Annotated in this window: 106 protein-coding genes, 1 other RNA gene and 1 other annotated feature (1 of these 108 running past the window's edge); of the genes, 20 read left to right on the top strand and 87 right to left on the bottom strand. The window is 48.2% G+C overall.

The window, feature by feature from the left end; all coding sequences use genetic code 11:
- Positions 1-595, top strand: partial view of a spore photoproduct lyase gene (gene splB, locus AB4Z29_RS06015; protein WP_441942171.1) — the 3' portion only. 473 nt of this gene lie to the left of the window's left edge; only the last 595 of its 1,068 coding nucleotides appear in the window; its start codon lies beyond the left edge, outside the window; it ends in the stop codon at positions 593-595.
- Positions 596-610: 15 nt separating this feature from the next.
- On the opposite strand, the gene AB4Z29_RS06020 is transcribed toward splB, so the two are convergent.
- From AB4Z29_RS06020 to AB4Z29_RS06065, 10 genes are all read right to left on the bottom strand, one after another.
- On the bottom strand, positions 611-1,324 hold the full coding sequence (locus AB4Z29_RS06020; RefSeq protein ID WP_183568127.1) for a cytochrome c biogenesis CcdA family protein: 714 nt from the start codon (positions 1,322-1,324) through the stop codon (positions 611-613).
- Between the two features lie 22 nt (positions 1,325-1,346).
- Positions 1,347-2,156, bottom strand: coding sequence for a metal ABC transporter permease (locus AB4Z29_RS06025; protein ID WP_441942172.1), 810 nt, complete (start codon positions 2,154-2,156; stop codon positions 1,347-1,349).
- The gene (locus AB4Z29_RS06030; RefSeq protein WP_441942173.1) at positions 2,140-2,964 is read right to left on the bottom strand and encodes a metal ABC transporter ATP-binding protein; all 825 of its coding nucleotides are present in this window, start codon (positions 2,962-2,964) and stop codon (positions 2,140-2,142) included. The genes AB4Z29_RS06025 and AB4Z29_RS06030 overlap by 17 nt, the downstream gene beginning before the upstream one ends.
- 58 nt (positions 2,965-3,022) lie before the next feature.
- Positions 3,023-4,072 (bottom strand): metal ABC transporter solute-binding protein, Zn/Mn family, encoded by a 1,050-nt coding sequence (locus tag AB4Z29_RS06035; protein ID WP_441942174.1) that lies wholly within the window; start codon positions 4,070-4,072, stop codon positions 3,023-3,025.
- A 269-nt stretch (positions 4,073-4,341) separates the two neighbouring features.
- Entirely contained in the window at positions 4,342-6,348 is a 2,007-nt protein-coding gene (gene metG, locus AB4Z29_RS06040; protein WP_441942175.1) for a methionine--tRNA ligase, read from the bottom strand.
- Between the two features lie 398 nt (positions 6,349-6,746).
- The gene (gene yidD / locus AB4Z29_RS06045) at positions 6,747-6,986 is read right to left on the bottom strand and encodes a membrane protein insertion efficiency factor YidD (protein ID WP_441942407.1); all 240 of its coding nucleotides are present in this window, start codon (positions 6,984-6,986) and stop codon (positions 6,747-6,749) included.
- A gap of 17 nt (positions 6,987-7,003) precedes the next feature.
- On the bottom strand, positions 7,004-7,441 hold the full coding sequence (locus tag AB4Z29_RS06050; protein WP_183571604.1) for a Fur family transcriptional regulator: 438 nt from the start codon (positions 7,439-7,441) through the stop codon (positions 7,004-7,006).
- A gap of 77 nt (positions 7,442-7,518) precedes the next feature.
- Positions 7,519-7,743, bottom strand: a complete 225-nt coding sequence (locus AB4Z29_RS06055; RefSeq protein ID WP_183571602.1) for a hypothetical protein — start codon at positions 7,741-7,743, stop codon at positions 7,519-7,521.
- Between the two features lie 35 nt (positions 7,744-7,778).
- Positions 7,779-7,979: a hypothetical protein gene (locus AB4Z29_RS06060; protein ID WP_183571600.1), complete on the bottom strand. Its 201-nt coding sequence runs from the start codon at positions 7,977-7,979 to the stop codon at positions 7,779-7,781.
- A 150-nt stretch (positions 7,980-8,129) separates the two neighbouring features.
- Positions 8,130-8,618: an Hsp20/alpha crystallin family protein gene (locus tag AB4Z29_RS06065; RefSeq protein WP_441942176.1), complete on the bottom strand. Its 489-nt coding sequence runs from the start codon at positions 8,616-8,618 to the stop codon at positions 8,130-8,132.
- 87 nt (positions 8,619-8,705) lie between these two features.
- On the opposite strand from AB4Z29_RS06065, the gene AB4Z29_RS06070 reads away from it, so the two are divergent.
- Genes AB4Z29_RS06070 through AB4Z29_RS06090 form a run of 5 tightly spaced genes read left to right on the top strand, consistent with a single transcriptional unit; the run spans position 8,706 to position 10,506 of the window.
- The gene (locus AB4Z29_RS06070; protein ID WP_441942177.1) at positions 8,706-8,933 is read left to right on the top strand and encodes a spore germination protein; all 228 of its coding nucleotides are present in this window, start codon (positions 8,706-8,708) and stop codon (positions 8,931-8,933) included.
- A complete protein-coding gene (locus AB4Z29_RS06075; RefSeq protein WP_183571596.1) occupies positions 8,930-9,133 on the top strand; it encodes a spore germination protein GerPB in 204 nt (67 codons plus the stop codon). The genes AB4Z29_RS06070 and AB4Z29_RS06075 overlap by 4 nt, the downstream gene beginning before the upstream one ends.
- Before the next feature lie 41 nt (positions 9,134-9,174).
- The gene (gene gerPC / locus AB4Z29_RS06080; protein WP_441942178.1) at positions 9,175-9,843 is read left to right on the top strand and encodes a spore germination protein GerPC; all 669 of its coding nucleotides are present in this window, start codon (positions 9,175-9,177) and stop codon (positions 9,841-9,843) included.
- On the top strand, positions 9,843-10,052 hold the full coding sequence (locus tag AB4Z29_RS06085; RefSeq protein WP_441942179.1) for a hypothetical protein: 210 nt from the start codon (positions 9,843-9,845) through the stop codon (positions 10,050-10,052). Before gerPC ends, AB4Z29_RS06085 begins: the two co-directional genes overlap by 1 nt.
- 16 nt (positions 10,053-10,068) lie before the next feature.
- Positions 10,069-10,506 carry a spore germination protein GerPE gene (locus AB4Z29_RS06090; RefSeq protein ID WP_441942180.1) on the top strand — a complete coding sequence of 146 codons (438 nt, stop codon included), beginning with the start codon at positions 10,069-10,071 and terminating at the stop codon, positions 10,504-10,506.
- Positions 10,507-10,584: 78 nt separating this feature from the next.
- Here AB4Z29_RS06090 and AB4Z29_RS06095 read toward each other — a convergent pair whose 3' ends face one another.
- Positions 10,585-11,607 (bottom strand): YeiH family protein, encoded by a 1,023-nt coding sequence (locus tag AB4Z29_RS06095; RefSeq protein WP_441942408.1) that lies wholly within the window; start codon positions 11,605-11,607, stop codon positions 10,585-10,587.
- 201 nt (positions 11,608-11,808) lie between these two features.
- Here AB4Z29_RS06095 and AB4Z29_RS06100 point away from each other — a divergent pair, with 201 nt between their 5' ends.
- Both AB4Z29_RS06100 and AB4Z29_RS06105 read left to right on the top strand, forming a co-directional pair.
- Entirely contained in the window at positions 11,809-12,693 is an 885-nt protein-coding gene (locus AB4Z29_RS06100) for a LysR family transcriptional regulator (RefSeq protein WP_441942181.1), read from the top strand.
- 106 nt (positions 12,694-12,799) lie between these two features.
- On the top strand, positions 12,800-14,668 hold the full coding sequence (locus tag AB4Z29_RS06105) for a squalene cyclase (RefSeq protein WP_441942182.1): 1,869 nt from the start codon (positions 12,800-12,802) through the stop codon (positions 14,666-14,668).
- A gap of 49 nt (positions 14,669-14,717) precedes the next feature.
- Here the strand turns inward: AB4Z29_RS06105 and gntK are convergent, their stop codons facing one another.
- Together gntK and gnd are read right to left on the bottom strand one after the other, a co-directional pair.
- Positions 14,718-16,256, bottom strand: a complete 1,539-nt coding sequence (gntK, locus tag AB4Z29_RS06110; RefSeq protein WP_441942183.1) for a gluconokinase — start codon at positions 16,254-16,256, stop codon at positions 14,718-14,720.
- 93 nt (positions 16,257-16,349) lie between these two features.
- Entirely contained in the window at positions 16,350-17,246 is an 897-nt protein-coding gene (gene gnd / locus AB4Z29_RS06115) for a phosphogluconate dehydrogenase (NAD(+)-dependent, decarboxylating) (protein ID WP_441942184.1), read from the bottom strand.
- Between the two features lie 135 nt (positions 17,247-17,381).
- Between gnd and AB4Z29_RS06120 the strand changes: the two genes are divergently transcribed.
- Entirely contained in the window at positions 17,382-18,227 is an 846-nt protein-coding gene (locus AB4Z29_RS06120) for a MurR/RpiR family transcriptional regulator (RefSeq protein ID WP_441942185.1), read from the top strand.
- A 73-nt stretch (positions 18,228-18,300) separates the two neighbouring features.
- Here AB4Z29_RS06120 and AB4Z29_RS06125 read toward each other — a convergent pair whose 3' ends face one another.
- The 6 genes from AB4Z29_RS06125 to glgB all read right to left on the bottom strand — a co-directional run bounded on the left by AB4Z29_RS06125 (position 18,301) and on the right by glgB (position 27,650).
- Positions 18,301-19,650 carry a GntP family permease gene (locus AB4Z29_RS06125; RefSeq protein ID WP_441942186.1) on the bottom strand — a complete coding sequence of 450 codons (1,350 nt, stop codon included), beginning with the start codon at positions 19,648-19,650 and terminating at the stop codon, positions 18,301-18,303.
- A gap of 257 nt (positions 19,651-19,907) precedes the next feature.
- Positions 19,908-21,893 (bottom strand): glycoside hydrolase family 15 protein, encoded by a 1,986-nt coding sequence (locus AB4Z29_RS06130; protein ID WP_441942187.1) that lies wholly within the window; start codon positions 21,891-21,893, stop codon positions 19,908-19,910.
- Positions 21,875-23,341 (bottom strand): glycogen synthase GlgA, encoded by a 1,467-nt coding sequence (glgA, locus tag AB4Z29_RS06135; RefSeq protein WP_441942188.1) that lies wholly within the window; start codon positions 23,339-23,341, stop codon positions 21,875-21,877. Before glgA ends, AB4Z29_RS06130 begins: the two co-directional genes overlap by 19 nt.
- Positions 23,342-23,450: 109 nt before the next feature.
- Positions 23,451-24,563: a glucose-1-phosphate adenylyltransferase subunit GlgD gene (glgD, locus tag AB4Z29_RS06140; protein ID WP_441942189.1), complete on the bottom strand. Its 1,113-nt coding sequence runs from the start codon at positions 24,561-24,563 to the stop codon at positions 23,451-23,453.
- Complete coding sequence (locus AB4Z29_RS06145; protein ID WP_441942190.1) at positions 24,560-25,726, bottom strand: glucose-1-phosphate adenylyltransferase; 1,167 nt, start codon at positions 25,724-25,726, stop codon at positions 24,560-24,562. The genes glgD and AB4Z29_RS06145 overlap by 4 nt, the downstream gene beginning before the upstream one ends.
- A 16-nt stretch (positions 25,727-25,742) precedes the next feature.
- Positions 25,743-27,650 carry a 1,4-alpha-glucan branching protein GlgB gene (gene glgB, locus AB4Z29_RS06150; protein WP_441942191.1) on the bottom strand — a complete coding sequence of 636 codons (1,908 nt, stop codon included), beginning with the start codon at positions 27,648-27,650 and terminating at the stop codon, positions 25,743-25,745.
- Between the two features lie 697 nt (positions 27,651-28,347).
- On the opposite strand from glgB, the gene AB4Z29_RS06155 reads away from it, so the two are divergent.
- On the top strand, positions 28,348-29,241 hold the full coding sequence (locus AB4Z29_RS06155) for a PAS domain-containing protein (RefSeq protein WP_441942192.1): 894 nt from the start codon (positions 28,348-28,350) through the stop codon (positions 29,239-29,241).
- Between the two features lie 2 nt (positions 29,242-29,243).
- On the opposite strand, the gene helD is transcribed toward AB4Z29_RS06155, so the two are convergent.
- Positions 29,244-31,571: an RNA polymerase recycling motor HelD gene (helD, locus tag AB4Z29_RS06160; protein WP_441942193.1), complete on the bottom strand. Its 2,328-nt coding sequence runs from the start codon at positions 31,569-31,571 to the stop codon at positions 29,244-29,246.
- Between the two features lie 233 nt (positions 31,572-31,804).
- Between helD and AB4Z29_RS06165 the strand changes: the two genes are divergently transcribed.
- On the top strand, positions 31,805-32,521 hold the full coding sequence (locus tag AB4Z29_RS06165; RefSeq protein WP_441942194.1) for a queuosine precursor transporter: 717 nt from the start codon (positions 31,805-31,807) through the stop codon (positions 32,519-32,521).
- A 55-nt stretch (positions 32,522-32,576) separates the two neighbouring features.
- Here the strand turns inward: AB4Z29_RS06165 and AB4Z29_RS06170 are convergent, their stop codons facing one another.
- Both AB4Z29_RS06170 and AB4Z29_RS06175 read right to left on the bottom strand, forming a co-directional pair.
- Positions 32,577-34,910 (bottom strand): alpha/beta hydrolase family protein, encoded by a 2,334-nt coding sequence (locus tag AB4Z29_RS06170; RefSeq protein ID WP_441942195.1) that lies wholly within the window; start codon positions 34,908-34,910, stop codon positions 32,577-32,579.
- Positions 34,901-35,689, bottom strand: a complete 789-nt coding sequence (locus AB4Z29_RS06175; RefSeq protein WP_441942196.1) for an ABC transporter ATP-binding protein — start codon at positions 35,687-35,689, stop codon at positions 34,901-34,903. The genes AB4Z29_RS06170 and AB4Z29_RS06175 overlap by 10 nt, the downstream gene beginning before the upstream one ends.
- Positions 35,690-35,850: 161 nt before the next feature.
- Here AB4Z29_RS06175 and AB4Z29_RS06180 point away from each other — a divergent pair, with 161 nt between their 5' ends.
- Entirely contained in the window at positions 35,851-36,480 is a 630-nt protein-coding gene (locus tag AB4Z29_RS06180) for a GTP pyrophosphokinase (protein WP_183559768.1), read from the top strand.
- 50 nt (positions 36,481-36,530) lie between these two features.
- Here AB4Z29_RS06180 and AB4Z29_RS06185 read toward each other — a convergent pair whose 3' ends face one another.
- The 3 genes from AB4Z29_RS06185 to AB4Z29_RS06195 are packed head-to-tail and all read right to left on the bottom strand — an operon-like array spanning position 36,531 to position 37,720.
- Positions 36,531-36,947 carry a hypothetical protein gene (locus tag AB4Z29_RS06185; protein WP_441942197.1) on the bottom strand — a complete coding sequence of 139 codons (417 nt, stop codon included), beginning with the start codon at positions 36,945-36,947 and terminating at the stop codon, positions 36,531-36,533.
- A gap of 6 nt (positions 36,948-36,953) precedes the next feature.
- Positions 36,954-37,166 (bottom strand): DUF1540 domain-containing protein, encoded by a 213-nt coding sequence (locus AB4Z29_RS06190; RefSeq protein WP_441942198.1) that lies wholly within the window; start codon positions 37,164-37,166, stop codon positions 36,954-36,956.
- Positions 37,167-37,219: 53 nt separating this feature from the next.
- Positions 37,220-37,720, bottom strand: coding sequence for a YpuI family protein (locus tag AB4Z29_RS06195; protein WP_441942199.1), 501 nt, complete (start codon positions 37,718-37,720; stop codon positions 37,220-37,222).
- Between the two features lie 183 nt (positions 37,721-37,903).
- Here AB4Z29_RS06195 and AB4Z29_RS06200 point away from each other — a divergent pair, with 183 nt between their 5' ends.
- Positions 37,904-39,748 carry a S8 family peptidase gene (locus tag AB4Z29_RS06200; protein WP_441942200.1) on the top strand — a complete coding sequence of 615 codons (1,845 nt, stop codon included), beginning with the start codon at positions 37,904-37,906 and terminating at the stop codon, positions 39,746-39,748.
- Between the two features lie 63 nt (positions 39,749-39,811).
- Here the strand turns inward: AB4Z29_RS06200 and rnpB are convergent.
- From rnpB to AB4Z29_RS06360, 32 genes are all read right to left on the bottom strand, one after another.
- Positions 39,812-40,218: RNase P RNA component class A (gene rnpB, locus AB4Z29_RS06205), an RNA gene on the bottom strand.
- Between the two features lie 92 nt (positions 40,219-40,310).
- The gene (locus tag AB4Z29_RS06210; RefSeq protein ID WP_441942201.1) at positions 40,311-41,432 is read right to left on the bottom strand and encodes a Nif3-like dinuclear metal center hexameric protein; all 1,122 of its coding nucleotides are present in this window, start codon (positions 41,430-41,432) and stop codon (positions 40,311-40,313) included.
- Positions 41,399-42,181, bottom strand: a complete 783-nt coding sequence (locus AB4Z29_RS06215) for a tRNA (adenine(22)-N(1))-methyltransferase (protein WP_441942202.1) — start codon at positions 42,179-42,181, stop codon at positions 41,399-41,401. Before AB4Z29_RS06215 ends, AB4Z29_RS06210 begins: the two co-directional genes overlap by 34 nt.
- The gene (locus AB4Z29_RS06220) at positions 42,181-43,017 is read right to left on the bottom strand and encodes a hypothetical protein (protein ID WP_441942203.1); all 837 of its coding nucleotides are present in this window, start codon (positions 43,015-43,017) and stop codon (positions 42,181-42,183) included. The genes AB4Z29_RS06215 and AB4Z29_RS06220 overlap by 1 nt, the downstream gene beginning before the upstream one ends.
- 130 nt (positions 43,018-43,147) lie before the next feature.
- The gene (rpoD, locus tag AB4Z29_RS06225; RefSeq protein ID WP_053376806.1) at positions 43,148-44,278 is read right to left on the bottom strand and encodes an RNA polymerase sigma factor RpoD; all 1,131 of its coding nucleotides are present in this window, start codon (positions 44,276-44,278) and stop codon (positions 43,148-43,150) included.
- Between the two features lie 18 nt (positions 44,279-44,296).
- Positions 44,297-46,150, bottom strand: coding sequence for a DNA primase (gene dnaG, locus AB4Z29_RS06230; RefSeq protein ID WP_441942204.1), 1,854 nt, complete (start codon positions 46,148-46,150; stop codon positions 44,297-44,299).
- Positions 46,151-46,191: 41 nt separating this feature from the next.
- Positions 46,192-46,641: a YaiI/YqxD family protein gene (locus tag AB4Z29_RS06235; RefSeq protein WP_441942409.1), complete on the bottom strand. Its 450-nt coding sequence runs from the start codon at positions 46,639-46,641 to the stop codon at positions 46,192-46,194.
- Between the two features lie 101 nt (positions 46,642-46,742).
- Positions 46,743-47,558 carry a pyruvate, water dikinase regulatory protein gene (locus AB4Z29_RS06240; RefSeq protein ID WP_441942205.1) on the bottom strand — a complete coding sequence of 272 codons (816 nt, stop codon included), beginning with the start codon at positions 47,556-47,558 and terminating at the stop codon, positions 46,743-46,745.
- A 27-nt stretch (positions 47,559-47,585) separates the two neighbouring features.
- Positions 47,586-49,667 (bottom strand): glycine--tRNA ligase subunit beta, encoded by a 2,082-nt coding sequence (glyS, locus tag AB4Z29_RS06245; RefSeq protein WP_441942206.1) that lies wholly within the window; start codon positions 49,665-49,667, stop codon positions 47,586-47,588.
- Positions 49,660-50,547 (bottom strand): glycine--tRNA ligase subunit alpha, encoded by an 888-nt coding sequence (gene glyQ / locus AB4Z29_RS06250; RefSeq protein WP_441942207.1) that lies wholly within the window; start codon positions 50,545-50,547, stop codon positions 49,660-49,662. Before glyQ ends, glyS begins: the two co-directional genes overlap by 8 nt.
- Before the next feature lie 360 nt (positions 50,548-50,907).
- Positions 50,908-52,449 carry an MDR family MFS transporter gene (locus tag AB4Z29_RS06255; protein ID WP_441942208.1) on the bottom strand — a complete coding sequence of 514 codons (1,542 nt, stop codon included), beginning with the start codon at positions 52,447-52,449 and terminating at the stop codon, positions 50,908-50,910.
- Positions 52,450-52,602: 153 nt separating this feature from the next.
- Positions 52,603-53,346: a DNA repair protein RecO gene (recO, locus tag AB4Z29_RS06260; protein WP_441942209.1), complete on the bottom strand. Its 744-nt coding sequence runs from the start codon at positions 53,344-53,346 to the stop codon at positions 52,603-52,605.
- A 172-nt stretch (positions 53,347-53,518) separates the two neighbouring features.
- On the bottom strand, positions 53,519-53,674 hold the full coding sequence (locus tag AB4Z29_RS06265; protein ID WP_441942210.1) for a YqzL family protein: 156 nt from the start codon (positions 53,672-53,674) through the stop codon (positions 53,519-53,521).
- A 100-nt stretch (positions 53,675-53,774) separates the two neighbouring features.
- Complete coding sequence (gene era, locus AB4Z29_RS06270) at positions 53,775-54,698, bottom strand: GTPase Era (protein WP_441942211.1); 924 nt, start codon at positions 54,696-54,698, stop codon at positions 53,775-53,777.
- A gap of 8 nt (positions 54,699-54,706) precedes the next feature.
- Positions 54,707-55,141: a cytidine deaminase gene (locus tag AB4Z29_RS06275; RefSeq protein ID WP_441942212.1), complete on the bottom strand. Its 435-nt coding sequence runs from the start codon at positions 55,139-55,141 to the stop codon at positions 54,707-54,709.
- Positions 55,142-55,171: 30 nt separating this feature from the next.
- Positions 55,172-55,522, bottom strand: a complete 351-nt coding sequence (locus tag AB4Z29_RS06280) for a diacylglycerol kinase family protein (protein WP_441942213.1) — start codon at positions 55,520-55,522, stop codon at positions 55,172-55,174.
- Positions 55,523-55,533: 11 nt separating this feature from the next.
- On the bottom strand, positions 55,534-56,031 hold the full coding sequence (ybeY, locus tag AB4Z29_RS06285; protein WP_441942214.1) for an rRNA maturation RNase YbeY: 498 nt from the start codon (positions 56,029-56,031) through the stop codon (positions 55,534-55,536).
- Positions 56,028-58,274 carry an HD family phosphohydrolase gene (locus AB4Z29_RS06290; protein ID WP_441942215.1) on the bottom strand — a complete coding sequence of 749 codons (2,247 nt, stop codon included), beginning with the start codon at positions 58,272-58,274 and terminating at the stop codon, positions 56,028-56,030. Before AB4Z29_RS06290 ends, ybeY begins: the two co-directional genes overlap by 4 nt.
- A 17-nt stretch (positions 58,275-58,291) precedes the next feature.
- Positions 58,292-59,263, bottom strand: a complete 972-nt coding sequence (locus tag AB4Z29_RS06295; RefSeq protein WP_441942410.1) for a PhoH family protein — start codon at positions 59,261-59,263, stop codon at positions 58,292-58,294.
- 6 nt (positions 59,264-59,269) lie between these two features.
- The gene (gene yqfD / locus AB4Z29_RS06300; RefSeq protein WP_441942216.1) at positions 59,270-60,463 is read right to left on the bottom strand and encodes a sporulation protein YqfD; all 1,194 of its coding nucleotides are present in this window, start codon (positions 60,461-60,463) and stop codon (positions 59,270-59,272) included.
- A gap of 48 nt (positions 60,464-60,511) precedes the next feature.
- Positions 60,512-60,790 (bottom strand): sporulation protein YqfC, encoded by a 279-nt coding sequence (gene yqfC / locus AB4Z29_RS06305; protein WP_441942217.1) that lies wholly within the window; start codon positions 60,788-60,790, stop codon positions 60,512-60,514.
- A 319-nt stretch (positions 60,791-61,109) separates the two neighbouring features.
- A complete protein-coding gene (locus AB4Z29_RS06310; protein WP_441942218.1) occupies positions 61,110-61,604 on the bottom strand; it encodes a hypothetical protein in 495 nt (164 codons plus the stop codon).
- Between the two features lie 58 nt (positions 61,605-61,662).
- Positions 61,663-62,652, bottom strand: coding sequence for a flotillin-like protein FloA (gene floA, locus AB4Z29_RS06315; protein WP_441942219.1), 990 nt, complete (start codon positions 62,650-62,652; stop codon positions 61,663-61,665).
- 25 nt (positions 62,653-62,677) lie between these two features.
- A complete protein-coding gene (locus AB4Z29_RS06320) occupies positions 62,678-64,057 on the bottom strand; it encodes an NfeD family protein (protein ID WP_441942220.1) in 1,380 nt (459 codons plus the stop codon).
- Between the two features lie 152 nt (positions 64,058-64,209).
- Positions 64,210-64,653, bottom strand: a complete 444-nt coding sequence (locus AB4Z29_RS06325; RefSeq protein WP_441942221.1) for a GatB/YqeY domain-containing protein — start codon at positions 64,651-64,653, stop codon at positions 64,210-64,212.
- A 15-nt stretch (positions 64,654-64,668) separates the two neighbouring features.
- The gene (gene rpsU / locus AB4Z29_RS06330; RefSeq protein ID WP_005547957.1) at positions 64,669-64,842 is read right to left on the bottom strand and encodes a 30S ribosomal protein S21; all 174 of its coding nucleotides are present in this window, start codon (positions 64,840-64,842) and stop codon (positions 64,669-64,671) included.
- 91 nt (positions 64,843-64,933) lie between these two features.
- Positions 64,934-65,281, bottom strand: coding sequence for a histidine triad nucleotide-binding protein (locus tag AB4Z29_RS06335; RefSeq protein WP_441942222.1), 348 nt, complete (start codon positions 65,279-65,281; stop codon positions 64,934-64,936).
- Between the two features lie 119 nt (positions 65,282-65,400).
- Entirely contained in the window at positions 65,401-65,706 is a 306-nt protein-coding gene (locus AB4Z29_RS06340) for a hypothetical protein (RefSeq protein ID WP_441942223.1), read from the bottom strand.
- A gap of 80 nt (positions 65,707-65,786) precedes the next feature.
- On the bottom strand, positions 65,787-66,401 hold the full coding sequence (locus AB4Z29_RS06345; RefSeq protein ID WP_441942224.1) for a hypothetical protein: 615 nt from the start codon (positions 66,399-66,401) through the stop codon (positions 65,787-65,789).
- A gap of 14 nt (positions 66,402-66,415) precedes the next feature.
- Positions 66,416-70,279, bottom strand: a complete 3,864-nt coding sequence (addA, locus tag AB4Z29_RS06350) for a helicase-exonuclease AddAB subunit AddA (protein ID WP_441942225.1) — start codon at positions 70,277-70,279, stop codon at positions 66,416-66,418.
- Entirely contained in the window at positions 70,279-73,800 is a 3,522-nt protein-coding gene (gene addB, locus AB4Z29_RS06355) for a helicase-exonuclease AddAB subunit AddB (protein WP_441942226.1), read from the bottom strand. The genes addA and addB overlap by 1 nt, the downstream gene beginning before the upstream one ends.
- A 33-nt stretch (positions 73,801-73,833) precedes the next feature.
- Entirely contained in the window at positions 73,834-75,195 is a 1,362-nt protein-coding gene (locus tag AB4Z29_RS06360) for a class I SAM-dependent rRNA methyltransferase (RefSeq protein WP_441942227.1), read from the bottom strand.
- 106 nt (positions 75,196-75,301) lie between these two features.
- On the opposite strand from AB4Z29_RS06360, the gene AB4Z29_RS06365 reads away from it, so the two are divergent.
- Positions 75,302-76,285, top strand: a complete 984-nt coding sequence (locus AB4Z29_RS06365) for a Na/Pi cotransporter family protein (RefSeq protein WP_441942228.1) — start codon at positions 75,302-75,304, stop codon at positions 76,283-76,285.
- Here the strand turns inward: AB4Z29_RS06365 and AB4Z29_RS06370 are convergent.
- From AB4Z29_RS06370 to gpr, 18 genes are all read right to left on the bottom strand, one after another.
- On the bottom strand, positions 76,282-76,713 hold the full coding sequence (locus AB4Z29_RS06370; RefSeq protein WP_441942229.1) for an NUDIX hydrolase: 432 nt from the start codon (positions 76,711-76,713) through the stop codon (positions 76,282-76,284). The genes AB4Z29_RS06365 and AB4Z29_RS06370 overlap by 4 nt on opposite strands.
- Before the next feature lie 115 nt (positions 76,714-76,828).
- Positions 76,829-78,220 carry a tRNA (N(6)-L-threonylcarbamoyladenosine(37)-C(2))-methylthiotransferase MtaB gene (gene mtaB, locus AB4Z29_RS06375; protein WP_441942230.1) on the bottom strand — a complete coding sequence of 464 codons (1,392 nt, stop codon included), beginning with the start codon at positions 78,218-78,220 and terminating at the stop codon, positions 76,829-76,831.
- Positions 78,221-78,225: 5 nt separating this feature from the next.
- A complete protein-coding gene (locus AB4Z29_RS06380; RefSeq protein WP_441942231.1) occupies positions 78,226-79,002 on the bottom strand; it encodes an RsmE family RNA methyltransferase in 777 nt (258 codons plus the stop codon).
- A 119-nt stretch (positions 79,003-79,121) separates the two neighbouring features.
- Entirely contained in the window at positions 79,122-79,796 is a 675-nt protein-coding gene (locus AB4Z29_RS06385) for a site-2 protease family protein (RefSeq protein ID WP_441942232.1), read from the bottom strand.
- On the bottom strand, positions 79,796-80,794 hold the full coding sequence (gene prmA / locus AB4Z29_RS06390) for a 50S ribosomal protein L11 methyltransferase (protein ID WP_441942233.1): 999 nt from the start codon (positions 80,792-80,794) through the stop codon (positions 79,796-79,798). Before prmA ends, AB4Z29_RS06385 begins: the two co-directional genes overlap by 1 nt.
- 229 nt (positions 80,795-81,023) lie before the next feature.
- The gene (locus AB4Z29_RS06395) at positions 81,024-81,230 is read right to left on the bottom strand and encodes a hypothetical protein (RefSeq protein ID WP_441942234.1); all 207 of its coding nucleotides are present in this window, start codon (positions 81,228-81,230) and stop codon (positions 81,024-81,026) included.
- Positions 81,230-81,385 (bottom strand): YfhD family protein, encoded by a 156-nt coding sequence (locus AB4Z29_RS06400; protein ID WP_441942235.1) that lies wholly within the window; start codon positions 81,383-81,385, stop codon positions 81,230-81,232. Before AB4Z29_RS06400 ends, AB4Z29_RS06395 begins: the two co-directional genes overlap by 1 nt.
- 107 nt (positions 81,386-81,492) lie before the next feature.
- On the bottom strand, positions 81,493-82,629 hold the full coding sequence (dnaJ, locus tag AB4Z29_RS06405) for a molecular chaperone DnaJ (protein WP_441942236.1): 1,137 nt from the start codon (positions 82,627-82,629) through the stop codon (positions 81,493-81,495).
- A gap of 104 nt (positions 82,630-82,733) precedes the next feature.
- A complete protein-coding gene (gene dnaK, locus AB4Z29_RS06410; RefSeq protein ID WP_441942237.1) occupies positions 82,734-84,563 on the bottom strand; it encodes a molecular chaperone DnaK in 1,830 nt (609 codons plus the stop codon).
- Between the two features lie 70 nt (positions 84,564-84,633).
- Entirely contained in the window at positions 84,634-85,194 is a 561-nt protein-coding gene (gene grpE, locus AB4Z29_RS06415; protein ID WP_441942238.1) for a nucleotide exchange factor GrpE, read from the bottom strand.
- 59 nt (positions 85,195-85,253) lie between these two features.
- Positions 85,254-86,279: a heat-inducible transcriptional repressor HrcA gene (gene hrcA / locus AB4Z29_RS06420; RefSeq protein WP_441942239.1), complete on the bottom strand. Its 1,026-nt coding sequence runs from the start codon at positions 86,277-86,279 to the stop codon at positions 85,254-85,256.
- A gap of 150 nt (positions 86,280-86,429) precedes the next feature.
- Positions 86,430-86,705, bottom strand: coding sequence for a hypothetical protein (locus AB4Z29_RS06425; RefSeq protein WP_183559859.1), 276 nt, complete (start codon positions 86,703-86,705; stop codon positions 86,430-86,432).
- 211 nt (positions 86,706-86,916) lie between these two features.
- Complete coding sequence (locus AB4Z29_RS06430; protein ID WP_183559861.1) at positions 86,917-87,387, bottom strand: N-acetyltransferase; 471 nt, start codon at positions 87,385-87,387, stop codon at positions 86,917-86,919.
- A 91-nt stretch (positions 87,388-87,478) separates the two neighbouring features.
- Entirely contained in the window at positions 87,479-88,639 is a 1,161-nt protein-coding gene (hemW, locus tag AB4Z29_RS06435) for a radical SAM family heme chaperone HemW (protein WP_441942240.1), read from the bottom strand.
- Positions 88,640-88,782: 143 nt separating this feature from the next.
- Entirely contained in the window at positions 88,783-90,600 is a 1,818-nt protein-coding gene (gene lepA / locus AB4Z29_RS06440) for a translation elongation factor 4 (protein WP_441942241.1), read from the bottom strand.
- Between the two features lie 80 nt (positions 90,601-90,680).
- On the bottom strand, positions 90,681-91,124 hold the full coding sequence (locus AB4Z29_RS06445; protein ID WP_441942242.1) for a hypothetical protein: 444 nt from the start codon (positions 91,122-91,124) through the stop codon (positions 90,681-90,683).
- A gap of 47 nt (positions 91,125-91,171) precedes the next feature.
- Positions 91,172-92,434 (bottom strand): stage II sporulation protein P, encoded by a 1,263-nt coding sequence (gene spoIIP, locus AB4Z29_RS06450; RefSeq protein ID WP_441942243.1) that lies wholly within the window; start codon positions 92,432-92,434, stop codon positions 91,172-91,174.
- 175 nt (positions 92,435-92,609) lie between these two features.
- Positions 92,610-93,551 carry a GPR endopeptidase gene (gene gpr / locus AB4Z29_RS06455; protein WP_441942411.1) on the bottom strand — a complete coding sequence of 314 codons (942 nt, stop codon included), beginning with the start codon at positions 93,549-93,551 and terminating at the stop codon, positions 92,610-92,612.
- A gap of 282 nt (positions 93,552-93,833) precedes the next feature.
- On the opposite strand from gpr, the gene rpsT reads away from it, so the two are divergent.
- On the top strand, positions 93,834-94,106 hold the full coding sequence (gene rpsT / locus AB4Z29_RS06460) for a 30S ribosomal protein S20 (RefSeq protein ID WP_054024194.1): 273 nt from the start codon (positions 93,834-93,836) through the stop codon (positions 94,104-94,106).
- A 129-nt stretch (positions 94,107-94,235) separates the two neighbouring features.
- Here rpsT and holA read toward each other — a convergent pair whose 3' ends face one another.
- From holA to AB4Z29_RS06495, 7 genes are all read right to left on the bottom strand, one after another.
- Positions 94,236-95,270, bottom strand: coding sequence for a DNA polymerase III subunit delta (gene holA / locus AB4Z29_RS06465; protein WP_441942244.1), 1,035 nt, complete (start codon positions 95,268-95,270; stop codon positions 94,236-94,238).
- 236 nt (positions 95,271-95,506) lie between these two features.
- Positions 95,507-96,508: a zf-HC2 domain-containing protein gene (locus AB4Z29_RS06470; protein WP_441942245.1), complete on the bottom strand. Its 1,002-nt coding sequence runs from the start codon at positions 96,506-96,508 to the stop codon at positions 95,507-95,509.
- On the bottom strand, positions 96,505-97,053 hold the full coding sequence (locus AB4Z29_RS06475) for an RNA polymerase sigma factor (protein ID WP_053376850.1): 549 nt from the start codon (positions 97,051-97,053) through the stop codon (positions 96,505-96,507). Before AB4Z29_RS06475 ends, AB4Z29_RS06470 begins: the two co-directional genes overlap by 4 nt.
- A 386-nt stretch (positions 97,054-97,439) precedes the next feature.
- Positions 97,440-100,028 (bottom strand): DNA internalization-related competence protein ComEC/Rec2, encoded by a 2,589-nt coding sequence (locus tag AB4Z29_RS06480; RefSeq protein ID WP_441942246.1) that lies wholly within the window; start codon positions 100,026-100,028, stop codon positions 97,440-97,442.
- Between the two features lie 277 nt (positions 100,029-100,305).
- Positions 100,306-100,836 carry a deoxycytidylate deaminase gene (locus AB4Z29_RS06485; protein ID WP_441942247.1) on the bottom strand — a complete coding sequence of 177 codons (531 nt, stop codon included), beginning with the start codon at positions 100,834-100,836 and terminating at the stop codon, positions 100,306-100,308.
- A gap of 59 nt (positions 100,837-100,895) precedes the next feature.
- The gene (locus tag AB4Z29_RS06490; protein ID WP_441942248.1) at positions 100,896-102,191 is read right to left on the bottom strand and encodes a homocysteine synthase; all 1,296 of its coding nucleotides are present in this window, start codon (positions 102,189-102,191) and stop codon (positions 100,896-100,898) included.
- A gap of 88 nt (positions 102,192-102,279) precedes the next feature.
- Positions 102,280-102,855 (bottom strand): ComEA family DNA-binding protein, encoded by a 576-nt coding sequence (locus tag AB4Z29_RS06495; RefSeq protein WP_441942249.1) that lies wholly within the window; start codon positions 102,853-102,855, stop codon positions 102,280-102,282.
- 195 nt (positions 102,856-103,050) lie between these two features.
- Between AB4Z29_RS06495 and comER the strand changes: the two genes are divergently transcribed.
- Positions 103,051-103,890, top strand: a complete 840-nt coding sequence (gene comER, locus AB4Z29_RS06500) for a late competence protein ComER (protein ID WP_441942250.1) — start codon at positions 103,051-103,053, stop codon at positions 103,888-103,890.
- 39 nt (positions 103,891-103,929) lie between these two features.
- Here comER and leuS read toward each other — a convergent pair whose 3' ends face one another.
- The 3 genes from leuS to AB4Z29_RS06515 form a co-directional block, all read right to left on the bottom strand.
- Positions 103,930-106,368, bottom strand: a complete 2,439-nt coding sequence (leuS, locus tag AB4Z29_RS06505) for a leucine--tRNA ligase (RefSeq protein WP_441942251.1) — start codon at positions 106,366-106,368, stop codon at positions 103,930-103,932.
- 81 nt (positions 106,369-106,449) lie between these two features.
- Positions 106,450-106,702, bottom strand: a binding site (T-box leader).
- A 140-nt stretch (positions 106,703-106,842) separates the two neighbouring features.
- Positions 106,843-107,361: an RNA polymerase subunit sigma gene (locus tag AB4Z29_RS06510; RefSeq protein WP_441942252.1), complete on the bottom strand. Its 519-nt coding sequence runs from the start codon at positions 107,359-107,361 to the stop codon at positions 106,843-106,845.
- A gap of 212 nt (positions 107,362-107,573) precedes the next feature.
- Positions 107,574-108,314 carry an SDR family NAD(P)-dependent oxidoreductase gene (locus AB4Z29_RS06515; protein ID WP_441942253.1) on the bottom strand — a complete coding sequence of 247 codons (741 nt, stop codon included), beginning with the start codon at positions 108,312-108,314 and terminating at the stop codon, positions 107,574-107,576.
- A gap of 126 nt (positions 108,315-108,440) precedes the next feature.
- Here AB4Z29_RS06515 and AB4Z29_RS06520 point away from each other — a divergent pair, with 126 nt between their 5' ends.
- Positions 108,441-109,325, top strand: coding sequence for a LysR family transcriptional regulator (locus AB4Z29_RS06520; RefSeq protein WP_441942254.1), 885 nt, complete (start codon positions 108,441-108,443; stop codon positions 109,323-109,325).
- A gap of 189 nt (positions 109,326-109,514) precedes the next feature.
- Here AB4Z29_RS06520 and AB4Z29_RS06525 read toward each other — a convergent pair whose 3' ends face one another.
- Both AB4Z29_RS06525 and AB4Z29_RS06530 read right to left on the bottom strand, forming a co-directional pair.
- Entirely contained in the window at positions 109,515-109,907 is a 393-nt protein-coding gene (locus tag AB4Z29_RS06525; RefSeq protein ID WP_441942255.1) for a hypothetical protein, read from the bottom strand.
- Positions 109,908-110,056: 149 nt separating this feature from the next.
- The gene (locus AB4Z29_RS06530) at positions 110,057-110,629 is read right to left on the bottom strand and encodes a YdcF family protein (protein ID WP_441942256.1); all 573 of its coding nucleotides are present in this window, start codon (positions 110,627-110,629) and stop codon (positions 110,057-110,059) included.
- Between the two features lie 369 nt (positions 110,630-110,998).
- Between AB4Z29_RS06530 and AB4Z29_RS06535 the strand changes: the two genes are divergently transcribed.
- The 3 genes from AB4Z29_RS06535 (at position 110,999) to AB4Z29_RS06545 (ending at position 115,118) form a co-directional block, all read left to right on the top strand.
- Positions 110,999-111,832, top strand: coding sequence for a hypothetical protein (locus AB4Z29_RS06535; protein ID WP_441942257.1), 834 nt, complete (start codon positions 110,999-111,001; stop codon positions 111,830-111,832).
- A gap of 513 nt (positions 111,833-112,345) precedes the next feature.
- Positions 112,346-114,112 (top strand): sensor histidine kinase, encoded by a 1,767-nt coding sequence (locus AB4Z29_RS06540; protein ID WP_441942258.1) that lies wholly within the window; start codon positions 112,346-112,348, stop codon positions 114,110-114,112.
- Positions 114,087-115,118: a response regulator transcription factor gene (locus AB4Z29_RS06545; RefSeq protein WP_441942259.1), complete on the top strand. Its 1,032-nt coding sequence runs from the start codon at positions 114,087-114,089 to the stop codon at positions 115,116-115,118. Before AB4Z29_RS06540 ends, AB4Z29_RS06545 begins: the two co-directional genes overlap by 26 nt.
- Positions 115,119-115,343: the final 225 nt, after the last annotated feature.

A 115,343-nucleotide genomic window follows, 5' to 3' on the forward strand; every position in this document is an offset into this window, starting at 1 on the left:
CGTCGGCCTGGAGCCGATCACAGGCAGTCTTAGGGAGCTCATTGACTACATGGGTACGCAAGAGCACGGACGTCTTCGGTTTGTAACTAAATTCCATCATGTCGAGTCGCTATTAGACGCCCATCATAACGGGCATACGAGGATACGCTTTAGCGTAAATGCCAAATATGTCATTAAAAACTTCGAACCTGCTACCTCAAGCTTCGAACAGCGCATTGAGGCTGCCGCAAAGGTAGCTAGAGCCGGCTATCCGATGGGTTTCATCATTGCTCCGATTATTTGGCATGAAGGCTGGGAAGAAGGCTTTGGCGAGCTTATAGCTGCACTTGCTGCACAGCTCCCATCCGATGTAACCAAGGATTTGACCTTTGAGCTGATTCAACATCGATTCACTAAAACGGCTAAAGCCGTGATCGAGAAACGCTACCCTCGGACGAAGCTCGAAATGGATATCGAAAAACGAAAATACAAATGGGGCCGATGGGGACAAGGAAAATACGTATACCCTGATGAACAAGCAAATGCGCTCCGCATGTACTTATCGGAGCGCATCTTCGAGCATTTCCCAGAAGCGAAGATTGAATACTTCACGTAATGGATTCTTATTCGATTAAAATGCGAGCCATTCCGGCGTAATCATGTTAAGCCAAATGGTAATTTTGGTCATTTGATCCGTGAAAAGCAGTAGTCCCATTAATATCATGACCGCACCGCCGATTTTCATAACTGTAGCGGAATATTTCAGTATCCATCTCGCTGTGCCTAGGAAAAAGGCGAGAACGAAAAAAGGAATAGCAAAGCCGAGCGCATATGCAGTCGTTAATTGAAACCAAGTGCCTGGCTCTGTTGCGGCAAGCCCTAATATCGCAGTCAAAGCCGGTCCCATGCAAGGCGTCCAGCCTGCGGAAAACCCGATTCCAAAAATAAAAGAGCTGACATAATTAGCTTTCTTTGGAATGAGATTCATTCGTCTTTCCTTCAGCAGCAATTGGGGCTGGAAGAGGCCGATTAGAAACAAGCCCATCAGTATGATCAGAATTGCGGATAATTGCCGAATAAGCTGTCTATATTCGCTGAAGAATTCAGCAAAGACATTCGTACCGTAGCCTAACGCATAATAAACGGTACAAAAACCTAAAATAAAAAACAACGTGTGCGACATCGTTCGCATGCGTTTTTGCTTCGCGTTTGAATTCTCCTTCAAATCCGCAACCGAAATCCCCGTTATGTAGGAAAGATACGAGGGATAAAGCGGCAAGCAGCAAGGTGAGATAAACGATGCAAAGCCGGCACCGAAGGCCAGCCATATGTTAATGTCCGACAACCCCATTTCCCCCTATCGACAATCAACTGCCAGCGCGTACTCCGCGCCGAAATACGAGCAATAAAAGCAAAACTGCGATCAGCAGCAGCACGATCGTTCCGCCTGGCGCTAGATTCCATATTCCTGCGATCAACAAGCCTGCTACTACCGTCAGCTCGCCAATGATGACTACGGTAATTACACTTTGACGAAAGCTTCTTGCAATAATCAAGCTGCAAGCAGCAGGAATCGTGAGCAATGCTGATACCAGAAGCGCGCCAACGATTTTGATCGAGACGCTAATAACAAGCGCAGTAAGCACGCTAATCATAACATTATAGAATTTCACGGGCAAGCCGCTGACCGCAGCCGCATCCTCATCGAAGGTAATCAAAAAAAGCTCCTTCACCTGGGACCAAATGGCAATGAGGACGACGACCGTAACGCCGCCAATCACATATAGGTCTGTGCTGTTAAGTGTATAGATGCTGCCGAATAGATAGCTGTTCACATTGTTGTTGAAGCCTTTCCCCATCGTGAACAGCAAAGAGGCTAGCGCAACTCCGCCGCTCATGATGATTGCAATGGACAGCTCCGCATAAGATTTATATGCTTTGCGAAGCTTTTCTATGGCAAAGGAAGCGGCAATGGCGAATATTAATCCGACCGCGATCGGGTATACCCCGATTAAAAACCCAAGTGCTACGCCTGCTATCGAGACATGAGACAACGTATCCCCAATCATGGACAGCCTGCGGAGCACAAGAAATAAGCCCATCAGCGGAGCAGTTACCCCAATGAGCAACCCGCCAATAAGGGCCCTTTGAAAAAACTCGCTAGTTACGATCTCCAATCAAAACAACCTCTTTCCTGCTCTCCATTTGCTCTCTAAGTCCTTTTAAGCTATGCGCCAGATCATTCTCGACGCAATCCTGCGTTTCATGCGAATGCTTAATATGAAATTTAAGCTTTCCGTTCGACGCAGCCGGTTCCTGTCCGAGATAAGAACGAATCATGTCCAGATCATGCGATACCATCAGGAACGTGATGTTATGATGCTGATGCATATGCTTGATCATATGAAAAAAGCTTTCCTGCGTCTCGGTATCGATACCTACCGTAGGCTCATCCAATATGAGCAGCGAAGGATTGTTAATGAGCGCCCTGGCCAAAAAAACGCGCTGCTGCTGACCGCCTGACAGCTGGCCGATACGCTTGTCCTGCAAATCATCAATGCCCATCGCATGCAAGGCATCATCGCATTTCTTGTAATCCTCTTTGGTCATTCGCTTGAACAGTTTGCTCCGACCAAACAGGCCTGATAGCACAACCTCACGAACTGTCGCCGGAAACAACGGATTTAATGAATTTTTCTGAGGTACGTAGCCAATTCTCTCCCACTGCTTGAAGCGGTCGAGCTTTTCGCCGAATAAACGAATTGTTCCGCTCGTTGGCTTCAGCAAGCCGACAATCATCCGCAACAATGTTGTTTTGCCAGCGCCGTTCGTTCCAATCAATCCGATAAAGTCGCGTTCCTTCACCGCAAAGCTGAGATCCGAAATAACAGACTGCTGCTGAAATGAAAAGGAAACGTCTTCCAACGAGATAACCTCTTGGTGGCAATTAGCGCCTGTATTTGTCAATCGATTTGCTTGCGCCATTATTTCTCTCCTCACAGCAATACGGAGCTGAATCAGCTCCGTAGGATTGCCTTTTGTTCTATTGTAAAGCTTGCACAAGATTTTGCAAGTTTCGTTCCATAAGCGTTAAGTAATTTTCCCCGCTCTTTTCTTGGTCGTTCGTCAAGCCTTCAAGCGGATTAAGAACCATCGTCTCCACGTCAGCCTCGCTAGCCAGCGTCTGCGCCAACTGATCGGATACGAGCTCCTCAAAGAAGATATATTTGACGCCGTTTGCTTTTACGAACTTCGCAATTTCCAGCATATCCTGCGCGCGCGGCTCCGCATCTGGGCTTAAACCCATGATGGATACCTGCTTGAGCCCATAATCCCGAGCCAAATATCCGAACGCCTGATGCGAGGTTACGATATTCTTATTAGCCGTTTGCCCAAGCTTAGCGGTATACTCCCCGTCAATCACTTCCAGCTTTGCAATGAGCGCCTTATAATTGGCTTCGTAGTCAGCTTGGTTGGCACTATCGACTTCCATTAAACTGTTCTTCACGTTCTCAGCCAGCTTTAGCGCCGATTTCGGGCTTACCCACGTATGGGGATCTAATCCTCCGTGATCATGCGCTTCCTCATCTGCATGCTCTTCTTCATGTTCATGCTCGTGCTCATCCGCATGTTCCTCTTCCGAGCCGTCCAGCAAAGTGATGCCTGTGCTGATTTCCTTGGTCACGACTGTGCTGTCTTTAGACAAACCCTTTAAAAATCCGTCAACCCATCCCTCAAGACCGGCTCCGTGATAAAGAAAAAGCTGAGCATCGGAAGCGGTGTCCAAATCACGGCTTTTCGGCGTCCAATCATGCGGCTCGACACCGGCTGCTACTAGATTAACAGCAGCAACATGGCTGCCGCCGATTTCGGATGCAAGAAAATAAAGGGGATAAAAGCTTGTTACTACGCTTATCGGCTTTGCCGCTTCATCCGTACCCGAATTTCCATTCGATGTATTAGCCGCATTTGTAGCACTCGCAGCAGGCGATGTATTTTCCGTATTATTGCCGCAGGCTGCCGCGAAAAGCAGCATGGCTGTCAAAAGCATACCCAGCGATGCGTTGCGTATTTTTTTTGATGCTTTACTCATTTTATAATCTCTCCATTCCAAATCTTCTTCGTAATCGTTATTATTACGTTTTGTATTATACGACGCCTTTTGCAAGACTGTCAACCCCGTCTGCTGGATAACTAGATAGGCTGAATATTGGACCGTATCGGTATAGTTATTTATTTGGACCAAATCAAGCAGTTAAAAGTCTATGAACAACATTCCATAGTTAGAAATAAAAAAAGGGCGCCCTCGCTGTCTCTCGACAGCCAGAACACCCTTCCTTGCTAACAGCAAATCCATTACTTCTATTTCACTACCGCACCATTTGGCATATCATCCGGCACCGTAGAGAGAGTCAGCTGATCGCCATGCGAAGCGGCAAGAATCATGCCCTGTGACCATTCACCGCGCAGCTTAACCGGCTTCAGATTCGTCACGCATATCACCTTGCGCCCTATCATCTGCTCCGGCGTATAAAATTTTGCAATGCCAGAAACAACCTGTCTCTGTTCATAGCCAAGGTCAAGCTGCAGCTTTAGCAGTTTATCCGCTTTATGGACGGGCTCTGCTGCAATAACCTGCGCAACGCGAAGCTCTACCTTAGCAAAGTCATCGATTGCAATTTCTTCTTTGCTGTCCGTTGGCACAGCTTTCGTCTCATTCGAAGCGTCTGCTGCTGTTGCTGCCGCGTCGCTCTTCTGCTCAGCAGCTTGTGTCTGCTCAGCTCCGCCGCCCATTGCAGCTGCGATAAAAGCAGCTTCTTCGAGCGTATCAAGCCGCGGAAACAGCGGCGAGCCTTTGCTTACTTTCGTACCGCCTGGCAAAGCACCGAATTGTTTCGTGCTCTCCCACGACGTTAGATCTCCCTGCTCGATGCCAAGCTGCTTCCACATTTCCCTAGGGGAATGAGTCAAGAACGGCTGCAGCAAAATGGATACAATGCGTAATGATTCCGCCAGATGATGCATAACGGAAGCTAGCTCGCCTTTTTTGGCTTCATCCTTTGCAAGCGCCCAAGGCTGCGTTTCGTCGATATATTTGTTTGTCCGGCTAACAAGCTGCCAAAGCGAAGCTAGCGCTACCGAAAACTCCATATTTTCAAGCGCAGATTCTACCTGTTCGACCGTTTCCGTGGACAATCTCTGCAACGATTCATCAAAATCCGTTACTGCGCCTGCGAAAGCTGGAATTGCTCCATCGAAATATTTGTCAACCATCGCGATTGTCCGGTTCAGCAAGTTGCCCAAATCGTTCGCTAAGTCGAAGTTGATCCGCTCAACGAAATTTTCCGGCGTAAATGTCCCATCAGCGCCAAACGGAACTTCACGTAGGAGATAGTAACGAAGCGCATCCAGCCCGTACCGGTCGATCAGCATGACCGGATCTACGACGTTGCCCTTCGACTTCGACATTTTGCCATCCTTCATCAGCAGCCAGCCATGCGCAAAAACTTTCTTCGGAAGCGGAAGATCCAGCGCCATCAGCATGATCGGCCAATAAATCGTATGGAAACGTACGATTTCCTTCCCTACCAGATGAACGTCTGCAGGCCAGAAGTCGCGGTACTTCTGATCCTTTCCTTCATCTCCATAGCCTAGAGCCGTAATATAGTTGGACAACGCATCAATCCACACGTAGATGACATGCTTAGCATCGCCTGGAACCTTTACGCCCCAATCAAATGTCGTCCGTGATACAGCCAAATCCTCGAGACCAGGCTTAATAAAGTTGTTGATCATTTCGTTCTTGCGTGATTCCGGCTGTATGAAGCCAGGATTATCCTCATAATATTGCAGGAGACGGTCAGCATAGTTGCTCATACGGAAGAAATAGCTCTCCTCTTTAACGAGCTCGACAGGACGGCCGCAGTCCGGACAATTTCCATTCTCAAGCTGACGCTCCAAGAAAAACGATTCGCATGGCGTACAGTACCAGCCTTCGTATGTCCCCTTGTATATATCATCTTGCGCCAGCAGCTGGGCGAAGATTTTCTCTACGATCACCTTATGACGATCCTCTGTCGTACGGATGAAATCATCATTGGAAATTTCGAGCTTTGCCCAAAGCTCCTTGATCCCCACGACAATATCATCAACAAACTGCTGCGGGGTCTGGTCCTTTTCCTTCGCTTTTCGCTCGATCTTCTGGCCGTGCTCATCTGTTCCCGTCAAATACCATACGTCAAAGCCGCGCAAGCGCTTGTACCGGGCCATTGCATCGCCAGCTACCGTTGTGTAAGCATGCCCGATATGAAGCTTGTCGCTGGGATAATAGATCGGCGTCGTAATATAAAACGTATTTTTTTTCGTCATCAGACTGCCTCCTCTTTTCAATTTAACGTTAAAAAACGCAAAAAACTCCCGTCCATATGGGACGAGAGTTGTAACTCACGCGGTACCACCCAAATTTCAATCCAGAATTAGCGGAATGGTCCGACCGTTCCAGAAAGCTTCGTGTGCCGCCTCGCAGGCGGCTATCGCCGTTAACGCCAGCTTCGCGTCGCCCCCTTACCCAGCACATGCGCTGCGGCTTGAGAACGAATCCTCCCGGACCATTTTCTAATAGCGTTCCTTGCCGGCTTCCAGCATCTTTCCCGGCTCTCTGTCAAGGCTGTACTATTATACTTATCCGTTCCTCGGATATATGGAGAAATATTGCTAACATTGTAGCCCTTTATGATTCAAAATATACCGAAATAGATCCCCTTCTGTCAAGGTGCATCTATCTTAGAACCCGGTACTGGCGGCACCGGATCATAGCCTCCGGCATGAAAGGGATGGCAGCGCGCAATTCTCTTCATGGCAAGCCATGATCCTCTCGCGGCTCCATGCTTCTCAATCGCCTCAAGCGCATACATGGAGCATGTAGGGTAGAATCGGCATGACGGCGGCGTAAGCGGCGAGATTACCTTGCGATAGAAATGAATCGGGGCCTGCGTCACTCTACGCATTACTCGTTTATCTGGCATTACACTCCGCTTGCCGCGGACTCTTCCTGCACGCATGCTTTGCAGTAGCCGAACACTTCGAATTTATGCTTTACGACTTGAAAATCATCCGGTACGTTCGTTTGTTCCATCGGGCAAAACGTAATCGGATACGTTTTGCCGCATTGCAGGCATATCATATGGTGATGATGGTCAAGCTCTCTGCAATGAAGCTTAAACTTGCCGCCATCCTCGAATATAACCTGTTCCAGCACGCCAAGCTCTTCCATCACGCGCAGATTGCGGTACACGGTATCAAAACTGAGCCCTGTATACGATTTACCCATATACTCATAAACTTCTTTAGGAGCCAAATAACCTTGCGTCTCCGAAAATAGCTTAGCCAACGTTTTTCGCTGGTCCGTGATTCTCAATCCTTGACTAGACATGCGTCGTATAATGTCTTCTATTGTATGCATATGTCGATCCTCCGGACTAAAAATGGTATACCTCCATAATGACGAAAAAAAAAGCTCTCGTCAATGAGAGCCTTTACTTATCCATTCAATCTCATATTAATCATAAAGCTCGCAGACATGGCCACGAACAGCACGATGCTTAGAATGCCTACCAGCATTCGCCGCATATTGAGCTTTCTAATAATCGCGGCGTCGTTTGACTGCCGCTTCGCCTCCGTGTAGGAGCGATGCATAAACATATAGGCAACAACGGAAACAACGAAAAAAAGATTAACAACAAACCATATCAATGTCCAGGTCAAGCTTTTACCTCCGGTCGCGATAACCTATAGGCCGACTATAGATACCATTTGTTTAGTATGAACATAAAGACGACAAAGCTTACGATAGCTCCAGCAAAGCTGAACCAGCCTGTCCGAAATTTTTGCTGGAACATGCGTAGAATTCCGAAGCTTAGCAATCCGAAAATAAGCATTAAAAAAACGATTCCGAGTATGAATAACGAAGCAGAAACACTGCTTACATCGACTAGTGACACCGAGCACACTCCCTTTTTTGCTAATATGTACATGTTCATTAGACATTATAAGGGATAGAGATGCCTTTAGCCAACTGTAAACCCTGTCGATTTCGTGACAAATAGAGCACACATCAAACGATGCATGCCCCGATTGGCGCTCCATCTCCATTACCAGCGAACAATCGCTTCATGAAAGCTGCGGTTTGTCGGCCGTTTCTGCAGCTTTACTTTCAGCACTGCATCCTGCAGCTGCGTTTTGCACAATCGAGGCTTCACAAGCTTAGGCAGCTTAATCGTCTCGACCTTGCCCCCTGGCAATCCCTCAAGCCGCAATCGATCCTCACGCACGAACAATCGCAGCTGCTCTTTATCAAAGCCGTCAGGCAAATTTATTTTGACATGAACAAAATGCCGCGTCTCGGAAAAGGATGCTGATCCTCCGCCGATCATGACCCCTGCCGCTTCAGGCAGCGCTTTAGTCATCATTTTGCGCACATATTGCTCCACCCAATCCGGCTCTCGAAGCAGCTCGAACCCTTTTGGCAGCTGCTGCCTCTCCATCCACCGTTCCATATCATCCCATTTGGATGCCACAAGCAAACACCCGCCTTCCAGCACTTCTGCCAGTATATGCTTCCTTTGTTGCCTTGGATACATGCAAGAAGGGAACCTCTGGGCGAATGCCGCATAAGATGTAACACGAATATCACAATTTCAACTATCCCATGCAAAAGGAGGATGCTTATGCCAGCAGTAGTCGGTTTTGTCAAAATCGTAAGCATAGGGTCCGGCTCCATCGTTCAATTCGGCGATTCCTTGGAAGTGTCTCCTACAAGCAGCTCCAAGACCTATGCCGGATCAGGGTCGTTCCTAACCGGCAGCCTAACAAACTCCAACAACGCTGTGAGCGCGACGAATTCGATCGATCCTGATGTTCAAGACAATACGAGCAATGAAGTGAATGCTTTATGAGTCTCACCATCCATCAGCAAATTACGATTCATCAGCTTCGCGTTGACAGTGTTTCGAACAGCTCCGTGCTGCAGGTCGGCAGCGCAGGCTCGATCCGTTCGCTGTCGCAGCTCTATAATACAGGAGGATTCACAGGACCTGCGCCGCAGCTAGGAGCAGATAATCCACTTTCTTTTGTACCGCTGCCCAATCCATCCTAGCAAGCAGCATCCAGCCTACTACGTAAAGGAGGAGCAGTCGCATGCAGCAGCCAAACCCATTGTCTCCTTGGCAAATGTGGTCTCTTGAGGTGCAAAACAAGCTTAAAGAGCAGCAAGAGCAGCTGGAGGCGCTCAGCGCAAAGGTGCTTGATCTATGTGAACAGATCAAACAGCTCGAAGCTCGCCCTACTTACAACATCGAGAGCATTGAATACCATTTCGACCAATTGAAGGTTGATAAGCTGGATGGCACATTGAACATCGGCATGACTGCTCCAGGGATAGGCGATGAGAGCTTCCCAGGCAGCATTGAGCAGCTTGCCGTTTCCAAGCCGGAGGTTTTCCCGTCTGCCGGACCCACAATACCTGACCAAAGCCCGGTATATAACGAGGTTTTCAATGAAATGACGCGTTATTTGGATGCCGGGGCTCCGCAAACATTGTTAGCCTATGAGAATCAATTCGGCATTCCACTGGACCCTTATCACCGAAAAATCATTATAGAAGATGTTCGAAAACAGGTACCTACACGTATTCATTTCTATATGCAGAAAAAAGAAAAAGGCGCAGAAGCTAAGCAAGCGGCTGAAGATAATCCCGCTTCCGCAGCAGACGTCCTTGCTAAAACGAGAAGGGATGCTGATGCAGCACTTTATGCTTACATGCGCCAGCTGCAGACAGGATCGCCATCATCTGGAGGAATGGCTTAATGCTTCAATTCACCGTAGTCAATCATCATTTGTGCGTTGGTCAAATTGAGATTCTTGGCGTATCGAGCGCATCCATGCTGCAGGTAGGCGATACCGACAGCGTCACTTTGTATTCCATGTTCGATACGCCTCCTGAATCCGTAGTCGTCGGTCCGCTCGCCCCCTTTCCGCTCCCTGAAGACGCGGGCGGGACCATGGGCGAATCTTGAAGGAGATGGGACGCAAATGAATGTCCAGGATGATCATACGTATCCAATCCGCACGGCAAACGTTGGCACGATCTGTATCATAAGCGTAGCGCAGGCGGGTACGATTCAATTCGGCGACCGTGCAGAGACGCATGCAAAGATACGAGCGCTCGCACTCCAAAGGCAGGAAGACCATACGACGGCAGGAGACATCTTTTTTGAATCCTATTCGTTATTCTACCTCCCGCTGCCAGCACTCGTTGATCCCGACTACGATAATGGAGAAGTCGTGTCCGTCATACGCGTTAATTGCACGCCGAACATTACGGTTGGGAACATTCAGGTCATCGCCGCCGGCTCCTCAGCAAGCATTCAAATCGGCAATGGCATGGAGATGACCGGAGAATCGCGGATCAAGCATATTCGCCAATATCMGCGTCCAAGACCGGTTCCTCCCGTAGGCTGCCCATACTAGCCAGCAGGAACGCAATTCCGGATACTATCATAATTAATCCTGCAGATAGGGGCTATTTAGCCCCTATCTTTCATTTTTCTACGCCAAATGAAACAGATGGATGAGCAGCAAGCCAAGTCCAGCTAATAGGATTGAACCGATTAGGCCCGCGATAAACGGCTTTTTGCCTAATGTTCTGAACAAGACGAAATCAACACCTAAGCCTAGGCCAGCCATAGCCATCGCCAATAGCATATAGGCGCCTGTAATCAAGAGTTCCGTTATCGCTGAAGGAATGATGCCTAACGTATTTATTCCGCTCGTTGCAAGAAAACCGACTATGAACCATGGAACGGGAAAGCTTTTTACATTCGTCTTCTCATTGCCGCCCGCTCTCCGGGTGTTCCATATACCGATTGCAATCGCCACTGGGACGAGCATCGCAACTCTTGTCATCTTCACCATCACTGACATGTCGACGGCTATTTGTCCTCCGGGCGCTGCCGCAGCGATTGCATGGGCGATTTCGTGGAGCGTTGCTCCTGTGAAGATGCCGTATCCTGCTGCGCTTAAATGCAATAAGGGATAAAGAGCCGTATAGGCGATCGAAAATATAGTGCCTAATATGGCCACGGTCGCTGCGCTAATGGCAGTCTCATTTTGGCTGGCTTTCAGCTGCGGAGATATAGCAACAACTGCTGCCGCTCCGCAAATAGCTGTTCCGCAGGCCGTCAGAAGTCCAAGGTTCCTGCTGATTCCCATCCATTTGCTCAGTCCATAAACGACAATGATTGTAAAGACAATATGAATGGCCGCCAGGGCGAATACCTTCGGACCGGCTTGCAAGATATCATGCATATTCAAACGCATGCCGAGCAGAACAATGCCTAATCGAAGCAGCCTTTTGCTCGAAAATGCAATTCCACTGCTGGCTGCCGATGGTATGAGTCCCCATGCTCGCAGCGCCATTCCAATCACAATGGCTACAACCAGCTGCCCCATTATATTCAAGAGCGGCAGCTGGACCATATACTTAGCGACAATAGCAATGACAGCTGTCATTGCTACTCCTATTGAGAAATCAATCCATTTGTTTGATTGAAAAGTCGTCATGCTTCTCATGTTCATTGTATTCACCTCTGGATGAAAACTGATTTTCAAGCTCTATTTGTATTCACTATAAGGCTCGTCGATATGAAAGTGAAATACGAATAAACGATTTGAATCATTACAAATTATTATGATAGATGTAGATAAATAATAAATAATACGTTATTGTAACTACATATTCACTAAAATCACATTTAACAATGAGGGATTATTATGATAGTAGAGTCGCTGCGTGTCTTCATAGCCGTTACGGAACAGCGCCATTTCTCTAGAGCAGCAGAGCTGTTGAATCTTTCCCAGCCTGGCGTAAGCCAGCACATCCGCAATCTGGAGAACGAGCTTGGCGCGAGGCTGCTTCACCGGTCTCCGAAGTATGTACGGCTGACAGAAGCTGGAGATCTATTGTACCAAAAGGCCAAGAAAATCCTAAGCTTGTACGAGGAAGCCAAACAGGATATTCATTTATTGCAAAATGAAGTTACCGGCTTCCTTCAGATTGGAGCCAGCTTCACGATTGGTGAATATGTGCTTCCCAGATGCATAGCAGAATTTGCAGCTAAATACCCGCTAGTCGTCATGCAGGCGACGATAGGGAATACGGAGGAAATCGTGCAAGCCGTAAGGGCAAATGAGCTGGATATTGGGCTTATCGAAGGTCAGACATCCGCCTCGGATCTTGTGATTACGCCATTTATGAGAGATGAAATGATCATCATTGCCCCATCGGCACACCCGCTTGCAGCACTTCGCATCGCGGATGCCAAGCAGCTTCACGACCAAATATGGGTGCTGAGGGAAAGCGGGTCTGGGACCCGCGACTTTAGCGATCAATTTTTCGCCGAAAACAAGATCATACAGAAACGGTCCTACATCTTCAATAGCAGCCAAAGCGTCAAGGAGGCGGTCTTGGCTGGCTTAGGCATCGCACTTCTCTCCCGCTGGGTAGTCCGTAAAGAATTGGAGACGGGGGAATTAATGGAGCTCCCCATTCAGAACGCAAGATTTGAACGGCAATTCTCTATCATCAGGCATAAAGAGGCTTCCCTCTCTTTGGCCGTTACGATGCTGCTTCAGAAGCTGCTGACAGGATCTGACTGAAGTTCGCTACCATAAGTGCCCTAAACATCGCTACCGTTCTCGACTTTCGCCGCCTTATCATGCATATACATATGGCAACTAAGGTTGCAAAGGGTGAGCGTGCCATATGGATTCGAACCGAATTCGGGAACAGATAGATCGAATGGCGGCAGATCTGCTAGGCCAGCAGTCGCAAGACGGAGCTTGGCGGATGTGCTTTGATTCAGGAACGATGACAGATAGCTACTTGATTATCGTAATGCGATTGCTCGGCAGAGCTGATGAGCATCTTATCCGAATGCTGGCAGCTCGAATTGCTTCCAAGCAAGAGGCAAATGGGTCTTGGAAAGTGTATCCCGATGAATCTGGAGGCAATTTGGAAGCGACGGCCGAAGCTTATTTCGCCTTGCTATACGCCGGGTATTATTACGAGGACGACCCGCGTATGGTGAATGCGAAGCAATTCATTCTTCAGCGCGGCGGCTTATCAGAAGCCCGCAGCTTGCTGACGCAGGTGATGCTAGCTGCAACTGGCCAGGCAGAATGGCCGCGTTTATTGCGGATTCCGCTTGAAGCTTTTTTCTCGGATTCCGGGATTGGCCTTGACTTGTTCTCCTTGTCTGGACATGCGCGTGTGCATCTCGTCCCCATATTAATAATGGCCAATAAGCAATTTGTACTCCGTTCGATAACGATGCCTAACCTCTCCGCCTTGTATGTCGGAAGCTCGCGCACCTTCACAAATGACGCAACTTGGATATCTGCACTCAGCGGCTTTATCTCCAGCTTGCCTTTATCCAGCTTGCTTGAGCAGCATTCCGAGAAAGCACTTGAGGGTGCAGAGAAATTCATGTTCGATCGGATCGAGCCAAACGGCACGCTGCTCACCTATTCTACCGCGACGATTCTTATGATTTTAGCATTGGTTGCATTAGACTACTCCCCCCAATCTCCTGCCGTCAACCGACTGCTGGGAGGAATACTTTCGTTAATCTGCAAGGGCAGGCCTCATCTGCAGGTTGCGTCTTCTGAAATATGGGATACCGCCATGCTCAGCTATGCGTTAAGAGAAGCGGGACTGCCTTCCCACCATCCTGCCATGGAACGAGCCGGGGCTTACTTGCTGGAGAAACAGCAATTCCGTACTGGTGATTGGGCCATGCGTATGCCTCATACGCCTGCAGGAGGCTGGGGATTTTCCGATGTGAATACCCTATACCCCGACGTCGACGATAGCGTTGCATCGCTTCGGGCAGTGCGCCCATACGCGACGGAAGAGAACGGCTTAATAGCCAATTGGCAAAGGGGGTTGAATTGGACACTTGCAATGCGGAATGAGGATGGCGGCTGGCCTGCATTTGAACGGAAAGGAAAACAGCTTCCTGCAAGCTTTTTCACCTTTGAAGGCTCCTCCGATATTTCAACCGATCCATCAACCGTTGACTTGACGTGCCGTATGCTAGGCTTCCTCGGTAACGAGCTTGAAATGACGATCAGCCAGCAGTGGCTGGACGATAGTGTGAGATGGGTGCTTTCGCAGCAAAAACGGGATGGCAGCTGGTACGGCAGATGGGGAATCGCTTATATCCATGGTACTGGAGCAGCTATTCAGGGCATGATGGCCGTTGGCGTATCGCCTGACCATCCGGCTGTCCGGAAAGGGTTGAAATGGCTCCTAGGCATACAGAATTCGGATGGCGGTTGGGGAGAATCCTGCACAAGCGATAAAGTAAAGCATTATGTGCCACTTCATGCCAGCACGCCTTCACAAACCGCATGGGCGCTTGACGCTTTGATCGCCGTGTACGATAAACCTACGCCCGCAATGGAAAAGGGGATGGAAGCTCTCCTGCAGCAGCTGGCGAAGCGTGACGCAGCTTACAGCTATCCGACAGGCTCCGCTCTTCCTGGCAGCGTGTATGTCCACTATCCGAGCAATAATTATATTTGGCCCATGCTCACTCTCAGCACTTATGCCAAAAAATACGGGACATAGCCATGCGTATGACCGCAAAAAAAACAGCCGAGCTGCTCGGCTGTTTAGGCTATACATATTTTTGTTGAAAAGCTGCAATGCTTGCGTATTCCTCTGTCAGAAGCCTTGAAACTCGTATATAAATGCGCATGAGCTCCGCGTAGATTTCGGCATTTTTCTTATTAGGTAAATGAAAATGCGACCCTCCGACCATATCTTCCACGACCGATAAGGAATCGACCTCCCCTAAGCTGTATAACCCGAGGATGACCGCGCCCAGGCATGAGCTCTCGATGCTTTCGGGTACATGAAGCTCTTGGTCGAATATGTCCGCCATCATCTGACGCCATAGCTCTGATCTGGCAAATCCGCCTGTTGCCTGTATTTTCGAAGGCTTGCCAGTCAGCTCTTCGAGTGCCATCAGCACGCTGTATAAATTAAAAATAACGCCTTCCAGAGCAGCACGAATGAGATGCTCCTTCTTATGATGCAAACCTAACCCGAAATAGGAACCTCGCGCATTCGCATCCCAAAGCGGCGCTCTCTCTCCCGACAAGTAGGGGTGGAAAATTAGTCCGTCCGAGCCTGGTTTCACCTTTGCCGCAAGATCCGTAAGCAGCTCGTAAGGATCGATGCCCTGCTGCTTGGCAAGACTGACTTCCTCGGTTCCAATTTGATCCCGCACCCATCTAAAGATCATTCCGCCATTATTGACAGGCCCGCCAATCACCCAGAGCTTCTCCGTTAACGCGTAGCAGAAAATCCTCCCTTTTGGATCCGTTACCGGTTTGTCCGTTACCGCGCGGATTGCTCCGCTTGTCCCAATCGTAACCGCGACAACTCCCGGTTCAATCGCGTTGACGCCAAGGTTCGAGAGTACGCCGTCGCTAGCTCCGACTACGAACGGCATTGAGACCGGCAGATTCATTTGCTTCGCGTAGACTTCAGACAAGCCTTCCAGCTTGTAGGTGGTCGGAACAAGCTCTGACAAACGATCTGGGGTTACCCCTGCCACGCTTAATGCTTCCTCGTCCCACTGCAAGTTGACAAGATTAAACAGACCCGTTGCGGAAGCGATGGAGTAGTCGATCACATACCTGCCAAACAGTTTGAAGAAAACATATTCTTTAATTGAGATAAACTTATACGCGCGGTCAAACAGCTCTTTATGGTCATGGCGCAGCCATGTAAGCTTTGATAACGGCGACATCGGGTGAATAGGGGTTCCTGTACGCAAATAGATTTGATGTCCGTTCCACTCGTTTTTAATTTTATTGGTCCATTCTATGCTGCGATTATCCGCCCAGGTAATGCAGCGCGTAATGGGCATTCCGTCATGATCGACCGCGATGACGCTATGCATGGCAGAGCTAAAGGACACGCACAAAATATCTTCAGGAAGCACATTGCTTTTGGCAATTGCTTGTCCGATTGTTCCCAATACTGCGTTAAAAATCTCCTCCGGATCCTGCTCCGCGATCGCTGGCGACGGTGAATGCAGCGGATATTCTATCCCGTGACTAGCAACGATTGAACCTTCTGCTGTAAACAGGACCGACTTTGTGCTTGTCGTACCAATATCTACGCCAATCACATATTTAGTAGCCATCTCCATACCCCCTTATGTTATAGCACGAACGTTTATTATCCCTTGTATAAATATAACAATAACGCTCTTGCCTCATTTATTCAATCCGCCGACTTATGAGCTTACCACGTCATGCCCGCCAAACTCGTTGCGCAGCGCCGCCACGACTTTCCCGGAGAACGTATTCTCTTCAAGCGAGCGGTATCTCATTAGCAGGGATAAGGCAATGACCGGTGTCGCGGTTTGCAAATCCAGAGCCGTTTCTAATGTCCACTTGCCTTCGCCGGAAGAGTGCATGATCCCTTTCAGGCCATCCAAGCGAGCATCCTTTGCGAATGCATTTTCCGACAGCTCCATCAGCCAAGAGCGGATGACAGAACCATTGTTCCATACTCTTGCGACCTTCTCGAAATCGAAATCGTAGGCGCTTTTCTCCAACAGCTCAAACCCTTCTGCAATAGCTTGCATCATTCCGTATTCAACGCCGTTGTGCACCATTTTCAAATAATGCCCGCTTCCGCTTTCACCTGCATGCAAGTACCCATTCTCTACGCAAATATCCTTGAATAGCTGCTCGATGGAGTCGAATGCCGCCTTGCTTCCCCCGATCATCGTACATGCGCCGTTTCTGGCGCCAGATGTCCCTCCGCTTGTCCCCACGTCCAGATAATGAATGCCTTTTTCCAAGAGCTTCTCTGCTCTTCTTACGGTGTCCTTATAATTGGAATTGCCTCCGTCAATGAGGATATCTCCTGCTTCAAGTGATTGGCTTGCCTGATCAATAACCGTCTCTGTTAGCTCTCCTGCCGGTACCATCATCCACACCACACGCGGTGCTTTTAGCTCATGAATCAGCTCTTCGATAGACCGTGTACCCTTTGCCCCTTCGGCAGCAGCATTGTCTACTGTTTCTGCATTGACGTCAAATACGACAGCTTGATGCTCATGCTCCAATACGTTCAGCATCAAATTGAAACCCATTTTACCCAGCCCGATAATCCCTAGCTCCATCTTTACTCATCTCCTGAAATGTTTTTTTTACTGATAAAAGTCTGTCTAGCGTATTAACCCTTCAGATAGGATCAATCTTCCGTTTATGTTATACTTCTCATGAAATATGCTGATACACGAGGGGAATCAACTATCATGGTTCAGAACATGCTTGGAAAAATCCGTTCTTATTATGCGAGATTCAGCGAAAAGGAAAAAAAAATAGCAAATTATATTTTAGAAAACCCTGAAAAAATTATTCATAGCACGATTAACGAGATCGCAGACGATTTGAATGTCGCGGAAGCTACCGTTTTTCGCTTCTGCAAACATATCGGCTATAAAGGCTATCAAGCGATGAAAATAGCGCTAGCTTCCGAAATTATGACGCCAATGCAGCAAATCTATGAAGAAATCAACGAACATGATAATGAAAAAACGATCGCGGAAAAAGTATTCAAATCCAATATAAGAACGTTGGAAAATACGTTTCAAATTCTGGATGGCGATAACTTTGCCAAAGCCGTTGCGTGGATCGCCCGCGCTAACCGCGTTCACTTTTACGGCATAGGCGGCTCTGGCGTTATTGCCATGGATGCTTTTCACAAATTCATCCGGTCAGGCAAACAAGCCTTTGCCTTTACCGATGCCCATTTCCAGTTAATGTCCGCAGCGCAACTGACCAAGGATGATGTCGCTGTCGTCATCTCGCATTCCGGCACTAATAAAGACACGATTCGTATATTGAAGACTGCGGGCGAGAATGGTGCCAAAACGATTGCCATTACCGGCTTTCCGAAATCACCGATTAGCCAGCACGCAAACGTTTCGCTTCATACGAGCTCGGATGAAACGGAATATCGCTCTGAGGCTCTAGCATCCCGAATTGGTCAGTTAAGCTTAATCGATGCGCTCTATGTCAATGTCATGATCGCTAACAAGGATCGTGCCAACGTATCATTAGAAAAAGTAAGGGAAGCGATTTCCGATACCCGAATATAAGCAATCTGTCTGTACAGAAGAAAGGTGAGCTGCTGGTTTGACAACCTGCGGTTCACCTTTTTTTGCTTTTTGCCTAGACAACCATATCCACCACAAGAATTAGAATAAGCGCAGTGACAGAAATGATCGTTTCAAGCGCGGTCCAGGTTAATAGCGTTTCTTTGACCGTCATTCCGAAATATTCCTTGATCATCCAGAAGCCTGAATCATTGACGTGAGACAAAATAAGCGAGCCTGCTCCGGTCGCCAGCACAAGCAGCTCTAAATTAGCTCCAGGCACTACCGCGGCAATAGGAGCCACTATCCCTGCAGCTGTCATCATCGACACCGTTGCCGATCCTGTCGCGACCCTGATTAAAGCAGCGATTCCCCAGCCTAATAAAATGGGTGACACATGGGATGAAGTCGCCAAATCCGCAATATATTCTCCGATACCGGAATCAAGCAGCACCCGGTTGAAAGCCCCGCCCGCGCCAATGACAAGCAATATGGTTGCCGTTGGAGCCAGACAGTCGTTAGAGAATTTAAGTACGGTCTCTCTGCTCAAGCCTCTGAAAAATCCTAAACTGAAAAATGAATAAACCGTGGCGATTAAGAGCGCCGTGACCGGATCTCCAATAAACCGCAAAGCTTGGTATAAAGAGCTTTCTTGCTCTAGAAACAGCTCGGCGATGGAGGCTGTGAGCATTAGGATTACAGGTACGAGAACCGTTAAAACCGTATTGAAAAACCCCGGCAATGTTTTCGTTGAATCGGTTTCGGCAAGCTGGTCACCGATTTCCTTAGGTACCGTTTTATGGATCCGCTTGCCGATCCATTGCCCATACAGCGGGCCGGCAATGATGGCCGTAGGTAAACCAACAATGATCGCATATAAAATCGTTATGCCTACATCTGCATTAAATATCCCCACCGCCGCCATCGCAGCCGGATGTGGAGGCACTAGTCCATGCACGACTGACAGCCCTGCTACAAGCGGAACGCCGATCTTCACGAGAGACACGCCTGTTTGCCGAGCGATTGTGAATACAAGTGGAATTAATAGAACGAAGCCCACTTGGAAAAAAACCGGTATGCCAACGATAAACGCAACGAACATCATCGCCCAATGGACGTTTTTTTCACCAAACCGTTTGATTAGCGTTTGCGCGATTTTCTCAGCGCCGCCGGATTCAGCCATCATTTTACCAAGCATTGTGCCGAGAGCAAGAACGATGGCTAGGAAACCAAGCGTATTGCCCATACCGGTCTTTATCGAATCAATTATGCCTGTCCCGCCCGCTTCTGTCGTAAACAGCGGCATTCCTGTCGCGATTCCCACACCAATCGCAGTTACGATGAGTGAAACGAACGGATTCAGCTTGGCTACTGTAATGAGCAGCAGAAGCACAATGATGGCAGCCAATACGATGAGTAATAACATTTGTGTGCCCTCCTAGGATGTCTTAAAATTATGCTGAGCAAGCTTTTCAATTATATGAAAAAAAATTTCTCAAATCAATAATTATTTATGAAAAATATTTTATTTTAATGACTGCATATTTCGTTATGTATTATAAGTAATATCGTTTTTTTCATTCACGCAGCAGTCTCCTTTCCTATTAGGCACAGCAAAAAAGAGCCCGTATGCTCAATAAAACAGCACACGGGCTCTTATGTTGTTCGTTCTATACGGACATGCTAAATGTCTTTATTCGCTTCCTTTTCCAACCTGAGCTGTTTGTATTTCTGCGCATATTTGCTTACGCTGTGAACGACCGTTGCATGAGACCAAGTAAGCGGTGCTACGGATAGCGGCGATCCGTCGTATGGATTTAGCTGCTCAGGCAGCATGCCGCTTTGCAAAGCATGATCGGATACCCATTGCAATGTTTGGCGCGGTCCTTCGAGCTCTTCAAGCGATTTCGCAGAATCAATCTCAAAGTTAGCCACCCATAGCGTACAAATAATCCATGGATTTCCGGGCACCTTATCGATTTCTCCGGATTGCTGGAAATAATAATCATTCGTATATCTGGCAATACCGCCGATATGCGTTTTGACCTGCAGCCCTTCCTTGATTGCAAGCATCGTCTGCACGACGCGATAATCGTCAACCGGTAGGACACCGAACTCCAGCACACCGAATAAGCTGCTCTCCAGCGTCATATCCTTCACCCAGCGATTATCCTTCTGGATCAAGCCGCGAGCGAATCTACCCGTTTCCTCATCCCACAAATGGGTGATCATGCCTTGCTTGATCATTTCAGCTGTGCTCTTGTAATGATCGCTCCGTTCATAATCACCGAACAGGTCTGTGAAGTATGAAGCAGCCATTAGACCGCCATATACGGATGCCACGGTGTATGTCCATATCCCGTACCGCTCCTCCCACAAATCGTAGCTCGGCTTCGGCAGCGACAGCGAAGGCTCAATATAGGAGCTTAAGAATGAAGCAGCCTTTCGAATGAGGTTGCTATATAAGGATTGCGGCAGCTCAATGACTTGATTTCTCGAATAATCCTTCCACAAGGCGAACAGGACAAGCGCTGTTTCATCCTCTTGAATCGGCAGGCGCCTGCTTCCCTGCACGATATAAGGATGCCAGCTGGATCCCACTGTTCCGTCTGGATTGTACTTATGGTATAGGTAGCCATCGGGCGATAAGGCTTGCGCGCAGAAATGGAAAAACGGTGCAATAACACTCTGATATCCTGCCATTGACATCGCATCTGCGATTAAGGCGCCGTCACGCGGCCACATATAGCTATAATGATCGCGGTTATATTGCAGGATGTCCGTATCATTCGCAGCTAATATGGCTCCGCGCTCATCTACTTGCGTACGGACGAGGAGCAGGCTTTGTTTGAACATTTTTACTACGTCATGCGGCAAATCCCCAAGATCCGATTCTGCTCTGCGCAGCCAATGCTTCCAGTAAACCACCATGCGGCTGAGCAGCTTTTCCGGATGGTTATCCTGCACATACTGATTCAGCTCCTTCACCTCTACGAGGTTTTGGCCGATAGACATCCAATAATAAATCGTTTTTTCGTTTTGTGGCGGGACGAGCGTGCGGAAGCTGATGGTGCTGTCAACCGAACCCTGTGCGATTGAGTTGCCCATCAATACGCCGTCTTCTGCGTCGCGCCACGTACCTTCCGCTGAATGAAATCTTTTGATACCGGTAGAGTACTGCGTCATGCCGCCTTCATCCGAGAAACCGTTGAACATAAAATAATTGTTCCGCTTGTAATGATACAGCGTATKGTTTTCCGGATAATACACTGCCGTATCCCCTACCTCAGAGCCGTCAATCATTAAGTCTTGATGAAAAAACAATCGAACCTCTTTCGTGACGTCAGACTTATTGCGGATTACAACCCGTTTGATATAAATGCATTCCCGCTGATGAATCCCGTCATTCATATGAAGCTCAATGCCTAACCCCTCATGCTTAGCTGTAATATTCGTTACTAGCGAATCATCGATATAATCCAAATCAAACTTCCACTCCGGCTCATCCAGCCAGCTAAAAGCACCCTCAACCCATACGCCTAAACGGCAATATTGACCGCCTACGTGATTTAACTGCCCAACAAAAGGATAATATATATCCCGAATGAAACAGTGCTGATCCAAATTAAGGAGCATCTTTCCGTTGCCGATTACAAGATGACGGGCCATGATTCTTTCTCCTTTCGATGCGCTAAAAGTTGTGAGTAAACGGATATATAGGCTTTGGCGGAGCGATTCCAGCTGTAATCTTCATTACTGCCGTTACTCACGATTTGCTTCCAGACTTCCTCATTGCGATACAGAGCAAGTGCTCTGCGCATAGTGTACATATAATCATGCGCGTTGTAATTCGCAAAGCTGAAGCCGTTTCCTTCGCCAGTATATTCGTTGTAGGCTTGTACCGTGTCCTTTAGTCCGCCTGTCTCGCGAACAACCGGCACGGAACGGTAGCGCAGCGCCAGAAGCTGACTTAAACCGCATGGCTCGAATTGTGAAGGCATTGCGAATATATCCGAGCCTGCGTAAATTCTGCGGGCAAGTCGATCATCATAGCCAATCCATACTTTGAATTTGTCTGGGTAGCGGTAGGTCATGTCATTAAAAAACTGCTCGTATTTCGCGTCGCCTGCTCCAAGCAGTACAAACTGCACATCCTCTTGCAGCAGCAGCTCCTCAAGCGTTGCTGCAATGAGATCGAATCCCTTCTGCTCGACTAAACGGGATACAATGCCTACAAGCGGGATATCCTCCGATAGCGGAAGTCCCAGCTCCCGCTGGAGCTCGACTTTGTTCTTACGTTTCCTGCTCAGTGAATCGCGGTAAGGCACCTCAAGTGCACTGTCGTTCATTGGATCGAACAACTCATCATCGATGCCATTCACAATACCAATCAAATCCTGGGAACGGTAACGCAGCAGAGAGTCCATTTTCTCGCCGAAATATTCCGTTTGTATTTCTTCCGCATACGTGCTGCTGACCGTCGTCAGCTTGTCAGCGTATACGAGTCCACCCTTCATGCAGCTCCCTGCGCCATGGAATTCCAAACTATCGGCTTGAAACATGTCATATCCAACGCCAAGCAAATCCATAAGCAAGTCAATGCCGAACAAGCCTTGATATTTCAAGTTATGAATGGTGAATACCGACTTCGTATATGCCCATGCCGGATCGTAATAATATCTCGTTTTGAGCAGAAAAGGGATTAATCCCGTTTGCCAATCATGGCAATGCACGATATCCGGATGGAAATCCATATACCGCACAGCCTCCATCACAGCAAAGCAGAAAAACACGAATCGTTCCGCGTCATCGCCATAGCCATACAAACCTTTGCGCTTGAAATAATGCTCATTATCGATTAAATAATAGGTCACACCGTCAAACTCTGCTCTTAGCAAGCCACAATATTGATTGCGCCAGCTGAACGAAACCGTAAAATGAGCAATCTGCTCAAACTGCCCAATAAGGGCAGCCGGAATCTCATCATATTTCGGTAATACAACTCTGGTATCAACGCCCCGCTTGTTCAGCGCCTTAGGGAGCGCCCCTGCAACATCGGCAAGTCCGCCTGTCTTCGCAAGCGGTACCGCTTCAGAGGTTGCGAACAAAATGTTCATAGGATTCTCCTTTCTTATGGACGCCGCATCAGCAATGCATCAACCCAATCAGAAACAGCGATCTAGTTCCTATCACGGTGTATAGCATTATTCGCGGCCATATATGAATTTAAATGATTTTACGTTTCCCTGCTAAAAACGGCGAGCTTGCCGCTCCTCTTATATCCCTCTCGGCTTCAACTCGAACATCCTTGTCCAAAATGCTGTGCTGCAAGAAGCTGTCTTCGCCAATAATGCCGTTTTGCATGACGATGCTGTTGCTTACGATAGCACCCTTCTGAACATGTACGCCTCGGAACAAAATGCTGTTGACGACAGTACCTTCAATCCGGCAGCCGTTAGCGATTAGTGAATTCGTTACTTTGGAGCTTCCTAAGTAACGTGCAGGAGGCTCATCTTTGACCTTTGTGAATATAGGTCCTGGTTGATAGAAAAGCTCCTTCCACACATCCGGATCCAGCAAATTCATATTATTGCGATAATAGCTGCCAATTGTATTGACAACGCCTAGATAACCCTCGTACATATATCCGAAAACCTTCAATTGGTCCAATCTAGAGAAAATAGCATGCCGAACGAGATGATCCTGTCCTTGTGCCAGTGAGGTTTCTACCAGCTCCATAAGCAGATCCTTCCGCATGACATACATCTCCATGGAGTTGATGTCGCTTGCCATACGGCCATAATGGTCCTGGATTGCTGTTATACGTCCTTCGTCGTCCATCTTCACCTTCCGGGCTTTGCCGGTGAGCAAATCATGCTGCTGCTTGCAGACAACCGTAATGTCAGCTTCCCGCTCCAAATGAAACTGAATGACTTTCTCAAAGTCGATATTGCATACCATATGGCTGCGAGTAATAACCACATAGTCTAGCGAAGCCCGATTGAAATAATCACGTTGTTGATAGAAATGATATAAATCACCGCGGCTAATTTCTTGAATATCATCCGTAGCAGGCGGTAGAACGAATAAACCGCTTTGACGATGCTGCAAATCCCAATGCTTGCCCGATCCGAGGTGGTCCATCAGCGAACGATATTTGGTATGCGCAAACACGGCTACTTTCGAAATGCCGGAATTGACCATGCTTGACAACACGAAATCGATGAGTCGGTATCTGGCGCCAAAGGGAACGGTCGCGAGGCAGCGGCCTTGCGTTAAACGCTCCAGCTCATCCGTCTCATGGATTAAATTAATGACGCCCATGACTTTATGTTTCATGAGTGCTCCACCTCCTGCAGCAAATGATCGTTCGTTACATATTGATCCACAGCGATAACCGTAATGGCATCATCCTCCGGGCTTCCAATTGTGACACCGGCTTGAATGACTGCACCCTCGCCTATAATAGCCCGGTAAATGCGTGCGCCCTCACCGATTCGCACGTTCGGCATGACAACGGATTCCGATATAACCGTATCTTTGCCGGCCTTGACCCCATAGAACAATACGGATCGATCCACGCTGCCTTCGATCAAGCACCCTTCCGTAATTAAAGAAGCAGAAACCTCGGCATGCGCTCCAATATGCTGAGCTGGCTGATTGGGATTTACGGAGTATATTCTCCATTCATCATCCGCGAGCTCCAAAGGAGGCTCATCCGCAAGAAGATCCATATTCGCTTCCCATAGGCTTTCGATCGTACCGACATCCTTCCAATATCCCTTGAACGGGTAGGAATGCAGCCGTTTTCCATCACGCATCATTGCTGGGATCAGATCCTTGCCGAAATCATGGCTTGAGGTGCGGCTTGCTTCATCGTATATCAAATATTTTTGCAGCTCGGACCAAGTGAAAATATAAACGCCCATGGAGGCGATATTGCTCGTTGGATTTTTTGGTTTTTCTTCGAACGCCGTGATACGGTCCTCATCATCAATGTGCATGACGCCAAATCGACTAGCTTCCTTCCAGTCAACCTCGATGCCCGCAATTGTGACATCTGCGCCAGAGCGTTTATGATGCTGAAGCATCAATTCGTAATCCATTTTGTAAATGTGGTCGCCAGAAATAATAAGAACATACTCCGGATTATAGGGTTCTATGAAGGACATATTTTGATAAATGGCATTAGCGGTTCCTTTGTACCAAACGCCGCCTTTTTGCTTCATGAACGGCGGCAATATCGTCATGCCCCCATCCCTTCTATCGAGTCCCCAAGGGCTACCGATTCCCAAATAGCGGTTAAGCTCAAGCGGTTGATATTGGGTGAGCACGCCTACGGTATCAATTCCTGAATGCGCACAGTTGCTCAAGGTGAAATCGATAATTCTGTATTTCCCGCCAAAATAAACAGCTGGCTTCGCCAAATCCTTCGTAAGCACGCCTAATCTTTTACCTTCTCCGCCTGCGAGCAGCATAGCGATCATTTCTTTACGGCCCATGGACACCAACTCCCTCTCAATGTGTGTTCCCCGAATCTAAGGTGATGAACAGGAATGCCAAGGGGGGTAAATGAAGCGTAATGCTTTGTTCGTGACCGTGCCAAGAGACTCTTTCGCTAGTGTAGCTCTTCTGTACAAGTGATTCCGTTCCGCCAAATTGCTTGTCGTTGCTATTCATTAAAGAGCGATAAGTACCTGGCTCTGGAACACCGATACGAAATTCCTCATAGTCATTCCTAGAGAAATTGGCAAGAACGACTGTAAAGTTCGAATTGCCGCGGCGGATAAAGGATATGACGGATTGCTCCGCATTATGAACGTCAATCCATTCGAAGCTGTCATGATTGCTGTCCCGCTCCCAAAGCGAGGACTGGTCAACATACAAGCGGTTTAAGGTTTTGACGTAATGATGCATGCTTTTATGCATATCGTATTCCAGCAGCATCCAGTCCAGCATATCGCCGTCTTTCCATTCGGCAAACTGGCCCCATTCACTGCCCATAAATAAAAGCTTCTTGCCTGGATGGGTCATCCAAAAACCATAAAAAAGCCTCAATTGGGCGAATTTTTCTTCGTAGCTTCCGGGCATTTTATTCAATAGCGAACGTTTTCCGTGCACAACCTCGTCGTGCGAGAGGGGCAGTACGTAATTTTCAGAAAAAGCATAAAGGAGCGAAAATGTGATGAGATGGTGGTGGCTTGGGCGTTCGGACGGATCAAGCTCCATATAGCGCAGCATGTCGTTCATCCAGCCCATATTCCATTTAAAATTGAAACCGAGGCCGCCTATGTAAGTTGGTGCCGTTACTGCAGGCCATGCGGATGAATCTTCAGCAAGCATAAGGGTATCGGGGTAATAATGAAACACGGTTTCATTAAGCTTCTTGATGAAGCGGAGAGCATCCAGATTTTCTGGACCGCCTAAGTAGTTATAAGTATGCATTTCGGGCGGTTTGTCCATGTGCAGATTTATCATGCTTGCAACAGCGTCTACACGCAAACCGTCAATATGGTACATCTCCATCCAGTACATTGCGTTCGAAATGAGGAAGCTGACAACCTCTTCCTTGCCAAAATCGAAAGCAAGCGTTCCCCAGAGCGGCTTCTCGGCACGTTTGGCATCCGCTCCTTCAAAGATAGGCGTACCGTCAAACAGGCGCAAACCGTGGTCGTCTTTGCAAAAGTGGCCGGGAACCCAATCCAATATGACACCAATTCCGGCTTGATGGCATTTGTCTACGAAACGCATCAGCTGCTTTGGCGTGCCATAGCGGCTCGTCACGGCGTAGAAACCCGTAATCTGGTAGCCCCATGATTGATCCAAAGGATGCTCAGCGATCGGCATTAATTCGATATGCGTATAGCCCATTTCTGCGACGTAGGGAACAAGATCATCTGCCAGTTCTTCATACGTATAAAAATCTTCTTTTCCTTTGATTTTCCAAGATCCGGCGTGAATCTCATAGATCAGCAGCGGGTTGGTGTAGGCGGGAAGCTTCTGTTTCTTCTTGTTCCACTTGGAATCCTTCCACTTATAACCGCTTAAGCTTGTTACAATAGAGGCTGTACCAGGTCGGCGCTCCGCGAAGAATGCGAATGGGTCGGCTTTTCTGATCATGCTGCCATCAGGCGTAACGATCTCGTATTTGTACAATTCGCCTTCTCCGATGTCAGCGATGAACAATGAAAAAATGCCAGTATCATCGATTCTTTCCATCACATGCATAATGCCAGACCATTCGTTGAAACCGCCGATCACTCGGACATTTGCAGCTTGTGGTGCCCAGACTGTAAAACGAACGCCGTCTGTACCGTCCACTCGTACGAGGTGAGCACCCATAAAACGGTAGCTGTGGTAGGAAGTGCCTTGATTAAATAAATATAAGTCCTTGTGCGAAAGCCCGTTAGGTGCCGTTTGAACCATTCTTTGGTTTCACCCCCTGTTGGATGATCAATGACGAGTCAGAATCAGCAGAGCTTGCAATACTTTATCCATATTATACATGGTTTGGTGAAAAAAACACAGTCGTTTTCATAGAATTCGACAGTTTAATTTAAGTCATGTCAGTTTAAGTAACATTACTCTGACTTGGCCCCATAACACGCTGGATATAATAATGCTTCGCGCAGAATCCCTTCGTTATTGACACTTTGGTGCAATTTACCCATTTGCAATTTGAGACCTGCTTCACTCTGCGAGGTCTGACCGTATTTGGATCTCCGTGCCTAAGTAACCGTTGGTGGTGCATCGCACACAAATCTTTTGCTTTAATTGGCTTCAAACAGTTATCTATGCTGCAATGGTTCATGTCCAGTCCCCCTGTGTGCTGCCTCTATGATAATTTCTGATTGCATGGATTATCTGCTATCATATTATCGGGAAAATGAATTAGAATAAAGCCTGCTGTACGTTTATTAGAGGCGGTTTAGCCCATTCTAAACGCCATATGCACCGCGTAGGTATACATTAAGCTACCGAGTTTAATTAATTAAACCAAAATACCAAATTTGAAACATGCGCGGAAATGTCAAATTCACGTACTTGTTTGTTGTGATCGTCTATTTTATACTTTTAATTGATAATTAGGTAAAAGAATGGAAATAAGAGGAGTGTTTGTTTTTTGTCGATTTATAGTCAAGTCTTTCAATTGCTTCATCAGCCTATGCTCATCCTGAGTCAGAATGAACTTGATGTCCGTATCGTAGACGCCAATCAGGCATTTCTAAGACTTTCAGGCTATACGCTTGAGGAGCTTCAGTCCAAAAACGGCAGATATCTACTTCAAAAATACAATATCAACACTACGATACAGGTTGTAAAAAGCGAAGTAATCCTGCAAACGAAACTAAAGCAGCAAATTTCCGTCCGCATTGACCAGCAGCCTTTGCCTGCTTGCTCAGTGGACGGCTGTAATCATTCCTTTGTTATCTTCGAAGATTTAACCCCTTACAAATGGATCGAGCAGCAAGCGGAGAAAAATAAAGTATTAATCAGCGGCATCGTAGACCGCCAGCAGCATATCCGATTTTTGAGAGATAGCTTAGCGCCTCTATTATTTGAACCCGACCACAAAATGCAGAATGAAACGCTTATGCAATTCATAGATGATTCCGAGCATGTCAAACTAATGAAAATCATTCAGGAAACCTATCGGCTTAAGAAAGAAAGAAGCTTGACCGTCAAGACTAGCAAGCTTAGCGGAATTGAATTGGAGCTTTCCGTCACATTCGCACCAATTGTTGACGGATTCGGCGAAGCGAATGAGTTTGCATTTGTCATATGGGATTTGAAGCCAGTCGATGATCAGATCGATGCTTCATTGAAGCTTCGCATATGGATGGCCAAACGTGATATGACAGCTGGCCATCTGTCCACAGTAACAGGCATATCGATTCAAACGATCTCAAAGCTGCGCAATGGCAAAATATTAAAGCCCCAAAGACTCACAGCAGAGCTGATCGCTTCGGAGCTTCAAGTGGATGTGCAAGAAATTTGGTCTGAAGTTAGAAAGTAAAACTATTTGATAAAGCTTGTAAGCTCATCCGTGTATAGGAGATGCAGCTCATGCATCGCCCTTGTACAAGCGGTGTAGAACAATTTCCGTTCGCTTTCGCGTCCATAATGATCTTGATTGGCGTTTCCGATTATAACGGCATCAAACTCCACACCTTTAGCCAAATATGAAGGTATGACGATAATGCCTTTTTCGAATGTGACGGTTTCCTTCTCGATCAACCTGACGCTTGGCAAATAAGCCAGCAAAGCAGTGTGCATGCGTTTGCCCTCTGCCGCTGTTTTGCAAATAACGGCTATTGATGAATAGCCCGTATCCACTAGCTTGTTGACACGGCTATAAACCTCTTTTGCGATTTGCGCTTCATCTTCCACCTTAGTGATCGTCGGCGCTTCTCCATCACGATTAAATGGCTCGATAAGGTCGCCGCCTTCGATCATTTTGCTTGTGAAAGCTACAATCGGCCGGGTAGAACGATAGCTCCGTGCCAAAATGATTTTTTCAGTTTCTTCCTTACTAAACAGCTCGTCTAACGGCTCAAAACCATTGCCTGATACTGCATGTGCGAATATCGACTGATTGAGATCACCTAGAACGGTCATTTTGCAATTTGGGAAAATGCGTTTGAGATAATGATATTGGAAAGGTGAATAATCCTGAGCCTCGTCAATAAACAAATGCTTCACAAGCGTATTCGTATGAAAACCTTCCAGCTTCTCTTTTAAATATAAATAAGGTGTTGCATCCTCATACAAAATTTCACCGGCGTTAAGCTTAACCAGCGTTTGCTCGCTAATATCCGCCCAGTTTTCAGGCAGTTCTTGAGCACCATCCAACGCTTGCTTATACGTTGCCGCATCGGATTCGAACAAGCGCTTATAGATCGTCGGAACATCCAAGAAGAGCAATCGCTTCACGCGTTTTCTTAGCTTTTTGAACTTCTCCTGCACGACCATCGCTGCCAAAAAGTCCCGCTCCGCATCAAAATCATCGAAAGAATTGCCGGCAAACCGGTTTTTCCGCTGCAATTCATCAAAGGCCTTCGCGTATGCTTCCTGGTCGAGCAATTCTATCTCCTCATGCACCCAATCCTGCTCGCGTTCCTCCCGGCTGAGCCTAGTCAGCTCCTTCAGCATCCATTCCGCGGTTAACCGCATTCGATTGCCGATGGATATTGATCGGTCCAGCTTATAGAACTGCTCTTCAATCGCCGCCTCGCTAATTAGAGTACGTCCCTTGAAGGTGATAGCTTTGAAAGAGAGACCAGCATCACTCAGTCCAGCAGCATAGCTGTCAATCAAATGCATGAAGGAAACGCCCGATTTATACGTAATGCCGTCGATTCTTGCCTCATAGCCCGGATCATTTGTTTCTGCTAGGGTATACTCCATTTGGGAAAATGGGTCTTCAAGTGCAAACGTTTTGCCAAGCCTATGCTCCAAGTATTGCTGGTACGTCGTTTGCTGCATATTTTGCTCTCCTAGCTCAGGCAGAACGGTTGCGACGTAGCTGTTAAACATAGGGTTTGGAGAGAAAAGAACGATTTGATCAGCTTGAAGAATGCCTCGGTAACGATAGAGCAAATAGGCGACACGCTGCAGTGCAGCAGACGTTTTCCCGCTACCTGCTGCTCCCTGTACAATCAGCAGCCTTGCCCGTTCATTACGGATAATTTGGTTTTGCTCGCGCTGGATCGTAGCTACGATGCTTTTCATTTGAGCATCAGACTGCTTGCCGAGCACCTCCTGCAGCAGCTCATCGCCAATTGTGACACCGGTATCGAACATACTGCGGATTTGTCCGTCACGAATGATGAATTGACGCTTGAGTGTCATCTCACCCTTGATTTTCCCGCTAGGCGTTTCGTACGCAACCGGTCCAGGCCCCGAGTCGTAATACAGGCTGGAGACGGGAGCACGCCAGTCATAGATGAGATACTCATAGCCGCTGTCATCAAGCAGCGAACCCACTCCTAAGTATATTGGATCAGCTTTTTCTTGCCCCTCCTCCGCCAAGTCAATTCTTCCGAAATAGGGAGAGTGCTCAAGCTTCAACAATGTTTTCAGCTGTTCTTCGATATGACGATGGCTGCGCTCCCGCTCCGAGAGCACCTCCGCTTGCTGCTTCATGCTTGCATGTGATTCAGCAGATTCCGCCGCATCCTCAAAATTCAACGTTACGTCATCCCAAAAATTACGTCGAATGTCCACGATATCGTCACGCATGCCGCCAACCTGAGCTTGGAAATCCTTAATACGAGTTCGAATCACTTCCGTTACTTGTTCGACACGCTGCTGCTCTATCGTTCGTTCCTTATTAACATTCGTCACGAAATCACTCCTTAACGGATTAGTCTTGCTATTGGATAATTAGTTCGCCTTCAAAACGGTATCATCCATTTTACCATCTTCTGCCGATCAATGAAAAGCGGTGAAAACTATTGCCGAGGCTGAACGTACCGTTTATAATGACAAAGGCAGAAATGGAAGCAACCTGACTCGCCTTATTGCAATCCGCGGTTCGCAAACTCCCGCGTTATCAAAACTAGGAGGTAACAAGCAGCATGTTTAACTTGTGGTTTGGCGCGATTTTTATGCTCGTGCATTTTTCGTTATTTCTTCTTTCCTATCGGTTTTTCGGACGGATAGGCATCTACGCATGGATCGGGATGGCTACTGTGCTTGCCAATATCCAGGTCGTCAAAACCGTAGATATCCATGCATTTGGCATCGTAATTGCCATCACGCTTGGCAATACGATGTATGGCACCATTTATTTAGCTTCAGACTTGTTGAATGAGAAGTACGGTGAGAAAGCTGCAAAAAAAGCGGTTTGGTTCGGTTTCTTCACGCTGGTCGCTACGACCATTATTATGCAGATGGCTCTCCTCTTTCATCCGTTAAACGAACCGTTTCCACTCGAAGTGCAAGGCGCGCTCGAAACTTTATTCGGTCTCATGCCGCGTATCGCACTCGCCAGCCTTTGCGCCTATTTCGTTAGCCAGTTTCTGGATGTAAGGATTTATTCCTTTCTTAAGCGAGTATGTCCTGCCCCAAACCAGCTATGGATTCGCAACAACGGCAGCACGGCAGTAAGCCAGCTGGTGGATACGTTTATTTTTTGCACCATTGCCTTCGCAGGAGCGCCTGGCTATGACAGCAAGCTATGGCTATCGATTTTTCTGTCGACCTACGTCATCAAATTTATCGTGTCGATCTGCTCAACGCCATTTCTATATGCGGCCAGAAGCTTTGTTTTCCGAGAGGATAAAGCCCTATAAAGGTTGGAAAAGCGGGATGCCTACTTCCAGGCATCCCGCTTTGTCTCCATACTGCTTAATGCGCAAAACCGATGTCATCCAGCATAACCTTGCCGGGACCGTCCAAGAAACGGAACGTAATGCTTTGAATTTCATTCACGGCAATAGTCGTATGATCTAAGCCGAATTGCTCCAGCGGTAAGGTGAACGTTTGAAATACAGGCTCCGTTGACTCCTTGTATTTTTTATTTTTCATACGATCTTCAAGCCATGAGTACGTCATGAACGAGGTGTACGCTGGCGGCGTAACCGGCATAAGTTCCGCTAGCTCTATCTCTACTTGCTCGCCCTCAGAAGTGGTAACTTCAATTTCAACAGCTGGAAGCGGCGGAAGCTCGCTCTCAAGATATTGGTCCACATCAGCAGCTTCAGAAGCGTCAGCAATCTCGTCAGCCATTATATCACGCTCCAAGTTTGCCATCGAGAAAACAAGCTTAGTTCCGATCACCTCTTCGTCTGGCAAGCTTATTTGCATGGGGAGCTCAAGCTTATACTGTGCGCCTGCCTCAGCCCACTCGAGCTCCATGCCTTTCGTATCTTTGTTATTGCCGTCTCGATCCTCAGCAGCCGCTATGTTCCAACTTGTCATACCCGAAGCAGCAGCCTTCCCGCCGTTTTTCAGCACCGTTTTTCCTTGACCGTCGTCATAACGCGTAATCGCTTCAAAGTTCGACGCTTCGTATCGGTTACTGTACGATGTTTCTGGCAGCCATGCCAGCCCATAGCGATAATCGGCAAATAAAGGCTTGTAGCTGGACTCTCCCAGCAGTGTCGCCTGCAGAAACGCTGATACGTATACCTTTGAGATAAGACGCTGCTCATCCGCTTGCAGCAGCTCTTTGCGATTCAAGAATAAACCGCCCGGCGGTCGTTCATCCATTCTTCCCCACGCGGAATTAAACTGACTGTGGTTCGCATCAGCTATATATAATGCCGCTTTAAACCGATTCGTATCGTTTGAAAAGGTTGTGCGTCCATACTGACGGTCTCCATAAAAGTTGTTTACGTCAGCGTCTCTGGCACCCTGCAGCGTCAAATAATTGACGCCAGACAATCGTGCCGATTTATCGTCCACCTGCTTATCTGTCGGAGCGATGGCGACAACGGACTGAATAGTAATATCGCCCAGGCTATCAAGGGTTTGGTCCTTGCTGAACCACCGATCAGCATCAGCGGCCATAGCCACAGCTTGGCCGCCTCTCGAATGGCCGATCAAGGCAACTTGACCAAAATCCACTTTATCAGATAATGGGTTTTCTTGCGATTCATGAAACGACTTGATTTGCTGCAAATGCTTAAGCAGTACCCAAGCCCGTACCTTCATATCATTGTTTGGGATTCCTGACCAAACGGAATAATTCAAGAAATTCTCATCAACGGACACCGCAATGATGCCTTTGCTTGCAAGCAGCTCGCCTAGATAGCCATAACCGCCATCGGAGAAGTCCTCCATCAAATGATTCCCATGGACGATAAGCGTTAATGGAAATGGGCCGTCGCCTTTCGGCATCCATACACGCCCGTTTAGTGGAAGCTTCTGTTCATCAAATCCCCAAAACCATGTTTTCAGCTTTGACCATTTGGTAATGTAAGCAGATGCATCGACTTGAACGGATTGGATATCTACATTCTCGCCGAACATCTTCCTATGTTTATCGTAACCGCTGCCATACGTGAAGGCTTGAACCGCATATGCGCCTGTCTCAGCAGGGTTCGCCGCATCCGGCAGGACAATACCGCTTGCCTCGGCAAGCTCGCGCTGAGGGGTTGCTGCTGGCCCTGTCCAATCAGCAGCTGTATAGGTAATAACGACGGCTGCAGCAAATAACATGCCTATCGCTGCTTTGCTCATTGTTCGTATATTTAGATGCATGACCAGCGCCAGCAAATACCCCATCCCTAAGCCGATCAATGTAAAAATAACGGAAAATAGAATAGACATTATGATGCCAAACTCTGCGAAATATAATATTAAATAAGCTTCCACGGCTGCATAGATGAATGCCGCCGTCAGTTTTCGAGGCAGCGGCACGTATATAAGGGCAAATATAAAAGAAGCCAACTCGACAGCCAAACTCATTGCAATAATATTTACCGATAAGAAGACAAGAATATCAGTTGCTATACCAAAGCCAGTCGGCATGCCAAGCACTGCTGCGAGCATAGCCAGCGAGGCAAAAAAAACGATGCTTCCCGCAGCGACACGCGAGCTGTATCCGTTACGTTCGTTCCGCGCAGCAAATCTCGATTTTATCCAGGCATATGTTCTTTTCCGTCTGCTTAGCGGTGGTTCTGCATAGTTGTGCAGCTCAGGCAGTTCATGTTCAGGGACTTGCGATTCTAATTCCATTGTGCTCCTTTCACGGTTAGCCAGCTCCGGCCTTCTCGGCGTTCAATCTCGACTGGTACGGAGAAAAACTCGCTCATTAAGCCTGACGTCAGCACCTCGGATGTATCATTAGCCGCAAACACTTGTCCTTCCTTGATCAGCAGCGTTTTTGTAAAACAAGGCAATATCTCTTCAACATGATGGGTAACGTAAATGATTGTCGGCGACTCGTCTTCTTTGGCTACGGAAGCAACCATATGCAGTAATTGTTCCCTCGCGAATACATCTAGTCCAGTACAAGGCTCGTCCAGTATGAGCAGCTTTGGCGAAGCCATCAGCGCCCTTGCGATTAACACGCGCTGCCTCTCCCCTTGTGAGAGCGTATCATAAGTTCGGTTCATCAAAGCCGTGCAGCCCAATGATTCCATCAATTCTTCTGCTTTCTTTTGATCCCGGGCATCCGTTTGATCGTACAGGCCTATCGTAGCGAATTTCCCGCTAAGCACGATTTTTATTGCGGTTTCACTGCCATACAATTTCTGCTGCAAAGAAGTGCTTACCCAGCCAATGCTTTTTCTTAGCTCGCGCAAATCAAATTCACCGAATGTCTTCCCAAGAATCGACATTCTTCCTTCAGTTGGCCAAATATACCCGTTGATCATATTTAAAAGTGTCGTCTTGCCTGAGCCGTTAAGTCCAAGCAGGCACCAATGCTCACCGCTTTTCACTTGCCAATGAATATCCTTCAAAATCCGTTCACTGCTGCGATCCCATGAAACGCTCTGTATATCTATAATCATCGTTAGCACTCCTGTTCATTAACCATGGCTATCTTAAAATTTGACTTCGATTATCATATCGCCCATTATTATAATACAACGATTCCAATCATGCACGGAACGTGTCGTCCTTAACCTACCAATACCTATACATACTAGTAATATCAGGAGTGAACTTGCAAATGAAAACCAACCAATTGAAGCAATGGGCTCATTTTTTTCTTACGTATAAATTTGCGCTTGATGCCGTAGAAACGAAGCTTAATATTTTGAATGAAGAATTTCAATTTATACATGACTACAACCCAATCGAGCATATGAAAACTCGAATTAAAGCTCCGGAGAGCGTCATGCAGAAGCTGCAGCGCAAAGGCTTGCCGATCACGCTGGAAGACGCGAAAGAGCATATTCGAGATATTGCTGGCGTACGCGTGATATGCTCCTTCTCGACAGATATTTATCAGATCGTGGATATGATAAGCAAGCAAAGCGATGTTCGCGTTGTCGAGTTGAAGGACTATGTCATTAACCCGAAGCCTAATGGTTATCAAAGCATCCATTTACTCATTGAAATTCCTGTTTTTCTGACGGACCGCACAGAAAATGTACTCGTTGAAATACAAATCCGTACAATCGCGATGGATTTCTGGGCAAGCCTTGAGCATAAGATCTATTATAAATTCAATGAACAAATTCCGCCACATATTCAAGAGCAATTAAAAGGCTCCGCGGATATGATCCATCTCCTTGACAGGCAAATGCTGGCGCTTAATGTGGAAGTGCAGAAGCATCGCGAGCAAGCGCTCAAATAAAAAGAAGCTCCGGCCCATGGAAACGGGCGGAGCTTCTTTTGTTATGAACGTTAGGTTATCGCGTAATAAAGAGGAACGATGAGCAAATTCAATGCCAATGCTATAAGTCCGATTGCCATAGACCAACCACCGAGACCGCGAGCGCCTTGCCGGTAAGCCATGTAGCCGAGCACTGTCGCTGTAGCTCCCATCAATACCGGCCAAATAAACCATGATGCTATCGCAAAAACCAACGATACCCATCCAAGCGCATATCCGCCCGATCTCGTATCTGTCCGTTCCGCTTGCTCCACATGCCGGTCCTCTCTCCGCTCCGTGTGCACAACAGGATTTCCCACTGCAAAATCTGCAGCCATTTCTTCATTTACATCAAGCAAGCGATCCGTCCCCATAACAGGAAGGCTTGTTCGTGCCGACCGATCTCGATCATCCAACAATTTTTTATAATCGTCTTCATAATTACCCATCGATCATCACTCCTTAGGTTTGAAAGTCAAGCAGCACGTGGACTTGGATTGCTCGGCTTCATCTTGATGGAATAAGCCAAGCTCGTCTCCAGCAAATTCTTCGTTGAAATGGGCGCCTGCATGCTGATCGATTTCAATATTGATTGCACCCGCACCGCAGTTGTTGCCTTCTTCCCAGAAGCTGCAATTCGCTACACTACATGACACGCCTTTCGGCATAAAAAATCACCTCCACTATCAAGTTTCCCTGAGTGGAGGTGATTCATTCTGCCTTATTTTTGTCCTTGCATACGGCGCTGCGTCATATAATCGTTTTCGTAATAAGACAACTCGTCACGCAGCTCCTCGAATACTTTGGATACGTTAAGTACGATGCCGCGGGACTCGCGAGTAGGCTTAAAGCGGAACCTTATGGCATCCTGGCCTGTATAGGCGTAACGTCCATCCTCGGAGTAGCACTCATTCTTTGGATAGAAAAACGCGCTTACGCATTGATGGTAAACTTCATACAGCACGCGTTCCGCATAATCAGTATCGAAATTGGGACGTCTGAGCAATACTCCCAGCTTTTCAACCGAGACTTCAGAAAATACCAATAAATGTCTCAAATCGGATAAAAGGCCTTTGTAGAAATTTTGAGCTTCTTCCCCATTATCTTCACCGGTTAATTGGAGCAAAGCGTTGTTATTCAGAAACGGCTCTAATTGATTAACCGCATCCTTAAGCTTCGTTCGAGTTGATTCCGTTAGCGCTTTGACATTAGCAGTTGGCATATAGGTAGTTCCCCTTTCATAATCCAAACACGCGTAAAAACTACAATCATTATTATCGTACCACAAATTACATTGAGATGGTACTGGCGATTAACGGATTCATTCGCATATTTTCAGCCTCGGAACCCGAACCTATGGATTAGAATCTGCTCTAATTCAGAACGATCAATGGAGGTTTCCGACATGCATAGAAAATGGATTGGCGCTTTAACCATTCTAGCCCTGGCAGCTCTGCTTATACCTACAACCCCTTTATTCGCGCCTAAAGAAATCAAAAAGGAGCCACAATCCTCAATCTTCTCCGCCAAACGGGAGCATACGCTCAAAATGGCCGCTGTACAGTCTGACGTGAAAGCTACGGCGATGCTCTGCGCCTCAGAGTGTTCGAAAGATTTTCAAAAGCTAATGCATGCATCTATGGGCTCCAAAGCAGCTGCCAGCCAGCAAATCAAGCAAATGATGCATGAACATATGCATATGAATTACATCAGCTGGATCTCGGGAAAACGAAGCGTAGATCGCGGTGTTTTGCCCAAAACGGATAAAAATCAAATAGAAGCTTATGTGAAGGATGCAAAAGCTCAGGTGAGCAAAGGGGCCAAATATGAATCGGATGCCTTAACCGCAAAGGACGGCAGTCGGTATATGGTGCTTGGCGTTCCTGACGCGAAGCATGTCGGAATTGGCGTGGTTGGCGTCATCAAGCAGGACATTCTTAAATCCGTTGAGCAGCATCAGATGCGTAACTTACGATTAATTCCCTACCCCTCGGAAGGAAATTATAAGATTGAATCCGTCAAACCGAATTCAACCATTGATACGACCGTGCGCAGCGGCGAGGATAACGGAAATGCCAGTCATTATCATATCCGCGATGTTGTCGTCCATTTCACGAAACCATTGACGCCAGACGAGCTCGAACGTGTCAAAAGAGACATAAATGCGGAATCCATGAAGCAGGTTGGCGATACCTTTATATTCCGTTCGAGAAATATCGAGACCGACCAGCTCGTTCAATATTTTAAGCAGACTTGGAATACCGAATATACAGAGCCCCATTATTTGTATATGACCAATGAGAGCAGCTCCATCGTTCCCAATGACGCATTATACTCCGAGTATCAATGGAACCTGCCCTCCATTGAAACCGAGAAAGGCTGGAATATATCCAAGGGCAAAGATGAGGTCATTATTGCGGTGCTCGACACTGGCGTGCAGAGCAACCACCCGGATTTAAAAGGAAAAATAACAAAAGGCGTCAATATCGTTGATGAAAAATCAGAACCAGACGATGATGTCGGTCATGGGACACATGTCTCGGGAATTATCGGTGCCACCGTTAACAATAGCGAAGGCGTGGCAGGATTATCCTGGTACAACAAAATCATGCCGATCAAAGTGCTCGACAGCAGCGGAGCGGGCTCAACCTATTCGGTTGCACAGGGCATTATTTGGGCAGTAGACCATGGGGCAAAAGTAATTAATATGAGCCTCGGCAACTACGCGCAAGCTGATTTCCTGCACGATGCCATCAAATATGCCTATGAGCATGATGTAGTCATGATAGCAGCAAGCGGCAACGACAACACGGATCGTCCAGGCTACCCTGCCGCTTATCCGGAAGTATTCGCTGTTGCAGCCACGGATAGCAATAAGGAAAAAGCATCTTTCTCCAACTACGGCGATTATATTGACGTGGCTGCTCCAGGCGACAGCATTGCAAGCACCTATCCAGGCAGCCAATATGCCGCGTTATCTGGGACATCTATGGCAAGTCCGCACGTGGCTGCGTTAGCCGGTCTCATTCGCTCCGTGAATCCGGAACTGTCTAATGTGGAAGTGATGGAGCTTATGAGGACATCGGCAAGTGATTTAGGAGCTAAAGGCAAGGACGATTATTTCGGGTACGGTGAGATAGATATCGTTAGGGCGCTCCAAGCAGCATCTAAATTCAGCGGAGCCCTGCAGACTTATCCCGACCAAGTAAAAAGGCGGCTTGAACGAATAGTATCGCAGTCAGGAAAATAAAAATAGTCACAATAAAGCACCCGTTCGCATGCGACGGGTGCTCTTTGTTAGTTATGAAGTCGTGCGGAAAGTTTGCCGTAAGCCGGGTTCTGTACTTCTGGTGGTCCAAACGGGAACGACCCTCCCACGATGAAGCGACAATCATCTATCTAGGCCGCACATTGCTATACGGCTCCAGCAACCAACCCGGACGCGCCTCAGGCTAAGGCTGCAGCTTAGGGGCTGCGGCGTCCTCTCGGTCTTGCTCCAGATGGGGTTTACCAGGATCATAGTCACCTATGCTCCTCGTGGTCTCTTACACCACGGTTCCACCCTTACCTGTACCGGCATAAAGCCGGCCATCGGCGGTCCATTTCTGTGGCACTATCCTTCAGCTCGCGCTGACTGGACGTTATCCAGCATCCTGCCCTGCGGAGCCCGGACTTTCCTCTCGCGGCAACAAGGCCGCCAGCGATTGTCTGTCAAACTTTCCGTGGCATCGTTAAGTATACAAGCAATCGGGCAAAAGCTCAACCCTCAAAACAATATCATAGCCAAATCATCTCGTGGATGCTCAGCATTTTCAGATGAAAGTGAAGGGCTCAGTATCCAAAGTAGAAGCAATAGCTTTGGTTTCTGATTTGCTGACTGCAAGCTGTTCATTCAGCCACTCTGCTACCTTGTGCTTCATGACCTTTTCGATGTTGTGGCCGGGATCAATAATCGATATGCCTGCTGCAAGCGCATCATGCGCCGTATGATAATCGATATCCCCAGTAACCAATACGTCAGCTCCGGCGAAAATAGCATGCCTTACATATCTCGAGCCAGAGCCTCCAAGCACGGCTGCCTTCCGGATCACACGGTCAAGCTTGCCGACGACTCGTACAGCGGGTACATCGAAAACCTCCTTAGCCCGTTCAGCAAGCTCACCAAGCGTCAAGGGTTCTATCAGCTTGCCTGCACGTCCGAGTCCGAAGGATCTTCCCTTCAAATCAACCGGATATAAATCATAGGCAACTTCTTCATATGGATGAGCTTTCAGCATCGCTTGTACCGTCTTGCGGTGCACGCTGTATGGAACAATCGTCTCGATTCTTATTTCTTCCGTTCGTTCAAGCTTGCCCTGTGACCCGATGTAAGGCTCTGTACCCGGTCCTGGAACAAAGGTGCCTGTACCCTTCATGTTGAAGCTGCAATTGCTGTAGCTGCCAATCTTGCCTGCTCCCGAGCGCCAAATAGACTCTAATACCTGCTCATGATGGCTCTCGGGAACAAACACAACTAGCTTGTATAGTTTATCCGTATAGACCTCTTCCAAGGATTGTCTTCCTTCCGGCATAATGCCGACAAGGTCAGCTATCCAATCATTAATCCCGCCATCCGCCACATCCAGATTGGTATGTGAAATATAGACAGCAATATCATTTTTGATGAGCTTCTCATACAATTTCCCAGCTGCCGTTGAAGTATCCAGCTTGGCAAGTGGACGATAAATAATCGCATGATGCGCGATGATGAGCTCTGCCCCTGTTTCAATGGCTTCATCGACGACTGCATCCGTAACGTCCAATGCAACCAAAACTTTTGTAATCGGTTTGTTCAATGTGCCCAGCTGCAGGCCGATTTTGTCATTCTCAACCGCATAATGCTTCGGTGCAAGCTGCTCCATCAGCTGGATGACGGATTGTCCGTTTGCAAACATTGCAAAACCTCCTTAATCACATTCATTTCGGCCAGAAACTGATCCCGCTTTATGGCCGATTCGGGCAGCTCAGACGTCGCGAGCTGCCCACAAATCCGCTCCAGCTTGTTAAGTTCATGTTGCCATTTCTTGAACAAAACCAGCTGAGGCTGACGCAGCAAGTATGGTCCCATTTGAAGCTGAACCAAAAACCATTGTTCTGCTCCAAGCTTCATTTGTATATTGCCCGAATGATACAATTCATGGTTGCGTGTCTCTGCATCATCTATCCGAACAGCATGCAGTACTTCATAAATCTTCCCATCCTCTTCGAGAATGCTTTCCGATTTAAGAAACCAATTATGCTTCAGCAGCCATTTGCGCACGAGCTCCTCGCCTACATTCGGCTGCAGCACAAGCTCCGTTACTCCTTCAAGCTTTCCAGCAGCATAACCCGCTTCAAGAATATCGCTCATTAAGCTTCCGCCCATGCCGGCTATCGTAACCGTCTCCGCTTCGTTTGGAAGCAGCACGCTGAGCCCATCTCCTTGGCGAACTGTTAAACGTGCCGTTAGGCCTGCATCAGCCCCTTGCTTTCTGGCTGCCTCATATGGCCCGCGATTAAGCTCTCCAGCAATTGCTGAAGGCGACACATTCGCCTGCAGAAGATACACGGGAAGCATGGCATGATCCGAACCGATATCAGCTACTCGATTCCCAATCGTTACATAATCTGCAATCCTCTGCAGACGTTTTGATAATTTCAGCATTATACAACCCACACCATCCATCGTTTTCGCATTAAAAATAACAAACCGCCGCCAATCGCGATTTTAATGATCAGCTGCAGCTGCAGCCAAGCCATTACATCAGCGAACATCACGGCATATAGCTCCGGCATGAACCAAACTAACGAGCAAGTCAAAAATAGCACTGCCGATACAGCTTTTGACCATCGATGCACAAACCAACTGCCCCAACCAAACAAACAGGCGATCGGCAGCCAGTACAACTGTATCTCATACCACTTAGAATCTGCCGTAAACTCCGATAGAAGCCAAGCGTATACAAGTACAACCGCAAGCCAGCCGCTAAAATGCAATGCCGGTATACGTGCTGCAATTCCGTATGTAATCCAAAAGATTGCGCTAAAAGCAAGCAGGCCAGTTCTCCAGCCCCAATGGTCTAGTCCATGGTAATTCAGCATGTATAAACCACCGCCAAGAAGGAGCAGCATGCCCGTGCTTGTGATTGATAATCCAGCTGCTTCATTACGCCCTCTCAGACGTTGTCCGATGCGTAAAAAAACAACCGTTCCAAGCGCCACAACAGCCATTTGCAATAGCGGATGAAATTCGTTAAAATAAAGCACAACAAAGGAAATTAAGGTAAAAGTACCAAATGTAAGGAACCATTGCATTCCTGTTGCTTTTTGCACAGCAGCAATTGCTTTTCCCACTGTATTTTGCTGATCTTTGTTTGTATGGATCGTGTCTTGATCAGCATAAAGATTCAGCAGAAAGTCACAGTATTGATCCGGAAGCAGCTTGCTGCGTCTCCAATGATCAATTTCTTTCACGATAATTTGCCGACGATCCTCATTCATCGTTTTTCGCTGTCCCTTCGGTCCCGATTGGCCTATATCCAATTAAATGTATATGTTGTATGAGGCCCGTTCTTTAGAAAAAAGACCTTGCTGCAAGAGCAGAAAGGTCAATATTCCAAACATATCGTATTTATTCAAGGAAATCCTTCAACCGCTTGCTGCGGCTTGGATGGCGAAGCTTGCGCAGTGCTTTGGCTTCAATTTGGCGGATACGCTCACGAGTAACACCAAAAACCTTGCCTACTTCTTCAAGCGTTCTCGTACGGCCGTCATCCAGTCCAAAACGAAGACGCAAAACGTTCTCCTCACGTTCAGTCAAGGTGTCCAGCACATCCTCAAGCTGTTCCTTGAGAAGCTCATAAGCTGCTGCATCAGCAGGAGCAAGCGCTTCTTGATCCTCAATAAAGTCTCCGAGATGAGAATCGTCTTCTTCCCCGATTGGCGTTTCAAGCGATACTGGCTCTTGCGCTATTTTCATAATTTCCCGAACTTTTTCCGTACTTAGCTCCATCTCGGCAGCAATTTCCTCTGGCGTCGGTTCACGCCCAAGCTCTTGCAGCAATTGACGGGAAACCCGGATTAATTTGTTGATGGTTTCCACCATATGAACGGGAATTCGAATCGTACGTGCTTGGTCAGCTATTGCGCGAGTAATGGCCTGACGAATCCACCATGTCGCATACGTACTGAATTTGAAGCCCTTCTGATGGTCAAACTTCTCAACAGCTTTGATCAAGCCCATATTGCCCTCTTGAATCAAATCGAGGAACAGCATGCCACGGCCTACGTAACGCTTCGCGATACTAACGACTAACCGCAGGTTTGCTTCAGCCAGTCTACGTTTAGCCTCTTCGTCGCCATTCTCGATACGTTGTGCAAGCTCGACCTCGTCATCCGCAGAGAGAAGCGGAACCCGACCGATTTCTTTTAAATACATCCGTACAGGATCATTAATTTTAATGCCTGGCGGCAATGCAAGATCATCATCGAAATTAAAGTCATCCTGCTCACGCTCTTGCTCTTCCCCTTGGGCAGCGAGTGGATTTTCTTCGTCGTTTTCGTTCAGTACCTCAATCCCAAAATCATCGAGCTGTTCGAAAAATTCATCAATTTGTTCAGGATCCTGATCAAACGGAGCCAACTTATCCATAATTTCTTTATACGTCAAAGATGACCTCTTCTTGCCTTGTTCAATCAACTGATCCTTCACATGATCCAGTTTTTGTTCGGTGTCTAGTTCAGTATGTTGATCATTCGCCATATTCCGACTCCCTCCCCCCTAGAAACGATCTTCCTGTCGCCCTTTAAGCTGTCTCTCTAGGGTTATAATCTCACTTGCTATTTGTGCTGCTGCCAAAAAATCTCCGGTACGCTCAGCACGCACCATTTCTTCTTTCTTACGATCAATATCTAGGTACTGCGGAACCTTTAGGATGTCTTGAATATAAGCGTTCATCGTCGTGTCGTCGAATGGAAAGTCGCTGTCCATCATCAGAATCGATGCTGCTGTGCGCTCTAATCGATCATCAAGCAGCGTTGCGATAAAACGACTCGCATCCGGATCGTAGCCTTGAGCAAAATAAGCGTATAAATAAGCAGCAAGAGCTGCGTGATCCTCTACATTAAACGCATCGCCTAAACGATCATGAACCGCTTGCGCAACCTCCCGATCCCGCATCATGACATGCAGCAACCTTCGTTCTGCATGCGTATAAGCGGGCATTAGAGTAGGCGGTCCAGACTTTCGGGGCTTTTCATTCCTACCATTATTCCACGAATTGTCGTTATTATCCCCTTGCGGTTTCTTTTTTTGCAGCTCTAGTCTAATTTGGTGACAGTCCTGCTTCAAGGCGTCAAGGGAGATATCGAACTCACGGGATATTTCTTTTAAGTAGACCTCGCGTTCCGTTGATGAATCAAGCTCCGCAACAATTTGTACCGCTTCGAGCAGATAGTTCTTTCTACCTTCTTCTTTTAGCAGTATATGGTTTTTCCTTGAATATATAAGCTTAAATTTTGTTACCGATACCGGCTGGTCCATCGTATCCCGCAGGAATGCTTCCGGGCCATATTCACTTATATAATCGTCGGGATCCTTGCCTTTCGGAAGCATCGCCACCGACACTTTCAAGCCAGCGCCTTCCAGCATCGGAATTGATTTGTGCGCTGCTGCTTGTCCTGCATCGTCACCGTCATAGCAGACGATAACTTCCTCGGCTTGACGCTTGAGAATGGCGCAATGCTCGTCGGTCAAAGCCGTTCCCATTGTCGCAATGCCGTTTTTGACACCTGCACTCCATGACTTAATGACATCCATGTAACCTTCAAACAATACGACCTGCTTGCTCTTGCGAATAGCCGGCCGCGCATTATGCAGGTTGTAAAGTGTTCTGCTTTTCGTAAACAGCATCGTCTCCGAGGTATTCAAGTATTTCGGCTGTCCTTCGCCTATAATGCGACCCGCAAACGCGGTAGCTTTGCCGTCTCGATCCCAAATCGGAAACATAATGCGATTACGAAACCGGTCCACATATCCACTCCCGTCAGCTTTCGCCGAGAGCAACCCGCCTTTTTCCATCAGTGCTAAGTCGAAGCCCCGATTCGTCAAAAACCGAGCAAGCAAGTCCCATTCCTCAGGCGCGTAACCGAGCATAAAATGATCGATTAGCTTATCACTGAGATTCCGCTCCCGCAAATATTGTTTTGCGGCTTGACCCTGCTTTGTATTATTGAGCACATGATGATAAAGCTTAATGGTAAGCTCATGCGCTTCAATAATTTTGGCTCGGTCTGCATCATGCGGAGAGGCTTTGCTTCCTTCGGGAGAGCCCCAAGTTATGGGCATTCCCGCATCGAGAGCTAGCAAGCGAACGGCTTCAGGAAAGGAATAACCCTCCATTTCCTCATAAAAGCGAATGACGTTTCCGCCTTTCCCGCAGCCATAGCAATGGTAAATTTGGAGCTCCGGCGTAACTGTAAACGAGGGAGTCTTCTCCGAATGGAACGGACATAACCCCTTCATATATTTGCCGTGCTTCGTGAGATGAACGTATTTCCCGACCGTCTCTACGATGTCATAATGCTTGCGAACCGCATCAATGATCTCCTCCGGTATTTTATTACCGTATGTCATCGTTCATCACCTTCATCCTAGTAACACGTAAATAATATTCGCTATACGTCATGGTTCTCCTGCTCATTTCGCAAAACTTTTGTCAACTTTTGTTGAAATCGATCACGATCATCGTTATTCATCGCTTTAGGCCCTCTTGTTTTGCCTCCAGTTCGGCGGCGTTTTGCAAGCTCATGCCTACGCTCCATCAAATAATCGATGTTGTCGTTCGTATATTCTTCCCCTCGCGGAGACAATACGATTGCTCCTTTGCCGATAGCGATGCATGCCAAGCCGAAATCCTGCGTAACCACGATATCTCCACGCGTAATATGATTAACGATATACAGATCGACGGATTGATTGCTCCGGTCGACCTGTACGATATCTACGCCTTGCTGCGGCTCAAGCCTGTGGTCATGAGAAGCAACCATCAGTACCGGAACGGAGAAGGCTCTGGCCGTTTCGCCTATTTCTGCTTTTACCGGGCATGCATCTGCGTCAACCACAATAGTAGGCTTCTCTATCCGAATAGGTGATCACCGCTCAGTTTCGTATTCTTGTCCTATACTATTATATACGGCATAACTGCAAAAAATCCTGCCGCCTGCTGTTATGGCATCCGTACATATTCCATAATCAAGCTGGCGGTTTCTTCGACTGCCCGATGCGAGACGTCAATGATGACGCAGCCAAGCTGCTTCATAATATTATCGGCATAAAGCAGCTCTTTTTCAATACGGTCCGGCGTCGCATAGGATGCATTATTTGGCAGACCTAATGCTTTAAGCCTTTCCTTCCTGATCGTATTCAGATAAGGAACCCCGATTGTAAGCCCAATTACTTTCCGCTTCGGAATTTTGAACAGTTCATCCGGCGGCTTGAGCTCCGGCACAAGCGGTACGTTGGCAACCTTGTATTTTTGATGAGCGAGATACATCGACAAAGGCGTTTTGGACGTTCGGGATACGCCTACCAATACGATATCTGCTTTGAGAACGCCTGAAGTATCCCTCGCGTCATCATATTTAACTGCGAATTCGACTGCCTCCACTTTACGGAAATAGTCCGCATCAAGCACATGGTTAAGACCCGGTTCTTGACGGGATTTGCGGCCGGTGCGCAGTTCTAATGTTTCTATGAATGATCCCAATAAATCGATAGCCTTTACGCCATGCTCATCGGCAAGTTTTTTCATGCAGTCGCGGAGATCCGGAATGACTAGCGTATAGATCACGATTGCATCGACTTCCTTAGCCTGCATAACAATTCGCTGCAAGCCATGTTCCTCTGTAATAAACGGTGCTCGGCGAATTTCTGTATGAAGCGGGTGAAATTGAGCGATTGCCGCACGTACGACAAGCTCACCCGTATCACCAGCCGCGTCGGATACGACATAGACGATTACTTCAGGATTTAAACGTGACATGATCCTTCATCCTCCTGACTACATCAATTACCAAACTAGCTTAGAAAAATCCGCGACAACGGCAATATCTTCGGCAATGCCTGCAAGGGTAGACAAACGGTTAGCGCGAACGGCCTCATCTGGTGCCATGACCATTACATTCTCGAAATACGAATGAATATAAGGCTTCAGTGCTGACAAGGTATGAACGGCCTTGGAAATATCACCCATTGCGATAGCTTCTGTAAACGCCGGACGCAGCTGCAGCCATTTTTCGTGTAAGTCCGTTTCCACTTGCTCGCTGAACAACGCGGAATCCACATTTTTCGACGCCGCTTTGGAGCCTAGGTTGCTCACACGGTTGAATTGCTCGACAGTCAGCTTGAACTCATTGCGGTCTTCGCTTGCAGCTAATGCTTGAACAACGCTTGCACGCTCAATCGTTGACTTCAAATCTACAAAGCCCGAGGCCATGACCGCGTCAATAACATCATATCGAACACCTTGCTCGGAAAGCACGTTTTTGACACGAAGCGCGAAGAAATCCGATAAGTCATTGCTTATATCCTCCGCTGGGCGTTTCAAGCCGCGGCTCTCGTGGATGGACAAGGCAGCAGCATACAGATCGTTTAGATGCAGCTTCAAGCCATGTGACAATATAATCTGAACGATACCTGCTGCTTGCCTGCGAAGCGCGTAAGGATCCTGCGAGCCAGTCGGGATAATTCCGATTGAGAAGCAGCCGACAATCGTATCGATTTTATCAGCCAAGCTGACGATAGCACCTGTCAATTCTGAGGGAGCTAGATCGCCGGCAAAACGTGGCTGGTAGTGCTCGTTAATGGCTTTCGCCACGGATTGTCGCTCTCCTGCTTTCCGTGCGTAATCTTCGCCCATAATGCCCTGCAGCTCAGGGAATTCATAGACCATCTGTGAAACCAGATCGAATTTGCAAATATCTGCCGCACGGCTAATGTCTTGTGTTTCCTGTTCGGCCAGCTCCAAATGTTTGCTTAAAAGATCGGCCGTAGCGCGGATGCGCCTCACTTTATCGGCAACCGAGCCCAGCTCCTCATGATAGACGATATTCTCAAGCTTGGAGAGAGCATGCTCAATCGTCAGCTTATGATCCTCTTCGTAGAAAAACTTCGCATCGGACAGTCTAGCCCGAAGCACCTTCTCATTCCCCTTGGCTACAAGTTCAATCGATTTCAGATCACCATTGCGAACCGTTACAAAAAACGGCTGCAGCTCGCCTTCTCCGTTAAATACGGGGAAGTAACGCTGGTGCTCGCGCATTGAAGTAATCAATACCTCCTGCGGTATGTTCAGGAACGCTGGATCGAAGCCGCCGAATAGCACGTTCGGATATTCAACCAAGAAAAGCACTTCCTCTAGAAGGTCTTCTTTGATGGCAATTTCCCAGCTCTTGTCCTTGGCAAGCTGGTTGATTTGATCTACAATCAGCGTTTCCCGCTCGCTTACATCAACGATAACATGCTGGGCACGCAATCGCTCCACATAAAGCGAGGGCTCTTGTACGGTTGTTTCCTCGCCAAGAAAACGATGGCCGCGCGTTACGTTGCCGGTTTGTACACCTGTAATCTCAAATGGAATGACATCTTGACCGAACAAGGCGACGAGCCAGCGAATCGGTCTTACAAATTTAAGCTCGTGGCTTCCCCAGCGCATGTTCTTCGGGAATGACATCGATGTAATCAAAGACAGCAAACCTTCAGGCAGTACGGCAGCCGTTTGTGTACCTACACTGCTTTTTGTCGCATATACGTATTCCACACCTGCAAGCTCTTGAAAATACAGCTGCTCAGGCTCCACGCCTTGGCTGCGTGCAAAGCCGAGCGCCGCTTTACTCCAATTGCCTTGGTCATCCTGTGCAATTTTGCGGGATGGCCCTTTCGCTTCCTCATTCATATCGGTCTGCTTCTCGGCTACTTCCAGAATGTGAACAGCAATGCGGCGAGGCGTCGCATATACTTGAACTGCGCCATGCTCAATACGGGAATCTGCAAGCCATTTCACGGTCTTGTCCTTCAGCTGATTCATCGCTCCGCGTACGAACCGGGCAGGTACTTCCTCTAGTCCAATCTCAAGCAACAAATCTTTAGCCATGCTGCTCCACTCCTTTCTTCAGCAACGGGAATCCTAGACGTTCTCTTTCCTCGTAGTAGGTCGATGCACAGGCACGCGCCAAATTTCTGACCCTTGTGATGTAGCCCGTTCTTTCCGTCACGCTGATCGCTCCGCGAGCATCGAGCAGATTGAAGGTATGTGAGCATTTCAACACGTAATCGTAAGCCGGAAATACGAGATTATGCTCCATCGTTTTTTTCGCTTCTTCCTCGTACATGTTGAACAACGAAAATAACATAGCCGTATCCGAAGTTTCGAACGTATATTTAGAGTGTTCATATTCCGGCTGCTTAAAGACGTCTCCGTACGTTACGCCCTCCACCCATTCCAGATCGAACACATTTTCTTTTTCTTGGATGTAGGAAGCAAGACGCTCCATGCCGTAAGTAATCTCAACGGCAACCGGATTCGCGTCAATGCCGCCAACCTGTTGGAAATACGTGAATTGCGTAATTTCCATGCCATCAAGCCATACTTCCCAGCCTAAGCCCCAAGCACCAAGCGTTGGTGATTCCCAGTTATCCTCAACAAAGCGAATATCATGGTCATTCGCGTCAATGCCGAGCTGCTTCAGACTTTCAAGATAAAGCTCCTGGATATTGTCTGGAGAAGGCTTCAAAATAACTTGAAATTGATGATGCTGGTACAAGCGATTCGGATTCTCCCCATAACGACCGTCTGCCGGACGGCGGGACGGCTCCACGTAAGCAACATTCCAAGGCTCAGGACCGATGGAACGCAGGAATGTCATCGGATTCATCGTTCCTGCACCCTTCTCTACATCATAAGGCTGCACTAATATACACTTTTGTTCGGCCCAGAATTGCTGCAATGTCAAAATCATTTTCTGAAAATTCATGACTGACCCTCTCCTTCATCGTCTGTTATAAGCAAACAAGCTAACCTAACTTCGGGACAGCAGTGCAGGAACGCAAAAAACTCCCGTCTCTACGTCTGCTGCCAGACGTAGGGACGAGAGTTGTAATCCCGCGGTTCCACCCTACTTGGTTAGCCCCTTATGGGCAAACCCTCTTTGTTCGATACGGCTCCAGAGTGCCTTTTCATCGCCATGTCCATCCAGGCTTTCACTTTTCCCGGCTCGCTAAGCTTGTCGACATCTAACGATTACTCTCTCCATCACTGCCCAATATTTATATTGCATTATTTTATGCTTCTTTCTGGCAAATGTCAAACACACTTAGGTATCGCCAGCTAAATCCTAGTGTGTAGGTGCGCCTTCCTTCAAAGGACTGCTCCCAGCTTGCTTGCCAATAATGTCCTTCATGCCCGCACGGCCCATAAAGAGAACACATACGAGGGCCAGAACGGCTGGAACAAGCGACCAAAGGAACGTTGCCGATACCGAATCAGACAATGCTGCTACGATTTTGTCCATAACGGCCGGTGGAATCTCGGCTCTCTTCTCCGGTGACAGCAGCTCGCGCGCATTCTCTGTCATCTGTCCTGGGCCTTCACCACCGGCAAAAGCCTCAGTCATCCCGCTCGTGAAATGATTGCGCTGGATGATACCAAAAATCGTGATACCGACCGTCATGCCTAATGAGCGGACAAAAGACATCGTCGATGTAGCACTTCCCCGTTGACGCATATCGAAGCCATGAATGGACGACATGCCAAGAACAGAGAAAGAGAAACCAATCCCAAATCCAGTAAGGAACATATAAAGGGATAGCATGAAACGAGTCGTATCCGGTGTAATCGTCGATAACAAGAAAATGCCTGTAATAAAAATAACGGCTGATATGATCATTACGTTTCTATACGGCATTTTATTAGCCAGAAAACCACCCAGCTGCGCGGCAAATACAGATCCCAGCGTCATAGGCAAGAGAGTAAGTCCTGCACTCACTGCCGTACCACCGAATACGCCCTGCACGAACATCGGAATGTACAGCGCAGCTGTAATGAATGCTGCTCCATAGAACAAGCCGGCGCCCGTGCTTGAAGCGAACAAACGCTGTTTGAACATTTGGAATGAAATAATCGGTTCAGAAGCCTTCGTTTCCACAAACAAGAATATGCCGAGCAGCACAGCAAAGCCAGCAAACAAGCCAATGATTTGCACGGAATCCCAAGCAAACTCTGCGCCTCCGAGCTCAAGCGCGAACATGAGACAAACGATGGAGCCTACGAGCGTTGCAGCTCCCCACCAATCAATTTTTTGCTTCGAATGCGTAAGTGACTCCTTGTAATAAATAACGATAAAAGCCAGTGCAACCAGGCCAATTGGAACATTGATGTAAAAAATCCAGCGCCAATTGATGTATTCTGTCAAATAAGCGCCTGCCAGCGGTCCGAACAAACTGGAGGTACCGAACACGGCACCGAATAAGCCGCCCATCTTTCCGCGTTTTTCTGCCGGGAAAATGTCAAACACGATTGCAAAAGCGATGGGCATCATTGCTCCGCCGCCGATGCCTTGTATAGCGCGGTAAATCGTTAGCTGCGTAATCGATTCAGCCGTTCCGCATAGCACCGATCCTAGAAGAAACAACGAAATACCCAACACGAAAAACCGTTTCCTTCCATACATATCCGACAACTTGCCGAAAATAGGCATTCCAGCCATTTCGGTGACAAGATAAGCAGATGTGACCCATACGTATTTGTCCAAACCGCCAAGGTCGGACACGATGGTCGCCATTGCCGTCGATACGATCGTATTATCAATCGACGCGACGAGTATGCCAAGCAGTAGCCCGGCAACAACAAATCCCAGTCTATTTTGTCCTGTAGACATCAGGTAAATCCCTCCATTACGTTACGATTCAAAAAACAACCTAACCCATCATAATGCAAGCCTTATCTTCCTGTAAACATGCAAAAGAAGGAGTGTATTCTACGCCTCTAGGCTTAGAATACACCAGTCACATCCAGCTCGGCATCACAAGGCTTATATCAGCTTATCAAGCTGGTCTAGGAAATTTCTAGATTTCAATTGGAGGCCTAGATGTGTATCCATGAGCTTACGCATGCATAGCTTAAGCTCGGCTTTTGTTTCTGGTTTAACCTGAATGGAACCTAGCCTTCTCATGTCCATTCTTCGAAATAATCGCAACAGCTTGTAAGCGCCATCTCCTAGCTGCACAGCATGAGGATCCTTTCCTTTGCACCTGGTGCACAATATCCCCCCCGCATAGGGAGATAGTGAGAAAGGACCTACGACATTTCCGCAGCCTACACATTCGTCCAGCTCGGGTGCATAACCAGACAAATCCAAAATCCGCATCTCGTATAGATGCGTTACGATCTGTGCATCTTTCCCGTCTTGAAGCGCCGTAAAGCAAGCTTTCAACTGCTCAAAATGGAAACCGGTCGCTTCTTCATCCTGCAGCGATCGGTCTGTAAGCTCCGCTGCGTAGGATGAATACGCGGCCAAATCAAGCTTCTCACGCAAAACATGGTGAGATTCAATAATCTCACCATGGTTCAGCGTTCCGAGGCCGCTGCCTTTAAAATAAACAAACTCTCCATATGTAAAAGGTTGCGCGAGCGAGGAATGCTTGCTTTTTATTTTTTTGGCGCCGCGTATCAGAACTCCAGCTTTTCCATTGGTTTTTGTGAGAAGCGTCACGATCTTGTTGCCTTCACCGTAATCCATACTCCGAATAACAATCCCCTCAACACGATGCAGCATAATGCAGACTCTCCCCTGAAAGCAGAAACGCAAGCTCGCAGTCCCATGGCCGCGAGCTTACGTTTAGCGTTTAAAGATCAGCCTCTCAGGCTGTGTGAGCCACTGTTAGGCTATCCTCTTGATGCCTCTAGTCATAAACAGTTCATACGATAATTCCAAGTGGTGACTCGCTCTATATATCCTCTGCATCTAATGCAATGAGTTCGTCATCCTCGCTTGCAACCGCATCGGCGCTGCCGTCGGCTCCAAATTGATTCACTTCCTTGTAGAGCATGAAAGACTCGACATCCCCGGTTAACGTAAAATACTTCCACGAAAAATTCCGCATACGTATTCATCCCTTTCCGTCCCCTGAAATGCTGCTTCAGACGGTAATAGGATGCGATAAACCGTGTCGATCTATCCTTAACAAATTACGTCATATTTGTTTAATCGTGTCGATAACCCAGATCCTTCAGCACGCGCTCCTGATTGCGCCAATCTTTTTTCACCTTCACCCACAGCTCCAGATAAATTCGTGATCCTAGCAGTGCTTCTATATCTTTGCGAGCCTGTTTTCCAACCTCTTTCAGGAGATCACCTTTTTTGCCGATAATAATACCTTTTTGCGAATCGCGCTCGACAAAAATAACAGCTCCAATATACACGACGCCATTCTCTTTGACACGCATGTCTTCGATGGTAACAGCAATGGAGTGGGGAATTTCTTCCCTAGTCATATGCAAAATTTTCTCACGGATAAGCTCTGAGCAAACGAACTGCTCCGGGTGATCCGTAATTTGATCCGCAGGATAGTATTGCGGACCTTCCGGCAAATAACGAGACAGCTGCTCAAGCAGCGTGTCTACATTATTGCCCTTCAGAGCGGAGATCGGTATGATCTCGGCAAATTCATGCAGGTCATTATATTGCGTAATCATCGGCAAAAGCTGCTCAGGCTCCACCTTGTCGATTTTGTTCATGACAAGGAAAACTGGAGTCTTTACTTTTTTGAGCTGCTCGATTATAAATCGGTCACCGCCGCCAAGTCCCTCAGAGGCATCGATTAGAAATAAGGCAGCTTCTACTTCTCTCAAAGCGCTTTCTGCAGTCTGCATCATGTAATTGCCCAGTTTGGATTGCGGTTTATGAATACCAGGCGTATCCAGAAATACGATTTGGCTGTCGTTCGTCGTATAAACACCATGAATTTTGTTGCGTGTCGTTTGCGGCTTATCTGACATAATCGCGATTTTTTGTCCGATAAGATGGTTCATAAGCGTAGATTTGCCTACATTCGGACGACCGATAATGGCTACGAAGCCCGATCGGAATTTTTTGCTGTCACGGTCATTTGATGTTGTTCGATTCATAAGTTTGTTTAACGCTCCCCGTTATCTAATGAAGCCGGTGTAAAGGCACCCGGCAATATGCCTGCTACTGTTGAAATCGTCCAATCGCCCTTTAAATTACCCATTATAACAGGCATATCCGGCGCACAAAATTCGACTAATACTTGTCGGCAGACGCCGCATGGCGCAATCGGCCCTTCCGTATTGCCAATAACGGCAATGGCTTGGAACTGACCTGGCCGCTTTCCATCGGAAACGGCCCGGAACATGGCTGTCCGCTCAGCGCAGTTGGTAGGACTGTATGCGGCATTCTCGATATTGCAGCCGTGATGAATGTTCCCTTCATCATCTAGAAGCGCTGCACCAACGCGAAAATTGGAGTAAGGCACGTATGCGCGTTCCATAGCTTCTTTTGCCGCATTCAGTAGTGCGGTATAGGACTCCGATAATCCTTCATAAATCAATCTGATCCTCTCCGTTCTTGTCTCCTTATGCTATCCGGCCAATAAACGCCATAAGGGCGGCCCAAGGATGAGCAGCCCGATAATTGCTGAAATTGCGGCGGCGAACAAAACGGCTCCAGCCGCTACATCCTTCGCTATCTTCGCCACTGGATGTATGCTCGGGCTAGCCAAATTAACCGCTTGTTCGACAGCCGTATTGATCATCTCCGCGCTGATAACGATAGCGATTACAAGCAGAATAATGGCCCATTCCAATGGCTTCAGTGAAACAGTCCAGCCTAGAACACATGCCATCAGCGCTGCGAACGCATGAAACCGCATATGGCTTTGCGTACGAAGTGCAAAGCCTATGCCAGAAAATGCTACTGCTAAGCTTGCCATGAACTTCCTCATTAACGCGTCAAGCCGGCCTTCTGCAAGATCGCTTCCTGTTTTGCAGTCATCTCCGCTTCCGTCTCATCATCCTGATGATCATACCCGATTAAGTGGAGGAAGCCGTGTACGAAAAGGAAGCCAATCTCACGCTCCAAGGAATGTCCGTACTCCTCGCTTTGAGCGAGAGCGGTATCCACACTGATAATGATATCTCCCAGCATGCCCGAGATCGGGTCGGCATCCTCTTCGTGCTCAACCTCAAATATAATATCCAGCTCATCCACGCCGTCTTCCTGCATAGCAAACGACAATACATCCGTTGGCCGGTCGATGCCGCGATATTCTCGGTTAAGCTCGTGGATTTCCTCATCTCCCGTAAAGGTTAACGATACCTCGCCACCTGCAATGCCTTCCGATTCCCCAGCCAGCTGAAGCAGCTGCTCTAATTTGGAAATCCATGCATCAGGTATTTCCTGCTTGTCCTGATCATTGCTCCATTCAAGTTGTAAGCTCATGTCAAGCGCTCCTTTGTTTTTACATCTTCCGGATACTCAATCCGTGAATGGAATATGCCAATTACGCTTTCTTTCAAGGATTGTGCGATTTTATCCAGTTCCTTCAGCGTCAAATCACATTCATTATATTGATTGTCATCGAGCCTGCTTTTTATGATCTTATGGATCATCGCTTCTACCTGCTCAACCGTAGGGCTGCGCAAACTCCGCACCGCTGCCTCTACGCAATCAGCAATCCCAACGACAGCCGCTTCTTTTGACTGCGCTTTAGGACCGGGATAACGGAACTCGTCTTCGGTGAAAGCCGGTTCGACGCCTTGCTCCTCAGCTTGCTTAATCGCTTTGTAATAGAAAAACTTAAGTGAGGTTGTCCCATGGTGCTGCTCCGCAATATCCCTAATCGGCTTAGGAATATTATGGCCCTTTAGCATGTCCACTCCATCCCTTGCATGAGCAACAATAATGGATTTGCTAAGCTTCGGATCAATCGTATCATGCGGATTTTCAATATTGGACTGATTCTCGATAAAATAATTCGGCCGTTTGGTCTTGCCGATATCATGGTAAAACGAACCCACTCGGCATAGCAGGCCGTCTGCGCCAATCGCTTCTGCTGCCGCTTCTGACAGGTTGCCGACCATCACGCTGTGGTGATAGGTGCCCGGCGTCTCCGTTAGCAGCTTTCGAAGCAGCGGGTGATTCGGATTGGACAGCTCAACGAGCTTGAGAGCGGACAATATACCGAATGTAATTTCGAAAAATGGCATCAAGCCTATGACAAGCACAGCTGTTATTAATCCGCTGGCAAATGCGAAGGCCACCGAGTAAATAAACGGACCCCGCTCAAGCTGCTCGGACAGCAGCAGAATCGTGAGCACTGAGAGCGAGCCAAACATGCTGACCATAATGCCTGCCTTCAAAATCGTTGACCGCTGACTCGCCCGGTGAATGGAGAATATTGCGGCAAACGAGACAACGATAATGACAAAGCCGTATTGGAAATCAAAAATTTGATGCTGACCCGTGTTTAATATAATGCTTCCCATAATCGCGAATAATATAGAGCTGATCATCGCAAGATGCATATCTAGCAGTAGTGTTATCAGCATCGTGCCAAGCGCTGCGGGAGCCAAATAACCTGCGTAAGGCGCAGCGTCCGTTTGCGTCAACGATATAATCTGGATCGTAATAATATTGATGAGGAAGATAAGCCATAGCATCAGCAGCGAAGCATTGTTATATTTAGGCTTGATTCCATTAATGCTTCCGGATTGATGCAAGAATGCATATAGCACGACGATAAACATAAGCGACATGATCAACAGGCCGAGCTGCGGCCAGTAATTTTTCTTGTCTTGAAGCAAAGACGAATCTACTAGAAGCTTATACAATTCAGGTGTAATGGTCTGACCGCGCTTGACGATAAGCTCGCCCTCTTTGATAACGACAGGAGGCGTATTTTGCTTGGCTAGTACTTTGGCTTCATCCGTTGCTGCCTTATCGAGAAACTTATTCGGCATAATCGAGAACCTAGCCAGCTCCTGAACGATTTCCCTGCTCGTCCGGCTGGATAACGAGCTTGCATTCACAAGCTCAGCAACTTGTGTCCGAGCGGTTTCGGCCTCCCTTAACTGCTCGACCATTAGCTTACGCACAATATCCCGAGCTACGTCGCGCATCTCGGTTAAGGTTTCTGCTGTAAGGTTAGGCATTTTGTAGAAGGTTTCTTCAGGAATCGTGTATTGCTGCTCCTTCGCAATCAGAGACATTTCCTCAAGTAGCGTGTCATTATACGTTCCTCTGCCCTTATTGAGCTTGATGAAGGTATCAATATAATCGGAATAGCGGCCTGGGATCTCATTCCTATAAATATCGATCTTATTTTGGAGCGTTACTTGATCGTCCAAATTCAATTGCTCGATACGCACGAAAATTTGATCGACCAGCAATTCGTTTCGAAGCGGCACGATAGAATAGATGTCATCGACTTTCTCCGCTGCATCCTCTTCCGCTTGCCGCGTCGCCTTCTCGTCTTTTATTTGGAAGGGCGCTTTAATATCCTTCTCACTAACAGCGCCCTCCTCTATGTCATAAGTTTCAGGAACGAGATGCGAAGCTAAGCTGAAATAGAAAAGCAGCACAAACATTAACATCAGCACCCAGCGAACGGCTGCACTCTGCTTCCAGCCCGCCGTTTTGGACGGCCGCAAGTTTTCCTGTTTTCCGGTCTGGTTCTGGTTCATGCAGCGGACATCCCTTTCTAGGCTTTGTTTTCAGCATCCCAGTTATAGGCAACAATGATTTTTTGGACCAGTGAGTGGCGGACAACATCCTGCTCAGAGAAAAGGATTATTCCGATTTCCTCAATATTTTTTAGAATACGCTGCGCTTCGATCAAGCCTGAATTTTTGCCTCGCGGCAAATCGATTTGCGTAACGTCGCCTGTAATAACCATTTTGGAGCCGAAACCAAGCCTAGTCAGAAACATCTTCATTTGCTCAGGCGTCGTATTCTGAGCCTCGTCCAATATGATAAACGCATCGTCAAGCGTTCTGCCGCGCATATAAGCTAGCGGTGCGATTTCGATCATGCCCCGCTCCAAGGCTTTGACCGTCTGATCCGGTCCAAGCACATCGTGCAGCGCGTCGTATAGCGGCCGTAAATAAGGATCTACCTTTTCTTGCAGGTCTCCAGGCAGAAAGCCAAGATTTTCCCCTGCTTCAACTGCTGGTCGCGTCAAAACGATTCTTTTAACCGAGCCTTCCTTGAGCGCTGCGACTGCAAGCACGACGGCTAAGTAGGTTTTGCCTGTCCCTGCCGGGCCTATTCCAAATACAATATCTTTCTTGCGGATCGTCTTCACATAATGGCGCTGGCCAATGGTTTTCACTCGAATCGGTTTTCCGCGAAAAGTCGTCGTAATTTCTTTCTTGAACAAATCGAGCAATTCTTCCGCCTGCATCGTTCGCGCAAGCTCCAAAGCGTAAGCAACGTCTCTCTCCGAAGGCATATAACCGCCCCGAACGAGCTGCAATAGCACGTTGAACAGCTGTTCTAATGATTCTACTTCTTCCAATGGACCAGAAATAACAATTTCCGCCTCGCGCGATGAAATCGAAGATTCGACCTGCGCTTGTACAAGGCGCAAATAATTGTCCTGTGGTCCGAATACGGCAAGTCCTTCCGCTGCGTTTCCGAGCGGTATTTTGACTACTTTCGTTTCAATTTGCAACAATCCTCATTCTCCCTGCATCTGGACTAATGGCATTTCTTTAACGATAGATTGCTCGACTTCAAAAAGAACTTTCATATAAACTTTACCATTGTCCGCCTTTTCATGCAAAACAATTTCATCTCGAATGACCGCATCGCTGCCCGCTTTGATTAGAACATCCGCTTTCGCCTGCAATATGCCTGCGCTCTTCGCTTCCTCCTCTGTCAGCGTCCGTTCCTCCAGACGCGTCTCCATGATCGTCTCCTTCATTCTGCCGAGCGGCAGCGTCCAATTGCGCCAAGATATCTTTTGCTCGCTTAGAATGGCCTCTGAGGCCTCATACGCATCCTTACCGTATCCGCTCACTTGAAGCGCCCTGGAACCGATTACGGCGTACCACTTCGTCTTTTTCTCGCCAGTATACACCTTCACCTGCTGCACGAGCGGGGATGCAATCTCGAACTCGTACCAAACAAGGCCGCGTACATTTCCTTTGGCAACGACCGTTCGCGAATACTCTTCGCCGCCAATGGTGCCAGAGATCAGAATTTGATCCTTTTTCACACGCATATTTTTACGTACGACCGGACGTCCAGCCTCCGCAATAATTTCGGTAACGACCGCGTCAGCTGCCGCAACTAAGTGCCTTGGCGTATTCAAGGCCGATTGCTTCGGAATCGTCGATTCGACGACTTGAATGATGACCTTTGTCCCTTTTTTTTCAACGCCTACCCAAGTGGACCCGGGCAGCTTGCGAACGAGCTGTTTGGAGAGCACGTCAGCATCCGTAAGTCGGAATGACCATTGCAGCGGGTACAGGCCTTCTTCCTTGGCCGCGAGCCTAATCTGATCTTCCGTCAGCTTGACGTTCCCTTGTACTTCAATGCTCCACACTAAGGATGAGAGCATAAATATAATTGCAAAGAACAACACGATGCCTCCTGCAAAAAGCTTTCTCCGCTCCGCTTTTACCAGCAGGAAAGGAAGCCCCTTGCGCTTCGTCACATGCGCTCTGCAGCCGGTCTCTTTCAAATATGGTCGAAGTTTGAAGAAATCGCTGACTGAAAGCTCAAATTCAAGCAGCCCGCTGCTTGTCCAGCGTATGGTAGACAGCTGAAGCCCTCCAGCAAGCGCACGGTTGACGAGCTCCTCTGCTTGTCCTCCCCTGATATGAACGGTAACCATGCCCTTTAACCAATCCGCTCCTTGTCCGCTCAACGCATTCCCCTCCATGGCTGTCTACACTTGACTAGCCGGAAATTTATATTAAGGTATTAGCTGAATATTCGTAATTTGACCCTCTATGAACACTTCTTCCGTCCAAATCGTCCGAATAACAAGTGAGCTGCCTGTCACTTCAAGCTCGCCCTTGCTTAATGCTAAACGAAGGCGTTCGCTGGAGAAGTGAACGACGCCTCGATGGTTTTCGATATACAATTGACAATCTCCAATCATGGTAAGACGAGGCAAATCAAAAACAACATCATGCGGCATATCGAGCAGCTCTGCGGTAACTTTGCGAAATTTCTTTTTTATACGGCGCATGTATGAATCTTTGCCTCCTTAAAGGTTTGTGAAGCAAACCTACTTCGTAAGCGATGCCTATGGTTTGTGAAGCAAACCTACTTCGTAAGCGATACTTAAGGTTTGTGAAGCAAACCTACTTCGTAAGCGATACCTATGGTTTGTGAAGCAAACCTACTTCGTAAGCGATACCTATGGTTTGTGAAGCAAACCATCCGACTTGGCTTGAGCAAAGGAATGGCGTTTTTCGTGTACTGTACCAAAATATGCGAACGACACGGCAATTATGGCAGCAAAATAAAAAAAACCGTCAAAGCATTAAGCTTCGACGGTTCGTTTGCTATTTTCGGAATGGCCGCTTAGAGCGTGGCGGGCCTAATATCTCCGCCCAAATAACCGCCCTACGCAAATCATCTGCTCGTGTCTGCGCTGTCAAAGCGCTCTGGCGGGCTGGGTTGCGCTCTGCCGCCTTTGCCGCTTTATCCCTGGCATTTGTTGTCTGCTGCAGCGTTCTCTGGGAAGGCGCCTTCTGAGGCGTCTGATTAAGCATCTCTGTCTCCCGAGCCTTATAAGCAGGCGCTTCATATTCCTCGCGCACATTCTGAGGCTGGGTACGATAAACGCTCTGTCCTGCTGCTGGGGCTGGCAAGGGTCTTTCTTCCTGCTCATTCCCGGGTACGCCTGCGTTCGAAGGACGCGGTAACCCGCCGCCTCCAAAGTCAGGCATCCGGCCGGGCTTTTTCTTTGAGCCTGATTTGCCGAATAGGGATGCCAATGCTCCGAAAATAATCACTACGATAAATATATTGTTCATCAAAAACTCGATAATCTTCATTCGCCTTCACCTCCGCGACACATTCACGCCTTATGATGCTAGCTGCTAAGGCTTAGCTTTAACGGCCGTCTTTCGGGTCGGCTGGTCCTTCCTGTTTACCGATCGAGCTGCGCATTTGGGTATCCGCTTCAACGTTTTTCAGGTTCAAATAATCCATTACGCCGATTTTCCCGCTTCTAAGCGCTTCAGCCATCGCAAGCGGAACCTGAGATTCGGATTCCACGACGCGCGCTTCCATCTCGACAACCTTTGCTTTCATTTCTTGTTCTTGGGCAACTGCCATCGCACGGCGTTCTTCCGCTTTGGCTTGCGCGATTTTCTTATCCGCTTCCGCTTGCTCGGTTTGAAGATGTGCGCCGATGTTTTTGCCTACGTCTACGTCCGCGATATCGATCGATAAAATTTCGAAGGCCGTTCCTGCATCCAGCCCTTTGCCAAGCACAGTCCTTGAGATCATATCCGGATTCTCAAGCACGTCCTTATGGGAATTTGCTGAACCTACGGTTGTAACAATCCCTTCCCCTACGCGGGCGATGATGGTCTCTTCGCCAGCTCCACCCACAAGTCTGTCGATGTTGGCACGAACGGTAACGCGAGCCTTAACCTTCACTTCAATACCGTCCTTCGCCACGGCAGCGACGATTGGCGTTTCGATTACGCGTGGATTAACGCTCATCTGTACAGCCTGCAGCACATCCCGGCCTGCCAAATCAATAGCTGCAGCACGCTCGAATATGAGCGGAATGTTCGCGCGCTGCGCTGCGATCAATGCATTTACAACACGGTCAACGTTGCCTCCAGCGAGGAAGTGGCTCTCCAGCTGATTAATATTAAGTCCTAGACCCGCTTTTGTCGCCTTAATCAATGGGTTGACGATTCTGCTTGGTACGACCCGGCGCAAACGCATCGCCACTAGAGTAATGATTCCGACTCTAACGCCCGATGCCAAAGCAGAAATCCACAGCATGATCGGGAAGAAGCTTAAGAATACAGACAACACGATAATAACAACGACAACCAAAATCAAAAACGATACGATAGGATCCATTGTCTCTAACCTCCAGTTGATTTCGTTATTTGGTTATTTCTTTGACCACAACCCAAGTACCCTCTGCTTTGATAACCGTCACGGATCGATTCGAATCAATAAACTCCCCAGAAGTGACAACATCGATCCGCGCATCGCCAATCAGCACGGTGCCAGCAGGCCTTAACGGTGTAATTGTCAAGCCTTGAAGACCTAGCAGCGATTCCTTTCGATCAGCTGATATGAAACCTTCCTCTGTCGTAAGCTTGTCGCGCAAAATAAATTTGTTCCAGATGCCTCTGGATTTATTCATACGAACAAATATGACGATAAGGATCACGGCAGCGACAAGCGCGATAACGATCGAGATAAATGCCGTCATAGGATCTGGTGCTGCAGTTACAACACCTGCAATAAGTGCAGCACTGCCTAGAATGCCCAATATTCCGAAGCTTGGCACGAATACCTCGATGATCAGCAAGGCGATTCCGATGACAAACAGGACAACGGATTCCATGCCGGCAAAGCCCGCAACGTAATGTCCGAAGAAATATAAGCCAAATGACAATAATCCTACGATGCCCGGCGCACCGAAGCCTGGCACGAGCATTTCGATGACGATTCCTGCAATCCCTAGAATGAGCAATATCGTCATGACAACGGGATTAATCAGCCATCTAGCAGCATTCTCTGCCAGAGTAGGGGCGATTTCGATCTGTGTACGACCGTCCAAGCCAAGCCATTGTGCTACTTCATCAACGTTAGCCGCCGTGTGCTCTGAATAACCAAGCTTCTCGGCCTCCGATGCAGACAGGGTAAGGATTTCGCCCTGCTCCTTATTTCTGCCGATCTTATCCTGCAGCTTAAGCACGACATTCGGATCAACCATGGCAGCTGCTATGCTCTTATCACGTCCCTGCAGTCCGGCTGATTCGCTCATTTCAGAGGTCCAGAAGGATACGGTTTTGGGATTATCGATCAAGTCGCCTGAGCTGTCTACTACAGCAGCAGCACCTATGGTGCTTCCGGGCTGCATGACAATATTATCCGCATTCAGCGCAATATACGTGCCGGCCGATACCGCTTTTCCTTCGACGAACGCGGTCGTAGGGATCTTGTTTCCACGAATAAAATGACCGATTTCTTCTGCGTTTATGACTTTGCCGCCTAGTGTATTTATAACCAGAATGACATGCTCGGCTTTAGCCTCTTCCGCTTCTTTGTATGCCCGTTCCAGAAACGACTGAAGTCCCGATTCGACGGATTGCTTCACGGGAATAACGTAGATTGCTGGACCAATTTCGTCAGCCGCAGCCGCTTTCATGGCCGGCGTGAAAAATAATGCTGCAAGCGTAGCCAAAAGAATCGCTGCCAAAAGCGCAACAGGAGTGGCGGGTAAGCCTCTTCGCCTTCGATGAATGTGCAAGAAGGTTCCTCCCTTTTTCAAGTATTGTGCTCCCTACTACGTGTATACAACCAAAAGGTTTCATAACGCATGCTGGGGGTATTTCCATTATCGCTTTCTTTGCACAAAAAAACACCCCCTTGCGGGGGTGTTTTGTGAGTCCGTATGTTCAGTTAGTTGAGATGTTGCTGTACGAGCTGATTTACTAGTTTACCGTCAGCGCGTCCTTTTGTTTTGGGCAAAAGGGCACTCATAACTTTTCCCATATCGGCTTTGGAAGAAGCACCGAGTTCATGGATGGTCTGCGTTACTATCTCTTGAATCTCTTCTTCAGTCAGCTGTTCGGGAAGGTATTGACTAATAATTTCAATTTCGACCTCAAGACCCGCTACTAAATCATCACGGCTGGCTTTTTTAAATTCTTGGAGGGAATCTTTACGTTGTTTGATTTCACGACTCAATATATCAAGCACTTCGCTATCCTCCAAAGGACGCTTGAGATCGATTTCCAAGTTTTTCACTGACGCGCGCATCATACGAATGACGGAAAGTTTAAACTTGTCCTGATTCTTCATGGCTTGCTTCATATCGTCGGTCAATCTTTCGCTCAGGTTCATTATGGAAGGATCCTCCTAAAACTTTCTCTTGCGCGCAGCCTCAGACTTCTTCTTGCGCTTCACACTTGGCTTTTCATAATGCTTGCGTTTTTTCACCTCAGCTAGAACTCCATCTTTAGCGATGGAACGTTTAAAGCGGCGAAGCGCAGCATCAATAGTTTCGTTTTTGCGAACTTTAGTTTCAGACACCAGTTTTCCCTCCCTCCGAAACAGACCGTCCAGAGCTATAACACGGTTTATCAAATTTCATTATATGTCATACCAAAAGGCAGTGTCAACTTTAGATATCTGCCAATAGCGGAGAAAGCTTCGTTCCTCCTAATAGATGGATGTGCAAATGATAAACAAGCTGTCCTCCATCGGCATTTACATTGTTGACTAGGCGATAGCCAGACTCCGCGATGCCTTGCTCTTTGGCGATCTGGCGGGCTACGGCAAACAGCTCGGCAATGACCTCCGCGTCTTCATCGGTCACATCATTCATCGTAGCAATGTGTTTCTTCGGAATGATAAGAATATGTACGGGAGCAGCTGGCTGTATGTCGTGAAAAGCGACAACGCTGTCATTTTCGAAAACCTTCTTCGACGGAATGGCGCCTTCAAATATTTTGCAAAAAATACAGTCCATGTGGTTCACCCCCAGTTCGCTAGCCTTCTTCTATCATACCGAAATTTCGAGTGCTCGTCCAATCCAAATGAAACAAGGATGAGAAGGATGCTTTCCTCCCGCCTTGTTCCAGCTGATGATCAAAAATATGGCAATAATGACAAGCCGAGGAGCGCGCCCAGAGGAAATACTTGCCTGATGAACCGTCTCCGTGGGTAATAAGGGTAAGGATAAATCGGATAGCCAAGTGGCGGATAAGGAAGAAATGCACGGTTATCCCACTCGTTCGAGCCGCATGGAACGGCAATGCATAAAACCTCGTCATCCATATACTCCAAAAATCCATCCGCGCACCAGCCGTCATGCGTCTGAGCGAGAACATAACGATGCTTGTGCTCCTCGCACCATTGCTTCATTTGCTCAAAATCCACTAATGTATGTTCCATTATGTCAGCCTCCTGTTCCTACATCATATTCACAGGTAGGCATTTGGCTACTACGCTCACGTATCGAACACAGATTGTTTCTACTTTACTGGACGCGCTGCTTGCTCAGCCATCGTTTCCATGGACTGCTTCGCTAGCTTCATCCAATCAAGTCCGCTTGCCAAACGGATAACTGCGATTCGGGTTTCGCCTACATTCGCGTTAAACTTGCCTAGTACGCCGTTCAATGTTTCGTAAGAACCCCTGAGTCCTGTCACATAGGCAGCATCGCTATCGTTCAGAGCGCCTTCATACCGTCCCGCGGCGAGCAGCCCTGCCTCCGCATTAGAAACATACATGGCGGGCACCTCGGTGTCCCATGCTGCCGAATCACCTGATATCGCTGCTGCCTCTGCTGCTAATTCGGTCAAGCCGCCGCCTTTGGCCGACAGCTTCCCAATATGGAATAACACGTCAAGCCGCTCATCCAAGGCTTTGCTTTGCAACAGCGCATCTAGCAGCGGTAACATTTCCGATGCATATTGCTGCGACGCTACCGCCGCTTTGTAAATTCTTTGACCCGTATCATATTTAATTTGTTGCTTATGCTGTAAAAATTGCGAGTACAAAAACACGTTACCAATTAAACTAAAAACGAGAATGACAAGCGTGATTGGCAAGGCGAGCGAACGCTTGCCGGATTTCTGTGGTTCCAACTTCCCTTCCTCCTTTAAGCTTCTTTCCTATTTCCAAGCTGAACCGATTGGCCTCCATCGAAGAAAAAAACATGACACTCATCCACCGGTCTTCCAAGTACGGTCTCGATCGCCTCTGCATACAGCTCAAGCTGAAAACGATGGCGTTCTGCTGTTTCGCTCCACTGCCGATTCACGATACGATCCGTTTTATAGTCAAGCAATACAACACCAAGCTCATCCTCGAACAAGCAGTCGATGACACCTTGAATCAAGATGGACTCCTCTGCAAGCCATTCCTCCGACTTTGGATATACGCGCCTCGCAGGGAACATGCAGCTAAACGGCACCTCTCTCCTTACCCAGCCAGCACGAAGGAGACGCTCGCCCAGCTCACTTTGGAAAAAGGCAGCTACCGCGGAAATATCGATTGCCTCAGATTGCTTCGGGGTCATAATTCGGCGATCAATCATCTCCTCAAGCGTATCCCTAAGCAACTGCTCATTAGGAGGCTGAGTCAAGGAAACATGCTGCATGAGCAGATGGTTAACGGAGCCTTTCTCAGCAGCGGTCAACGACTTTTCCTCCATGAACGACGGACGTCTCAATCGGAATGTAGAAGAGGCCTGCCCATCGCCAGAAGTCGAGTTGTTCGATGGCTCTTGCGACGATTGGTAAAGGTCTTCAAGTGGAACAGCGTCTTCCAGTTGCTCCGCATAAAGCCTTTTCATTTCGGTTACTGATGTTTTGGCAGCGAGTCCAGCAGCTTCTAGATGAGGATATTGCCACTCCAATCTTGCCCGAAGCTCTTCATCTACTTGAGCATCCTCAAGCAAGGACAGCGATGTGATCGCTTGAAGCCGTTCGTCCTTCTCTTGATCTAGCAGATCTAAGCCTTCTGCAGCCGCCGCAGCCTCTAGACCTAACCCCGATGCAGAAACAATGCCAGCATGCCACTGAGGCGAATTTGCACCTTCCGACTGCCTGTCCTCAAGCTGCCTTGCTGCCAACGGGCCGAGCCAATCGATAAATGAGCGCGCAGAGGCTACCTTAAAATCAGGCATATCACCGTTGTCGTCAACGGAAGCGAGCCATCTTTTAAGCTTTGCCTCGGCATCTGCTACCGTTGCAACAAGGTACAGCTTCTCTTTTGGACGAGTCAAGGCGACGTACAAAATACGCATTTCCTCCGCCAGCATCTCTTTGCGCATCGCCCGGCGTATAGCCAAATATGGCAGCGTCGGATAGCTGATTCGAAGCGACGGATCTACAAAGCGCGGTCCAAAGCCGAGCTCCTTATGCTTCAGGAACGCACTGCGGACGTCTTGCTGATTGAATTGCTTGCCTAATCCAGCAACGAACACAATCGGAAATTCCAATCCTTTGCTTTTGTGAATGGACATAATGCGCACGACGTCCTCTTGCTCGCCAAGCGATCTGGCAGTCCCTAGATCACCGCCGCTATCACGCATCCGTTCGATAAACCGAAGAAAACGGAACAATCCTCGGAAAGAGGTTGCTTCATACTGCCTGGCACGGTCATGAAGCGCTCGCAAATTGGCTTGCCGCTGCGTTCCTCCCGGCAATCCGCCTACGAAATCATAGTATCCCGTCTCGCGATAGATTTCCCACAACAAATCCGCAAGCGAACCCTGCCTCGCTTCGGCGCGCCAGCGGTCGAGGCCATCTAGAAACAAGGATAGCTTTCTCCGGGTCTCCTCATGAAGCTGCAGGTCTCCAGCAGCGTGTAGAACGGCATCGTAATAGGTCGACTTTGGGGATAAAATGCGTATGCGTGCAAGCTCCTCCGCATCCAAATCGAATAAAGGTGAACGAAGCGCTGCCGCGAGCGGGATATCCTGGTACGGGTTATCGATGACTCGCAGCAAAGATAGCATCGTCTCTACCTCTGTCGCTTCGAAATAACCGCTGCTCAGCTCGGCATAGGCCGGAATTCCCATTTCCTGCATTTCTTCAATGATAATCGGCGCCCATGCTTGCGTTGCACGCAGCAATATGACGACATCTCTCCACTGCATCGGCCTGTTTTCGCGACGTTTTCCGTCATAGATCTGAAAACCGCTATCAATCAGCGATTTGAGCTGCTGGCCCATCCAACGAGCCTCTATTTGAGCAGTCTTAAGCTCTAGAACCGACTCGCCAGATAGGGCGTTTTCCTCTTGATCCCCATCGTCAGCAAGATCCAACGCATCAGCTTTGTCGCTGTACGACAGCTCTTCCTCGCTAGACTCAGCTTTGTTCAACACAGCAAATTCAACCTTGAACCGATCCTTGGGAACGGGGGCTGGATAAGCCGCGCCGCAAACCAGCTCGGCCCGCACATCATAATCCATCTCCGCAACGTTCTCCCGCATGATGGCTCGGAATACCGCATTTACGCCATCGACGACTTCGGAACGGCTTCGGAAATTCCTAGCCAGATCAATGCGCAGCCCTCTCGAATGGCCAGGCTCTAATTCAGCTCGCGTGTCTTGAAGGGAAACGTATGACTTATACTTCTGCAGAAAGAGCTTTGGCTCTGCCAGCCGGAATCCGTAAATACTTTGCTTTACGTCGCCGACCATGAACCGATTGCCGGCTCCTGGCCGCTCAATCAACGATACGATTGCTTCCTGTACCATATTCGTATCCTGATATTCATCCAACAATATCTCATCGAACTGCTGCTGGAATTCAGTCGCCGCGATAGAAGGCAGCATTTGATCCGGTGTTGAAGCTGGATCTCTTAGAATCCGAAGACAATAGTGCTCAAGATCTCCAAAATCCAGCATGCCTTTCGCCCGTTTGGCTGCTTCATAGCGCTGACCAAAAGCAATGACAAGCTCGGACAACGCATCCATTAATGGAGCCAGCTCCCGCAGCTCTTCCACGAACTGCTCAGGCGTTCGGCCAAAAAGCTCGTCCGCAAGCGAGCTGATCAGCTTTTTGGCTTGATCACGAAGCTCCTTCGCCTGCTCCTGCAGCGATTTGTCATACTCATCGCCGCGCATCGCCTTCAGCTTGCCGAATTGAACAAGCTGGAAGGGCTCAATCCATGATTCCCAGCTCGTCTGATACACCGCAGCCGTAAGCCCTGCAACAAGCTGCAAGTCCTCGTCAAACGTCGCGGCATAAGGCGCAGGGCCTGCTGGCTGGCGCGTCAGCTCCAGTGCTTGGTGCAAGAGCGAGGCTGCGCCCTCCAGCGCCAGCTGGATATCGCTTTTCAAGCTGGCTACCCATACGCTCCGCTGAAGATCCTCAACATCTGTGACTGCGAACGCCTCGGCTGTCTTGCGAAGCCAATGCTCCGGCCATGGATGGCTTTGCGCAAAATCGAATAACTGCTGAACCAGCCGGTACAACGGCTCGTCCCCTCGCTCGCCGCCATAGCGGTCAGCCAGCCTGAGAAAAGCTCCATCATCGCCGGCACCCTCGTACTTTTCTTCAAATAATTGATCGAGTACGTCTAGGCGCATCAGCTCGCTTTCCGTCTCATTTGCGATGCGAAAGCCAGGGTCCAGACCAATTAAGGGATAATAGCGGCGAATCACATCCATGCAAAAGGAGTGCAGTGTCGTTATGGACGCCCTATTCATTAACGCAAGCTGACGGCGCAAATGCTCCGAATCCGGCTGCCGCTCCAGCTCCTGCTCTAAAGCGAGTCTTATCCGGTCCTTCATTTCCGCTGCTGCAGCTTTCGTGAAGGTTGCCACAAGCAGCCGATCGACGTCGGTAAAGGCTGATATTTTTCGGATGATCCTTTCAACGAGCACGGCTGTTTTTCCTGAGCCTGCCGCAGCAGCCACAAGGATATTCGAACCGCTTGTCACGACTGCATCCCATTGGTCATCGGTCCACGTACTGCCTGTCGGCTTTGGAGAATCCTTAGCTGTATGCATTATTGTTCCACCCCCTCAAGCTGCTGCCAAATCTCTTCCTTCGAGGGCTTGCCCAGCTTCTTGTATTCGTTACCCTCAAACTGAGTATCGAATTGGCATACAGCTTTGTAGTCGCAATACTGACAAGGCGTTTTTGTCCCCATTCGATATGGCTCGATAGACACCTCACCCGATTGAATCGCGCTTCCGATCCGGCTAATCGTGTTGCGAACGGAATGCCTCAGCACATCCCATTGCTCATTCGTGACCACAGATGAACTGCTATAGAAACTGCCGTCGCGCTTCAAGGCAACAGGGAGCAGTTCCGAATAACCAGTGTCCAGCTCATCATCCATTAGCCTTACTGTATCCGAATCGGCTGTCACGAGTCCCCTCATTTTGAACCGCTTCAGCAAACGGTCGTTCGCTTCACTTGGAGTTACATGATTCGTGAGGGCAAGCAGCGGATTATGAACGTGAAAATACAATACGCCGGCCGGCGTGGCAGGCTGACCAAGCCAAGAAGCTGCATGCGTGACGAGAACGTCGAGATAGGTCAGCATCTGAAGCGAAAGACCGAATGCCACGTCCTCGAGCCTTAAGCTTGTCGAGCTGGACTTATAATCAAGAACTCGAAGGAGAAGTCCCTCTGCGGTCTCCGCTGCATCGACTCGGTCAATTCTCCCTATTATCTCCATCTCACCGCCTGTATCAAGCGGAATACGCAGAGCCGGGAGAGTCCCATCAGGACCAAAATCCACTTCCGTTCCAACCGGATGGAATTGTGCCCTTCGCGCATGCTCGCCTAGCATCAAAGCAGCCTGGCCTACGATTTCCTTCAGCTTCCGGGCGATATATCTAAATCGGCTGCTGCTAAGCAGAATTTGTGATTGCAGTCTTGGAGCCAGCTCATCCACGGTGTCTGACACAACGGACTTCAACTCCGCCTCAGACGCCTTGCCCCAGCCTCCTCCAAGATTAATGGCAAGCTTGCTGAGTGCAGCATGAAACAGCTGCCCGACATCCGGCGCATCCAGACGATAAAGCTTTCTTTCCCTCAGCTTCAAGCCATGAATCGCAAAATGCTGGAAGGGACAAGAAACGAATCGCTCCATCCGCGACACGCTGACCTGCAATCGCATGCCATATAGATCTCTTGCCGTTTCCTTGGAAAGGATTCGGGCTTCATTCACATAGGTAAGCGAGCCGGTAAGCAGCTGCAGCTTATGCTGCCATTCCGGCCTGATTGCATACCAATTATAAAGATCCCACCAGAATGGAGCGATATCCGCTCCCTGCTGCCATCTGCGAATGGCCCCAATCAAATAAGACAAGGTGCGCTGGGGTTGAGAAACGAATTTCCTTTGTTCCGTTACCGACAAGCTTGGCGATGGCTCCGCAGCGATACCATCTATAGGCATGCCGGGAAACAGCTGCTTCACATGTCGGATTATCTCTGAGGGAAGCAGGCTCTTCCCTTCCTCATCTGCCTGTGCCCAGCTCAGCCACAAATGTCTGCTTGGCGTTGTCAAGGCATTGTAGATCATGAAGCGCTCATCCAGCAGCCGGCGCCTCACACCAGGCGCCATTGCCAAACCATCTTCAGCAAGCCGCTCCCGCTCCGCCTCCGTGAGTATGCCGTCTTCTTTGACACGCATTGGCATGATTCCGTCATTAGCTCCGAGCACATAACAAACTTGGATGTGGCCAGACCTTGTCCGGTCCATGCTGCCGATAAGCACTTGATCCAGTGCCGGAGGAACAGCAGCTAGCTTCAAGCTGTCCAAGCCTGCTTCCACCATCCCCGCAAAGAGCTCAGCCGACATGGTTTGCTCTCCTGCAAGCTCAACCAATTGATCAAGCAGCTGCATAACGCCATCCCACAGCAGCCTATGGCTTCTAGACCGTTGTACTTTCCCTGCTTGTGTGTCTTGCAGCGCCCAGCGCTCCAAGCGGTCGGCCGCATCAGATTGATCGAGCAGCCGATACAATGCCTCGCACATCTCTTGGACGTTAGCAGCCTTTTGCAGCACTTCGCCAAAACGTCGCAGCGGCGGTACAATGGCTTCTTTCGCAGCCAGCACGATGTCATATTCCCGTTGTGCTTTATCACTGATTTTGGTTTCGATATCCGCATCGTCATCGAGCGAAACCGGCACTAACGGATGCCAGCGCTTATCGTCCAGCCATTTCCAGCCGTCAATACCTGCTGCCAGCGCATAGTTTTCCAGCATGTCAAACCATTCACGAGGCAAGCTGTCACCAAGCGGGAACAGCATTTCGGTTTTTACGCAGCGAAATACGGCATCATAGCGCCAGCCAAACAATACCGTCTCGAGTGCCGAACGGATAAATTCGACAAGCGGGTGATGCAGTGCTTTCTCCTTTTGATCGACAAAATAAGGAATCCCATAATCGGCAAACACTAATTCGATATAATCGGTGTAGTCCTCGGCATTACGCACCATGACGGCAATGTCGCGCCAACGGAGATTTTCCTGCCTAGCCCTGCGAACAATGTCGCGCGCTACTGCTTCTACTTCTGCTCTGCGGCTCGCAGCTGCATGCAACGAAATCCCGCAGCGGGCATCCTCGCACTCCAGTATCGAAGCACCTTGAATCAACATCGGAATTCGCTCGCTGTAATGTCTCTCTAAATGAGCCAGCATCGGACTGTCTTGGAACCGTACGGGAGGATTCTCGCCAAGCCTAATCGGCTCTTCAATCTCCACTTCGCAGTTTGCGGCCAGCGCGATCAGTTTTTGATACGTTTCTGCAGTAGGGTGAAACAGCTCCAATTCATGCGGTTCTATGCCGGGTTCATATGGTCGGTTCAACGTTAGCGTAACGGTCACCTGTGCAGAGGATGCTATTAAAGCGCCAAGCGCTTCGTACTCGGTGGGAGTAAAGCCATAGAACCCATCAACCCAAAAACGTGCTCCTTGCATAGCGGACGCATTAGCAAAGCCATTTTGCAGATAACGCAAATAATCCTCGGCGTCAATATACATGCCCGCGAGTTCCTGTTCCATGTGGTTGTATATCAGCTGCAAATCATGCAGCTTCCGGTTTAATAAGGTGGAATGCTCCATTCCGGCTTCCGCAGCCTGTTGCTTGTCCTGAAGCTGCTCAGAGTCTATCCCGTACCTCTTCCACTCGGTAAGCAGCTCGGCAAGCCTGTCGATAAACCCAGGCTGTTCAGCGCCGCTTTGAAACAGCTCCAGCTGCTGGCCCAGCCGATGAACGATTTTGTAAAGCAGCATATGCTTGCCTGTATCGCCTATCGGAACGAGTGCCGTTCCCCCTGTTTCCTGCATGACACGGAACGCCAGGCGCCTGAAGCTCAGCGCCTGTGCTCGAATCGTGCCGTTCAAATCTCCGTCTCGCAGCAATGCGTATTCGGTCTGGAATGTAGCTTGCTCCGGTACGAGCATAATCAGCGGCGGTCCGTCTGGCTCAGCGCGAAGCTGCTCTCTTATTTCGTTCAAACAATAAGAAGTTTTGCCGGTTCCCGAACGCCCTATGACAAAGCGAAGTGTCATGTGCAGCTCTCCCGTCTTTTCGATAACTTGTAATTATTTACTTCTAACCTCAAATATCGCGAATTTCAAGTAATGGCCTTCGTTAACGCCGAGCAGCTGTGGATGATCTTTTCCTGCCGCACGCCATTCAACGAGCCGCAATTGCTTGCCGGCATCTATCGCTGCTTCTTGAATCGTCTCCAGAAACAGCTCAGGGCGCATGTGGTATGAGCAGCTTGCTGTAACAAGATATCCGCCTTCATTCACAAGCTTTAGACCTTGCAGATTGATATCTTTATAGCCGCGGCATGCGCCAGGCACCGCGCTTTTGGTTTTGGCAAACGCTGGCGGATCAAGAATGACGACATCCCAAGTCCGTCCTGCCGCACCGTCAAGCTTCTTGGAAGTATCGACACCGCCAAGTCCCCGTTGCTTCCGCTCATCGATTCCTTTGACTTGAGCTCGCAAATACTCAAAGGCATCGGCAACTACAAATTCAACACGCTCAGTGAACCCGTTGCGTTCGACATTCCTCTTAGCCGTTTCAATCGCATGCTCGGAGACATCCAGACAAGTCACCTTCTTGGCTCCGTATTTGCAGGCATGAAGCGTGAAGCTCCCTGTATGTGCGAAGCATTCCAGCACGGATGCTCCATCCCAATAAGGAAAGGTGACGACTTTGCCATTCGCGTTAACCGGCACCGATCTAACCGTTTCTCCATCCTGCTCGTCAACGAGGCGAATGCCGCTGCGGCCGCCCCAGCCTGTCATCAGCGGAGCGATTGCTGCTCTGTTCTCACGCTGATCGAAAAAATAGCCTGTTTTCTGGCCTTCGACGATATCAACCTCCAGCTTCAAGCCGTTCTCCTCAATTTCAAGGATGGAGGGGCAGCTCCCATAGAGTGTTCCCGTACGCTCCTCCAGACCTTCAAGCAAGCGTACACCGACATCACTGCGCTCATAGATGCCAAGTGGTTGGAACACGTCAACGAGCGCCTCAATTAACGCCTCTTTCCTGATATCCATTCCGAGTGTCAACAGCTGCAGCACCAAAACGTTATTGAAGCGGTCGACCACAAGGCCAGGTAAGAAATCAGCCTCACCGTAAACGAGACGGCAATCGGCATCCGCAACAAAGCGGCGACGGTGCTCTTGGCATTGATGGAGGCGGTTGCGAAAGAATTCGGCATCCATTTCAGCGATTGGCTCATAGGCAACCACTCTAACTGTTATTTGCGATTTTGGATTCCAATAGCCAGTTGCAAGGTACCGTCCCTGATGGTTAACCACATCTACCAGATCTCCAGGCTTCGCTTCGCCCTCCAAGCGGTCTATCTCCGTTGCGAATACCCAAGGATGGCCTTGCTCCACTCTTTTTTTTCTAGCTTTTTGCAAAAATATTTTTGGATTGCTCACGTTTCTCTCGCTTCCCCTCAACTGGACTTGCTTGTCATGCTTGTCTTTTTTGCAGCATATGTATACATACGGTTCTAATACGAAATCAACTTGAAGGAGCTCACTAATGGTTCAGACGATTCTTATTCCCATGCTGCTTGGCTTCTCCGTATTTATGAGCGGAATGAAGCTGATGGAGCTTGCGCTTCACAGAATGGCCGGTCCGTATTTGACACGAATACTCGAAAGATCCACAGCAACACCCATCCACGGGCTAGCGATTGGTACCGTTACGACAGCATTCCTGCAAAGCAGCACCGCTGTAACGGTTATAGCTATCGGCATGGTTAATGCCGGCCTGTTAACTTTCCCGCGTACGCTTGGCATCATTCTCGGTACAAATATCGGTACTTGCATTACGACCGAGCTCATCGGCCTAAACTTGAATAAGCTATCCCTGCCCCTATTAATCATATCAATTGGGTTATGGCTGACAACTGCAATATTTGGTGAATTAAAATGGTTTCCCGCTATCCGCAGCGCAAGCTGGCTTACCTCGCTTCGCTTCTCATCCGTCGTCCTGTGCGGCTTCGCACTATTGTTGACCGGAATGGCTATGATGCAAGGTGTTGGCCCCGCTGTACAAGAAAGCACCTTTTTTACATGGTTTCTTGACAAAGCGGATGACAGCCTCTGGTGGGGCCTTGCTGCTGGCGCTATTCTTACGGCAGCGGTACATAGCAGTGCAGCAGTGATCGGTATCATAATGGGCTTCGTGACACTTGGAGCCATGCCAATCGAGCTGGGCATCGCGGTTGTGCTTGGTGCAAATATCGGAACCTGCGCAACAGCTTTGCTTGCTTCCGTTGGAGGCACAAAGGCTGGGCAATACGTAGCTTGGTCGCATGTCGTACTGAACGCCGGAGGCGCATTGCTGTTTATGCCTTTTATCGGCGAGCTCGAAACCTTCTCGGCGTGGATTTCTTCATCCAACGCCACTCAGATTGCGCACACACAGACGATATTCAACGTTTTGAGTTCCTTAATTGCACTCCCATTTTGTTATCTCGGTATATTTAGGAAGCTGGAGCCACTGTCCAAGCACACCTAATCCGTTTGCAAACCGAGCAAATGAAAAGCCCCGGCCACGATGCGGTGATTGTTGTCGTAGCCGGACTGCTTTTGCCGCTTCCAGGCTTCTTTCGGATCAAACCAATCCACACCTCGTATTTCCTCAACCTGTGCTTGTAGAGAGCCACCTACAGCTTCGACCAAATAATAATGGACCTCTTTATCTACTTTTCCAAACTTATCATGCTCATATTGGTATTTTATTTGGTCAATCGGAGCGATGATCACCCCTTCAAGGCCCGTTTCTTCCACGATTTCTCGCAAAGCGGTTTCTTCAATCGTTTCCCCTGCTTCCATTTTTCCTTTGGGCAGCGAAACCTTCCCATATCGGTCCTGAATGAGCTGAATTTGCAGCTTGCCTTCCTCGTTGCGGCGATAAACGACACCGCCTGCTGAAATTTCTTTCATCTCCGTTTCCCCCTTGCAGCCTAAATGAAGTTATATATGCAGCAAAGGATTCCTCCATCGTTTCCTCGAAAGGAATCGTTGAACAAAGGAATCCCCGCATTTATTCGAGCTGCGTTTATGCTCTTATCGCTTCTGGACGTTCCAACACAAAGCTGTGCAGCTCTGATTCGATGGCTTCTTGCGGTTTATCGTCCAATACTCTGACCAGCTTCGCGCGGCATTCATTGACACCAGCCTCGGTAATTTTGACACGACATAGCTTACCGATCAATTGTTCCGTACCGTCGAACACGACTTGGATATAATTGTCCGTGTAGCCCATAACTAAGCCCGTTCCAGGTGCTCCTTTATAATCCCGCTCCGGAATGACGTCCAGCACTTGACCTATATATTGCTTTGCATATGCAAGCTGCATCTTTTCGGATAAATCGATCAGCTTGTGCACACGTTCATTTTTAATTTCGTCATCGACCTGCTCATCCATTCTCGCTGCCGGTGTTCCCGTACGCTTCGAATAAGGAAAGACGTGCATTTCGGCAAATTTCATCTCTTCCATGAACCTCAAGCCGTCTTCGAACATTTCTTCCGTCTCGCCTGGGAACCCTACGATCACATCGGTTGTAATCGCAACGCCAGGCATCGCTTCATGCAGCCGTTTGATCTTAGCAGCAAATTCTGCCGTCGTGTACTTGCGGCGCATACGCTTCAATACGGAGTCTTCGCCTGCTTGGAGAGGAATATGCAAATGTCGGCACATTTTGCTGGAGCGGTTCAACACATCGATCATGGCATCATCGATTTGACTTGCTTCAATCGAGCTGATACGAATGCGCTCCAGCCCTTCCACCTTGTCCAAATCCCAAAGCAAGCTGGTCAAATTGTAGTTTTCCATATCATCGCCGTAGCCTCCGGTATGGATACCGGTTAATACGATTTCTTTATAGCCGGAAGCCACGAGCTGCTTCGCTTGCTCCAGCACGCTTTGCGGCGCACGGCTGCGTGATAGTCCGCGTGACCAAGGAATGATGCAGAACGTACAGAAATTGTTGCAGCCCTCTTGGATTTTTAGGAATGCCCGAGTGCGCTCTGAGAAATCAGGTACGTCCAACTCTTCGAAATCACGCGTTTTCATAATGTTGCGTACGGCATTAACCGGTTTGCGGTCGCCTTGTATTTGATCAACGAAGCTCATGATTTTCTCGCGGTCCTGCGTGCCAATGACGAGATCCACGCCTTCGATTGCCATAATTTCCGCAGGAGAAGTCTGAGCGTAACAGCCCGTTACCGCAATGACAGCATCCGGATTGCGGCGAACAGCCCGTCTAATAATTTGACGGCTTTTCTTGTCTCCCGTATTCGTTACCGTACACGTATTAATTAAATACACATCGGCAGTCGCTTCGAAATCAACCTGCTCGTAACCTTCGTTTTTAAATAGCTGCCAGATCGCTTCTGTGTCATAGAAGTTCACTTTGCAGCCCAGCGTATAGAATGCGACTGTTGGCATAGTTGTTACGCTCCTCCCATTTCTCCTGATTCATATAATAAGCAGGTTAATCCTACGATACCCGCTGTTTCCGTTCTCAGTATTCTTCTGCCAAGCCCGACTAAGACGGCTCCTGCTGCTTCGGCCTCTGCTGCTTCACGATCGGTAAAGCCGCCTTCTGAGCCGACAATTAGCAGGACCCTTGGACTGTGTACAGCAGCTTCGCTGGCACGCCACTCGCTAACGACAGAGCGTACGCCTCTTCCATGAGCCAGATGCCCCTCTCGCTCGTAGCAAAATAACGCCAGATCGTATTCGGCTATCGACCTGATCAGCTCACGCCAGCTATGGAGCGCTTCAATTGCAGGTATACGGCTGCGATGCGCTTGTTCAGCTGCTTCCTTTGCAATTTTGCTCCAACGGTCAATCCGCTTCGCTTCTTTCTTGGCGTCATACTGTACAATCATGCGCTCTGATTGAAAGGGAACAAAAGCATAAGCGCCAATCTCCGTGCCTTTTTGAATGACCAGCTCCATTTTGTCGCCCTTAGGCAAGCTTTGCGCGATCGTTATCGCCCATTTCGGCTCACTGTCCGCGCTCAGCAGCTCTACAATTTCTGCCGTAATAAGCGTTGGAGCAGCTTCAAGTACAGCCACTAAAGCTGTGCGCGACTGTCCGTCACTAACAATAAACTGATCGCCGGGCTTCGACCGCATGACACGAACCGCATGATGCGCATCCTCGCCTACCAATCGAATTTCGGAGTCGCCAAACTGCTCCGCCGCTATAAAATATCGTTGCATCGTCCTTTTTCAACCACCCTTAAACAAATTCCATCCTTCATAATACCATGCAAGCCCGTTTGAAATCTATTGTAAAGGACTCCCAATAATGTGAATTCAAATGAAGGGGTGAATTTTTTTTAATTGAAAATATGATTAGCTATTAATACCGTATTTTTTATCAGATCACTAGATAGTCCCAAAACCGGGTCTATTGTAACTCTACGAAGCGGCGGAATAAAGACGATGAGCAGGAAAATATACATACCCCAATGTGAATATTCATCCATCTTTAAACGCACCTTAAACGGTACTAGATCCGCGACTATGCGATAGCCATCGAGTGGCGGGAGAGGAATTAAATTGAATACAAACAATAGAAAATTAATGGAAATGATATAGTTAAACGCAAGGCTTATTGCACTTACTACCCCAACAGAGCTATTATCTAGAATGCCTGAAGCACCAATTCCAATGATAATAAATACAGAAATGATACCTACTAGCAAGTTGCTTATTGGTCCAGCTGCCGTAACAATAATTCCCATTAATCTTGGGTTGTTGAAGTTGCTAGGATTAACAGGAGTTGGCTTTGGCCATCCGAACCCCGCTATTAAAAGCAACAAAGTCCCTAAAATATCTAAATGCACTCGGGGATTTAAAGTTACCCGTCCAGCTTTATAAGCCGTATCGTCCCCGAATTTGTAAGCACTATAGGCGTGCGCAAACTCATGAACTGTAAAACCAATAGCGATTGCAATTAGTAAAAAAGGTAATTCCTCTAATGGATAACGTAAAAAGCTCTGCAAGTCCATTAAGTCACCTGCGGCTTTCTCGCTATGAATGCAATCCAGTCTTCATCGCGGCGTTTCTCGACGATTTCGAATCCAGAACGGATCAAGCCTTCTTCCACATCGGTTTCTTTGTTCTTGTATACGCCTGATGCAATATAAATACCGTTCGGTTTAAGGGATTCGTACACATCGTCTACAAACAGCAATATAATCTCAGCCAATATGTTGGCAACGACCAAATCAACTGGTACCTTAACCGCAGTAGTCAGCTGCATAGATCCGCTAGCATCGCCCGATTGACCTTCTTTAATTACGCCTAGCAAATCACTCAATCTGACTTCGACTTGCTCCGACAGCTCATTAAGCTTCACATTCTCGGTTGCGCTTGATACGGCAACAGGATCAAGATCCAGCGCGAGTACGCTTTTCACGCCTAAGCGGCAAGCGCCAATCGCTAGAATGCCTGAGCCTGTTCCGACATCGATCATTTCTTCGCCGCCGCGGATTACCGTTTCAAGCGTCTGCAAGCAAAGCGCAGTCGTCGGGTGCGTGCCTGTGCCGAAAGCCATTCCCGGATCCAACTCGATAATCCGTTCATTCGGACCTGCTTCGTACACTTCCCATGTCGGTTTAATCGTAAGCGTCTCCGAAATGCGGAGCGGCTTGAAATATTGTTTCCAAGCAGTAGCCCAATCTTCTTCATCGATGACGAGCGCGGAGTATTCCACCGTACCTGGATCGATATCGAATTCACGAAGCTCTTCTACTCGAGGGCGAATGGCTGCGATAAGCTCATCCATATCCGTGTCTTGATTAAAATAACCCTTTATAATCGCTTGACCTTCTGGAATATCATTAAGCGGAAGCTCGTACCATTGTCCAAGCGAAGTATCACGCTGCTTACTGAGCGTTCCCGACTCTTCAATAGATACGCCGCCAGCTCCGAGCTCATGCAAAAAGTTAGATATCATCTCTTGCGCTTCTTCTGTTGTTGAGATTGTAATTTCATGCCATTTCATATGTAATATCCTCCAGTAACAATCGTAAACGGCCGCCTGCAGCCGCAATTGGCCAGACAATCGTTTCGCTATAAAAACCTAACATCTATTGTACACCAGAGTGTGGTTTTACACAAAATTTGGCGCAGCCGACTTCATTCGTTAATTGCTGCGCAAGAAGCTGGCTGTCTTGAAGTACAAGCAGCAATGACAAATAGACTGCGGGCGGGTGCCTGCAGTCTATTTGTCGTTAGTTCATTCTTGTATGGGTATTGCCGCCTATTTGACTTATGAGGTGGAGCGCTCGCTCAGCAACTGACTCATCTACCGTTGCTGTCAGCAGTCCGCTGGCAGGCAATCCGCTAACCTCGACTACACGCAAGGCCTGCAGCTTTCTCCATGCCTCTTGAGCCGCACCTTCACCCTCGAAGCTCGCTTGAATTTCAATTTCACTCATTATGCCTGCTCATTGCGGGCGTCAGCTTCAGCAGCACGCTGGGCAGCTTTACGATCTGCTTCGTCCGCGATTTCCTCAGAAAATTCTACATCTTCGTTTTTACCAACCGGTAAATTTCCGAAATTTTCTTTCTCCAGGCTGTTATGTTCCGTCATCGTTGATTCCCTCCGGTCTTGTAGATGTATGGTTTTCCTACCCGAATAGAATATGTTTGTCCGCCCTGAACTATACAAGCCGATAAAGAAAAAAAAGGCGGACCGGGTTATTCACCCCGGAACGCCTTTTTCATCTTATCGAATATGGATTCATGATGCTCTTGATCGGTCGCTACCGAATCGCCGCTCAAACCGCCGAATTGACGCAGCAGTTCCTTCTGATCGTCAGTCAAGCTTGTTGGCGTTACAATCGTAACCTTTACATGCTGATCGCCTTGACCATACCCGCGCAATTTCGGAACACCTTTGCCTTTAAGCCTGAAATACGTTCCGGTCTGCGTTCCAGCCGGCACCTTAAGCTTAACCTTCTCCGTCAAAGTCGGAATTTCGATTTCATCGCCAAGCGCAGCCTGAACGAACGTCAGCGGCACCTCGCAATAAATATCGTCGCCTTCCCGTTCGAAGAATTCATGCGATTTCACGCGAATGACAATGTATAAATCCCCAGCAGGACCGCCGCGCAAACCGCCTTCGCCTTCACCCGTCATCCGGATTTGAGCTCCGTCGTCTACGCCCGCAGGAATGCGGATATTGATTTTGCGTTGGCGTTTCACTTTACCCGCGCCGTGGCAAGTCGAACATTTGTCCTTAATTACACGGCCGGTGCCGCTGCAGTTCGTACATGCACGGCGGTTGACCATACGGCCAAACGGCGTGTTTTGGACAACTTCTTGCTGACCGTTGCCTTTACATACCGAACAGGTTTCAGGCTTTGTACCAGGCTTAGCGCCGTCACCGTGACAAGTATCACAGGTTTCGGTACGTGGAATCGTAATTTCCGTTTCCTTGCCGAACACGGCTTCCTTGAACTCAACCGTCATTGTATATTGCAAATCATTGCCGCGCTGCGGTGCATTCGGATCACGACGTCCGCCGCCTCCACCGCCAAAAAACATGTCGAAAATATCGCCAAAGCCGCCGCCGAAATCACCGCCGGCTCCGCCGCCACCCATGCCTTGGTTCGGATCTACATGGCCGAACCGGTCATATGTTGAGCGTTTGCCATCGTCGCTTAAGACGTCATACGCTTCCTTCACTTCTTTGAACTTCGTCTCCGCATCAGCCGCTTTGTTTACGTCGGGATGAAACTCCCGCGCGAGCTTGCGGTAAGACTTTTTGATCTCTTCAGCCGAAGCATCTTTGCCGAGGCCGAGTATTTCATAATAATCGCGCTTGCTTGCCACCTGTTCTCACCTCCGCTATATATCCTATGATTCCTAATGCAAAAACGCGCGAAAGGAGGTCAAAGCCAGGTAGCGCCTGTCTTTGACCTCTCGCTCGCTACTCTTTATTTATTGTCGTCAACCACTTCATAATCGGCATCCACGACATTATCTTTGCCTTTAGAAGGACCAGCATCAGGCTCTGCGCCTTCGCCCGCTTGCGCAGCTTGCTCATATAGCTTAACAGAAAGCTGTTGAACGATTTCCGTAAGCTCTTCAGCCGCTTTGTTGATTTGCTCTAGATCATCCGTAGCAAGTGCAGCTGTCAATTTTTCTTTAGCAGCATTTGCTTTGTCGATTTCACCAGCGTCAACTTTATCGCCAAGATCTTTAATTGTTTTGTCAACGGAGTAGATCAATTGGTCAGCGTTGTTTTTCGCTTCTACAAGATCACGGCGCTTGCGGTCTTCTTCCGCGTTCAGCTCAGCGTCTTTCATCATTTGATTGATTTCATCTTCGCTTAGGCCGCTTGAAGAAGTAATCGTAATTTTTTGGCTCTTGCCTGTTCCTTTATCAAGCGCCGATACGTTAACGATACCGTTGGCATCGATATCGAAGGTAACTTCGATTTGCGGCACGCCGCGCGGTGCTAGAGGAATATCGTTCAGCGTAAAGCGGCCAAGCGTTTTGTTGCCAGCAGCCATGGAGCGCTCGCCTTGCAGAACGTGGATTTCTACGCCAGGCTGGTTATCCGCATAAGTGGAATACACTTGGGATTTGCTAGTAGGAATCGTCGTGTTGCGGTCGATCATCTTCGTGAACACGCCGCCTGCCGTTTCGATACCAAGGGACAATGGCGTTACGTCAAGAAGAACAACGTCCTTCACATCGCCTGTCAGAACGCCCGCTTGAACAGCTGCGCCAAGCGCAACAACCTCATCCGGGTTAACGCCTTTATGCGGCTCTTTGCCGATCAACTTTTTAACTGCTTCTTGCACGGCAGGAATACGAGTCGATCCGCCAACTAGAACGACTTTGTCGATGTCGCTTGAAGACATGCCAGCATCGCTAAGCGCTTGACGAGTTGGTCCAAGCGTACGCTCAACAAGAGAAGCCGCAAGCTCTTCAAACTTCGCACGAGTAAGACTGAGCTCCAAATGCTGAGGAACGCCGTCTACCATTGTAATAAATGGAAGCGAAATAGCTGAAGTCAGAACGCCAGAAAGCTCTTTTTTCGCTTTTTCCGCTGCATCTTTCAAACGTTGAACTGCCGCTTTATCTTTGGAAAGGTCAATGCCTTGGTCTTTCTTGAATTCAGCAACGAGGTGATCGATGATCACTTGGTCGAAATCGTCGCCGCCGAGTTTGTTGTCGCCGCTAGTCGCTTTAACTTCAAAGAAACCATCGCCCAGCTCAAGGATGGATACGTCGAACGTACCGCCCCCAAGGTCATAGACAAGAATCGTTTGGTCTTCTGTTTTCTCTAGGCCGTATGCAAGCGCAGCAGCCGTTGGCTCATTGACGATACGCAATACTTCAAGGCCCGCAATTTTACCCGCATCCTTTGTTGCTTGGCGCTGGCTGTCATTGAAGTAAGCTGGTACCGTAATAACCGCTTGTGTAACCGTTTGGCCTAAGTATGCTTCCGCGTCTGCTTTCAATTTTTGCAAAATAATTGCAGAAATCTCTTGCGGCGTATAGTCTTTATCGTCGATTTTTTCTTTGTGATTCGTACCGATATGGCGTTTGATGGAGCTAATTGTACGGTCAGGGTTTGTGATAGCTTGACGTTTTGCCGTTTCACCGACAACGCGCTCGCCATCCTTTTTGAAGCCTACTACGGAAGGTGTCGTACGGTTGCCCTCCGGGTTAGGAATGACAACGGCTTCGCCGCCTTCCATTACTGCTACGCAAGAGTTTGTAGTACCAAGGTCAATACCAATTACTTTACTCATAGCTATAGTTCCTCCTACATCGATTTGTATTTTGGTGGATCTCATTATGTTCGTTAATCATTATAGCTGTTTAGCTGCTTACTTTAACCATCGCAGGACGAAGCACCTTGTCTTTCAAAATGTAACCCTTCTGCACCTCTTCAACCACGATGCCTTCCTCATGCTCATCAGATTCAACCTGCATAATAGCCTGATGGAAATCAGGATTGAACGGCTCGCCGACAACGTTCATCGCCTTAAGGCCTTCCTGCTCGAGCGTTTGCTCCAGCTGACGGAATATCATATCCACGCCCTTCGCAAGCGATTCAAAATCGCCATTGACAGAAGCTGCGGCAACTGCGCGTTCAAAATTATCTACAACCGGAAGCAGCTGGCCGATTAGCTTCATCGACGCATACTGTCCGAGTTCTTCTTTTTCTTTCAATGTGCGGCGGCGGAAATTATCAAAATCCGCTTGCGCGCGCAAGAAACGCTGCTGATTTTCTTCCGCTTGCTTCACTAGCTCAGCATAGCGCGAGTCTGCTTCGAGAACCTCTAACTCTGATTCCTCGATAACCTGCTCCGATTGCTCAGCAGATACGGTTTCTTCCGCAGCCTCAGCCGCTTCATTGTGTTGCTCTTTCGTACTCATGCAATCACCTCCTTAAAAGTTACGAAGTAAACGCGGCATCAAAAGCTTCGGCATAAAATCTATTTATACCAGCGGCCAAGCAGCACCGCCATATCTTTGGAAATGATATCCAGCAGACTGATGACTTTGCCGTATTCCATTCGTGTGGGTCCTAGAATGCCGATCGTTCCCAGCGACTGACCATCAATGGCATAGGTTGCCGTAATCAGACTGCAATCGCTAATTGCCTTATGGTCATTTTCTGTCCCGATACGTACTTGTATACCTGATGGCAGGCCGGTAAACATTTTCATTATGGCTGGCGTCTCATCAAGCAAATCCAAAATCGTTTTAACTTTGTCTACGTCCTTGAATTCCGGCTGGGTCAGCATGTTCGTCGTCCCGCCAAGGAAGATCCGGTGCTCATCTTCGTTTTGGAGCGCATGGTCCAGCACCTGAAGCAGCTGCTCATAATGCTCAACATGCCTTTCAAGCTCTTGCCCAACTTCGGTGTAAAGCTTCGACCTAAGACGGATGAGCGGAACGCCAACCAGCCTTGTGTTCAAAATGTTCACGACCTTCTCCATTTCATCCATCTTAATGCCTTCTGGAATAGAGATCGTGCGATTTTCAACATGCCCCGTATTCGTCACGATGATTGCCACTGCCGAGGTTTGATCCAGCGGTATCAATCCGAAATGCTTAAGCGACGTACTGAACATTTCCGGTCCTAGTAAAATGGATGTGTAATTGGTTAAATTCGACAAAATCATCGCCGTTTGCTGTATGACCTGTTCCATTTGGTTCATTTTATCCGTTACGAACGAACGAACCATGCCAATGTCGTTTTCATCCACTTCACTTAGCTTTACTAAATGGTCCACATAATAACGGTAGCCTTTAGTTGATGGGACACGTCCGGCTGACGTGTGCGGCTGCTCCAGAAATCCCAGCTCCTCTAGATCCGCCATTTCATTGCGTATGGTAGCTGGACTGAATCCAACGTCTCCGCGCTTCGAAATACTGCGTGAGCCGACTGGTTCAGCCGAGCGTATATAATCATCCACGATCGCATGCAAAATCATCCGTTGTCGTTCCGTCAGCATTCGAATACCCCCTGTATAACTGTCATTTCCGTTATTACGGTTTCCCATCGTTAGCACTCAATACAATCGAGTGCTAATCAATAATACAAAAATACCAAACCAGCTTGTCGATTGTCAAGTCGGTTCGGCATTTTTGTGTGCCCAAATCCGTTATACTTTATGAACTCTGCCTGCTTCGTCTACAGCAAACTTCTCTTTCCTGACCCGAGTCTCGCCTTGATACAGCTCTACGGTCCGATTTGGAGCAGCTGTGTCATCTATAATCACTTTCCAGCCATTTGTGTTTAGCAGCGCAAATAACTCGTCCAACGACATCGCCTTAAAGCCGTAAAAACCGCTGAAGCCCGCCCACTTCTTAAGCAATACCGTTGTCACGTGCTGAAGCTTGTCTTCCACCGTTGTCACTTGATCCTTCTTTTCACTCATCGTTATTTCTCCTCTATATTACAATAAACACCTATAAAGACTATATACCAAAACGCATCATTTTACTATTAAACTCGTTTGGCCAGCCAACTTTAACTTCACGAATCATGTGGTCGACAGGTTACTAAAAACGATTAAGCCGTTGCTCTAGCCAGTGAGCAACGGCTTAATGGTTACTTATATGTGCTGTTCGTCGCAGCGCTGAGCGCTTCTAGTTTAGCATTTTTAGTACTGCAATCTCATCGCAGGCGAGCTGTTTCGGGCAATTCACGCAATCCTTCCATACCTTCTCCGGGAAGATCTCCTTCTCAACGACCGTGAAGCCATTTTTCTCAAAGAAGGCTACAGCATAGGTCAAAGCCATTATTTTCGGAATGTGCTGTTCCCTAGCTTGCTCGATTAGCGCATCTACCAGCTTGCTGCCTATGCCTACGCCCTTATAGCCCTCTGACATTCCTAGTGAACGTATCTCTACCAAATCTTTGCCTAGTCTTGTTAAGGAGCCGCAGCCGACGACTTCTTCCCCAATCTCCGCTACAACGAATGTATCAATCATATATTCGAGCGCTTCCCGAGTGCGAGGCAGCATAATGCCTTTCTCGGCATAACCTTTAATAAGCTGAAACAAGGTTTCAATATCGTCCGTAGTCGCTTTTCTGCATACAACCTGTACTGCCTGCATTGTGCCTTCGCCTCCACCCGGTGCAAGTTCAAAATCAATATGAATAAATATACAATAAAACGTATTTTATCTCAAGAGAATTTTATACGGTCTATCCGATGAATGCTCCAAAAACTTCGTTGCCAAGCAGGACGCCTTTGTCAGTCAAACGATAGATGATGTCATCCTCCGTTTTCTCCGCTTCCAACAGGCCATCCTCCATCAGCTTATGAATGACAGAGCCAAACTTCTCTTCAAGGGTATGGCCTGCGAATTGTTTCGAGAAACGGGATGCGGGAACGCCCTCCAGCAGACGCAGTCCAACCATCATTAGATCCTCCATCGCTTCCGCTTCCGGTACCTCGAACTGCTCAAGACGCGGCAGCTTCGCTGCTGCGGCTTCGATATACGGCGTAATGCCTTTAAGGTTCACATGACGGTTACGGTTGACGTAACCATGTGCGCCGGCTCCCAAGCCGTAATACGGCTCATTGCGCCAGTAGGTCGAGTTATGACGGCTTTCATAGCCAGGCTTCGCAAAATTGCTGATCTCATAATGCGCATAGCCGTTCGTTTTCAGCATTTCCATAAGCAGAATGAACATATTAAACTCTTCCTCTTCAGGAGGCAGAGGCAGCTCATTGCGCTCATAGAGCTTGTGGAACAGCGTATTCTCTTCCACCTTTAAGCTGTAGATCGAATAGTGCGGCAGCCCGAGCTCCATCGCTCTATTCACACTGTCTCTCAGCAGCTCAACCGTTTGGCCGGGCAAACCGAACATCAAATCAATCGACAGGTTGCTGAAGCCTACAATGCGCGCATTCTCAATGCTGCGGTAAACATCATCCACATTGTGAATACGTCCAATACGCTCAAGCAAACCATTATCAAAAGATTGCACGCCGAAGCTAATTCGGTTCACTCCCCCTTCCTTCATCGCCGTCAGTTTATCGATGTCCGTTGTGCCCGGATTAGCTTCCATCGTAAATTCCACATGCGGTGCCAGCGGAAAATGCTTGTGCACGGACTTCAAAAAACGTTCCATTTGAGGCGGAGTAAGCACGGTAGGCGTTCCGCCACCAACAAACACGGTATCGATTTCGATAGGCGGCCATTCTGCAACGGTGCGTTCCATTTCCATCTCCAGCGCATCAAGGTACTGATCCACCGGCTGTCCCTTCAATACATAGGATGTAAAGTCACAGTAATGACACTTATTTGTACAGAAAGGAATGTGTATATATAAAGCGCGCGGTGCCTGCATCATTGTCATGGTTATTTTCTCCTTCAAGCGTCAACGTCTGCCGTCCATCTGCTTTCCCTCGGCGTAACTCACGCTTCGCATTGAAATATTCTATCGCTATCAACCGAAATAGAAAAAAGGGAGAGCTGCGCCCTCCCTCATCCTCGTACGTCTTAATCCTCGCCGATTTTGAGCACCGCCATGAACGCTTCCTGCGGTACCTCTACACTGCCTACTTGTTTCATCCGCTTCTTGCCTTCCTTCTGCTTCTCGAGCAGCTTCCGTTTACGGCTGATGTCACCGCCGTAACATTTGGCTAGAACGTTTTTGCGCATGGCTTTAACCGTTTCACGCGAAATGACTTTATTGCCGATAGAGGCCTGAATAGGAACCTCGAACATTTGTCGTGGAATGAGCTCTTTCAGCTTCTCGCAAATAACCTTGCCGCGCTGGTAAGCACGGTCACGGTGAACGATAACAGAAAGCGCATCGACCTGTTCATTGTTAAGCATGATATCCATTTTGACCAAGTTGGACCTGCGGTAGCCGCTGATCTCATAGTCGAATGAAGCGTAACCCTTCGTGCTTGATTTCAACTGATCGAAGAAATCGTAAACGATTTCTGATAATGGAACGTTATAGGTAAGCGTTACGCGATTCGTATCCAAATATTCCATGTTCACGAATTCACCGCGTTTGTTCTGGCAAAGGTCCATAATCGCTCCCACATAATCGTTAGGCACGATAATGGCTGCTTTGACAAACGGCTCTTCCACGTAATCAAGCTTGCCTGCTTCCGGATAATTCGAAGGGTTATCGATCTCCATCGTTTCCCCATTGGTCAGCGTAATCTTGTAAATTACGCTTGGAGCAGTCGTTATAAGTGGAATATTGAACTCCCGTTCAATCCGCTCTTGAATGATTTCCATGTGAAGCAGGCCTAGAAATCCGCAGCGGTAGCCAAAGCCAAGCGCTGTCGAGGATTCCGGCTCATATCTAAGCGAAGCGTCGTTAAGCTCCAGCTTCTCCAGCGCATCGCGCAAGTCATTGTAGTCCTGCGTTTCAATGGGGTACAATCCGCAGAATACCATCGGGTTGATCTGGCGATAGCCAGGCAAACGCTCAGGCGCAGGGCGCTTCGCTTCAGTGACGGTATCACCGACCCGCGTATCCTTCACGTTCTTGATCCCCGCTACGATAAACCCTACATCGCCAACAGCAAGCTCTTTGACAATGGACATGCGAGGCATGAAGGCGCCTACTTCGATGACCTCAAATTCAGCTCCAGTTGCCATGAAGCGAATCTTCGAGCCAGCACGGATGCTTCCGTCCATTACCCTAACGTAGACGATAACGCCTTTGTAGGGATCATAATGGGAATCGAAAATAAGCGCTTGGAGCGGTTTATCCGGATCTCCGGTCGGCGAAGGCATCTTCGAAACGACTTGCTCCAAAATTTCCTTAATGCCGATGCCTGCTTTCGCGGATGCTAGTACTGCATCGCTTGCATCAAGACCGATGACATCCTCGATTTCCTGCTTCACCCGTTCAGGCTCCGCGCTCGGCAAATCGATTTTGTTGATGACCGGAACGATCTCCAGGTTGTTGTCTAACGCCAAATAAACATTCGCTAACGTCTGGGCTTCAATACCCTGAGCAGCATCAACAACGAGCAGCGCGCCTTCGCAAGCCGCTAAGCTCCGAGAAACCTCGTATGTAAAATCGACGTGTCCAGGCGTATCTATCAAATTGAGTATATACTCGATGCCGTCATCAGCCGTATAGGCTAGTCGTACGGCTTGCAGCTTGATCGTAATTCCGCGTTCCCGCTCCAGATCCATTTGGTCAAGCACTTGCTCTTGCATCTCGCGTGATGTCAATGCGCCGGTAAATTCTAAAATACGGTCAGCAAGCGTAGATTTTCCGTGGTCTATATGCGCGATAATGGAAAAATTCCTAATCCTCTTTTGTCGGTCACGTACGTCAGTCATGCCTAACCCCCACAATTTCCAATAATGCTAATCATTCCTCCTATTATATCAGTTAAGGGGAATACCAGCAATGTTCATTATCATTTCGTCAATCCGTCAAAAATCGAAACGACCATTCGGATGCCTTCGCTTGACATATTTTGCAGTAATCCAGAGGTCGAGTCGGCGATGCGGTTCACCGCAGGCTGATCGTTCTCGGTAGGCAGGCCGGGCAATCGTTCACTCTGATCATAGATGCCTTCATCTTCGTATGAAGAAGCGTCATCCGCAATCTCGCCTTCCGCCATTTTCTTCAACTGCTCCAGCTCCTTCTCGAGCTTGGCAATTTTACGCTGCTGCTCCGTTTCAAATCCATCATCCGGCTTCTCTGTTTGCTGAGGTCCTTGCAGCTCCGTGTATTCCCCTGCGCCTTCTATAGGACCGTATATTCGTTCAATGCCGCGAGAGGACACGTCGATCCCGTAAAGGATAATAACCGCCAATGCGCCGCCGAGCACCGTCCATTTCATTGCATTTCTTTTCATGCGCTTTCTTCTCCCTTCTCTCACGCCTCGTTCGAAGCAGACACGGCTTAGCTGGCTTTTCCTTTGGCTGCCGCAGATGCCTTCTCTTCCTTCCAGTAAATATCCGCAATAACTTCCGCAAGCGCGTCCGCGGTACGGTAAGATTCCTGCAGCGTGTTGTCAACGCCGCCTACTTCTATCAGAACATTATCCTCCGCAAGCGATTGATTGTATTCCGCATTGCCGGATGCTGCCGTTTTGCCCCAAATCCCGCGGGAGATGCCAGGATATTTTTTGTCTAGAGCCTCGTGGATTTTAGTAGCAAAAGCTTCATTTTTCTGCCAATTCGGATTTTTATGTCCGATAATGAAGTACACCTGCGCATAGCTTTTGCCATCAATATCAATCGTGGTGTATTTTCTTTTTTGCGAATCGCGGTGGAGGTCAAAGAAAAACTTCAAATCCTTGCTGCTCGCAATCGCTTCCTTTACCGTTTTCATCGAATATTTGTAGGATAATTCCCATCTGTAATCTTTAATGGCAGTTGGGTAATCCGTGTCGGAATGCTGCGCGCCAACCCCGTTCGCCTCCAGCATTTTCGCTAGACGCTTGCCGACCAGCGTAATATTTTTGGTGCTGGAATTCGGATCCTTCGACTTGTCGGTCAGCTCGGGATACCATGATTCTCGGTTATGCGAATGATAGATGAAAGCTACCTTGGCACCCCCAGTCGTCGGTTGATCGACCTCGTTATCGGTAGGTTTCGCCGGCTTGTCTGTCTGTACTGGCAGCTTATCCGGTTCATTGTTCTCATCTCCATCCGTTCCTGTATCTGGTACATCCGTGCCGCTGTCCGTATGATGACCATCTGAAGGATCATAGGTAATTGGTGTGTTGTCCTCCGGCCCAACCGCCGTATCCGTTCCAATTCCCTTACGTATGAGAATCGCATCATTCGCGCTAAGTCCCGGCAGCTCTCCGGCAAGCAAGCTCATCGGATCGGATGGATTAATATCCGTCAAAGCGCGCATGAGCAGTACGCTGATCTGTTTGGTTGTGAACGACTCTGTTTCCAAGCCGCTCTGGAAAGCAGGCATTTCCATCTCTAGCATATCCCCAAAAAACCCGCTGGATACTGCCGCAGCGAATCCTTTCATTGAATTAACAGGTGAAGCCGTTGTTTGCTGGTGCGCCATTCCCGCAACGCCGAGCAGTACAAAAAATACCATCGAGCAAAAAGAGAGCAATGCAAACGTGCGACCCGTCACCAGCAATTGCCTCATTCGTCTGCTCTCTCTTCCAATATCTAGCAGCATGATCTTCCGTTTCATAGGCTGTATAACCTCCACTTCTTAGGTTACTACTAATCTATGAGAGTCATTGACTTCATAGAACCGCATTTCATATGAACGATTTAGATTTGATAGAATGGATTGCTAAAATGCACGCACATAAAAAAGCTGCCCATAGGCTAATGCCTGCTGGAACAGCTTTATGCTTTGTTGATTAATGCGTATAAGCGGCCACATTGCTCGAATCAACGGCTTCATGCAAGGAGGCATTGAGACCGCTGGCGATAATATTGGCTATATCCTCGATAAATTCATCAATTTCTTTGGGTGTAACCAGAAGGTCATGGCCAAGCGGACTCAGAACCTCCCTCACAAGTTGTAGGCGTTCATTCTCCTCCATCTGGTTGACGAGACCCATAATATGATCAGAGTTCGCATTTTGCTTGCTGAAGTGGCTGCTCATCATCTCAAGCGTGTTATTGACGATCGTAGACGCATACACGACCGTTGGCACGCCGATCGCAATGACTGGCACCCCTAGAATCTCCTTCGTCAGCCCTTTACGCTTATTGCCGATACCCGATCCGGGATGAATGCCCGTGTCCGCAATTTGAATGGTTGTATTGACGCGTTCAACCGCCTTCGAGGCTAAGGCATCAATCGCAATAATGAGATCCGGTTTCGTTTTCTCAACGATGCCATGCACGATTTCGCTGGATTCGATTCCGGTAATGCCAAGCACCCCTGGTGCGACTGCACTAACGGGGCGATATCCTGGGGCAACCTGATCCGGCATAAGCTCGAAGTAATGACGAGTTACCATCACATTCTCGACAACAATCGGTCCGAGCGCATCAGGCGTCACGTTCCAGTTGCCCAATCCGACAATCAGCACGCGCGCGGTTTTACTAATAGAAAGCCTTTCAAGGAATGCTTCAAAATGTTTAGCGAACTGGGTGGCAACCCGATCCTGCAATCCAGTATCCCCATTACGCAAGCCCGGCACCTCAAGCGTCACATAATGCCCTTGCATCTTTCCGATTGCTGCTGAGCCTTGCTCATTCTGAACATGCAGCTGCGTAATCGTAATGCCGTCATCCTCTGTCGTTTCAGACTGAATGCCCGGTATTGGCCCTCCACTTGGCGCTTCCGCCATCTCTTTCGCCTCTAACGCCAAATCCGTTCTAACATTGTATTTCTGCAAATCAAGCTCTTTCTCCACTGCTCATTCTCCCTTCAAGCGCAAGTTCTAAAGCTATTGTTTGCAGATGCTTTAATTTCATACTTAACTGCCTGCCAAGGAGCTTCGTGTGCTTGTTTCATTGAAGCTTCCGATGCTATTGCTTTTTGGGCATTGGCATGATAATATATTTTAAGTTGTGTTGTCTAGGTTTATTATGTCTATAAGCCGTTGTAAACAGTTTAGGAGGTGAATTCCATGCCAAATATTAAATCCGCGATTAAACGCGTTAAAACAAGTGAAAAGCGTCGTGCTTTGAATGCATCCCAAAAATCCGCACTTCGTTCGGCCGTTAAATCTGCTGACCAAGCTATCGCTGGCACTGATGTAGAAGCTGCTAAAGCAGCACTTATCGCTGCAACGATTAAATTGGACAAAGCAGCAACTAAAGGCCTGATTCATAAAAATGCGGCTTCCCGCAAAAAATCTCGTCTTGCTAAAAGACTTAATGCCCTTTCGGCTCAAGCCTAAGCAAGATATCTGCCTGCGAGGCTAATTTATTCTCTGGATGAACTTGACTCGCTCGGCGCCAAAAAGCTTCACTGCCTTTCAATAGGCGGTGAAGCTTTTTTTTGTTTGTCAGAAAAACAAAAAAAGGCGCTAAGCGCCTTTTTCCATACTGAGTGAAAGCAAATATAGCTCTAGCCCGAGCGTTTTGTCAATCGCGCCTGTTTTCATTTGATAGTCAAGGTCGGCCAGCGATGCTAGCAGCCTGCCTAACCGCGGAACCTGAAACTTCCGGCTTTTCTCCGCTGCAAGCTTTACGGCGTAAGGATGCAGCCCTAATTGACCAGCCATTTGCTGGGGCGAATATTGATGCTGCTCCAGCTCCTTAATTTGCAGCATAATCCGCAGCTGCCTGGCAATTAAAGCGGCAATTTTAATCGGCTCCTCGCGCCGCACAAGCAGTTCTCTATACAGCCGAATCGCTTTATCGATTCGAAGCTCGGCTATCGCGTCGATAAGCGCAAACACATCCTCTTCAACGGTTGCTGCAGTCATTAGCGCGGCAGTCTCCACATCGATTGTACCGCCTGAGCCTGCGTGCAGACAGAGCTTGTCCACTTCTTGCGATAACTGCTGCATATTGGCGCCGGCTCGCGAGAGGAGCAGCTCGGCTGCGTCAGGGGAGAGCGTTCTTTTTTGATCTGCTGCCCGCTTGATCATCCATTGCTTAAGCTGTGCTGCATCGAGCTCTGGGAATGGCACCAAAGCATTGCGATCCTTTAACGTCTTGACAAGCTTGCGGCGCTCATCCAGCTTCTCTGCATTCACCGAAAAAACAATAATCGAAGTCTCAGACGGATACTCCATATATTGAATCAGTTTTTCGGGACGGTGCTCAAGCTTGCCGCCTTCTTTTCCTCCGGCGCACAGCAGCGTTGCATCTCGAATCAAGATAAGCTTGCGCTGCACGAAAAACGGAGAGGTTTCAGCTTCAAGAACGGCTTCCTCGATCGATGTTTCTGCCGTATCAAATTTCACCATGCCAAGCTCCCGCTCGTCTGCGGAAAACATAGCTTCGGAAAGCGCGTTGATAAACTGCTGCAGCCGATATCGGTCCTTCCCATACAGCACATAAATAGGCCGAAAGCGACCTCCTTTAATTTCCTTCAATGCTTCCTTCGCATCCATGCCCTCACCTCGTCACCAGTCTGCACATTTAAACGGCAACAAAGGGATGAGCCGTTTATAGGCCTCATCCCTTTGCCGAACATCTATATAAACATTCGCAGGCAGGCCCATGGTGCCGCCCTGCGGATGGTCATACGACGTTATGGCTTCGTCGCAGACACTCTCTATGCTGATACTATACGCATTAGCGGAAGAATGTGTGCATACTCCTCATAAATCTTACGCCCGCCTGCAGCCTAATGCGCGGCTTTCTTCTCGGTAAGCGTGGCGAGATCAATCTCATATTTCTCAATTGCCCCGTTTTCGACGTGAACCTCATACGTGAGCAGCGTACTGTCTGCGGACCATGCCAAATTCAGCAGCTCACCGTTTTTTCGTGGTGTTGTGAATACGATGCTCTGGTCAGCCTGTGCGATGACGTCGATTTTGAAATTGGCTGCTTGCACGCCATATTTCCCGTCGGGTGAAATCATGGCAGGCACGGCCGAGCTTTCGAAATCGCCCTGCTCCTTATCTCCTGCAGATCCATTGGACGTATCCGAGGTGCCTCCTGCTTCAATGCCTTTATCTTCTGAACCGGCACCTCCCGATGTTCCTTCACCGCTAGCGCGGTCTCCATCGACGGAAGATGGCAGCACACCCTTTAAAGCCTCTTCGTTGTTTAGAGAATCGGTTTCCATATCATCGGAGTGTTTTTGAACCTCCACTGTTTCTGTACTGACCTCTCCGGCTCCATCTTCTGACTGGTCCGATTTCAAGGCCATTCTCTGAGGTGCTACTTGGGCCTCATTGGCTGCCGAATCATCCGAGGAGCTTGCAGTAAACATATTGGCTTTGAAATCCGGCGCCATATCCGTATTATACGTAACTAGAAACAGCCCTGCAACGATCCCTGCCGCGATTACACCGCTCATTACGCGTATGGACGGCCATTTGCGTACACGTTTAGCGCGGCGTGGTGTCAATTCTGTCACCTTTGAAACAACAGGAACCGTTTCCTCTAACTGGTCCAACCGTTCCATTTGTTCTAGCTGCGGCATGATCGCATCAACTAAGCTATAGCTCGGTATTACTTTGGGCAAACTGGTAAGCTCGGCGGATAATAGCTGTAACCGCTCGAACATGGCTGCACAGTCCGGACACTGTCTCGTATGGCTCATCAAGACGTCAAGCTCAGAATCACTGAGATCGTCGTCTAGCTGTCTTTGCATTAATTCCATCACCTCTTGACAATTCATCCCCGGACACCACCTTTCTGATAATCATGGAGTAACGTCTGCAGCTGTTGCCTAGCTCTGAATAAATAAGATTTCACCGTATTGAGCGGCAAATCAAGCGAATCTGCAATTTCATTGTAAGAGAAATCCTGCAAATATCGAAGGACGACGACCGCGCGATGATGCTCAGGAAGCTTATCAATCGCGGCCTGAATGTCTTTGACAGCATAAGCAGACATCACCTCGTCCTCCACGTTCTGTTTTTCGTGGAACACCATGTCGTGCTCATCTATGGAGACGGTCGGTTTATTTCTCCGAAACTTATCAATGCAAATGTTTGTTACAATACGTTGAATCCATGTCTTGAATTGCGCTTTTTCCTCGTACGAGCCTATTTTTGTGTAAATGCGGATGAGCGCTTCCTGCGCAGCATCGAGCGCATCCTGTTCATTATTTAATATATAATAGGCTGTCCGATAAACATGCGTTTCAATCTCTCGCAAAAGAGTAATTAATGCGTCGCGATCTCCCGACTGAGCGGCTCTTATGAGCTCTGGCTCCACCACGAAGGATCCCCCTCTCTTGCAACCATTCTGACGAACTGGTTGCGGTAAAAGTTGCAGATTAGTAAGAAAATTGACTATATTTTTTTTAGTAACAATTGCCAATATCATTTATATTATCGAATGGAATCTTTTAACCTGCATAATTAACGGATTATGATAGCAATTCCCCAGATGCTTCCCATTCTGAAGCATCCGTCTAAACTCCACATTAAAGGATACCAAATTTCTAGTACTCCGTATATAGATTGCCATGGATTGCTCTGATACGGAGCCATACGGCAAATCTATCGATGCAAACAAATTTCACAACTATAGCACAACCAATATTCATTAATGTATACCTGAAAGTATCGTCAGCGCAACCTCACGAATAATACCAATACTGATTATTCCTTCTTATATGAGGACATACCTGTTGTACCAATACGAAAACGAACCTCGCCATCCTTGTCCGTTCTCCAAATTTGCGTTCTCCATTTGGCAAGCTTGGCAAGCACTTCCGGATTCGGATGCCCGTAGGTATTCGTTGCGCCTACAGAAGCAACAGCCCCGATTGGCCTCCAGTAGGCCATCCATTCCTCACTCGTTGAGAAGCGGCTGCCATGGTGTGCAACCTTCATAATCGAAATCGGCGAATGCTCGCTTCCATCCATTCGATTGCTTTTATCATATCGAATGATGGATCGCTCCGTCACTGCGTTAATGTCTCCCGAGAACAAAAAGGTCGATTGATAGAGTTTAACGGCCAGAACGACGCTGCTTTCATTCTGTTCCTTTTGATTCAGCACACGTTGCTGTGGATCTTCAATAGCAAGCGGCCATAACACATTCAGCTCTGTTGCAAAATCAAGCTGCTGCCTGTTCCCTGCATTCGCCCGATACAAAGGTATCTGCAAAGACACCGCTAAGCCTAAAAGCTCCTTGGCGTCATCGGCTTCCTTCACCGTACCGTTCCACCAAATGCGCCGAACCGGTATGGTTTCCAAGACAGCCTTCAGCCCCCTTATATGGTCACTGTCCAAGTGCGAGATGACGAGTAGATCAATCTCCTGTACGCCACGCTTCATAAGCAGCGGGACAAGCACCTTGCGGCCTACCTCGAAAGGATCGCCTCGTTTACGCCATTCCTCTCCAGGCTTCGCGAATGAAAGCGTTCCTCCACCATCGATTAGAATATGCTTTCCAGTCGGTGTGCGAATATGGATCGCATCGCCTTGGCCAACGTCTATAAAGCTTACCGCTGCTTGCCGATTAAGGATTTGAGGCTGATAGGCATAAAAAAGAAAAGCGGACAAAAGAAGCAGCAGGCTGTATAAGCCTTTACGCGACCTTTTGCCAAATGCATAGCCGAACGGATAATCCGTTGCTGGTCCTAACGGCATGGTCATCTCCAAGTTCTCTGCTCGTTCTATTCCACTTTCATAATCCTTCTGCGCAGCTCGTCCGATCACCCGAAATAGGATGCCAAGCAGCAAAAGCCAGCCCGAAACCCACCACAGCGGCGGTGTTGCCCAAATCGTGCGAAGGGATTCAACGCTTGCCAGCCTGTCAACAAAAGCAAACGTCCAATCGTTCGCGTAATGCGAAGCATAAGCGAGCAGCTTTCCTCCCTGCTCCCAAGGAATCGCAAGCAATAGTGCTGCAGCGCCGAGCGGCATGACGACAAAGCTGATGAAAGGTACCAGCACAAAGTTTGCCAGCATCGAGAGGAGATGAAATTGATTAAAATAATAAATCGAAACCGGAAAAGAAACGAGCTGCGCGACGAGCGTGACAGCGAACAGATCAAGGAGCGGCTTGCCCCTGCGCCACTGCGGCATCGCTCTGCGCAAAGGCTGCACACCGACGATTAGGCCTACCGTGACGACAAAAGAAAGCTGAAAGCTCACATCCTCAATGAAGAAAGGATCATATACGAGCATCAGCAAAGCTGCCGCAGCCAGAAGATGCAGGCCATCCTTGAGCTTGCCCATGCGAGCAGCGAACAGACCAAGCACCGACATTAAGCCTGCGCGAATAACAGACGGTGAAGCACCTGCAAGAAGCACGTACAAGGGCACCGCAAACATGAGCAGCAGAAGCGTCCGCTCGCGGCTTATGCGCGCGAAGCGAAGCAGCCCGCTTAGCGCATACATAAATACGGCGACATGGAGGCCTGATATGGCCAATATATGCGTCAAGCCCAGACGCGAGAATTGCTGGAACTGCTCGGGGTCGAGGTCCTCGCGGATGCCGAGGACCAGACCCTTCATGTATCCGGACTGTGCGGACGGATACAGGGCATCCATCCGCCCGCCAAGGTAGGCGCGGGCGCTGTCAACGCGGCCGAGCAGAGCGGCCGCGGTCCACTTTGGGCCCGGTGCCGCTTCGACGGCAGCGGTGCCCTGCACGGTAAGCAGCCAGTGGATTCTCTGGCTGCTTAGGTAGCGGCGGTAGTCGAAGCCGCCGCTGTTGGTGGCGCGGGCCGGGCGCGTGAGCTCGCCGGCCAAGCGCACGCGGTCGCCGCGCTGCCATGCCGCGGCGGTCAATTGCTCCGGCTCCTCTGCGAGCCGGATGTGCACGATCAAACGCTCGCGCACGACACGCGCGGCACCATCACTCGCGAGGCGGATGCTGTCCGCCGCCACGCGGAACATCACGCGGTCGCCGTCTATCTCCGGCGCCGACATGATCGTGCCCGCCGCTTCCGCCGCAAAAGCGGCTCGCGGGCCTTCCGCCTCAGCGGCGGCGAGCAGGGCCGGCAGCTCGGTCACATTGCGGGCATCCGCCCACAATCGGTGTCCCGCGGCAACGCCTACCGCAAGCGCGCATGCTGCCGCGAGCTGCCAGCTCGCCAGCCTGCACAGCACGACTGCGAGCGCGAGCAGCGCAGCCGCGCCGGTCGCAAGCACGACGCCGCGGCTGCTCAGACCTGCAGCCGCGGCGCTTCCTCCAACATAGCAAATCGCAAACCATAACAAAGGCCGACGGTTCATCGCAGCATTCTCCCCCCTTCTCCTTCCCTAACTATCGCAACACACAAAAAAAAGGAACCTCCGACGCATCATTAGATGCAATCGGAGGTTCCTCCTCCATTTCAACACGCTTTAGCCTTATAAGGTAATTTCCACATATATATGCTTTTGACTCATTTGTTCATATCCATATATACGCTTTCCCTTATTAGGCAACATCCATATATACTTTTGCCTTATTCGTTCACTTCCATATATGCTTTTGCCCTATGAGGTTACAACCATATACGCTGTTCCCTTATGAGGTTACATCCATATGCGCCTGGGCAGGAGGCTCGAATTGGTCCAAACACCGAAATTGGATGCCCTTCTGCTTCATCAGACGGATCACCTTCTCGCTATCCTTTGGATAGCTGCGATGATAAACGACTTCGATCACGCCGCTGTTTGCCAGCATGTTGGCACAGGTCCAGCAGGGCTGATCCGTCACGTAAACGGTTGAGCCTTCACGGTCGGCCCTATCGGTGAACAGCAGCAGGTTTTGCTCCGCGTGAATCGTGCGGATGCAGCGCTGCTTCTTGAACAGCTGCTCCTTGCCGTCCACCAGCCTCATCTCCACCTCTTCCGAAATCATGCAGCCTGCTTCCAGACAATCCTGAACGCCCATCGGCGCCCCGTTATAAGCTGTCCCCAGCAATTTCTTCCCCTGCACAAGTACGGATCCAACATGTCTGCGCGGACAACGCGAGCGGGTCGAAACCATATAGGCGATATCCATAAAATAAGTATCCCAGTCTTTGCGGACGGCATCCTGTGTTTCGGTATTCATCCTTCTTACTTCCTTTCTCTTGGTGCATTTGATGCTCTAGTTGCATCGCTAATTGTCGATTAAATGTGTTGACTTGCCGCTATGGCTTGGCCAAGATCGGCCAATATATCCTCAATGCCTTCCGTGCCGATAGACAGACGGATCATACCTGGAGAAACGCCTGCACTAGATTGCTGCTCCTCGGACAATTGCAGATGCGTCGTGCTTGCCGGGTGAATGATAAGCGACTTGGAGTCGCCTACATTCGCCAAGTGGGAGAAAAGCTCAACTGAATTGATCACTTTCTTGCCGGCTTCAACGCCGCCTTTAATGCCGAAAGTCATGATCGCGCCTTTACCCTTAGGCAAATACTTTTGTGCGAGCGCATAGGTCGGGTGGCTCTCAAGACCTGGATAATTCACCCATTCAACAGCATCATGGCTCTCCAAATACTCGGCAACCTTCTGCGCGTTGGAGCTGTGGCGTTCCATCCGGAGATGAAGCGTTTCAAGTCCCTGAAGCAGGAGGAAGGAGTTGAAAGGCGAGATCGCTGCACCCATGTCGCGCAATAGTTGTACGCGTGCCTTAATAATGTAGGCTACCGGACCAACCGCATCCGTATACACCACGCCGTTGTAGCTTGGGTCAGGCTCAGTCAAGCCCGGGAACTTGCCGCTGGCTTTCCAATCGAACTTGCCTCCGTCCACGATAATGCCGCCAATCGAAGTACCGTGGCCGCCAATAAATTTGGTGGCAGAGTGGACAACGATATCTGCGCCATGCTCAATCGGCCTGCACAAATATGGGCTTGGGAACGTGTTGTCCACGATAAACGGAATGCCATTCTCATGCGCAATTGACGCAACTGCCTCAATATCAATGATATCACCTTTTGGATTGCCGATGGTTTCCGCGTAAACCGCTTTCGTACGCTCATTGATCGCACCGCGGAAGTTTTCCGGATCGGAAGGATCAACAAAGCGAACAGTGATGCCAAGCTTTGCGAGCGTAATGGAGAACAAGTTGTACGTACCGCCATACAAGCTCGTCGCGGAAACGATTTCATCTCCTGCCCCAGCGATATTAAGAATCGCATATGTAATAGCCGATTGGCCAGAAGCAACCGCGAGTGCTGCAGGAGCACCCTCAAGCTCCGCTACCCGTTTCTCGAATACATCTGAAGTTGGGTTCATGATTCTGGAATAAATATTGCCAAACTCCTGTAAGGCGAACAGATTCGCCGCATGATCCGTATCTTTGAATCCGTAGGATGTCGTTTGGTAGATCGGCACTGCACGCGACATCGTAGTCGGATCGATTTGCTGGCCTCCGTGGACGGATAGCGTATCAAGAGAAAGCTTGCGTTGTTCTGACATTTTCTCGACTCCTTTTAATCAATTAATAAATAATGAAATAATGGCAAGCATTGGGTGAAAGCACCTGCTCCTTTCCATTCTCTCACAATTATGGACGAGCTACAATGCTATCTTCCATTGCATGTAACAGTTTTTCGCCAATTCCTTTAACCCGCAGCAGGTCAGTAGTAGAAATGAACTTTCCGTTTTTTTCGCGATCCGCCACGATTGCCTCGGCTTTGGCCGGACCAATCCCTTTGAGCGCATCCAGCTCTGACGCACTGGCACGATTAATATCGAGTTTATCTGCTTCCTCATCATGTTCCGATTGTCCGAGCGAGAGATTATTGTTGTTCTCCTTAGGATCTACATCATCCGTTGAATCCGTTACGGCTTCCACTGCCCCAGTCGGTTCCGACTGCCCGGAAGCATCTCCACTAGGATCAGACTCCTTCTTGTATGGCTCAGATACCGCATCAGCAGCAGTCTCAATATGCCGTTCATCCTTGTTATCCAGTTCCGTCAACGCATTCGCAACCTCCTCATTCAGCGGCAGCCATTCTCCTGCAGCCGTACGCTTCGGTTCTAGCAAGGAGGCACAAAGGAGAATGACCGCCGTCACGATTAGAACGGAAACGAGCAGCAGCCGTTTATTGCTAAGCATTGATGCGCCTTTTTTCATCATTCACAGCACCTTTCCTTCTCTTTTTTTATTTGGAAATGAGTGACATATTAAACAAGTCCCTTGGAATAAGGTAAGAGAGCAGCCGAAAAAATTGACCTGCATGACTTGGGCGGCTCGGGATTGCACGCGCTTGGCCGTCGATTGCCTCACTTTTCGGCTAATCAAACGCGCACCTAACCTATAGGAGGGTTTAGCATGAATGTCGGATTTATCGGAACGGGCACGATGGGCAGCCTGCTTATCGAAGCACTGATAGCATCGGGTGCGCTATCGCCAGCACAAATCGCTGTCAGCAACCGTACCTTTGCGAAAGCGAAAGCATTAGCCGACCGTTATACCGGCATGAGAGCCGAAAATACGAATGCTAACGCAGCCTGGGGCAGCGATATTATATTTCTGTGCATTAAACCGCTCGAATTCAAAAAAGCTGTGGATGATATCAAATCCGTTCTGCGACCGAATCAAATTGTCGTTTCGATCACAAGCCCCGTGCTTATCTCGCATTTGGAGGGAGAGCTCGATTGCAAAATCGCAAAAGTCATACCAAGCATCACGAACCATGTTTGGAGCGGCGCTTCGCTCTGCATATACGGTCAGACGATGGACGAAACGGACAAAGAGCAGCTGGAAAATCTGCTTTCCCACATCAGCCAGCCGCTTCGCATAGATGAGAGCTATACGAGAGTGGTCTCCGACCTCTCGAGCTGCGGACCAGCATTTATCTCCTTCTTGCTGGAGCAGTTTGTTGATGCCGCTGTCGAGGAAACAGGCATCGGACGCGACGAAGCGCTGCGGGTCGCAAGCGCTATGCTGCTCGGCACCGGGTTACTGCTGACCGATGGCGGCATGACTCCCTCAGAAGTACAGGAACGTGTAGCTGTACCCGGCGGCATCACCGCCAAAGCATTAAGCATGCTCCGGAGAGAAACGGACGGCGTATTCAACCAGCTGATCCGTACGACACATGCGAAGTACCAAGAAGATCTTGCCAAAGTTTCATCCGCCTTTATAGGCGAAGAGGTGAACGGACAATAGCTGTTCTTCAGCTATAACCGTTCACCTCTTCAATTTGTATTAATTAGCTACGATATTTACAAGCTTCCCTTTAACCGCGATCACTTTGCGTATCGTTTTGCCGGCAATCAGCTCCTGTACCTTCTCAAGCTCTTTCGCCATGCTTTCCATCTCTGCAACATCCATATCAGCAGCAATGGACACACGGTCCGCTATTTTACCGTTAACCTGAACGACGATTTCAACTTCTTGATCAACGGTCCAACTCCTATCGAAGGTCGGAAACGCTGCATAAGTAAGAGAATCTGTACGTCCCAGCTTTTCCCATAGCTCCTCGGCAATATGCGGAGCGATTGGGGAAAGCAATTGAACGAATTGCTCCATCGCCGCTTTCGGAAGTGAATCTGTCTTGTAAGCTTCATTGACAAAAATCATCAGCTGGCTGATTACGGTATTGAAACGAAGTCCCTCATAATCCTCTGTGATTTTCTTGATGGAGCGGTGCCATGTGCGTTTGAAGGCATCACTCGTATCACCGTCACTGATTTTGGCATTCAAGCTGCCATCCTCATTAACAAACAGACGCCATACGCGGCTGAGGAAGCGGTAAGTGCCTTCGACGCCGTTTGTATTCCAAGGCTTTGTCGCTTCCAGCGGGCCCATGAACATTTCATACATCCGCAAGGTGTCTGCGCCAAATTCATTGACGATATCATCCGGGTTAATAACATTGCCGCGTGACTTGGACATCTTCTCGTTATTGTTGCCAAGGATCATACCCTGGTTGACCAGCTTGTGGAACGGCTCTTTCGTATCAACGACGCCAATATCGTAGAGCACCTTATGCCAGAAGCGGGCATACAAGAGATGCAGTACGGCATGCTCGGCACCGCCGATGTATAGATCTACGGGAAGCCATTCCTTTTGTTTCTCAGGCGAGCAAAGCTGCTCGTTGTTTTTCGGATCGATAAATCGCAGGTAGTACCAGCAGCTTCCCGCCCATTGCGGCATTGTATTCGTCTCACGACGAGCCTTCATTCCCGTTTCAGGATCAATCGTGTTGACCCAATCCGTTACGACAGCTAGCGGGGATTCGCCCGTACCTGAAGGCGTAATCGCATCCACATCAGGAAGCAAGAGCGGCAATTGATCCTCGGGAACGGTTTTCATTGTGCCGTCCTCCAAGTGAATGATCGGAATCGGCTCACCCCAATAACGCTGACGGCTGAACAACCAATCGCGAAGCCGGTACGTAATTTTACCCTTGCCTTTGCCTGACGTGTCCAAATGCTCGATCATCTTCGCAATAGCTTCCTCATTCTTCAAGCCATTGAGAAAGTCCGAGTTGACATGCTCCCCGTCGCCGGCATAGGCTTCCTTCGCAATATCGCCGCCCTGTACGACCTCTACGATCGGAAGGTCGAATTGCTTCGCGAATTCCCAGTCGCGAGCATCATGTCCAGGAACAGCCATAATCGCACCGGTTCCATAACCGGCAAGCACATAATCAGCGATCCAGATAGGCGTTTTCACGCCATTAACGGGATTAATCGCGTATGCCCCAGTGAACACGCCTGATTTATCTTTTGCCAAATCTGTACGCTCAAGATCGCTCTTGCGAGCTGCAGCCTCTTGATAGGCTTGAACAGCACCCCGTTGATCCTCGGTTACGATTGCTGCTACAAGCTCATGCTCAGGCGCCAATACGCAATAGGTAGCGCCGAATAAAGTATCGGGACGTGTAGTGAACACAACAAGCGCTGCATCATGGCCATCGATCTCGAAGGTAACTTCCGCGCCTTTCGATTTCCCAATCCAGTTCCGCTGCATATCCTTTATGCTCTCCGACCAGTCCAGCTCTTCCAGGTCATCCAATAATCGATCGGCATATTCCGTAATTCTGAGAATCCATTGACGCATCGGCTTGCGGACAACCGGGTGATTCCCCCGTTCGCTTAGGCCGTTAATGACCTCCTCATTCGCTAGAACCGTACCAAGCGCCTCACACCAGTTAACGGAAACCTCTGCTACATAAGCAAGTCCGCGGTTATACAATTGAATAAATATCCATTGTGTCCATTTGTAATATTCAGGATCCGTCGTACTAATCTCACGATCCCAGTCGTACGAGAAGCCGAGCGATTTGATTTGCCTGCGGAAGTTATCAATATTTTTAAACGTAATGTCGCGCGGATGCTGTCCCGTGTCCAAAGCATGCTGCTCTGCCGGTAATCCGAAAGCGTCCCATCCCATCGGGTGAAGCACGTTATAGCCCTTCATCCGTTTGTAGCGGGATACAATATCTGTAGCCGTATAGCCCTCGGGATGACCTACGTGCAGACCTGCTCCAGAAGGGTACGGAAACATATCTAATGCATAAAATTTCGGTTTGCCCGCCTCTTCGGTCGTTTGAAACGTTTTGTTCTTATCCCAGAATTGCTGCCATTTCGGCTCTACGACAAGCGGATAGTAGCCGTGAAATTGCTGTTCTTGACTCATTCGTTGATTTCCTCCTAAATGTATATGCTGGTTGCGGATACCTGAATAAAAACATAAAACCTCCCGCCCCTAGCGATTAACGCTAGGGACGAGAGGTTGTTCTCCCGTGGTACCACCCTAGTTAGCGGCAGGCATGCTTTGCCTAACGCTCACTTGTCGCCCTTATCGCGGGCCAAACGGTGCTATTCCCTATCGACTATCGATCAATTCGCCGATGGATTATACGCACAGCTCCAAGGCGAGCTTCATTCCGCAGCAGGTCCGGCTTTCACCCTACAACACCGGCTCTCTAAGCCTAGCCAACGAAATTACTGTTCCTCTTCAACGCTCCATATGCATAAAAATGGTTAGTTTCGATTATAAAGATCGTGAGGTTCGGTGTCAAGACATCGGTGACTTGCTTGTTCCTGTCCAGGACCGTGCCGAATAGAGCTAGCGATACACCATGATAAGAGTTAGATGCAAGTAATTTTTTTACTGGATAGGCTGAAAGGAAACATTCCAAATACCATCATCATCTTTAATCATTTGAAAGCCAGACTTATTTTTTGCATCTTCGCTTGACTGATATTCAATATATCCCGTAAAATCGCTTGTTTGTATGAACTTCCCATTTTCAATATTATTGAACGTTTTGAGGATTTGTTCTCTTTCTCCTCTATCTGAAATAAGAATTTTTTCATCCTCCTCTTTTGTCCATTGAACATACCCCTCTCTATCCGTGTATAGTGCATAAGCAACATCATTTTTATTGTCCAATCTTGCTTCAACATATAACTTAGCAATACTAATAGGTTCCAGCTCTTTTAATTGTTGTTCATTTAAGTCTTTTTGAAAGTTGGTATAGGCCTCTTGTTCTTTGTCGGATAGCTTAAAATCAAGTAATGACGTTGAGGTTGGACTTGGTGTAAGCTCATTTGTGTTCTCCCTATTAAAACAACCTGTTAGTGCCATTACAATTGCAACCCATAATAAACCGTATTTCAATTGCACGAATAAATGCTCCCTTCAACTCCGCTATTTTTTTGATTATTCTTCTAATATCGACGTATGGATTCACTCCATCGTTTCCAATATCACCGAAAAGTTCCACGGAGCTATCCTAACCGTTCGTATTATATGATGAACCAGTTATAGTGAGAGATGAAACGAACCCAATTATTGGGATAGATATTTCTGAAGATGAGAGCCATGGACAAGCTTTTTTACAACGTCTGACCACTATCTACAGTGATGATTTGTCCCGTCATTGCTTCTTGTTCCAGAGCTGCACATATCAATTGAGCAATATCTTCGGGTGTTGAAATTCGTTGCAATAGAAGATTGGGAGCTAATTTTTGCATCTGTTCTTCTCTTCCAGCCCACCACCTTGTTGCGACGGCTCCTGGTACGACGCAGTTGACTCTAATGTTTGGAGCTAAGGCTCGTGCCAACGATTTCGTGAGGCCGTGAATTGCCGATTTGGATACCGCGTACGGAAGGGAAGAACCTAATCCTGTTTGTCCTGCTATACTGCCTAAATTAACGATAGCACCTTCGTTATTGCGGTTCATAAACGGGGCAACAGCTCGAGAGCAGTAAAACATTCCTTTCACGTTGACATCAAAGAGCTCGTCCCATATTTCCTCTGTTGCCCCTTCAAGATCATCAAGCGGGATATGCCGAGTGATGCTTGCATTATTCACCAACAAATCAATAGTACCGAATTGTTGTACCAGTAATTTAATCATGCCTCTGACTTCCTTGTCTTTGGAAACATCGGCTTGTACGGCTATTGCTCGACCACCTTCTTTATTGATAGTTAATACGGTTTCTTCCGCCTCGACTCTAGAGCGTGAGTAGTTTACCGCCACTGTTACCCCCCTCTTAGTAAGCAACAAAGAAGTAGCTCTGCCGATTCCTGTACCACCGCCGGTAACTAGTGCGACTTTATTTCGTAAATTCATTTGTTACATCTCCTTTTGTTTTTCCATGATATAAATAATTGTAGATTCTCATTTTGAATTTGTATAATTGATTTAAATGATTGTTACATTCAAAAAAAATGAAGGATAAACAAGGGGAATTCGACAATGGATCTGAAAACGTTAAAAACGTTTCAAACGATTGTGAAATGCGGTAGTTTTACCCGTGCAGCAGATGAATTGAATTATCAACAGTCCACTGTTACGATGCAAATTCAAAAGCTTGAATCCGACTTGGGCATTCAGCTAATCGAACGCGGAAAAGGTCTCCGTTTAACGGAAGCTGGCAGGCTATTCCACGGGCAAAGTTTACAAATCGTAAAGAGTATTGAGCAATTACAAGAGAATTTGTCGGATTTACAGTTAGGAGAGGCAGGAAATGTTCGGCTTGGGGTGACGGAGCCAACCGCCAGTTACCGTTTACCTGTTATTCTGAAGAAATTCATAGCCGATAATCCGAAAATTCGCGTGTCCATAGAGTTTGCCAATACGCCAGTGTTATGCGAACGACTACTAATGGGGGAGGTTGATTTTGCTCTTTGCTCGGCTCCGGATCTAGGGTCTGAACTTTATTTTGAACCCTTGTTCAAGGAAGAATTCGTGGTATTGATACCGGAGGATCATCCGCTTGCCGAAAAACCAGTGATTGAGCCAGATGATTTTCAAGGGCATCGTCTGCTCATTACGTCAGCGACCTGTCCATACCGTAGGAAACTTGAGATGGTATTGCAGGATTTAGGGAATCTTTCTCTGGATACGATGGAAATTGGCAGTATGACAGCTCTGAAATACTATGTCGAAAGCGGATTCGGTATCGCACTCGTTCCAAAGGTAGTTTTGAACCCAGTACCTGCAGGAACATTAGTACGGAATATGTGTGGCAATCGAATCGACATGACTTTCGGAATTGTTTGCAAAACTTCGGATTTTCCTTTAAAACTGGCAAGTGCGAAGCTCTATCAGCATATTAAGCAGGAGCTTCTTAAAGAATAGTATGATTGCTTTATATCAATAAAAAAACAGCGACCGTCTAGACTTTTTAATGTCCATGACTGTCGCTGTTTCTTTTGTTCGTTGCAGTTTAATACATATTTACGACGCTTGACGGTTTTCTAATTCGAAAAACGTATAGGATCAACACAACCAGTCTAATCCTTAATTTATTCTTCTATTGGGTAATAATCATTTCTCGTTCTTCGAATAATATTCTATAAACAAATACTTCCAGTCATTCATAAAATCGCTTTGAAAAATACTATTGTAGTAATTAATATGTTCGTTCCAAAAATCAATTGCATTACAATTATATTTACCTAAAATGAATGCTGGGTAGTTGTGTACTGAACTTGCCATAATTCTTATCTTTTCTGTCTCCTTCTGATCAATTGCAATTAATAAATTTTCTATTATGTATTTGATAGGACGAATGCTCTGATGAATTCTTTCCATATTATTAGCACCATCAAATAACCGCATTTTCTTAAGTTCTGAGATAATAATTGTTTTGTATTCGTGGTCTTCAACTAAATTCAGTTCATTTATTAATTTCTTAATTGAACGATAATTAATCTTCATGTCCTTATGCAACCAGTATTGATACGTATGTAAAACATCATAAAGTGTAGGATTCAATGGATCAAACCTAATATAAATAAAAAGATTATATAATGAATCCATTACGTTTTTTGCATACATCTTCTCAAGTATAATGAACACCCTCTTGTTTATTTAAAAAGATATTTATAATAAGCTGGGAATTCTCGTATTATTGAGTAAATATCTCTAAACTCAAAAATGTTGGCGTGAGCCGCGTACACTTCCTTAATATCCATTTTTCTAAACGCTAATTTGGTCCTTGATACATGAAAATATTGTGTAATAACCATAACGGAGTCCAATTTTAATTCATCCATAATCTTGCTGGTATTTTGGGCGGTCATATATGAGTTGTAGCCATTATTGTCCTCTATAATTTTATCTTCCGGTATCCCTTTATCTATTAGGTAAAATTTCATAGCCTTTGCCTCGTCGAAACCTTCCTTACCAATACCACCACTAACTAAGATGAAATTAAAATAGCCTCCATCATAAAGTTCTACGGACGTATCTAATCTTGCTTTTAACCGCTCGGAAGGCTGTCCATTAACTTCTACTTTATTTCCCAATACTGCAGCTATGTCAACAGGCTTCAATTCATCATTCAAACCATCTACTATCAAGAAAGCAGTGTGAATGATAAACCAGATGAAAAGACTTGCTGCTGCTATTAAAAATCGTTTCATGAAAACATAGTTCAATTTCTCACCTGCATTCTCTCATTTTTCATCCGTAATCCTTCCTAAATATTATCATACTTGGGAGTATGAAACATACAGCGCAGTCGACCCATTACTCTCGTTTAATAATCGCCTCCCACATTATCGCATTATTCAGGTAAGAAACTGGAGCAATTCGATTGTGAATGTTTGGTTTTGCGGGCATAACACTCCCCTATTAAACCCATTTTTCTAAAAATAGTTAGCAGTCTAGCTAATAGTCCATGCCTAAAAAATCGACTCGCGTACACTGAATCATCTTATAGGGAGGTGTCGTTGTTGAGTTGTCCCGATATAAAAAAACGGTGTAAAAAGAAAGCCATTTTTGTGTGTCATCCAAAAGGGAGAAAAATGAAACGTCATCATCGAGTTATTAAGAAAACCGCTTGTAAAAACTGTCCCCCGCCTACTGGGCGCCAATTGCTTCGAGGACTTGCGGGAGCCATTGCAGATGCTGGACCGGCAGGACTAGCAGGAGCGCTTGGACCAGCTGGATTAGCTGGACTCGCCGGAGCACTTGGAGCGGCAGGACCAGCTGGATTAGCTGGACTTGCTGGCGCACTTGGTGCAGCCGGACTTGCTGGAGCAACTGGTGCAACTGGACTTGCTGGAACGACAGGTCCAACAGGGCCAGCAGGTACTGGAGGATTAATTCCCTTTTCAACGGGGATCATTCTTAGCGGTGCTGCAGTCGTATCGGCTGCTCCAATTTTAATGGGTTTCGGTAATAACACGGTCGAAGTTATCGGCGGGTCTGGAGAATCAACTATGCCACCCGAAGCAGGTGGTTTTGCTTTCCCTATTCCATTTGCGGGTACCGTTCATAATTTACAAATAAGTGCAGACCTATTGGTTGCATCTGTTGTTTCAATAAATACTCTCGGACTTCAATATGAGTTTACGGTGTTCCGCGCACCTTCTGTTCCGAATAATGGAATTGATCATAGCTCTTCATCTTTCGTGACAACGCCTTTAACTAGTTCTGTTAGATTCGGATTTCCGAATAATATCATTACAGCTGGTACTTTCCGAACTGCATCGAATATTAATGTGGGGGGATCCTTAGTAGTTGCTGCGGGTGACCGTATTGGTATTCGCGTACGGACGATTGCATCGACGGATGCCTCCGCAGCTGATATCACGCAGCTCTCATTTAGCGCCAGTCTAAATTACACCCCTTCATAACAACCACAAAATTTACTGAATTATCTCTGCCCATTAGTTGAATGAACAGTTGATCAAGTTGCGGATGCTTGTTGCAATTGTGTCCCTTCACTAAACCAACCTGTCCTTCAGCACAACGAGGCTGCCGTTTCATACCGCCAGCCTCGTCCTTGTGATTGTTAAGTTATCGTTACCAGTCGTATTTTGAGGCCAGCCCATTTTTACTGGTTGGCCATTTTTGTTATCCAATATTTTGGGTGACGAGGCATCTTGATCTAATTGGTAAACCTTTTCGTTTCACATCAAGCCATAAAATCAGGTCAGCGCAAAGTTAAACAGTTGCTTTCGGCAATGGTCATTTTGTACATGCTATGGCTATCTGCTGTTTTACTGTAAGGTCATCCCTGCTGCTTCTACTCTTCCTTTCAATATACCACATGTACCGAAACGATAAAGCTTGTGTTAAGATAGTGCTGTTCTCATGCTCGCTGCTCGCAGGCGAACGATTATTGTCACATAGGAGGCTTCCAGCGTATGGAATCTATCCATCGCTTTTCATTGATTCGGTCGCTTAAGGGCAGGCTGGCGATCATATTGACGGTTGCAACTATTGTTCCTATTTTGCTCACCGGCTACATCTCGTACAGATGGATCTATATCGTACAAACGGAGAAAATCGAAGGCGACTGGCTCGACAAGGTTCAACGCGAACGGGACGAGCTCGACCGGAAACTCGATGAGCTTGGACGCGTGTCACAGCTCATGGATATCGAAGGCGGCATTGGACAGGATGTGGTTAACTTCATCACGAGCAGCAGTTCTTTTGACCGTGCCATTCTATATCGCAATATTAACCAATCAGTAGCCAATGTCAATTTCTCAAACCCTAATCTCGGAGTTATGTTTTATTACGCACCGGAGCAGGCAGAGCCCCTTTTGTTTCCGAATGCCAACGTGAAGCTCCAGTTCAAACCCGAGCATTTAAAAGCCTTTTTCAAACAGAAGCTGTTCACTTATTACGGCCCGCATGAATCATTGGACGAAGCTAATCGGGCCGAGCCTGTATTCTCATTGCTCCGCAAGCTGGAATATGGACATGGGCGCTTCTTATACGCCTACATCGAGACGAAGGTTATCGGGCTGGATGCAATGTTCGAAGCCGCAGCCAAACCGGACAGCTCCTCGAACTCCCCCGTGTACCATGTGCTGACGGCACCTGACGAGCATATTGCTTATAGCAACATGAATAGCGGAACAGAAGAAATCGGCAGTAGCTTTGCCCCACCTGAAAACGCATACAAAATATTTCAAGCGGCCGGAAGACAAGGCTGGACCCTCTACCAGCTTATTCCGAAGGATGCGTACAACCGCGAAATGAACAAATGGCTTTCGCAATTCATGCTGTTTGCATCGCTCTCTCTCGTGCTCGGCATCATCCTGGCATGGTTGATCTGGCGTATGGTGTACCGCCCCATACGGATTATTAATCGGGAAATTACGAGATTCAGCGACAATCCGTCCCTAACGCGCATATCCGCAACCGGGTTAACAGAATTCAACCATATGCTCGATAACTTCCATCAGATGAGCCGCCGTATCTCGGAGCTGATAATAGACGTGGAGGATAAAGAAAAAAGGCGTGGCCAGCTGGAGGTAGAAAAGCTGCTTGTCCAAATCAATCCGCATTTCCTGCATAACACCTTGAACACCATCCAGTGGCTGGCCCGGATCGAAGGCCAAACCAATATCGCTCGGCTGGTCTCGATTTTCACAAGGGTATTGCATTATAATCTGGGCAAAAAAAACATTATCGTAACGGTACGCGAAGAGGTCGATGCCGTGCGCGATTATATCGATTTGCAAAATATAAGATACGATCATTCTTTTAACGTAAAGCTAAGCATCGAACCGGAATGCTTTGACGTTCCAATTCCGCGCTTTATTCTGCAGCCGTTAGTCGAAAACGCGCTGTACCACGGATTCGATGACGATGACCGCGGGGAAATCGAGGTGGCGATAACGCGGGCTAACAGCTCCTTGCTCATTCGTGTGCAGGACAATGGCAAGGGCATTCCGGAGGACAAGCTCCTTGCGATGCTCGAGGAGGAGGATGATCAGCTCCGCAAGTCGGGGCTCGGGATCGGACTGCGCTACGTCAAAAAAATGCTGGACGTCTATTATGGCACAGAAGCGCAATTAACGATGGAAAGCGGGACTGGCATCGGAACCACGATTGCCATTCGTTTCCCGGATACCTTAAAAGGAGTGGTTGCCCTTGATTCAAGCTCTAATCGTGGATGACGAAAGCTTGGTACGCAAAGGGATGCGGCTGATGTTCCCCTGGAGCAAGTTCGGCGTAGAAATTGCAGGCGAAGCCGCGACTGGCGAGCGAGCCATGGCGTTTTTGCGATCGCACCCTGTCCAGTTGATGATCACTGATATTACGATGCCTGGGATGTCTGGCTTGGAGCTGATTAAAAAGGCTCACGAGCATGATCCAGCGCTGAAAGTGGTGATCCTCACCTGCCATCAGGACTTTGAATTCATTCAGGAGGCGCTTCGCCTCGGGGCGATTGACTATATCGTCAAAACGCAGCTGGAGGATTTGGATCTCGATGCGACCATGGAGCGGATATTGAAGGCGGTCCGGCAGGATACACCCGGCAGCCATTCGACCAAGGAAAAGCTCGTCCTCGCGCGCAAAGCAGCTGCTGAAGCCAGCTCCGGTCTTCAGTGGGTCATGGATGACGACCGATTCAATATGTTATTCCATGTAATTAATGAGCTGGAGCAAGCGGGCGGCAGTGAGCCCCATTCCATTCTGTTCGCCGCAGCGGAGCGCTGGAAACGCAGTTTTCTGATGTTTGACTGGAATCGGTGCCCGTCACTTCCTAATAACGGCGGTGCCGCCAGCTGGCTGCAAGGCTTACGATTGGAGCTGGCCGCATGGCTGAGAAGCTCCGCCTATTCCGAGGATGTCATCCGGGCGGTCGTCAAAGCCGTCGATCTGATTGCGGAGCACCCTGGCCAGCATATGAAGCAAAGTGAAATCTGCCAGCTGGTTAATTTGAGCAAAAGCTATTTCAGCACCAGCTTCCGGGATATTATGCGGCTGACGTTCAGCCACTTCCTTCAGACCACAAGCCTTCATGCAGCGAAGGAGCTTCTCCTGTCAACGAACCATCCGGTTTATCTTATCGCTGAGAAATGCGGTTTTTTGGACCAGCGTTACTTCAGCAAGCTGTTCAAAGAACAAACCGGCATGCTGCCAAGCGAGTTCAGGCAGTTGCATACGGGACGTTCCTAAACCGAAAAGGCCCGAAGGCGGCTGGCGGCATCATCCGCTGCACGCGTTCGGGCTTTTTAACGTCTGCCGAAGCATTAGTCTGGTGAAAATATTTCTCATATAGTGCGACTGAAATTTTCTGACAGCGCCGCGGAGCGGAAAATATTCTAACTACCTTCAAAATTGAACCACTCACGGCACTTCGCAAGCGTTTGCTATACTTACGCTGCAAAGGAATAAAGATAG

Origin of the sequence: Paenibacillus sp. 2TAB23, assembly GCF_052115165.1 — a bacterium.
Lineage (GTDB): Bacteria > Bacillota > Bacilli > Paenibacillales > Paenibacillaceae > Pristimantibacillus.

What these genes read in the sequence shown, in the direction of transcription:
- AB4Z29_RS06030 (WP_441942173.1), bottom strand. Translation starts at nt 2,964, where the DNA reads ATGGCGCAAGCAAATCGATTGACAAATACAGGCGCTAATTGCCACCAA.
- AB4Z29_RS06035 (WP_441942174.1), bottom strand. Translation starts at nt 4,072, where the DNA reads ATGAGTAAAGCATCAAAAAAAATACGCAACGCATCGCTGGGTATGCTT.
- metG (WP_441942175.1), bottom strand. Translation starts at nt 6,348, where the DNA reads ATGACGAAAAAAAATACGTTTTATATTACGACGCCGATCTATTATCCC.
- yidD (WP_441942407.1), bottom strand. Translation starts at nt 6,986, where the DNA reads ATGCGTAGAGTGACGCAGGCCCCGATTCATTTCTATCGCAAGGTAATC.
- AB4Z29_RS06050 (WP_183571604.1), bottom strand. Translation starts at nt 7,441, where the DNA reads ATGCATACAATAGAAGACATTATACGACGCATGTCTAGTCAAGGATTG.
- AB4Z29_RS06065 (WP_441942176.1), bottom strand. Translation starts at nt 8,618, where the DNA reads ATGTATCCAAGGCAACAAAGGAAGCATATACTGGCAGAAGTGCTGGAA.
- AB4Z29_RS06070 (WP_441942177.1), top strand. Translation starts at nt 8,706, where the DNA reads ATGCCAGCAGTAGTCGGTTTTGTCAAAATCGTAAGCATAGGGTCCGGC.
- AB4Z29_RS06075 (WP_183571596.1), top strand. Translation starts at nt 8,930, where the DNA reads ATGAGTCTCACCATCCATCAGCAAATTACGATTCATCAGCTTCGCGTT.
- gerPC (WP_441942178.1), top strand. Translation starts at nt 9,175, where the DNA reads ATGCAGCAGCCAAACCCATTGTCTCCTTGGCAAATGTGGTCTCTTGAG.
- AB4Z29_RS06085 (WP_441942179.1), top strand. Translation starts at nt 9,843, where the DNA reads ATGCTTCAATTCACCGTAGTCAATCATCATTTGTGCGTTGGTCAAATT.
- AB4Z29_RS06095 (WP_441942408.1), bottom strand. Translation starts at nt 11,607, where the DNA reads ATGAGAAGCATGACGACTTTTCAATCAAACAAATGGATTGATTTCTCA.
- AB4Z29_RS06100 (WP_441942181.1), top strand. Translation starts at nt 11,809, where the DNA reads ATGATAGTAGAGTCGCTGCGTGTCTTCATAGCCGTTACGGAACAGCGC.
- AB4Z29_RS06105 (WP_441942182.1), top strand. Translation starts at nt 12,800, where the DNA reads ATGGATTCGAACCGAATTCGGGAACAGATAGATCGAATGGCGGCAGAT.
- gntK (WP_441942183.1), bottom strand. Translation starts at nt 16,256, where the DNA reads ATGGCTACTAAATATGTGATTGGCGTAGATATTGGTACGACAAGCACA.
- gnd (WP_441942184.1), bottom strand. Translation starts at nt 17,246, where the DNA reads ATGGAGCTAGGGATTATCGGGCTGGGTAAAATGGGTTTCAATTTGATG.
- AB4Z29_RS06120 (WP_441942185.1), top strand. Translation starts at nt 17,382, where the DNA reads ATGGTTCAGAACATGCTTGGAAAAATCCGTTCTTATTATGCGAGATTC.
- AB4Z29_RS06125 (WP_441942186.1), bottom strand. Translation starts at nt 19,650, where the DNA reads ATGTTATTACTCATCGTATTGGCTGCCATCATTGTGCTTCTGCTGCTC.
- glgA (WP_441942188.1), bottom strand. Translation starts at nt 23,341, where the DNA reads ATGAACATTTTGTTCGCAACCTCTGAAGCGGTACCGCTTGCGAAGACA.
- glgD (WP_441942189.1), bottom strand. Translation starts at nt 24,563, where the DNA reads ATGAAACATAAAGTCATGGGCGTCATTAATTTAATCCATGAGACGGAT.
- AB4Z29_RS06145 (WP_441942190.1), bottom strand. Translation starts at nt 25,726, where the DNA reads ATGGGCCGTAAAGAAATGATCGCTATGCTGCTCGCAGGCGGAGAAGGT.
- glgB (WP_441942191.1), bottom strand. Translation starts at nt 27,650, where the DNA reads ATGGTTCAAACGGCACCTAACGGGCTTTCGCACAAGGACTTATATTTA.
- AB4Z29_RS06165 (WP_441942194.1), top strand. Translation starts at nt 31,805, where the DNA reads ATGTTTAACTTGTGGTTTGGCGCGATTTTTATGCTCGTGCATTTTTCG.
- AB4Z29_RS06170 (WP_441942195.1), bottom strand. Translation starts at nt 34,910, where the DNA reads ATGGAATTAGAATCGCAAGTCCCTGAACATGAACTGCCTGAGCTGCAC.
- AB4Z29_RS06175 (WP_441942196.1), bottom strand. Translation starts at nt 35,689, where the DNA reads ATGATTATAGATATACAGAGCGTTTCATGGGATCGCAGCAGTGAACGG.
- AB4Z29_RS06180 (WP_183559768.1), top strand. Translation starts at nt 35,851, where the DNA reads ATGAAAACCAACCAATTGAAGCAATGGGCTCATTTTTTTCTTACGTAT.
- AB4Z29_RS06185 (WP_441942197.1), bottom strand. Translation starts at nt 36,947, where the DNA reads ATGGGTAATTATGAAGACGATTATAAAAAATTGTTGGATGATCGAGAT.
- AB4Z29_RS06190 (WP_441942198.1), bottom strand. Translation starts at nt 37,166, where the DNA reads ATGCCGAAAGGCGTGTCATGTAGTGTAGCGAATTGCAGCTTCTGGGAA.
- AB4Z29_RS06195 (WP_441942199.1), bottom strand. Translation starts at nt 37,720, where the DNA reads ATGCCAACTGCTAATGTCAAAGCGCTAACGGAATCAACTCGAACGAAG.
- AB4Z29_RS06200 (WP_441942200.1), top strand. Translation starts at nt 37,904, where the DNA reads ATGCATAGAAAATGGATTGGCGCTTTAACCATTCTAGCCCTGGCAGCT.
- AB4Z29_RS06210 (WP_441942201.1), bottom strand. Translation starts at nt 41,432, where the DNA reads ATGTTTGCAAACGGACAATCCGTCATCCAGCTGATGGAGCAGCTTGCA.
- AB4Z29_RS06215 (WP_441942202.1), bottom strand. Translation starts at nt 42,181, where the DNA reads ATGCTGAAATTATCAAAACGTCTGCAGAGGATTGCAGATTATGTAACG.
- AB4Z29_RS06220 (WP_441942203.1), bottom strand. Translation starts at nt 43,017, where the DNA reads ATGAATGAGGATCGTCGGCAAATTATCGTGAAAGAAATTGATCATTGG.
- rpoD (WP_053376806.1), bottom strand. Translation starts at nt 44,278, where the DNA reads ATGGCGAATGATCAACATACTGAACTAGACACCGAACAAAAACTGGAT.
- dnaG (WP_441942204.1), bottom strand. Translation starts at nt 46,150, where the DNA reads ATGACATACGGTAATAAAATACCGGAGGAGATCATTGATGCGGTTCGC.
- AB4Z29_RS06240 (WP_441942205.1), bottom strand. Translation starts at nt 47,558, where the DNA reads ATGTCACGTTTAAATCCTGAAGTAATCGTCTATGTCGTATCCGACGCG.
- glyS (WP_441942206.1), bottom strand. Translation starts at nt 49,667, where the DNA reads ATGGCTAAAGATTTGTTGCTTGAGATTGGACTAGAGGAAGTACCTGCC.
- glyQ (WP_441942207.1), bottom strand. Translation starts at nt 50,547, where the DNA reads ATGAATTTTCAGAAAATGATTTTGACATTGCAGCAATTCTGGGCCGAA.
- AB4Z29_RS06255 (WP_441942208.1), bottom strand. Translation starts at nt 52,449, where the DNA reads ATGTCTACAGGACAAAATAGACTGGGATTTGTTGTTGCCGGGCTACTG.
- recO (WP_441942209.1), bottom strand. Translation starts at nt 53,346, where the DNA reads ATGCTGCATCGTGTTGAGGGGATTGTTATTCGGAGTATGGATTACGGT.
- AB4Z29_RS06265 (WP_441942210.1), bottom strand. Translation starts at nt 53,674, where the DNA reads ATGCGGAATTTTTCGTGGAAGTATTTTACGTTAACCGGGGATGTCGAG.
- era (WP_441942211.1), bottom strand. Translation starts at nt 54,698, where the DNA reads ATGAATCGAACAACATCAAATGACCGTGACAGCAAAAAATTCCGATCG.
- AB4Z29_RS06280 (WP_441942213.1), bottom strand. Translation starts at nt 55,522, where the DNA reads ATGGCAAGCTTAGCAGTAGCATTTTCTGGCATAGGCTTTGCACTTCGT.
- ybeY (WP_441942214.1), bottom strand. Translation starts at nt 56,031, where the DNA reads ATGAGCTTACAACTTGAATGGAGCAATGATCAGGACAAGCAGGAAATA.
- AB4Z29_RS06290 (WP_441942215.1), bottom strand. Translation starts at nt 58,274, where the DNA reads ATGAACCAGAACCAGACCGGAAAACAGGAAAACTTGCGGCCGTCCAAA.
- yqfC (WP_441942217.1), bottom strand. Translation starts at nt 60,790, where the DNA reads ATGCGCCGTATAAAAAAGAAATTTCGCAAAGTTACCGCAGAGCTGCTC.
- AB4Z29_RS06310 (WP_441942218.1), bottom strand. Translation starts at nt 61,604, where the DNA reads ATGAAGATTATCGAGTTTTTGATGAACAATATATTTATCGTAGTGATT.
- floA (WP_441942219.1), bottom strand. Translation starts at nt 62,652, where the DNA reads ATGGATCCTATCGTATCGTTTTTGATTTTGGTTGTCGTTGTTATTATC.
- AB4Z29_RS06325 (WP_441942221.1), bottom strand. Translation starts at nt 64,653, where the DNA reads ATGAACCTGAGCGAAAGATTGACCGACGATATGAAGCAAGCCATGAAG.
- AB4Z29_RS06335 (WP_441942222.1), bottom strand. Translation starts at nt 65,281, where the DNA reads ATGGACTGTATTTTTTGCAAAATATTTGAAGGCGCCATTCCGTCGAAG.
- AB4Z29_RS06340 (WP_441942223.1), bottom strand. Translation starts at nt 65,706, where the DNA reads ATGGAACATACATTAGTGGATTTTGAGCAAATGAAGCAATGGTGCGAG.
- addA (WP_441942225.1), bottom strand. Translation starts at nt 70,279, where the DNA reads ATGCATACAGCTAAGGATTCTCCAAAGCCGACAGGCAGTACGTGGACC.
- addB (WP_441942226.1), bottom strand. Translation starts at nt 73,800, where the DNA reads ATGACACTTCGCTTTGTCATAGGGCGTTCGGGAACCGGCAAAACTTCT.
- AB4Z29_RS06365 (WP_441942228.1), top strand. Translation starts at nt 75,302, where the DNA reads ATGGTTCAGACGATTCTTATTCCCATGCTGCTTGGCTTCTCCGTATTT.
- AB4Z29_RS06370 (WP_441942229.1), bottom strand. Translation starts at nt 76,713, where the DNA reads ATGAAAGAAATTTCAGCAGGCGGTGTCGTTTATCGCCGCAACGAGGAA.
- mtaB (WP_441942230.1), bottom strand. Translation starts at nt 78,220, where the DNA reads ATGCCAACAGTCGCATTCTATACGCTGGGCTGCAAAGTGAACTTCTAT.
- AB4Z29_RS06380 (WP_441942231.1), bottom strand. Translation starts at nt 79,002, where the DNA reads ATGCAACGATATTTTATAGCGGCGGAGCAGTTTGGCGACTCCGAAATT.
- AB4Z29_RS06385 (WP_441942232.1), bottom strand. Translation starts at nt 79,796, where the DNA reads ATGGACTTGCAGAGCTTTTTACGTTATCCATTAGAGGAATTACCTTTT.
- prmA (WP_441942233.1), bottom strand. Translation starts at nt 80,794, where the DNA reads ATGAAATGGCATGAAATTACAATCTCAACAACAGAAGAAGCGCAAGAG.
- AB4Z29_RS06395 (WP_441942234.1), bottom strand. Translation starts at nt 81,230, where the DNA reads ATGAGTGAAATTGAAATTCAAGCGAGCTTCGAGGGTGAAGGTGCGGCT.
- AB4Z29_RS06400 (WP_441942235.1), bottom strand. Translation starts at nt 81,385, where the DNA reads ATGACGGAACATAACAGCCTGGAGAAAGAAAATTTCGGAAATTTACCG.
- dnaK (WP_441942237.1), bottom strand. Translation starts at nt 84,563, where the DNA reads ATGAGTAAAGTAATTGGTATTGACCTTGGTACTACAAACTCTTGCGTA.
- grpE (WP_441942238.1), bottom strand. Translation starts at nt 85,194, where the DNA reads ATGAGTACGAAAGAGCAACACAATGAAGCGGCTGAGGCTGCGGAAGAA.
- hrcA (WP_441942239.1), bottom strand. Translation starts at nt 86,279, where the DNA reads ATGCTGACGGAACGACAACGGATGATTTTGCATGCGATCGTGGATGAT.
- AB4Z29_RS06425 (WP_183559859.1), bottom strand. Translation starts at nt 86,705, where the DNA reads ATGAGTGAAAAGAAGGATCAAGTGACAACGGTGGAAGACAAGCTTCAG.
- AB4Z29_RS06430 (WP_183559861.1), bottom strand. Translation starts at nt 87,387, where the DNA reads ATGCAGGCAGTACAGGTTGTATGCAGAAAAGCGACTACGGACGATATT.
- hemW (WP_441942240.1), bottom strand. Translation starts at nt 88,639, where the DNA reads ATGACAATGATGCAGGCACCGCGCGCTTTATATATACACATTCCTTTC.
- lepA (WP_441942241.1), bottom strand. Translation starts at nt 90,600, where the DNA reads ATGACTGACGTACGTGACCGACAAAAGAGGATTAGGAATTTTTCCATT.
- AB4Z29_RS06445 (WP_441942242.1), bottom strand. Translation starts at nt 91,124, where the DNA reads ATGAAAAGAAATGCAATGAAATGGACGGTGCTCGGCGGCGCATTGGCG.
- spoIIP (WP_441942243.1), bottom strand. Translation starts at nt 92,434, where the DNA reads ATGAAACGGAAGATCATGCTGCTAGATATTGGAAGAGAGAGCAGACGA.
- gpr (WP_441942411.1), bottom strand. Translation starts at nt 93,551, where the DNA reads ATGGCGGAAGCGCCAAGTGGAGGGCCAATACCGGGCATTCAGTCTGAA.
- rpsT (WP_054024194.1), top strand. Translation starts at nt 93,834, where the DNA reads ATGCCAAATATTAAATCCGCGATTAAACGCGTTAAAACAAGTGAAAAG.
- holA (WP_441942244.1), bottom strand. Translation starts at nt 95,270, where the DNA reads ATGGATGCGAAGGAAGCATTGAAGGAAATTAAAGGAGGTCGCTTTCGG.
- AB4Z29_RS06470 (WP_441942245.1), bottom strand. Translation starts at nt 96,508, where the DNA reads ATGAATTGTCAAGAGGTGATGGAATTAATGCAAAGACAGCTAGACGAC.
- AB4Z29_RS06480 (WP_441942246.1), bottom strand. Translation starts at nt 100,028, where the DNA reads ATGAACCGTCGGCCTTTGTTATGGTTTGCGATTTGCTATGTTGGAGGA.
- AB4Z29_RS06485 (WP_441942247.1), bottom strand. Translation starts at nt 100,836, where the DNA reads ATGAATACCGAAACACAGGATGCCGTCCGCAAAGACTGGGATACTTAT.
- AB4Z29_RS06490 (WP_441942248.1), bottom strand. Translation starts at nt 102,191, where the DNA reads ATGTCAGAACAACGCAAGCTTTCTCTTGATACGCTATCCGTCCACGGA.
- AB4Z29_RS06495 (WP_441942249.1), bottom strand. Translation starts at nt 102,855, where the DNA reads ATGATGAAAAAAGGCGCATCAATGCTTAGCAATAAACGGCTGCTGCTC.
- comER (WP_441942250.1), top strand. Translation starts at nt 103,051, where the DNA reads ATGAATGTCGGATTTATCGGAACGGGCACGATGGGCAGCCTGCTTATC.
- leuS (WP_441942251.1), bottom strand. Translation starts at nt 106,368, where the DNA reads ATGAGTCAAGAACAGCAATTTCACGGCTACTATCCGCTTGTCGTAGAG.
- AB4Z29_RS06515 (WP_441942253.1), bottom strand. Translation starts at nt 108,314, where the DNA reads ATGAATTTACGAAATAAAGTCGCACTAGTTACCGGCGGTGGTACAGGA.
- AB4Z29_RS06520 (WP_441942254.1), top strand. Translation starts at nt 108,441, where the DNA reads ATGGATCTGAAAACGTTAAAAACGTTTCAAACGATTGTGAAATGCGGT.
- AB4Z29_RS06525 (WP_441942255.1), bottom strand. Translation starts at nt 109,907, where the DNA reads ATGAAGATTAATTATCGTTCAATTAAGAAATTAATAAATGAACTGAAT.
- AB4Z29_RS06535 (WP_441942257.1), top strand. Translation starts at nt 110,999, where the DNA reads ATGAAACGTCATCATCGAGTTATTAAGAAAACCGCTTGTAAAAACTGT.
- AB4Z29_RS06540 (WP_441942258.1), top strand. Translation starts at nt 112,346, where the DNA reads ATGGAATCTATCCATCGCTTTTCATTGATTCGGTCGCTTAAGGGCAGG.